This window comes from Streptomyces sp. Inha503, from assembly GCF_047215865.1.
Classification (GTDB): domain Bacteria; phylum Actinomycetota; class Actinomycetes; order Streptomycetales; family Streptomycetaceae; genus Streptomyces; species Streptomyces lycopersici.
In genome coordinates, this window is record NZ_CP178360.1 from 5,371,470 (window position 1) to 5,486,812 (window position 115,343).

At 71.0% G+C, this 115,343-nt stretch carries 77 protein-coding genes and 3 rRNA genes (2 of these 80 cut by a window edge); 33 read left to right on the top strand and 47 right to left on the bottom strand.

The features are described from left to right. On the bottom strand, positions 1-1,263 hold the 5' portion of the coding sequence (locus ACJX2R_RS22105; RefSeq protein WP_262706198.1) for a serine/threonine-protein kinase. The gene continues 468 nt to the left of window position 1, outside the view; only the first 1,263 of its 1,731 coding nucleotides appear in the window; its start codon is at positions 1,261-1,263; the stop codon falls past the left edge of the window. A 657-nt stretch (positions 1,264-1,920) separates the two neighbouring features. On the opposite strand from ACJX2R_RS22105, the gene ACJX2R_RS22110 reads away from it, so the two are divergent. The 4 genes from ACJX2R_RS22110 to ACJX2R_RS22125 all read left to right on the top strand — a co-directional run bounded on the left by ACJX2R_RS22110 (position 1,921) and on the right by ACJX2R_RS22125 (position 10,703). Then, a complete protein-coding gene (locus tag ACJX2R_RS22110; RefSeq protein WP_413101535.1) occupies positions 1,921-6,777 on the top strand; it encodes an FtsK/SpoIIIE domain-containing protein in 4,857 nt (1,618 codons plus the stop codon). Positions 6,778-7,068: 291 nt separating this feature from the next. Next, positions 7,069-8,427 (top strand): ABC transporter substrate-binding protein, encoded by a 1,359-nt coding sequence (locus ACJX2R_RS22115; protein ID WP_413101536.1) that lies wholly within the window; start codon positions 7,069-7,071, stop codon positions 8,425-8,427. Between the two features lie 24 nt (positions 8,428-8,451). Then, positions 8,452-9,825, top strand: a complete 1,374-nt coding sequence (locus ACJX2R_RS22120) for a carbohydrate ABC transporter permease (RefSeq protein ID WP_413101537.1) — start codon at positions 8,452-8,454, stop codon at positions 9,823-9,825. Next, positions 9,822-10,703, top strand: coding sequence for a carbohydrate ABC transporter permease (locus ACJX2R_RS22125; protein ID WP_413101538.1), 882 nt, complete (start codon positions 9,822-9,824; stop codon positions 10,701-10,703). The genes ACJX2R_RS22120 and ACJX2R_RS22125 overlap by 4 nt, the downstream gene beginning before the upstream one ends. A 65-nt stretch (positions 10,704-10,768) precedes the next feature. Here ACJX2R_RS22125 and ACJX2R_RS22130 read toward each other — a convergent pair whose 3' ends face one another. After that, on the bottom strand, positions 10,769-11,224 hold the full coding sequence (locus ACJX2R_RS22130; RefSeq protein ID WP_413101539.1) for an ATP-binding protein: 456 nt from the start codon (positions 11,222-11,224) through the stop codon (positions 10,769-10,771). A gap of 168 nt (positions 11,225-11,392) precedes the next feature. Between ACJX2R_RS22130 and ACJX2R_RS22135 the strand changes: the two genes are divergently transcribed. The 4 genes from ACJX2R_RS22135 to ACJX2R_RS22150 all read left to right on the top strand — a co-directional run bounded on the left by ACJX2R_RS22135 (position 11,393) and on the right by ACJX2R_RS22150 (position 14,185). After that, complete coding sequence (locus ACJX2R_RS22135) at positions 11,393-12,307, top strand: helix-turn-helix domain-containing protein (protein WP_413105926.1); 915 nt, start codon at positions 11,393-11,395, stop codon at positions 12,305-12,307. Then, positions 12,270-12,392: a DUF397 domain-containing protein gene (locus ACJX2R_RS22140; protein ID WP_413101540.1), complete on the top strand. Its 123-nt coding sequence runs from the start codon at positions 12,270-12,272 to the stop codon at positions 12,390-12,392. Before ACJX2R_RS22135 ends, ACJX2R_RS22140 begins: the two co-directional genes overlap by 38 nt. 118 nt (positions 12,393-12,510) lie before the next feature. Then, positions 12,511-13,053: a DUF4232 domain-containing protein gene (locus tag ACJX2R_RS22145; protein WP_262705849.1), complete on the top strand. Its 543-nt coding sequence runs from the start codon at positions 12,511-12,513 to the stop codon at positions 13,051-13,053. 265 nt (positions 13,054-13,318) lie between these two features. Beyond that, complete coding sequence (locus ACJX2R_RS22150) at positions 13,319-14,185, top strand: hypothetical protein (RefSeq protein WP_413101541.1); 867 nt, start codon at positions 13,319-13,321, stop codon at positions 14,183-14,185. Positions 14,186-14,731: 546 nt separating this feature from the next. Here ACJX2R_RS22150 and ACJX2R_RS22155 read toward each other — a convergent pair. From ACJX2R_RS22155 to ACJX2R_RS22170, 4 genes are all read right to left on the bottom strand, one after another. Further along, on the bottom strand, positions 14,732-16,300 hold the full coding sequence (locus tag ACJX2R_RS22155) for an MFS transporter (RefSeq protein ID WP_413101542.1): 1,569 nt from the start codon (positions 16,298-16,300) through the stop codon (positions 14,732-14,734). Then, positions 16,297-16,848 (bottom strand): TetR/AcrR family transcriptional regulator, encoded by a 552-nt coding sequence (locus ACJX2R_RS22160; RefSeq protein ID WP_262705846.1) that lies wholly within the window; start codon positions 16,846-16,848, stop codon positions 16,297-16,299. Before ACJX2R_RS22160 ends, ACJX2R_RS22155 begins: the two co-directional genes overlap by 4 nt. Before the next feature lie 94 nt (positions 16,849-16,942). Beyond that, entirely contained in the window at positions 16,943-17,260 is a 318-nt protein-coding gene (locus tag ACJX2R_RS22165; RefSeq protein WP_413101543.1) for a winged helix-turn-helix domain-containing protein, read from the bottom strand. Further along, positions 17,247-17,771: a hypothetical protein gene (locus ACJX2R_RS22170; RefSeq protein WP_413101544.1), complete on the bottom strand. Its 525-nt coding sequence runs from the start codon at positions 17,769-17,771 to the stop codon at positions 17,247-17,249. The genes ACJX2R_RS22165 and ACJX2R_RS22170 overlap by 14 nt, the downstream gene beginning before the upstream one ends. Positions 17,772-18,012: 241 nt before the next feature. On the opposite strand from ACJX2R_RS22170, the gene ACJX2R_RS22175 reads away from it, so the two are divergent. The 3 genes from ACJX2R_RS22175 (at position 18,013) to ACJX2R_RS22185 (ending at position 23,425) form a co-directional block, all read left to right on the top strand. Then, entirely contained in the window at positions 18,013-20,388 is a 2,376-nt protein-coding gene (locus ACJX2R_RS22175) for a CDP-glycerol glycerophosphotransferase family protein (RefSeq protein ID WP_413105927.1), read from the top strand. 125 nt (positions 20,389-20,513) lie between these two features. After that, positions 20,514-22,358, top strand: coding sequence for a stealth family protein (locus tag ACJX2R_RS22180; protein ID WP_413101545.1), 1,845 nt, complete (start codon positions 20,514-20,516; stop codon positions 22,356-22,358). Further along, a complete protein-coding gene (locus tag ACJX2R_RS22185; RefSeq protein ID WP_413101546.1) occupies positions 22,331-23,425 on the top strand; it encodes an FkbM family methyltransferase in 1,095 nt (364 codons plus the stop codon). Before ACJX2R_RS22180 ends, ACJX2R_RS22185 begins: the two co-directional genes overlap by 28 nt. A 145-nt stretch (positions 23,426-23,570) precedes the next feature. Here the strand turns inward: ACJX2R_RS22185 and ACJX2R_RS22190 are convergent, their stop codons facing one another. Both ACJX2R_RS22190 and ACJX2R_RS22195 read right to left on the bottom strand, forming a co-directional pair. Beyond that, on the bottom strand, positions 23,571-23,924 hold the full coding sequence (locus ACJX2R_RS22190; RefSeq protein ID WP_262705841.1) for a VOC family protein: 354 nt from the start codon (positions 23,922-23,924) through the stop codon (positions 23,571-23,573). A gap of 16 nt (positions 23,925-23,940) precedes the next feature. Continuing rightward, positions 23,941-25,638: a hypothetical protein gene (locus ACJX2R_RS22195; RefSeq protein WP_413105928.1), complete on the bottom strand. Its 1,698-nt coding sequence runs from the start codon at positions 25,636-25,638 to the stop codon at positions 23,941-23,943. Between the two features lie 156 nt (positions 25,639-25,794). Between ACJX2R_RS22195 and ACJX2R_RS22200 the strand changes: the two genes are divergently transcribed. Both ACJX2R_RS22200 and ACJX2R_RS22205 read left to right on the top strand, forming a co-directional pair. After that, positions 25,795-27,990 (top strand): hypothetical protein, encoded by a 2,196-nt coding sequence (locus ACJX2R_RS22200; protein WP_413101547.1) that lies wholly within the window; start codon positions 25,795-25,797, stop codon positions 27,988-27,990. A gap of 178 nt (positions 27,991-28,168) precedes the next feature. After that, the gene (locus tag ACJX2R_RS22205) at positions 28,169-30,190 is read left to right on the top strand and encodes a glycosyltransferase (RefSeq protein WP_413101548.1); all 2,022 of its coding nucleotides are present in this window, start codon (positions 28,169-28,171) and stop codon (positions 30,188-30,190) included. A gap of 217 nt (positions 30,191-30,407) precedes the next feature. On the opposite strand, the gene ACJX2R_RS22210 is transcribed toward ACJX2R_RS22205, so the two are convergent. From ACJX2R_RS22210 to ACJX2R_RS22220, 3 genes are all read right to left on the bottom strand, one after another. After that, positions 30,408-32,417, bottom strand: coding sequence for a glycosyltransferase family 2 protein (locus ACJX2R_RS22210; RefSeq protein WP_413101549.1), 2,010 nt, complete (start codon positions 32,415-32,417; stop codon positions 30,408-30,410). 76 nt (positions 32,418-32,493) lie between these two features. Next, positions 32,494-34,743, bottom strand: a complete 2,250-nt coding sequence (locus tag ACJX2R_RS22215) for a CDP-glycerol glycerophosphotransferase family protein (protein WP_413101550.1) — start codon at positions 34,741-34,743, stop codon at positions 32,494-32,496. A gap of 196 nt (positions 34,744-34,939) precedes the next feature. Beyond that, positions 34,940-39,916, bottom strand: a complete 4,977-nt coding sequence (locus tag ACJX2R_RS22220) for an NAD-glutamate dehydrogenase (protein WP_413101551.1) — start codon at positions 39,914-39,916, stop codon at positions 34,940-34,942. A gap of 454 nt (positions 39,917-40,370) precedes the next feature. Here ACJX2R_RS22220 and ACJX2R_RS22225 point away from each other — a divergent pair, with 454 nt between their 5' ends. Continuing rightward, the gene (locus ACJX2R_RS22225; RefSeq protein WP_413101552.1) at positions 40,371-40,937 is read left to right on the top strand and encodes a DJ-1/PfpI family protein; all 567 of its coding nucleotides are present in this window, start codon (positions 40,371-40,373) and stop codon (positions 40,935-40,937) included. A gap of 126 nt (positions 40,938-41,063) precedes the next feature. On the opposite strand, the gene ACJX2R_RS22230 is transcribed toward ACJX2R_RS22225, so the two are convergent. Next, positions 41,064-41,732 carry an HAD family hydrolase gene (locus ACJX2R_RS22230; protein WP_413101553.1) on the bottom strand — a complete coding sequence of 223 codons (669 nt, stop codon included), beginning with the start codon at positions 41,730-41,732 and terminating at the stop codon, positions 41,064-41,066. A gap of 36 nt (positions 41,733-41,768) precedes the next feature. Further along, a complete protein-coding gene (locus tag ACJX2R_RS22235; protein ID WP_262705852.1) occupies positions 41,769-42,275 on the bottom strand; it encodes a DUF6912 family protein in 507 nt (168 codons plus the stop codon). A 904-nt stretch (positions 42,276-43,179) separates the two neighbouring features. Between ACJX2R_RS22235 and ACJX2R_RS22240 the strand changes: the two genes are divergently transcribed. Then, positions 43,180-43,473, top strand: coding sequence for an Rv3235 family protein (locus tag ACJX2R_RS22240; RefSeq protein ID WP_413101554.1), 294 nt, complete (start codon positions 43,180-43,182; stop codon positions 43,471-43,473). A gap of 564 nt (positions 43,474-44,037) precedes the next feature. Here the strand turns inward: ACJX2R_RS22240 and secA are convergent. Further along, positions 44,038-46,884 carry a preprotein translocase subunit SecA gene (gene secA, locus ACJX2R_RS22245; protein WP_413101555.1) on the bottom strand — a complete coding sequence of 949 codons (2,847 nt, stop codon included), beginning with the start codon at positions 46,882-46,884 and terminating at the stop codon, positions 44,038-44,040. A gap of 242 nt (positions 46,885-47,126) precedes the next feature. Here secA and ACJX2R_RS22250 point away from each other — a divergent pair, with 242 nt between their 5' ends. Next, positions 47,127-47,810: a GNAT family N-acetyltransferase gene (locus tag ACJX2R_RS22250; RefSeq protein WP_413101556.1), complete on the top strand. Its 684-nt coding sequence runs from the start codon at positions 47,127-47,129 to the stop codon at positions 47,808-47,810. Between the two features lie 98 nt (positions 47,811-47,908). Further along, on the top strand, positions 47,909-49,105 hold the full coding sequence (locus ACJX2R_RS22255; protein WP_262705830.1) for a winged helix-turn-helix domain-containing protein: 1,197 nt from the start codon (positions 47,909-47,911) through the stop codon (positions 49,103-49,105). A gap of 78 nt (positions 49,106-49,183) precedes the next feature. Here ACJX2R_RS22255 and ACJX2R_RS22260 read toward each other — a convergent pair whose 3' ends face one another. The 7 genes from ACJX2R_RS22260 to mtnA form a co-directional block, all read right to left on the bottom strand. After that, positions 49,184-49,933: a response regulator gene (locus tag ACJX2R_RS22260; RefSeq protein ID WP_014061176.1), complete on the bottom strand. Its 750-nt coding sequence runs from the start codon at positions 49,931-49,933 to the stop codon at positions 49,184-49,186. 222 nt (positions 49,934-50,155) lie between these two features. After that, entirely contained in the window at positions 50,156-50,845 is a 690-nt protein-coding gene (gene hpf / locus ACJX2R_RS22265) for a ribosome hibernation-promoting factor, HPF/YfiA family (protein ID WP_020870848.1), read from the bottom strand. A gap of 315 nt (positions 50,846-51,160) precedes the next feature. Further along, a complete protein-coding gene (locus tag ACJX2R_RS22270) occupies positions 51,161-52,042 on the bottom strand; it encodes a ComF family protein (protein ID WP_413101557.1) in 882 nt (293 codons plus the stop codon). A 168-nt stretch (positions 52,043-52,210) separates the two neighbouring features. After that, entirely contained in the window at positions 52,211-54,088 is a 1,878-nt protein-coding gene (locus ACJX2R_RS22275; RefSeq protein ID WP_413101558.1) for an LpqB family beta-propeller domain-containing protein, read from the bottom strand. Continuing rightward, positions 54,078-56,114, bottom strand: coding sequence for an MtrAB system histidine kinase MtrB (gene mtrB / locus ACJX2R_RS22280; protein WP_317259641.1), 2,037 nt, complete (start codon positions 56,112-56,114; stop codon positions 54,078-54,080). Before mtrB ends, ACJX2R_RS22275 begins: the two co-directional genes overlap by 11 nt. 1 nt (position 56,115) lies before the next feature. Then, positions 56,116-56,793 carry a two-component system response regulator MtrA gene (mtrA, locus tag ACJX2R_RS22285; RefSeq protein WP_014061181.1) on the bottom strand — a complete coding sequence of 226 codons (678 nt, stop codon included), beginning with the start codon at positions 56,791-56,793 and terminating at the stop codon, positions 56,116-56,118. Next, positions 56,790-57,947 carry an S-methyl-5-thioribose-1-phosphate isomerase gene (gene mtnA / locus ACJX2R_RS22290; protein ID WP_413101559.1) on the bottom strand — a complete coding sequence of 386 codons (1,158 nt, stop codon included), beginning with the start codon at positions 57,945-57,947 and terminating at the stop codon, positions 56,790-56,792. Before mtnA ends, mtrA begins: the two co-directional genes overlap by 4 nt. Positions 57,948-58,096: 149 nt before the next feature. Here mtnA and ACJX2R_RS22295 point away from each other — a divergent pair, with 149 nt between their 5' ends. Further along, the gene (locus ACJX2R_RS22295; RefSeq protein ID WP_413101560.1) at positions 58,097-59,362 is read left to right on the top strand and encodes a hypothetical protein; all 1,266 of its coding nucleotides are present in this window, start codon (positions 58,097-58,099) and stop codon (positions 59,360-59,362) included. Between the two features lie 309 nt (positions 59,363-59,671). Here ACJX2R_RS22295 and rrf read toward each other — a convergent pair. The 5 genes from rrf to ahcY all read right to left on the bottom strand — a co-directional run bounded on the left by rrf (position 59,672) and on the right by ahcY (position 67,677). Beyond that, positions 59,672-59,788 (bottom strand): 5S ribosomal RNA (rrf, locus tag ACJX2R_RS22300). Positions 59,789-59,884: 96 nt separating this feature from the next. Continuing rightward, a 23S ribosomal RNA gene (locus ACJX2R_RS22305) occupies positions 59,885-63,006 on the bottom strand. Between the two features lie 283 nt (positions 63,007-63,289). Continuing rightward, a 16S ribosomal RNA gene (locus ACJX2R_RS22310) occupies positions 63,290-64,816 on the bottom strand. Together the 16S, 23S and 5S rRNA genes form the textbook arrangement of a ribosomal RNA operon. A gap of 649 nt (positions 64,817-65,465) precedes the next feature. Then, positions 65,466-66,083 carry a hypothetical protein gene (locus ACJX2R_RS22315; protein WP_413101561.1) on the bottom strand — a complete coding sequence of 206 codons (618 nt, stop codon included), beginning with the start codon at positions 66,081-66,083 and terminating at the stop codon, positions 65,466-65,468. Between the two features lie 136 nt (positions 66,084-66,219). Beyond that, the gene (gene ahcY, locus ACJX2R_RS22320) at positions 66,220-67,677 is read right to left on the bottom strand and encodes an adenosylhomocysteinase (protein ID WP_413101562.1); all 1,458 of its coding nucleotides are present in this window, start codon (positions 67,675-67,677) and stop codon (positions 66,220-66,222) included. Between the two features lie 482 nt (positions 67,678-68,159). Here ahcY and ACJX2R_RS22325 point away from each other — a divergent pair, with 482 nt between their 5' ends. After that, positions 68,160-70,301: a fructose-specific PTS transporter subunit EIIC gene (locus ACJX2R_RS22325; RefSeq protein WP_413101563.1), complete on the top strand. Its 2,142-nt coding sequence runs from the start codon at positions 68,160-68,162 to the stop codon at positions 70,299-70,301. A 129-nt stretch (positions 70,302-70,430) separates the two neighbouring features. On the opposite strand, the gene ACJX2R_RS22330 is transcribed toward ACJX2R_RS22325, so the two are convergent. The 7 genes from ACJX2R_RS22330 to ACJX2R_RS22360 all read right to left on the bottom strand — a co-directional run bounded on the left by ACJX2R_RS22330 (position 70,431) and on the right by ACJX2R_RS22360 (position 79,231). Further along, positions 70,431-71,354 carry a cation diffusion facilitator family transporter gene (locus ACJX2R_RS22330; protein ID WP_413101564.1) on the bottom strand — a complete coding sequence of 308 codons (924 nt, stop codon included), beginning with the start codon at positions 71,352-71,354 and terminating at the stop codon, positions 70,431-70,433. 106 nt (positions 71,355-71,460) lie between these two features. Continuing rightward, on the bottom strand, positions 71,461-72,657 hold the full coding sequence (gene manA / locus ACJX2R_RS22335) for a mannose-6-phosphate isomerase, class I (RefSeq protein WP_413101565.1): 1,197 nt from the start codon (positions 72,655-72,657) through the stop codon (positions 71,461-71,463). A 154-nt stretch (positions 72,658-72,811) separates the two neighbouring features. Next, positions 72,812-74,134 carry an SIS domain-containing protein gene (locus ACJX2R_RS22340; RefSeq protein ID WP_413101566.1) on the bottom strand — a complete coding sequence of 441 codons (1,323 nt, stop codon included), beginning with the start codon at positions 74,132-74,134 and terminating at the stop codon, positions 72,812-72,814. Positions 74,135-74,235: 101 nt separating this feature from the next. Next, complete coding sequence (locus ACJX2R_RS22345; protein ID WP_059149235.1) at positions 74,236-74,418, bottom strand: Trm112 family protein; 183 nt, start codon at positions 74,416-74,418, stop codon at positions 74,236-74,238. Positions 74,419-75,396: 978 nt separating this feature from the next. Continuing rightward, positions 75,397-76,755 carry a phosphomannomutase/phosphoglucomutase gene (locus tag ACJX2R_RS22350; protein WP_413101567.1) on the bottom strand — a complete coding sequence of 453 codons (1,359 nt, stop codon included), beginning with the start codon at positions 76,753-76,755 and terminating at the stop codon, positions 75,397-75,399. 219 nt (positions 76,756-76,974) lie between these two features. Further along, positions 76,975-78,591: an L-lactate permease gene (locus ACJX2R_RS22355; protein ID WP_413101568.1), complete on the bottom strand. Its 1,617-nt coding sequence runs from the start codon at positions 78,589-78,591 to the stop codon at positions 76,975-76,977. 190 nt (positions 78,592-78,781) lie between these two features. Beyond that, positions 78,782-79,231, bottom strand: coding sequence for a DUF3499 domain-containing protein (locus ACJX2R_RS22360; protein ID WP_020870815.1), 450 nt, complete (start codon positions 79,229-79,231; stop codon positions 78,782-78,784). A 340-nt stretch (positions 79,232-79,571) separates the two neighbouring features. Between ACJX2R_RS22360 and ACJX2R_RS22365 the strand changes: the two genes are divergently transcribed. Further along, on the top strand, positions 79,572-79,991 hold the full coding sequence (locus ACJX2R_RS22365) for a metallopeptidase family protein (RefSeq protein WP_317259643.1): 420 nt from the start codon (positions 79,572-79,574) through the stop codon (positions 79,989-79,991). A 334-nt stretch (positions 79,992-80,325) separates the two neighbouring features. Here ACJX2R_RS22365 and ACJX2R_RS22370 read toward each other — a convergent pair whose 3' ends face one another. The 3 genes from ACJX2R_RS22370 to ACJX2R_RS22380 form a co-directional block, all read right to left on the bottom strand. Beyond that, a complete protein-coding gene (locus tag ACJX2R_RS22370) occupies positions 80,326-81,909 on the bottom strand; it encodes a DUF5719 family protein (RefSeq protein ID WP_413101569.1) in 1,584 nt (527 codons plus the stop codon). Next, on the bottom strand, positions 81,906-85,988 hold the full coding sequence (locus tag ACJX2R_RS22375) for a glycosyltransferase family 2 protein (RefSeq protein WP_413101570.1): 4,083 nt from the start codon (positions 85,986-85,988) through the stop codon (positions 81,906-81,908). Before ACJX2R_RS22375 ends, ACJX2R_RS22370 begins: the two co-directional genes overlap by 4 nt. A gap of 325 nt (positions 85,989-86,313) precedes the next feature. Next, entirely contained in the window at positions 86,314-86,577 is a 264-nt protein-coding gene (locus ACJX2R_RS22380) for a WhiB family transcriptional regulator (RefSeq protein WP_004952403.1), read from the bottom strand. A 711-nt stretch (positions 86,578-87,288) separates the two neighbouring features. Here ACJX2R_RS22380 and ACJX2R_RS22385 point away from each other — a divergent pair. The 4 genes from ACJX2R_RS22385 to ACJX2R_RS22400 all read left to right on the top strand — a co-directional run bounded on the left by ACJX2R_RS22385 (position 87,289) and on the right by ACJX2R_RS22400 (position 91,466). Continuing rightward, positions 87,289-87,810, top strand: coding sequence for a cysteine dioxygenase (locus ACJX2R_RS22385; protein ID WP_262705876.1), 522 nt, complete (start codon positions 87,289-87,291; stop codon positions 87,808-87,810). Between the two features lie 49 nt (positions 87,811-87,859). After that, positions 87,860-88,822, top strand: coding sequence for a 2-phospho-L-lactate transferase (gene cofD / locus ACJX2R_RS22390; RefSeq protein ID WP_413101571.1), 963 nt, complete (start codon positions 87,860-87,862; stop codon positions 88,820-88,822). Beyond that, positions 88,819-90,219 (top strand): coenzyme F420-0:L-glutamate ligase, encoded by a 1,401-nt coding sequence (locus ACJX2R_RS22395; protein WP_413101572.1) that lies wholly within the window; start codon positions 88,819-88,821, stop codon positions 90,217-90,219. Before cofD ends, ACJX2R_RS22395 begins: the two co-directional genes overlap by 4 nt. A 329-nt stretch (positions 90,220-90,548) precedes the next feature. After that, a complete protein-coding gene (locus tag ACJX2R_RS22400; RefSeq protein ID WP_413101573.1) occupies positions 90,549-91,466 on the top strand; it encodes a DNA-3-methyladenine glycosylase family protein in 918 nt (305 codons plus the stop codon). A gap of 355 nt (positions 91,467-91,821) precedes the next feature. On the opposite strand, the gene ACJX2R_RS22405 is transcribed toward ACJX2R_RS22400, so the two are convergent. Continuing rightward, on the bottom strand, positions 91,822-92,928 hold the full coding sequence (locus ACJX2R_RS22405; protein ID WP_413101574.1) for a sugar phosphate nucleotidyltransferase: 1,107 nt from the start codon (positions 92,926-92,928) through the stop codon (positions 91,822-91,824). A 72-nt stretch (positions 92,929-93,000) separates the two neighbouring features. Continuing rightward, positions 93,001-94,563, bottom strand: a complete 1,563-nt coding sequence (locus tag ACJX2R_RS22410) for an N-acetylmuramoyl-L-alanine amidase (RefSeq protein ID WP_413101575.1) — start codon at positions 94,561-94,563, stop codon at positions 93,001-93,003. A gap of 128 nt (positions 94,564-94,691) precedes the next feature. On the opposite strand from ACJX2R_RS22410, the gene ACJX2R_RS22415 reads away from it, so the two are divergent. The 4 genes from ACJX2R_RS22415 to ACJX2R_RS22430 all read left to right on the top strand — a co-directional run bounded on the left by ACJX2R_RS22415 (position 94,692) and on the right by ACJX2R_RS22430 (position 100,429). Further along, entirely contained in the window at positions 94,692-95,444 is a 753-nt protein-coding gene (locus ACJX2R_RS22415) for a TIGR03089 family protein (protein WP_413101576.1), read from the top strand. Between the two features lie 255 nt (positions 95,445-95,699). Continuing rightward, on the top strand, positions 95,700-96,818 hold the full coding sequence (locus tag ACJX2R_RS22420) for an LCP family protein (RefSeq protein ID WP_413101577.1): 1,119 nt from the start codon (positions 95,700-95,702) through the stop codon (positions 96,816-96,818). Positions 96,819-97,045: 227 nt separating this feature from the next. Then, complete coding sequence (locus ACJX2R_RS22425) at positions 97,046-98,737, top strand: LCP family protein (protein ID WP_413101578.1); 1,692 nt, start codon at positions 97,046-97,048, stop codon at positions 98,735-98,737. A gap of 231 nt (positions 98,738-98,968) precedes the next feature. After that, the gene (locus ACJX2R_RS22430; RefSeq protein WP_413101579.1) at positions 98,969-100,429 is read left to right on the top strand and encodes an LCP family protein; all 1,461 of its coding nucleotides are present in this window, start codon (positions 98,969-98,971) and stop codon (positions 100,427-100,429) included. A 100-nt stretch (positions 100,430-100,529) separates the two neighbouring features. On the opposite strand, the gene ACJX2R_RS22435 is transcribed toward ACJX2R_RS22430, so the two are convergent. Further along, positions 100,530-101,546 (bottom strand): glycosyltransferase family 2 protein, encoded by a 1,017-nt coding sequence (locus tag ACJX2R_RS22435; protein WP_413101580.1) that lies wholly within the window; start codon positions 101,544-101,546, stop codon positions 100,530-100,532. Between the two features lie 219 nt (positions 101,547-101,765). Between ACJX2R_RS22435 and ACJX2R_RS22440 the strand changes: the two genes are divergently transcribed. Further along, entirely contained in the window at positions 101,766-103,223 is a 1,458-nt protein-coding gene (locus tag ACJX2R_RS22440; RefSeq protein WP_413101581.1) for an LCP family protein, read from the top strand. 66 nt (positions 103,224-103,289) lie between these two features. Here ACJX2R_RS22440 and ACJX2R_RS22445 read toward each other — a convergent pair whose 3' ends face one another. Beyond that, the gene (locus tag ACJX2R_RS22445; protein ID WP_413101582.1) at positions 103,290-103,862 is read right to left on the bottom strand and encodes an acyl-CoA thioesterase; all 573 of its coding nucleotides are present in this window, start codon (positions 103,860-103,862) and stop codon (positions 103,290-103,292) included. Positions 103,863-103,969: 107 nt separating this feature from the next. Between ACJX2R_RS22445 and ACJX2R_RS22450 the strand changes: the two genes are divergently transcribed. After that, positions 103,970-105,289: an LCP family protein gene (locus tag ACJX2R_RS22450; RefSeq protein ID WP_413101583.1), complete on the top strand. Its 1,320-nt coding sequence runs from the start codon at positions 103,970-103,972 to the stop codon at positions 105,287-105,289. 75 nt (positions 105,290-105,364) lie between these two features. Here ACJX2R_RS22450 and ACJX2R_RS22455 read toward each other — a convergent pair whose 3' ends face one another. Beyond that, positions 105,365-106,540 (bottom strand): acyl-CoA dehydrogenase, encoded by a 1,176-nt coding sequence (locus ACJX2R_RS22455; RefSeq protein ID WP_413101584.1) that lies wholly within the window; start codon positions 106,538-106,540, stop codon positions 105,365-105,367. Between the two features lie 165 nt (positions 106,541-106,705). Here ACJX2R_RS22455 and ACJX2R_RS22460 point away from each other — a divergent pair, with 165 nt between their 5' ends. Together ACJX2R_RS22460 and ACJX2R_RS22465 are read left to right on the top strand one after the other, a co-directional pair. Further along, positions 106,706-108,046, top strand: coding sequence for a UDP-glucose dehydrogenase family protein (locus tag ACJX2R_RS22460; protein WP_413101585.1), 1,341 nt, complete (start codon positions 106,706-106,708; stop codon positions 108,044-108,046). 67 nt (positions 108,047-108,113) lie between these two features. Next, positions 108,114-108,482, top strand: coding sequence for a VOC family protein (locus ACJX2R_RS22465; RefSeq protein ID WP_413101586.1), 369 nt, complete (start codon positions 108,114-108,116; stop codon positions 108,480-108,482). A gap of 61 nt (positions 108,483-108,543) precedes the next feature. Here the strand turns inward: ACJX2R_RS22465 and ACJX2R_RS22470 are convergent, their stop codons facing one another. From ACJX2R_RS22470 to ACJX2R_RS22485, 4 genes are all read right to left on the bottom strand, one after another. Beyond that, a complete protein-coding gene (locus ACJX2R_RS22470) occupies positions 108,544-109,971 on the bottom strand; it encodes an alkaline phosphatase family protein (protein WP_413101587.1) in 1,428 nt (475 codons plus the stop codon). A 174-nt stretch (positions 109,972-110,145) separates the two neighbouring features. Further along, positions 110,146-111,366, bottom strand: a complete 1,221-nt coding sequence (locus ACJX2R_RS22475) for a dipeptidase (RefSeq protein WP_413101588.1) — start codon at positions 111,364-111,366, stop codon at positions 110,146-110,148. A 221-nt stretch (positions 111,367-111,587) separates the two neighbouring features. Continuing rightward, positions 111,588-112,112, bottom strand: coding sequence for a 5-(carboxyamino)imidazole ribonucleotide mutase (gene purE, locus ACJX2R_RS22480; RefSeq protein WP_413101589.1), 525 nt, complete (start codon positions 112,110-112,112; stop codon positions 111,588-111,590). After that, the gene (locus tag ACJX2R_RS22485) at positions 112,109-113,248 is read right to left on the bottom strand and encodes a 5-(carboxyamino)imidazole ribonucleotide synthase (protein WP_413101590.1); all 1,140 of its coding nucleotides are present in this window, start codon (positions 113,246-113,248) and stop codon (positions 112,109-112,111) included. The genes purE and ACJX2R_RS22485 overlap by 4 nt, the downstream gene beginning before the upstream one ends. A gap of 162 nt (positions 113,249-113,410) precedes the next feature. Here ACJX2R_RS22485 and ACJX2R_RS22490 point away from each other — a divergent pair, with 162 nt between their 5' ends. Continuing rightward, on the top strand, positions 113,411-113,938 hold the full coding sequence (locus tag ACJX2R_RS22490; protein WP_262698960.1) for a GtrA family protein: 528 nt from the start codon (positions 113,411-113,413) through the stop codon (positions 113,936-113,938). Positions 113,939-114,007: 69 nt separating this feature from the next. On the opposite strand, the gene ACJX2R_RS22495 is transcribed toward ACJX2R_RS22490, so the two are convergent. Then, positions 114,008-115,255: an ATP-binding protein gene (locus ACJX2R_RS22495; protein WP_413101591.1), complete on the bottom strand. Its 1,248-nt coding sequence runs from the start codon at positions 115,253-115,255 to the stop codon at positions 114,008-114,010. A gap of 22 nt (positions 115,256-115,277) precedes the next feature. Further along, on the bottom strand, positions 115,278-115,343 hold the 3' end of the coding sequence (locus ACJX2R_RS22500; RefSeq protein ID WP_020870789.1) for a response regulator transcription factor. It continues 615 nt past the right edge of the window; only the last 66 of its 681 coding nucleotides appear in the window; the start codon falls outside the window, past its right edge; the stop codon is at positions 115,278-115,280.

The window sequence follows — 115,343 nt, forward strand, 5'->3', positions numbered from 1 at the left end:
GCGCAGCGGGTCCTCGCTCGGGTCGAGGTACTGGACCTGGGTCTGCTCATTGCGGTCGCGGGCCGCGCGCAGCTGGTTCTGCCAGGGGTGCGGATCGTCCTGGCCGGGCCCACCGGGCGGTACGGGCGGCATGGCCCGCGTCGGATCGGCGCCCCCGGCCGGTCCGGAGCCGCTCGGCAGCACCTGGGTGGGGTCGGCGTTGGCCCCGGCGTTCGCGCCTGTGGTGGGCATCACATTGGTGGGCGCGGCGGGGTCGTACGAGGGGGTGCCGCCCGGGGCGTTCGTGGGGAGCGCCTGGGTCGGGTCGGCCGAGCCCGCGGGCGCGGTGTCCGGGACCGGGGCGGGCGCCGGATCCGGGGCGAGCAGCGCGGCCACGCCGAGCGCCGCCTCGGCCTGCGCGGCCGAGGCGTGCACGCCGACACCGGCGGCGACCACGCGCAGCGCCCGGGCCAGGCTCTCGGCGCTCGGGCGCTCCTCGGGCCGCTTGCGCAGACAGCGCTCTATGACGGTCCACAGCGGCTCGGGCACGGTCGAGGGGCGGCGCGGCTCCTCGCTGAGGTGGCGGTGCAGCACCTCGAGGGCGGTGTTGCCGGCGAACGGCGGACGGCCGGTGACCAGCTCGTAGAGCATGATGCCCGCGCCGTAGATGTCCACCGCGGAGGTCTGCGGACGGCCCTCGGCTGACTCCGGCGCCACATAGGCGGGGGTGCCGACGAACTCCTGGGTGCGGGTGAGGCCGGGCGAGTCGGCGAGGCGCGCGATGCCGAAGTCGGTCAGCATCGGGTGCATCTCCTGGCCCTCGCCGGTGCCCGCGAGCAGCACGTTGGCGGGCTTCAGGTCCCGGTGCACCACGCCGTCGGCGTGGCTGGCGGCGAGCGCGTCGGCGATCTGGGCGGTGAGGAGAGAGGCGGCCACGGGGGTGAACGGGCCGTTGCTGCGCAGGTAGTTGTGCAGGTCCGGGCCGTCGATCAGATCCATGACCAGGGCCAGCAGATCACCCTCGACCACCAGGTCGCGGGTGCGGACGATATTGGGGTGGGTGAGCCTGAGCAGCACCGAGCGCTCGCGGAGAAAGCGCATGACGATATCCGCGTCGTTCGCGAGCTCCTCCTTGAGGACCTTGATCGCGACGGTCTCGCCGGGCTGGCCGGCCACGGCCGCCTCGGCCCCCGCCGTCTCCCGCTGGCTGGCTCGCCAGACGGTGCCCGTGGCTCCGCGCCCGAGCGGCTCCTCGAGCAGGTATTTGCTGCCTACCGGCCGCACGTCATGCGCTCCCTGATCGTGGTCTTACATCGGTGGACTGCGATGGTCTGCTGGGTGATCTGCTGTGTGGGTCTGCTCTGGTACTCGTCTTGTTGTGCTCGTCCGCCCCACTGTAATGGCGACGCACGGTGCGCCCTATCCGATCACCACACGAGGGTCCGGCGCGGGGTCCGGCTTGGGGCCCGGAACGGGGTCCGTATCAGGGTCCGTAACGGGGTTCGTATCGGGGTCCGGCGCGAGGGAAGACGTGTGATCCGGACGGATGGTTGCCAACGGTTGCCAACAGTGGTCCGGGGCGCTCGTTGACCGCTCAATCGACGCTCAAACGGGCGCGATCGGGCGCGATCGGGCGCGGAGGGGCGCGGCCGGGCGGCTTCCGTCGCCTCACGGGCGACCCAAGGGCGGCCGTTCCGGTCGCAATCAGCCAGTTTCGGCCGACTAGCCGACCAATCAAGATCATGTAGCGCCGGGCGGCGGGCGAAGTGTCGGTGGCAGGTGCGAGGATGCAGGCAGCACGGAAGCGCCGAGCGGCGGGAGGCTCACGCTCCGTGACCCGTACGACCCCGTACGGACCTGTACGTGCCGAAGGGCCTGGGGGCGGTGGTGGGGGTCGGCACCCCTGCCCGGCCCCCCGGACAGAAGGGACCGTTGACGGCGATGCAGATTCGGCTGACCGTCCTCGGGCCGCGCAGCGCCCACCCGGGCCGTTCCGGCCACCATCCTGCGCCCGCGTCCGGGCCGCACGCCCCCGTGGGCGCGGTGGACGTCCTGGTCACCGCGCCCGTCGGCACCGCCCTGGCCGCGGTGGCCAGTGGGCTGGCCGACGCGGTCGCCGCGGCCGGGTACGAGGCGGGGGGCGCCGGCGGCGGGAGCGGCGGCGCGGTGGTGCTGTACGCGGGGGGCGAGCGGCTGGACCCGCAGCGCTGTGCGCTCGGCGAGCCGCCGCTGGTGGACGGCGCGGTGCTCTCCCTGCACGGCCCCGCCGACCCCGACTCCGACCACTACCCCGGCTACCCCGGCCTGCCCGAGACCGCCGTCGCCGACGCCACGGTCCACCTGGACGTGGTCGCGGGGCCCGACGCGGGCGGCGTCCATCTGCTGCACGGCGGCCAGGTCCGCATCGGCCGCTCCGCCGACGCGGACGTCCCCCTGGACGACCCCGACGTCTCCCGGCTGCACTGCGCGGTCACGGTGGCCGAGGACGGCCGGGTGACCATCGCCGACCTGGGCTCGACCAACGGCACCGCCGCCGACGGCGTCCCCGTGGGCCCCCAGCCGGTGCCCCTGGAGCCCGGAGCGCTGCTGCGGATCGGCGAGTCCGCCCTGCGGCTGCGCGTCCCCTCCACGGCACCGGCGATGCCCTCGGCCCCCACCCGCCTCCCGGTCCAGGCGGACGGCGAGGGCCACCTCCGCGTCACCCCAGCCGGTGACCACCCCACCCACACCAAGGCCCCCTGGACCGGCGCCCCTCAGCCCACCGCCCCCACCCACACCACCCAGGCCCCCTGGACCCCTCCCACCCGCCACCCCGGCACGGGCTGGACGAGGGTGGGTCAACCCGGTGACGAGTCTCACGCACCCCACGACCGGGCCGCCGCCCACGGCGATGCCGACGGCTGGGGACCCGAAGCGGATGCGGCCCCCGGACCGCGCGGCAGCAGAGGCAGTACGGACACCGGGGCGCGCGGCGAGGCAGGCACCGGGGCACCGGGCGGGGCGAGCCCCTACGGCCACCGGAACGACGACGGCTGGGGGCCCGGAGCGGGTGCGGCCGCCGGGTCGCGCGGCGACGCGGGCGCCCGAAGCCCCGGCGGGCCGAACTCCTACGGCCACCGGAACGACGACGAGTGGGGACCCGATGCGGGGGCGGCCGCCAGGTCGCGCGGCGACGCGGCCGGACGTGGCCGGGGCCCGCAGGGCCCCTCGGCCCCTGGCGACCAGCCGTACGAGGACCCGACCACCGCCCGCACCCGACGCAGTGAACGCGCCGCCGGGACCGGAGCCGCAGGGCACGTCCCATCAGGGCAGCCCGCGGGAGCCGACCAGGGCCGACCGGGCGCGGGCGGCGGCGCGCATCCGGGCCACGGCCCACGGCCGAGCAGCAGCCGCCACTCGGACGCCGCCCAGGACCACCGGCCCACACCCCGTGGAACCGCCGGCGACCCGGCGGCCCCGGGCGGCGCCCCTTACGACGGCGCGGCCGCAGGCCGCAGTCGGCCGGACGAGGCCGAGGGCGGTTATGGCGACGTCCCGCACGGCGGTCGGCCGTACGGCCGAGGACGCGGCGACACGGACGGACGCGGGCAGGATCCGCAGCGGGCCCGGTCCGCCGGCGACCAGCCCGCCGACGCGGGGCCCGGCGGCGCCCCTTACGACGGCGCGGCCGCAGGCCGCAGCCGGTATCGCGATGGCGACGCCGACTCCGGGCGACAGCCCGGTCCGGGCACGGGGTACGGCGACGCCCCGCGCGGCGGTCGGCCGTACGGCCGAGGACGCGGCCAGGAGGGCACGCAAGGGCCCTCCGCCGACGCGGGCTACGGCGGGTCGCCGTACGGCGACCCGTCCGCCGCTCCCGAACAGCGCGCCCCCTACCCCGGCGGTCAGCCGGGTGCCGGGCCGCGCAGTGGGCTCGGCTCGGCCGACCCCGGCCGCGCGGGCCGTGGCGGGGCCCCCGCCGACTTCGACCCACGCGGCGGGCGGTCGCGGGGCGCCGGTGCGCGGTCCGGCGGCGCCCCCGGACGGCGGGGCGCCACGGAGCAGACGCATGGTGCGGGGTATGCGCTGGACGCGCCCGGGGCGCAGGCTCGGCGGCGGGGGATAGGGGCCTGGGTGCGGCAGTTGGCCGGGGGGAAGGCGGCCGAGCGGGGTGGGGTGCGGGAGGACCAGGGCGCGGCGGCGCGGGCGGCCGCGGAGGCGGAGGCGTTGCAGCGGCGGTGGCCGGATCCGGCCACCATGCTGATGACGGCGCTGGGGCCGGGCTCGCGCCTCTGGGAGCGCACCCCTGGGCATCCGGACGCGCTCACCGTACGGCTCGGCTCGGCCGACCAGCTGACGGCCGCCGGCGGGCTGCTGCCCGCCGCGCCCGTGACCGTCGATCTGCGGCAGTGCGGTTCGCTGGGGCTCGCGGGCCCGCGGACGCGGGTGGCGGGGCTCGCCCGGTCCGTCGTGGCTCAGCTGGCGGCACTGCACTCACCGGCCGCGCTGGAGATCGTGCTGATCAGCGGGGAGGAGCGGCTCGCGGAGTGGTCGTGGCTCGGCTGGCTGCCGCAGGTCCAGCCGTTGCGCGGGCAGGACTGCCGGCTGCTGCTCGCGTACGACGTGGAGCAGGCCGCGGCCCGTACGGAGGAGCTGACCCGGCGGCTGGAGGACGGGCCGCTGGGCCCGGGGTGGGCAAGCGCCTCCCCGGCCGCCGCGCGGTCTGTGGCCGCACGCCACTTCGGGCCGTACACCGTGGTGGTCGTGGACGGCGCCCCCGGTCCGGGCGCGCTGCACGACACCCTCGCCCGGCTGGCGGTGAGCGGTTCCGCGGCCGGAATCCATCTGCTCTGTCTGGCCGAGGCGCCCGCCGCGTCGCCCACCTCCCCGCTGCCCATGAGCTATGAGGCCGCGCGTTCCGCGTCCGCCGCCTTCGCGGCGTGCGGGGTGGCGGCCGTGCTGAGCGGTGATGTGGCCACGGGGCTCCAGATCGTCCACGGGGACGGGGACGGGACCGCGCCCGGCACGAGTGGGGTCCACGGGATCACGGGCGCGACCGGCGCGACCGGCGCCACCACGACCGTCACCGTGGACGCGGTGTCGGCGGCGTGGGCCGAGCGGTTCGCGCGGGCGCTCGCGCCCCTGCGCCCGGCCGCCTCCGTACACGAGGGCGCGTTCGACGGCTCCGACGGCCCGCCGACCGTCCCACTGCCGGACTCGGCGCGGCTGCTGGACGAGTTGGGGCTCGCGCGGGCCACGCCCGCGTCCCTGCTGGCCCGTTGGGCGGCCGCGGCGGACGAGGTCCCGGCGGGCGGCCGGGCGCTGGCCGTCCTCGGCGCCGGTCCGCGCGGCCCGCTCGCGGTCGATCTGGCCGCCGAGGAGGGGCCGCACGCACTGATCGACGGTGCGGCGGGCACCGGAAAGACGGAGCTGCTGCGCTCGTTCGCCGCCTCGCTCGCGGCCGCCGAACGTCCGGACCGGCTCGAGCTGATCCTGGTCGACGGCGCCGGATCAGGGTCCGGGTCCGGGTCCGGAGCGGGCGACGGGCTGGGGGTGTGCACGGATCTGCCGCATGTCTCGACGCATCTGTCGGCCACCGACCCGGTAAGGATGCGGGAGTTCGCGCAGGCCCTCAGCTCGGAGCTCAAGCGCCGCGCCGAACTGCTGGGCCAGCAGGACTTCACCGATTGGCACGCCCGGCCCCACCACCCCGGCGAGGGTGAGGGCGCCACGGCCCCGAGCGGCACCATGGGCACCAACACGGGCGCCAACACGGGCGCGTCCGGCACTGGCGCGCAGGGTGCGGCCGGTGGGCCTGGTACACGCCGTGCAGGCACAGCGCCCGGTCCGGCCCGCGCAGCCGGTACCCCTGGTACAGCCGGTACGCCCGGCGCAGTCGGCGCACCCGGTGCCGATTCGCCCGGTGCGGCCCGTTCAGGCGGCGCACCCGGCACCCCCGGTACACCCGGCGCGTCCGGCGACGCACCCGGTACCAGTTCACCCGGTGCCGCCCGTGCCGCCCGCACGGCCGGTGCGCCCCGCGTCGTCGCGCCTCGTCCGCCCGGCGATGTCGACCCTCCCCCGAGCGACACCCTCCGCACGCTCAATCTGCGCGCCCAGCGCACCGCGAGCGCGGCGCCCGCCCGTCCTCACTCGCTCCTCCCCCGTCTCGTCGTGATCGTCGACGACTTCGACGCGCTGGTGGCCCCGGCCCTCGGCAGCCCCGGCCGTCCGGCGTCCGGTTCGGTCGTCCGGGCGCTGGAGGCGATCGCCCGTGACGGCGCCCGCCTCGGGGTGCATCTGGTCGTGGCGTCGGGCCGTCCGGACCGTACGGCGGACACGGCGGCCGTCGAGCGGGCCGCGCTGCGGATCGCCCTGGACGCGCGCCCGCTCAGCCCCGCGCCCTCAGCGCCCCCCGCACACCCAACCGGCCCCGCACACGCCGCCCACCCCACACACCCCGGCGAGCCCGAAAGGCCCGATACATCCCTCGCCGCATCGACACGCTCGGTCACATCCACCCCCGCCGCCGCAGCCGCCCCGGGCGGCGATCCGGCGCCGGGCCGTGGGCGGCTGTTCCGCCCGGACGACGCCGTCGGAACGCCGTTCCAGGCGGGCCGGGTGACCGGACGGATACCGCGCACCGCGACCCAGCGGCCCACCGTCGTACCGCTGGAGTGGCGGCGGATGGGCGATCCGCCCGCCCGCCGGCCGCTGCGCGAACTCGGGAACGGCCCAACCGACCTGGCACTTCTCGCCAGTGCGCTCCAGCGTGCCGCGCAGTCGGCGGACGCCCCGACCGCACCGGCACTGATCTGACCAGCCCCGCTCGCCGACGCCCACACCCCGCCCGATACCTGTCCGATTCCCGCCCGTTTCGCGCCCGTTCCCGACCGTTCCCATCACCCCAGGCCGAGTCTTCGATGCGTTCCGGCCATCCGCCCGTCTGTCCCACCTGCCCCGTTTCACGGCCGACCCTTCATCACGGCCCGGTCACGATCCGTGAGTGAACGCCGGACACAGTATTGCCACGTTCGGTGACCGGGCGTAGGACTACTCAGCACGGGACACGGCCGCGCGGGGGCGGCCGGCATCGGAGGGAACACGGGGATGCACGTATCGCTTCCTACGAAGCGTTCGACACGAGCCGCGGTGGCCCTGCTGGCGGCGGGAGCACTCATGCTCACCGCCGCGGGCTGCGGCGGCGACGACGGAGACACGGTCAGCGGCGGCCCACCGCCCAACACCGTGAAACTGCCGAACTTGAAGGGGCAGAAACTCCAGGTCACGGCGGTCTGGACGGGCACCGAGCAGGAGAACTTCACCAAGGTGCTCAAGGAGTTCGAGAAGCGCACCGGCGCCAAGGTCTCCTTCGTACCGAGCGGTGACGACATGGCGGGCTTCGTCGGCTCGAAGATCGCGGGCGGCGCGCCGCCGGATGTCGCGATGGTCGGACAGGTCGGCGTCATGCGCGAATTCGCCCAGAAGGGCTGGGCCAAACCGCTCGACGCCGCCGCCAAGGCCGAGTTGACCAAGAACTTCGCCAAGGGCTGGCAGGATCTGGGGTCGTACCAGGGCAAGCCCTACGGGGTGTATTTCAAGGCCAGCAACAAATCACTGCTCTGGTACAACACCTCCGCGTTCGACTACGCGGGCGCCAAGGTGCCCAAGACCTGGCGGGAATTCCTGGAGCAGGCCCAGCTCATCTCCGACTCCGGCACCGACGCGGTCGCGATCGGCGGCCAGGACGGCTGGACGCTCACCGACTGGTTCGAGAACGTCTATCTCTCCCAGGCGGGCCCGGAGAAGTACGACCAGCTCGCCCAGCACCAGATCAAGTGGACCGATCCTTCGGTGAAGAAGGCACTTGAGACGCTCGCCGAACTCTGGGGCACCAAGGGCCTGGTCGCGGGCGGCCGGGGCGGCGCGCTCCAGACCGCGTTCCCGGACTCCGTCACCAAGGCGTTCGGCAACAAGGCGGAGCCGGACGCGGGCATGGTCTTCGAGGCCGACTTCGTCGCCGCCAACGTCGCCGACGCGGGCGCGGAGCTGGACCAGGACGCGAAGGTGTTCCCGTTCCCGGCGGTGGGCGCGGACGCGCCGGTGGTGACCGGCGGCGACGTCGGCGTGGCCCTGAAGAACAGCAAGGCGGCGCAGGCGCTGCTCACCTTCCTCGCCTCACCGGACGCCGGGACCATCTGGGCCCAGTCCGGCGGTTTCATCTCGGCGAACAAGAACGTCAAGTTCAGCGCCTATCCCAATGCCTCCATGCGCAAGATCGCACAGGCGCTGATCGCGGCGGGCAATGACTTCCGGTTCGACATGTCCGACCAGGCTCCCGCCTCCTTCGGCGGCAAGCCGGCGCAGGGCGAGTGGAAAGCGCTCCAGGACTTTCTCAAGAACCCGAGGAATGTCGAAGGCATCCAGCGCCAGCTGGAGCGGGATGCCGCCAAGGCGTACAAGAACTGACGACTCGACCGGGAGAACCACATCATGTCGACCGCGACAGCGGACGGCGCGGCCACACCTGGCCGGGCATCGTCCTCCCCACCGGCCAAACGGCCGAGCGCGAACAAGCCGAAGAGCATCATGGGCACCCGGCCCTGGCTGGCGGCGGTGTTCCTGCTGCCCGCCCTGGTGCTGCTCGGGGCGCTCGTCGTCTATCCGATCGCCTACTCCGTCTACCGGAGCTTCTTCGACGCCTCGGGCAATGGCTTCGTCGGCCTGGACAACTACCAGGAGATGTTCTCCGATGACGCCACCAAGACGGCCATCAAGAACAACGTCATCTGGCTGATCCTGGCCCCGACCGTCTCCACCGCACTGGGCCTGATCTTCGCCGTGCTCACCGAGCGGATCCGCTGGGCCACCGCCTTCAAGCTGGTCGTCTTCATGCCGATGGCGATCTCGATGCTGGCGGCGGGCATCATCTTCCGGCTGGTCTACGAGCAGGACCCGGACAAGGGCGTGGCCAACGCCATGTGGGTGAGCGTGCATGACTCCTTCAGCGAGTCGCCGCCGTTCCCCGGCGCCCATCCGCGTCCCACCGCGGGGCTGACCGAGGCGCCGAACGGCTCGTTCACCACCAAGGACACCGTGCGCGCGGGCAGCCCCGCGTCGCTGCCGCTGGTCGCGGCCAAGCGCGGGGACATCAGCGGGGCGCAGGACGCCAAGGCCGCCAAGGCCGAGCCCGGGAAGATCACCGGCACCGTCTGGTTCGACTTCACCCGGGGCGGCGGTGGCGAGCAGGGCACCATCGACAAGGGCGAGAAGGCGATGGCCGACCTCAAGATCGAGGCGGTCAAGGACGGCAAGGTCGTCGCCCGGACGAAGTCGGCGGCGGACGGTACGTACACCCTCCCCGCCAAGGCCGAGGGCGCCCAACTGCGGCTGCCCTCCTGGAACTTCTCCGAGCCGTACAACGGCGTGGACTGGCTCGGCCCGTCCCTCGTCACCCCGGCCATCATCGGCGCGTACGTCTGGATCTGGGCCGGTTTCGCCATGGTGCTGATCGCGGCGGGTCTCGCGGGGGTGCCGCGCGAGCTGATGGAGGCCGCGCGGATGGACGGCGCCAATGAGTGGCAGGTGTTCCGGCGGATCACGGTACCGATGCTGGCGCCGGTGCTCTCGGTCGTCGTCGTCACGCTGATGATCAACGTGATGAAGATCTTCGACCTCGTCTACATCATCGCGCCCGGCCCCTCCCAGGACGACGCCAACGTCCTCGCCCTCCAGCTCTTCCAGTCGTCCTTCGGCACCGACGTCAACCAGGGCCTCGGCAGCGCGATCGCCGTGCTGCTGCTGTTGCTCGTGCTGCCCGTCATGTTCATCAACATCCGCCGGATCCGAAGGGAGAGCCGCCGATGACCAGCGCGGACACGGTCGTACAGGCGAAGCAGTCCCCGGTCGCGCGGATCGCCGCCCGCGCCGGCGGCGGGGCCCTGCGGGTCGTCCTGATCCTGATCGGCCTGCTGTGGCTGATGCCCACCGCCGGACTGCTGCTGTCCTCCCTGCGGGACCCGTCGGAGGTGGACCTCTCCGGCTGGTGGAAGGTCTTCACCGACCCCGGACAGCTCACCTTCAGCGGCTACGACAAGCTGCTGGGCAACCAGCAGATCACCGACTCCCTCTGGACCACGCTCGCGATCACCGTCCCGGCGACCCTGCTGGTCGTCGTGATCGGCGCCCTGGCCGGTTACGCCTTCGCCTGGATGGACTTCCCCGGCCGCGATGTGTGGTTCCTCATCGTGGTCGGCCTGCTGGTGGTCCCGGTCCAGGTGGCGCTGATCCCGGTGGCCAAGCTCTTCGGCGAGATCGGCATCTTCCAGACCACCACCGGTGTGGTCCTCTTCCACACCGCCTTCGGCCTCCCCTTCGCGATCTTCCTTCTCCGCAACTTCTTCGCGGAGATCCCCCGCGAGCTCCTGGAGGCCGCCCGCCTGGACGGCGCGGGCGAGCTGCGGCTCTTCCTGCGCGTCGTCATGCCCCTCGGTGGCCCGGCCATCGCCTCGCTGGGCATCTTCCAGTTCCTCTGGGTCTGGAACGACATGCTGGTCGCCCTGATCTTCGCCGACAGCGGCAACCCCCCGATCACGGTCGCCCTCCAGCAGCAGGTCCGCCAGTTCGGCAACAACATCGACATCCTCGGCCCCGGCGCCTTCGTCTCGATGCTGATCCCGCTGGCGGTCTTCTTCGCCTTCCAGCGCCAGTTCGTGGCGGGCGTGATGGCGGGCGCGGTGAAGTAAACGCACCCCGCGACGACAGGCGGCCCGGCACCCCATTCAGGGGCGCCAGGCCGCCCCTTTTCACCTCACGGCGCACCGCACTCCGCCCACACCGTCTTACCAACGGGGATACGCCGGGTCGTCCCCCAGCGAGTGGCCAGCAGATCCACCAGAAGCAGCCCACGCCCCGACTCGTCATCGGCCGTCAGCGCCGACGGAATGGCGGGGAGGCGGTCCTCGCGAGCGTCCGAGACCTCGATGCGGATCGTCCGTGTCGAGGGCGCGCAGGCCAGACGGAGCCGGAAGTCCCGCCCGGGTACGCGGCCATGCCGTACGGCGTTCGATGCCAGCTCCGCCACCAGCAGGGCCACCGTGCAGCACGCGTCCGACGCGGCCGGATAGCCCCACTCCTCCATCCGCCGCACCGCGAGCCGCCGCGCGAGGCGCGCTCCGCGCGGTGTAGCGGGGAACTGCTGGGTGAGCTCCCGGAGTTCGGGCTCGGGGTCCGGCGCCGTGGTCGTTTTCAGCACGGTGTTGTCCATTTCCGTTCGATCGATTGTCCGTACGATTCGCACCGTGTGCGCATCGTGACGTTCCGTGCCCAAGGATCGCGGCGCGGGTCTACGCTCGAAAGGCCATGACGCCTTACCTTTCAGGTCGTAAGGAACGGAAGTGATGTTTTGGCCAAAGAAGTTGATCCCCGCGCATCGATGGCGGCGCTGTTCGGATCCCGGGTCCGCAGACTGCGTACGGCCGCCGGTCTGACCCAAGCCGAGCTGGGCGAGCGCACGCATGTGGTCAGCACCCGAATCACCCAGATCGAGCGCGCGTCCGGGGCGAAACCGACATTCGAGCTGGCCCGGACGCTCGACTCCGTCCTCGAGGCGGACAACCTGCTGGTGGACATGTGGCCGTACGTCTACCGGGAGGCGTTCCCGGACTGGTCGCGGGCGTTCATGGCGTACTCGGAGCGGGCCACCTCTGTTCATGAGTACGCGGCCCACGTTGTCCCGGGTCTGTTGCAGACCCCGGACTACGCTCGGGCCGTCTTGAGCGTGGGCGTATCGCTCACCAGTGAGCAACAGCTGGAAGACCGTTTGACGGCCAGGCTCAGGCGCCAGGAACGGCTCTCCTCACCCGACCGCCCCGAGCTGTGGGTCGTCCTCGACGAGGCGGTGCTGATGCGCCCGGTCGGTGGCCGGGCGATCATGCGAGCCCAGTTGGCCCGACTGCTGGAGGCGGCCACGCAACCCCACATCACCGTGCAGGTACTGCCGTTCGACCAGAGGGAGCACGATGTGATGGGCGGCTCCCTGACCATCCTGACGGCATCTGACGGTTCGGAAGTGGCCTACACGGAAGGTGCCCACTACGGCCAACTCATCGAGGAACCGGACGACGTCAAGCGCTTCTCCCTGTCCTACGATCGGCTGCGGGCAGCGTCCCTGCCCCCACTCATGTCGCTCGGCATGATCCGATCCGTGATGGAGGGCAACCACCGTGGAGCGAGCGTCCCGTCCCGATCTGAACGGCGCCGCGTGGCGCAGGAGCAGCTACAGCAATCAGGAGGGTGGCAACTGCGTGGAGGTGGCCGACGGCATACCCGGCGTCGTCCCCGTCCGTGACAGCAAGCGGCCCGACGGCCCCGCGCTGGCCTTCCCGGCAGGTTCCTGGGCCACCTTCATCGATGAGCTGAAGTTGGGATCATGACTGGCGGAAATAGGCTCTCGGGCGCACGGAACCTCCCCAGGACGTCGCACATCTTCTGGTGCGTAGGCGCGCACTGACTTCGCGGCGCCGATTCGTATTCGAGGGGACCCAAAACTTCATGAAGAGCAAGCTGACCGCCGTGGCCCTTGCGGCCCTCGTCGTCGCCGGCACCGCCGCCACGGCCATCCCGGCCTCGGCCGCCACCGCCAAGGCCGCGCCGACCCGCTGCCACACCGCCGACCTGAAGGCCGGTTTCGCCATGGGGGATGACGCGAAGCCGGAGATGGATCAGACCGATAAGGAAACCCAGGCGTACATCTGGTTCACGAATAAGAGCACGCGCACCTGCACCCTGTCCGGCTTCGCCGGTGTCGACATGGTGGGCGCTCAGGAGACCGACGGCACCTGGTCGCTGGCGCGCTCCTCCAAGACGCCCACAAAGTTGCCCCTGGAGCCGGGAGATACGACGGGCTTCACCATCAACCTGCTCCCGGTGGCCAAGTCCACGCCGCAGGAGGAGAAGTTCGTTCCGGCGAAGTTCCTGGTCACCCCGCCGAACGAGACGGAGCACTTCACCCTGAAGTGGCCGTTCGGCGGCCAGATCCTCAAGCAGGACGGCGCCACCCACCCCGGCACCTACCTCAACCCGGTCGGGCTGTAACCAAGCCGGACAGTTCTGTCCGCGTTCTCCGCCGGACCCTCGTACGCGGGGGTCCGGCGGGCCGCGAACTCCCCCAGAGAACTGAGGTAAAGAACTCCCGCCCACCCACCCTTCCCGCTGCTCACCCGTACGAGTGACCAGCTTGCGGGCGAAGCACGCCGGTCGTTACGTTCACCGCAACACAACCGCAAACAGACGACGGCCCCCGGCCGGGACTGGCATCCCGAACGAGGGCCTGACCGATCAGGAAGAAATGAGCTTCCCGATGGCTGGCCCGCAGTCTAACGCGCCCACGCGCGCCGACGCCGGAGCTCCGACCTCCGGCGTGATCCACGTCCGTACCCGCCTCACCGCCGACTTCACCGTGATCGCCAACGCCCTCGCGCAACGGCGCGGAAGCGCGGTCACGATCGGCGTCGCGGCGTACATCTCCTCACTCCCCGACGGCACCCCCGTCAGCATCGCCGCACTGTGCGAGCACTTCACCGAGGGCGAGATCCTGATCTCCCGGGCGTTACGGGAGTTGGAGTCCGCCGGATACCTGGAGCGGCGACGGGAACGCGGACCCGGGGGCACCATCCGCACCCGGACCTACTTCTACGACGTACCAAGCGAGGGCGCACCAACCCCACCACGCCCCCGAAGGCCCCGCCCGAGCGCGGCGAAGGATGCGCCCGCCGCCCATACGGCACCGCAGACGCCCGAGCCGGAAGCCGCTGCCGACACCGACCCCACCACGCCTCCACTCGCCGAGGCCGACGAGCGTGCCGTAGCCATCCTGACCTCGCTACGCATCGCAGACTCCCGGCTCATCCTGTCCCGCCGGGACGTCGCCGAACTCGCACCCGCCGTCGGTCAATGGCTAGCCGCAGGGGTCAGGCCCGCGCAGATCACCCGTGCGCTCACCACACGCCTCCCCGACCGCCTCCTGACCCGCCCGGCCCGCATCCTCGCCTTCCGCCTCAGCGAGCCTCCGCTGCCCGTACCCACCCCGGTCGCCCCGCCCAGCACACCGCCCGTCCTCCCCTGGCGCACCTGCGACGGCTGCGACCGCGCCTTCCGCTCCGCGAACGACAGCCGCTGCCGCGACTGCCGCGCCGCCTCCGGCGAGGACCTGCGGACGGCCTGCTGAGCAGAGGATTTCGGGCACAGAGAGCGTAATGGGCACCCCAGGAGGACATCATGGCCCTGCGTAGGCTCGGTAAGGACCCGGAAAGCCCCAGCGGCGGCTCCCCCAGGACGCGGACCGATCAACTCTCTGGCCTGTCGAGGGCTTCTTCTTGTACGACGACGAAACAGTGAACGTCGAACTCGTCTCGGCCCCCAGCTCATCGCGGCCGGGCACGCGGCCCAGGGTGCCGAGTCCTGGGCCGAACGCTGTCAGGCATGGGGAGAAGCGGACCCCGCCGGGATCGACGCGTTCGCCGCCGCCACTTTGCGTATGTACCGGTCGCGGGCCCGCCGGTTCCCTGATGCCTCCTGGCTTGAAGGCATGGCCGGGGCCGCTCGGGCCTGGGCGGTTCACCGAGGGGCGGGCGCGTAGGAGCTGGGCAGCTCCTACAGGAGAAGGCGACGGCGGTCCGGTGCCGACCTTCACGACGGCCTCCTGGACCGCGTTCATACGCGATCTGAAGACAGACCACCGTCGGTCCCTGAGTCGGCCAGGAACCGGTCGGTGTCACCGTCCATGGGCCCGCCCATCAACGCACCATTCGTCGCGACTCGCGAGTTGCCCGGCCGCACTCTCGTCGACCCCGTCCTGGAGGCTCTGCCCGCGCAGCAGGAACCACGCCCCGACCGCCGTCGCGAGCAGCACCACCGCACCCACACCGCAGGCGATCCGCAGACCGTCCACAAATGCCTCCTGCGCCGAGGCGAGGAGCCCTGAGGCGAGGCCGGACGGCAGTTGGGTGGCCGAATCCACCGCGCCGCCCAGTGACTCGTGGGCGGCGGCCTCCACACCCGCCGGTACGCCCGAAGGCGTGGCGAAGCCGCGGTAGACAGCGGTGACAACGGAGCCGAGGAGGGCGATACCAAGCGCCGCGCCGAGCTCATAAGCCGTCTCGGAAACGGCGGACGCGGCGCCCGCCTGCTCCTTGGGGACGCTGGAGAGGATCACATCCGCGGTGACCGTGAACGAGAAGCCCGCGCCGACACCGACCACCAGCAACACCGGGCCGAGCACCGGGAAGCCGGTGTGCGCGGTGAGGAAGACCAGCACGGCGAGTGCCACGCCGATGGCCGCGAGCCCTCCGGCCACGATCGCGCGGACGGAGTAGCGGCGGGCCGCCGCGCCCGCGACGAGCCCCGCCGCCACGGCGCCGATGGCTGCGGGCAGTTCGGCGAGTCCCGCCTGGAGCGGTGTCCGCCCCTGGACCAGTTGCAGGAACTGCGACAGGAAGAAGACCAGACCGGACAGGCCCAGGATGGTGAGCAGGTCGGCCAGGACCGCGCCCGAGAAGCCGCGGTGCCGGAACAGCCGCATGTCCAGCAGTGGTGTGGGGAGGGCGAGTTGGCGCCGGACGAACGCCAGCAGCGACAGGGCACCGGCAATACCGGCCGCGATCGCCATCGCACCGGTGTGGTGCGAGGCCAGTTCCTTGACGCAGTAGACGATGCCGATCATGCCGACGAGGGAGAAGCCGACGCTGGGCAGATCCCAGGGGCCGGGATCGGGGTTCTTCGACTCCGGCAGCAGCCTGACACCGACGAGGACGAGGACAGCCATCACGGGCAGGTTGATGAGGAACACCGATCCCCACCAGAAGTGCTCCAGCAGGAATCCGCCGACAACCGGTCCGACCGCCGCGCCCGCCGATGCCGCTGCGCCCCAGATGCCGATGGCGACACTGCGCTCCTTCGGATCGAGGAAGAGGTTGCGGATGAGGGCGAGGGTCGACGGCATCAGTGTCGCGCCCGCGACTCCGAGCAGCGCACGGGTCGCGATCATCATCTCGGGCGAGGTGGCATACGCGGCCAGCAGCGACAGCGCGCCGAAGGCGGTGGCCCCGACCAGGAGCAGTTTCTTGCGGCCGATGCGGTCGCCGAGACTGCCCATGGACACCAGCAGACCGGCGATGACGAACGAGTAGACATCGCCTATCCACAGCAGCTGATTGCCGGTCGGCTCCAGGTCCTCGCTGAGGTATGGCGTGGCAAGACCGAGGACGGTCGCATCAACGGCCACAAGCAACACGGCGAGGATGAGCACCGCCAGGGCAAGCCAGCGGCTCGGAATCCCCTTCACTTCTCCACAGTCCGAATCATCCCTCCGAGCAGCAGCTCGGAGACCATGTGACCCGCGTCCTTGGACGCGATCCTGCCTTCCTGGGCGCTCCAGGCCGAGGCGGCGATGAGAGCGTACAGCGCCTCGGTCAGCCAGGCCGGCGTCAGATCGAGCCGGATCAGCCCCAGCTCCTGGCCGCGCCGGAACAGCGCACCCACCTGTTCGTCGATGCGCTCCCAGCCCTCATTCATGGCGGTGGACTCGAACAGCTGGTTCTCGCCGTAGAGGAAGGCCAGGAAGCCCGACACCGGAAGCGCCTCGGAGACCAGGCGCCGGACCGCGTCCACGGGGTCCCCCTCGTCGATCCGTGCGGCCGCGAGCCGTTCCTCGACAAGCTGCACGCCGAGTACGCCGAGCGCCTGGACGAGGGCGTCCCGTCCGGCGAAGTGCCGGTGCAGGGTGGCGCGGCTGATACCGGCGGACTTGGCGATCTCGTCCATGGAAGCCGTGGCCTTGCGGGCGAGCAGATCGGCGGCGGCATGCAGGACGTGTTCGCGATCAACAGGCATGAGACAAGAGTAACCCATGAGAGACATGAATGTCTCATACGATACGCCAATGCATCACCACAGAGAGTGAGAACGCGCTTGACGTTCTACTTGGTCAGGCGTCGCGCCGCTCCGCGGCGCGCTGGGATTCCTCGACGACGCGGCGCAGCGCCGCCACGTGTCTTTCGAGGGCGGCCCGTCCGGGCGGGGTGAGTGCGAGCCAGGTTCGGGGGCGTTTGCCCACGTAACCCTTCTTCACCTCGACATAGCCCCGGGTCTCGAGCGTGCTGACCTGCTTGGAGAGCGCGGAGGGCGACATGCCTACCGACTCGCGCACCCATCCGAATTCGGCCCATTCCACGCCCACCAGCAGCGACACGATCGACAGCCGCGTCGGGTCGAGCAGGGCGGTGTCGAAGTCAGCGGGATCCATAGGTGGCACCGCCCAGGCCGTCCTTGCCGTCGCCTCGGAACGCCAGGGAGTTCAGGGCTCGCTGGAGGTTGCGGCCGAAGAGGATGAGGGTGGCACCGATCACCGCGCCCACCACCGTCCCTGTGTACGGGAACGGCCCGTGCGGCAGAAAGCGTGTGGCGAGGAAGCAGATCACCGCCACGGCGACCATCACCAGTTGGGCCAGCCGTATGAAGCGCGGGGAGATTTCCTCCCTGCGCACGCGGGTGGGCCGGCCCAGGAGGGCGCCGCCCCGGGGGGTCCGCAGCATCACCATGTACACCAAGGAGAGTACGGCGAGCGCCATGGAGATCCAGGAGCGCACATCGTCGCCGACGAAGTCGGGTGCCGCCATTTGGGCGAAGATCGCGACGCCGAACACGACGCTGACCCAGCGGGATTCCTGCTCCGAGGCGCGGGCTTGGTCGCGGCGCCGCTCGACGTCGCGCAGAGCGCGGGCGGCCTCGGCGGACGGGGTCATGCGCTCGGACATGGGGTACCTCCAGGTGGTGCTTGTCTATGCTCCAGCAGAACTAGTTTCCTGATAGGAAACTAGTTTCTCTCAGAGGGGTAGTCAACCAGCAGGACAGTCATGTCCTGGACCTCATGAGGGCTGGCATTGGGCCGAACGAGGGCTTTCGCGGGGTGCCTCGCCATGGCGTCGTCCTATTCGGTGGGCGTTCAGATGATGGTGTGAGGAACCATCCGTGCCGCTTCGACCGATGGGATGCGCCGTGCCCCGGTTCAGCGTCATCGTGCCCGCATACGAGGTCCAGCCGTATCTGAGTGACTGTCTGCGGTCCGTGCTGGAGCAGGACTTCACGGACCTGGAGGTGATCGCGGTCGATGACCACTCGCCGGACGCCTGTGGCGCGATCATCGACGAGGCCGCCGATCGGGACCCGCGGGTGCGGGCCGTGCATCTGGTGGAGAACGCGGGGCTCGGGCGGGCGCGGAACGCCGGGATTCGGCGGGCCACCGGGGACTATCTGCTCTTTCTCGACGGGGATGACACCCTCGCCCCCGGCTCGCTGCGCGCCATCGCCGACCGGCTGGCGCGGACCGGCGAGCCGCAGGTGCTGGTCTTCGACTACGCGCGGGTGGACTGGACGGGTGACGTCGTACGGAACGTCCGGGCCGAGTTGCTCCGGGAGGGGGATCCCGGGTGCGTCCGGCAGGCGTTCCGGCTCGATCAGCGGCCCGAGCTGTTGCGGCTGCTGATGGTCGCCTGGAACAAGGCGTATCGGCGGGACTTCGTCCGGGAGGGGGACTTCGCGTTTCCGGTCGGATTTTACGAGGACACGCCCTGGACCTTTTCCGTGCTGCTCAGCGCGGGGTCCATCGCCGTCCTGGACCGGGTGTGCGTCCACTACCGGCAGCGGCGGCGCGGCGGGATCCTGCGCACCACCAGCCGGCGCCACCTCGATGTGTTCGACCAGTACGACCGGGTGTTCCGGTTCCTCGACGCCCGGCCCGAACTGGCCCACTGGCGCCCGGCGCTGTTCCGGCGGATGGTCGACCACCTCGGCGTGATCGCCGCCGCGCCGGACCGGCTGCCGGTGCGGGCCCGGGCCGAGTTCTTCCGCCGGGCGGGCGCGCACCACCGGCGCTACCGGCCGTACGGCGTGGCCGCACCCCCCGGGCGCGCCCGGTGGCGGTGTCTGCTGCTCCGGCTGGGCGCCGGCCATGTGTATCAGCTGCTGCGGGGTGGCGATCGGGCGTGGCGGAGTGCCGTCGCCGTGGCCCCGGTCGCGTACGCCCGGCTGCGCGCGGCCGCGTTGTGGGTGCATTACCGGGTGCAGCTGTGCCGCCCCGTCGATCCCCGGCTCGCCGTCTTCGCCGCGTACTGGCACAAGGGCTACGCCTGCCATCCGGCGGCCATCGAGGCGAAGGCGCGCGAGCTGGTGCCGGGGGTGCGCACCGCCTGGATCACCACCCCCGAGTACGCCCACACCCTGCCGCCCGGGGTGCGCCGGCTGCACCCCGGCTCGGCCGCGTACTGGACGGCGCTGGCCCGCGCCCGTTTCCTGGTCAACAACGTCAACTTCACACCGGGGATGCGCAAGCGGCCCGGACAGATCCATCTCCAGACCCACCACGGCACCCCGCTCAAGCACATGGGCCTGGATCTGCGGGACCGCCCGGCCGCCGCCCGTGGCATGGACTTCGGCAAGCTGCTGGAGCGGGTGGACCGCTGGGACTACAGCCTCTCCGCCAACCGCCACACCACCCTGGTCTGGGAGCGGGTCTACCCCTCCGGCTACACCACGCTCCCCTACGGCTCACCGCGCGACGACGTCTTCCAGCACGCCACCGAGGACGACGTGGCCCGGCTGCGCGCCCGGCTCGGCATCCCCGCGGGCAGTGTCGCCGTGCTGTACGCCCCGACCCACCGCGACTACCAGCGCCGCCCCGTGCCACGGCTGGCCCCGGAGCGGGTGGCCCGCGCGCTGGGGCCCGGGTTCACGCTGCTGGTCAGGCCGCACTACTTCCACGCTCCGGACGGTTCGGCGAACTCGGTGAGTTCCCGCGGCCGGGTGCTCGATGTCTCGGCCCACGGCCGGGTGGAGGAGCTGTGCCTGGCGGCGGACGCACTGCTGACGGACTACTCGTCCATCATGTTCGACTACGCCAACCTCGACCGCCCCATCGTCATCCACGCCGACGACTGGGACGCCTATCGCGCCGCCCGCGGCGTCTACTTCGACATCACCGCCGCCCCGCCCGGCCCGGTCTCCCGCACCGAGGACGAGCTGATCGCCCTCTTCGCCACGGGCGCCTGGTGCGGTCCGCGCTCGGCCGCGCTGCGCGCCGCGTTCCGGGCCCGCTTCTGTCCGTACGACGACGGGCGGGCGGCCGAACGCGTGGTGCGCCGGGTGTTCCTCGGCGAGCCCCCCGAACTGCTGCCGCCCGTCGTCCCGCTCGCCGAGCGCCGTCCCGCCCCCGCCGCCGTGCGTACGGCTCCGGCCGACTATGACCGGCCCGTCGAGGCAGAGGCCCGGACGGCGCGACGGGCCGGGGCCGTGCGCACCCCACCCGTCGTCTCACCCGCACCCGCACCAGCACCCGCACCAGCCGCCTCACTCCCCCATCGGAGCCGCCCCCACTAACGCCCACCGGCCCTCGCGTCCCCTCCCGTCCACCAGCCCCCACCAGCCCTCGCGCCCCGTCCCGTCCGCCCCACCCCACCCCGCCTCGACGCGCCCAGCCCCGACGCCCCGACCCAGGACGCACGATGCCCCTCACCGCACCGCCCGCCGCCCCCCGCCCCTGGCTCGCCGACCCGCCGCCACTGGTGCGCGGATACCGGCGTACGGTCCCGCTGCCGCTGCGCCGCGCGGTCGTCGCCATGACCGGCCCCGGGCTGCGCCGGGCGGCCATGCGGGGCCTCGGCGGGCTGTCGGCCGCCTCCGGCACGCTGCGGCTGCGCCGGGCGCGGCGGCGGATGCGCCGGGCCGGGCTGCTGGCCGGGTCCGGCCGGACGGTGATCGCCGACCGACGGGGCGGCGCCCTCGTGGCGACCCTGGCCCCCTCCCCCACCCCGCTGTTCGCGCGCGCCGAGAATCTGCGGCTGGTGTGCGAGGCCCTGGACCGGGCCCGGATCGACCACTTCGTGGTCCGCTGCTACAGCAACGTCGGCTCGGCCGTGGGCGTACGGGCCGATCAGCGGGGGGAGGTGGTCAAGGCGCTGGCCGCGCTGTGCGCCGAGGAGGCGGGTTATGTCTCACTGCCCCCGCGGCGCGGCCACCCGGCGACCCCGCCCCGGTTCGGCGGTACGCGAGCGGCCTGGCGGCGGCTGGCCGCCGCCCCCGTGGTCCGCTTCACCCGCTTCCACACCGGGCCGGGCGGACGGCTGGTCCTCGGCCCGGCGCACGGCTGCGACATCGAGTTCTGGGAGCCGGGCGGGCAGGGCGAGGAGCGGGTGCTGATCGCGCCGCGCTTCAACCGCACCACCGCGTCCGTACCGCTCGTGGGCGAACCGGTGCGCGCCCCCGACCAGCTGTTCACCCGGCTCGCCCCGCCCATCGGCTGGCAGCCGGGGCCGCTGGTGCGCACCCGCCCGGAGTTCCTGACCCGGCTGCCGGACGAGGTCCGCTTCCCCATCGACGTCGTCTACACCTGGGTGGACGGCTCGGATCCGCAGTGGCAGCGGCGGCGGGCGGCCCTCGCGGGCACCGGCTACCACGCCCAGGCCGCCAACGCCGCCCGCTACGCCAACCGCGACGAGCTGCGCTATTCGCTGCGTTCGCTGTACCTGTACGCACCCTGGGTGCGCCATATCTATCTGGTGACCGACCGTCAGGTGCCCGACTGGCTGGCCGTCTCGCACCCGGGGATCACCGTCGTGGACCACCACGACATCTTCGACGACCCCGATGTGCTGCCCACCTTCAACTCCCACGCCATCGAGACCCGGCTGCACCACATCGACGGACTCGCCGAGCACTTCCTCTACTTCAACGACGATGTCTTCCTCGGCTCGCCGGTCACCCCGCAGGACTTCTTCCTGGCCAACGGCGTCTCCAAGTTCTTCCCCTCCCGCGCGCTGATCCCGCTGACCCCCGTGGGCCCGGGCGACGTGCCCGTATCGGCGGCGGGGAAGAACAACCGGGCGCTGCTGGAGGAGCGGTTCGGCCCGGCCATCACCCAGAAGATGAAGCACACCCCGCACGCCCTGCGCACCAGCGTGCTCGCCGAGATCGAGAAGGAGTTCCCGGACGCGGTCCGCGCGACCATGGCCCACCGGGTGCGCTCGACGTCGGACATCTCCGTACCGTCCTCGCTCCACCACTACTACGCGTTCCTGACCGGGCGCGCGGTCCCCGCCCATCTGCGCTACGACTACTTCGACCTGGCCCAGCCCACCATCCGCACCCGGCTGGCCAGACTGCTGCGGGCCCGCCACTGCCAGGCGTTCTGCCTCAACGACACGGTCTCCTCCGAGCACGACCTCGAGGACCAGCTGGCGTTGGTCCGCCCCTTCCTCGACGCCTACTTCCCCCTCCCCAGCCCGCTGGAGCGGGCCGTCACCCGACAGGAGACGCGGCAGCCATGCCCCTCGCCATCACCCTTCCCCTGAACCCGGACGTCCTCGAGGCGGGCGGGCCGTATCCGCGGGCGCTCAATGTGCTCAGCCGCAAACAGACCGCCGTACAGCGGCAGTTGCGGCGCTCCGGGCTCGCGGGCTACGAGCCGACCACCCAGGCCACCCTGCTGGCCCTGGCCCAGCAGGCGCCCGAGGGCAGCGCGGTGTACGACATCGGCGCGCACATCGGGCTGTACTCGGCGCTGATCAGCGCGGTGTACGGGGACAGCGGGCGCGGGCCGCGGGCCATCGCGTTCGAGCCGACCCCGGAGACGGCCGCGCTGTGCCGCCGGATCCGGGAGTGCAACCGGCTCGGGTTCGAGGTGCAGCAGACCGCATTGGCGGATGAACCGGGCACCGCCGAGCTGTACTTCTCCCTCAAGTCGGAGTCCTCCAACTCGCTGAACCCGGCCCACCGCCGGCACACCGAGTCGGTCACGGTGCCGGTCACGACGGTCGACGCGTTCACCGGGGAGCGCGGTCTCGCCCCGCATCTGATCAAGATCGACGTGGAGACGCTGGAGGCGGCGGTGTTGCGCGGGTCGTACGACACGATCCGGCGCCACCGGCCGTGGATCGTATGCGAACTGCTCCCCGGCGCGGACCACAACGCGCTGCGCACCGCCCTGGCGCCGCTGACCGCCATGGACTACGGCCTCCACCCGATCACCCCGGAGGCGCCCTGGCACCGCTACGACGAGACCACGTACCGGTCGGCGGTGAGCGGCCAGTGCCGCGACTGGCTGCTGGCGCCGCGGCCGCTGACGCCCGCCTTTCACCGGATGGTGCGGCGGTGGTTGATCGCGATTCTGGCGTGCGACGAGACGACGAACATCATCACGACGGACAAGGCGTCGTTCCCCTACGGGTGGAACGCGCCGTACCGCTCGGCGCGGGGTGCGGTGCGGGTGCCCCGTACGGGGCCGCGCGGGGCGGCGCGCGTGCCGCTCACGGGGCTGCTGCGGTTGGCGGGCGCCGCGGCTTTGGCGCGGCGCGCCGTCGTTCCGGCTCGGCGGGCGCCGGGGGCGCAGGCTACGGGGAGCGGGTCGTTGCGGGGGTGAGGTGCGGGGGTGGGTGGCGATGAGCGGCGGGGGTGGGTGCGCGAGAGATGGCTTTCCCCACCCCGCCCTTCCCGAAAGAGGGGGCTCCGCCCCCTCACCCCCGCCGGGGCTCCGCCCCGGGCCCCGCTCCTCAAACGCGTGAGCCTTACTGACGCCGCTGGCCCAGGACGCAGAACTCGTTGCCTTCCGGGTCCGCCAATACGACCCACGACTGATCACCCTGGCCGATGTCAACTCGCCGTGCGCCGTGCGCCACCAGACGAGCCACCTCGGCGTCCTGGTCATCGGGCCTGAAGTCGAGATGCAGTCGGCTCTTGGCCTTCTTGCTCTCGTTCAGCCGGACGAAGTCCAACCCTGGTACGCGATCCGGCTCCGGGCGGATCTCGAACTCGTCATCGGAGGAGTGGACCACAACCCAGCCAAGAGCCTCGGCCCACCACTGCCCCAGGGCCACCGGATCTTCCGAGTGAACGATTACCTGTTCCCATTCCAAGGTCATCCGCAGAGCTTAGCGTTCAGTGCGCGGGCCCCGCCCGCACATAGCGCTCCAGGCGGATGCCGGGCAGGCACAGCGAGTACGCCAGCCGGAAGTGCCCCGTCAGCACGGCCGCCTTCGGGCCGCGTGTCTCGGGTTCATCGGCCGCGATCAGCCATGCCGAGCGTGCCCCGTCCAGCCGTCGCAGCAGCTCGGCGGGGCCGACGTCGACCCCGTAGAGCGTGCCGGAGGCCGGGCCGGGGGTGGCCAGCGCGATGTCGCGCAGCCCGGCGAGGGGGCGCGGATAGGCGATGGCGATCCGCCGTTCCTTGGGCGGGTCGTACAACACGGGCTCACCCGGCCGGGTAAGCCGCCCCACCGCGGCGGACAGCCCCGCCAAGTCGTCCTGACGGCTCAACGGCTCCCGTTCCCGCTGGTGCAGCGGGAGCTGCCAGACGAACGCGCAGCCGACCGCGAGGACCCCGGCCGCGGCGACCACGGCGGGCGCGGCGCGGTGGCGGCCGGACACTGCCTCGGCCAGCCGGTCCGCCCCCGCCACCAGCCGGTCCGCCCCCGCCGCGGCCAGCAGCGGGATGCCCGCCAGGGCGAAGAGGAGATAGCGCTCGTGGAAGCAGGGACGGTGGAGGGCCAGGGCGAAGAGGAGGACGGGCGGGACGCAGATCAGGGGCAGGGCGACCGCGGTCAACGTCCGTCGGCGCGGGCGGACCACGGCGATCGCGACCAGCAGGAGGTTGCCGGCGAGGACGAGCGCGCTGGGGCCCGCGTACTCCTCGACCACCGCCCACAGCCGGCCCGGCGTCGGATGGCGTATCCAGGCGATCTGCGCGCTCTGCCGCCGGGCCACCAGCGCCAGCGGCACCACGGCCCCCACCGCCCCGGCCGCCGCGCTCCCCCAGCCCCACCACACGCGGCGCGGGGCGCGCGAGACGAGCAGGGTCGACGCGTGCGCGGCGAGCATGAGCACCGCGAACACGTGCAGCAGCGCGGTCGCGGCCACCACTCCCCCGTACGCCGCCCAGCGCCACCCTGCCGCCGTACGGCCCCTCGTCCCGGGCCCGCCCGGACCCGGGCCCGGCGCCGGGCGGGGCACGTCGCCGCGTACCGGTACGGCCGAACGGACCCGTGTGGCCGACGCCGCCTCGCCCACCGGCCCGGCCGGGCGGGACGCCGTCCCGGGACCGGACACGGGCCCGGGCGCCGCACCCGGCGCGGGACCGGGCGCGAGGGCCGTCCCCTCGCCGGGCGCGAGGACCGGACCCCGCGCGGGCCGGTCCGCCTGGCCGCCCGCCCGGCCCCCTCCGCTCGTCCCCGGCGCCAGCCCCGCCGCGCCCACCAGCAGATACGTCGCCCCCGCCGCGCTCGCCGCGACCAGGGCGTAGGAGCGGCCCTCCTGGGCGTAGTGGGTGACCACGGGCGTGGTCGCGTAGAGCAGACCGGCCCATAGCCCCACCCGGGGGCGGGCGAGGCGACAGCCCAGGGCGGCGACGAGGGCGGTGGCGGCGGTAGCGGCGAGCACCGAGGGCAGACGCATGGTCACCTCGGCGGGCCGCAGGGCCAGGACCGGGTGCATCAGCAGGTAGTAGAGCCCGTGGACGGCGTCCACCGTGCCGAGCGCGTCGCGGATCTGGGGGAGGGTCCGCCGGGCCATCTGGTACGTCGCGGACTCATCGCGCCACATCGTGCCCCGGTCCAGGCCCCACAGCCCCAGCCCGAGCATGACGGCCGCCGGGAACACGATCGCCGCGTGCTTGGAGATCCCGCGCTTCCCCAACGCTCAGCCTCACTCTCACTCACGACAACAAAAGGCATAAATACGACTATTCGCCTACAGTGTGCAATCAGGACGACTCATCCGCCGCGAAGGGCACGCGTCATGAACCGCCTCGGTATCGAAAGCCCCCGCGGTCTCGTGGCCTTCGCCGCGCTGACCGGGTGTCTGGTGACCATGGCGGTGGCGGCGCTCACCGGGGCCGGAGGGGTCTTCGCGGCCGCCGGGCTGGCCGGGTGCGGCTGTGAGCTGCTGCTGCACCGCACCGCGCCGGGGCTGATGACCCGTCTGGGGCGGCTCCACATGGGTGCCACGTCACGCTTCGAGTTCCGCTGTGTGCTACTGCTCCTGCTGCTCGGCCGACTCCATGTCACCGGCCCCATCGGACTGGCCGCGGCCATGACGCTGGTGCTGTGTCTGCTCGCCGGGCAGGCCCTGCACGCCGCGCTCACCACCCTCATCCGGCGGCGCCGCGCCCTCGCGGTCGCGGCCCGCAACATCGATCTGCGCCGACTGGACATCAGCGACCGGCCGCCCCGCAGACTCACCGAATGGCCCGGTCAGCGGATCCTGGTCTACGAGCTGTCCGCCCTGCTCGGGCTCACCGCGTCGCTGACGACCGGCGACGCCCGCTGGGTGGTGGCGGCGCTCACCCTCGCCGCCGGTTCCTCCCTGATCACGGTGGTGGCGCTCGTTCCGTACCTGGTCCGGGCCACCCGACGGCTGCCCGGCGCCGCCGAGGTGCTGGCCGAGGTGGACGCCTGGCTGATCCGGCACCACCCCCGTACGGTGCTGTACTTCTCCGGCCCGCGCGACCGCGCCGACCAGGTCACCCGGTGGCTGGGGCCGGTGGCCGCGCTGCACACCCCGTCCCTGGTCATCCTGCGCGAACGGGAGCTGCTGGAGGCCCTGGAGCCGACGCCGCTGCCGGTGCTGTGCGTGCCGAGCGCCGCCCATCTGTCGCAGCTGGACCTGAGCGGGGTGCGGGTCGCGCTCTACCCCGCCAACACCGGCCGGAACATCCACCTCCTGCGGATCCCCACCATGCAGCACGTCTTCCTGGCCCCGGGCGACGGCGACGAGACCGCCGCCGTCGATCCGTACAGCAAGGTCTACGACCAGGTGTGGGTCGCGGGCGAGGCGGGGCGCCGCCGCTATGTGCGGGCCGCGGTCGGGGTCGAGGAGGCCGACATCGTGGAGATCGGCCGCCCCCAGCTCGACGGCCTGCGCGTCGCGGGAGCCGGTCACGCCCCCGCGCCGACGCCCACGGCCACGCCCCTGCCCACCGTGCTCTACGCGCCCACCCGTGACCTGGCGGCGGGTGAGCCGATCGTACGAGCCCTGCTGGAGAGCGAACGCCCGGTCCGGTTGCTCTACCGGCCGCATCCGCCCACCGGCCACCGCTCCCCCGAGGACCACGCCGCCCACCGCCGTATCGTCGCCCTGATCCAGACCGCCAACGAGCGGCGCGCCGCGGCGGCCCTCGCGGTGAACGCCCTGGGCAAGGGCACCTTCGCCGCCGACGCCCTCAGCGCGGACGCCCTCGCCGCCGAGGCCCTCGGCGGGGACGCCGTGCCCCCGGACGCCTTCGGCGAAGAGCCCGACGACGCCCGGGCCCCGGATACCGACGACCCGCACACCGACACCCCGCACACCGAAGCCCTCCGCGCCGAAGCCGCCCGCCACCGCGCCGAGTTGACCAAGCGCATGGCCGCGCTCGACGCCCGTCTGCGCCGGGCGGACGCCGACGAGGCCATGCTCACCAGAGACCGCGCCGCACCCGATCCGGCCCTGCTCACCGAGGCCGAGGGGCTGCGCCGGGAGTGGCACCAGGCCCACTGGGCGGCCTCACCACCCTGGCTCCACCAGGTGATCGAGGGGGACGCCCCCACCCTCCACTCCTGCTTCGACCAGGCGGATCTGCTGATCGGTGACCCCTCCGACGTGGTCGGCGACTTCCTCGCCACCCTCAAGCCGTACGCCCTCACCGTCCCGGCCGGGCTCGACGAGGAGGAGTTCCGGCGGCAGAACGTCATGGCCAGGGCGGCCTATCCGCTCGGACCCGGGGCATCAGCAATGCAGAACCTCCTGCGCCCGCTCTTCGACCCCTCCCTCGACGAGCTGCGCACCGCCCGCCGCGAGGTGAAGGAGTTCCTCCTCGGCCCCGCCACACCACCGTCCATCCAGCGCTTCACCGACGCCGTCGACGCGCTCGCCGAGAAGGGAGAGGCGGTCGTCCGGCTGCGCGACCTCCACACGGCCTCGCCGCCCGGCGCCGGACGCTGGTCCATCACCCGGTAACCCGACACCCCACATCTACGTCACCCGGTAGCAGCACTTCCCACACCCGGACCTCACCCCAGGCCCCCACCATGAGCTTCCACCCCAGGCCCCGTCCCCCGGCCCTCTCCCCGGCCCCGTCCCAGGAGCCCCCCACTCCCACGCCTCCTGAGCCCCCCGCACACCTTCCGGAGCCAGCATGCCGCGCAATCGCCGCCCCGGCCCGCCTCCCCGTGTCAGCGTGATCGTCCCCGCCCGTGACGCCATGCCCGGGATCACCCGGGCCGTCACCTCCGCCATGGAGCAGACCCTCGGGCTCAGCCGCCTCGACATCATCGCCGTCGACGGCGGATCGGCCGACGGCACCGCGGAGGAGCTGGACCGGCTCGCCGCCGACTGCCCCTCGCTCCAAGTGGTCCGCGACCCACGGCCCTGCCGCGGCGGGGCCGGCGGCCCCCGTAACACCGGACTGGCCCGCGCCACCGGCGACTTCGTCTTCTTCCTGGACGCCGACGCCCGGCTCGCGCCCGACGCGTTGCGCCGTATGGTCGCCATGGCCGACCAGAACGGCACCGACGTGGTCCTGGGCAAGATGGTCTCCCCGGACGGGCGCGGCGTCCCCAAGGCGGTCTTCCGCCACAACCAGTTGCGCACGGACGTCCACAGCTCCCACGCCTACGCCAGCCTGGAGCCGTGCAAGCTGTTCCGCCGCTCCCTGATCGAGCGGCTGCGGCTGCGCTTCCCCGCCCACCTCCGCCACGGCGAGGGCAAGCCCTTCACCGCTGCCGCCTATCTCAACGCCTCCGGGATCTCCGTCGTCGCCGACTACGACTGCTACCACCTGGGCCCGAACCCGGGCCGCGCCGCACCCGGTCTCGCCGAGCGCGTCGAGGCCATGCGGCCGCTGTTCGAGACGGCCGCCCGGCACACCCGGACCGGCGCCCGCCGCGACGCGGTGATGCGCCACCACATCCGGCGCGAGCTGTGCCCTGCCCTGCGCGCGCTGCCGCGCGAGGACGAGACCGAGGTCCGCGAGCGGTTCCTGCCCGAGCTGCGCCGCTGGGCACTGGCCCACTGCTCCGACGCGCTCTTCCCCACCCTCACCGCGCCCGAGCGGCTGATGGTCCATCTGCTGCGCACCGGCCGCTTCGAGGATCTGCTGTCCGTCGTGCGCAACGCCAAGCGGGACGCCCGGTGCGGCCATCTGGTCGAGAAGGGCAGCGTCTACTGGCTGCACCCCTTCTTCCGCGACCCCGACGCCGAAGTCCCCGACGCCTGCTTCGACGTGACCGACCGGCTGCCGGTGCGGCACCATCTCGCGGGCGCCGGCTGGCACGGCCGCAGCACCCTGCGGGTGCGCGGCCGGGCGGCCATCGACGGGCTGGCGGCCGACCCCGAGGAGGACCGCGCCGAGCTGGTGCTGCGCCGCCGCGAGGCGCGGGACGAGGTGCGGATCCCGGTGGACGCCACGTCGGAGGACGACCCGGCGCGGTTCGAGGCGGACGTGGACATCGCCACCGCCGACGGCGGCACACCGCTGCGCCCCGGGGTCTGGGACGTCTTCCTCGACGTCCGCGCCCAGGGCATCAGCCGCACCGTGCGGTTCGGCAGCCGCCATGACGACCTGCTCGACATCGGCACCGCGCGCCGGGTGGTGGCCGCCGGGCCCGGGCTGCGCGCCCGGGTCACGCCGTACTTCACCAGCCCGTACCGCAATCTCTCCCTCGACATCGGCCCGGCCCCGCGCGGGGCGCCCTGCGAGGTGACGGAGGCCGTGTGGCACCCGTCGGACAAGGGCACCCTCGTCGTCGCCGGACGGCTGCTGCCGCCCGGCACCCCGGCGCGCGGGCGGGTGCTGCGGCTGCGCGCCGAGCACACCGACGGACGGGTCCACGACCATCCGGTGCGGTTCGCCGCGGGGCATCCGGCGGGCGCCTTCACCGCCCGGCTGCCGGTGCGGGACCTGGGGCGCGGCCGGTGGACGGTGACGCTGGCCGTCGTCGACCCGGGCGACTCCCAGGGCCAGGGCCGGGGGCGCACCGCACCCGCCGCGCCCGTGCCGCCGCCCGCCCGGCTGCCCGGCGCCCGCTGGGTGCGGCGCGGCCGGCCGTACTACGCCAAGCCGCTCATGGGGCGCGGCGAGGTGACCCTGGAGCTGCGGGTGGCCCCGGTCCGGCTGCTCGCCGCCGTACGCAACCGGCTGGGGCTGAACGGATCTTGACGCCTGCGGCGGGCTGTTCCCCTACCCGCCCCTTCCCGACACCTGACGATATGCGGCTCCGCCGCGTGCGGGGCTCTGCCCCAGACCCCGCTCCTCAAGCGCCGGAGGGGCTGAAATCAGCCCCTCCGGCGCTTGAGGACACGCCCGAAGGGCGTCCTGGGGTCCAGGGGCGAAGCCCCTGGTAGCGGGAAGGGGCGGGTAGGGGAATCTGCCACGCTCACCGCCCAAGCCGCCGCCGCACCGCCCTCACGAGCTTGATCGGAGCCACCTCCAGGCCCAGGGCCCGCGCCGGGCCCAGGGCCATCGGCTTGGCGTAGTACGGACGGCAGCCGAAGCGGAGCCAGCGGGTGGCGGCCAGCCGGTCGAAGTACGGCACGATCGCGGTGCGGCGCGGCGCCTCCTCCCCGGGTCCTTCCATGATCAGCGTCAGCGTCCAGCAGCCCGCGCCCAGGCGGCCGATCGGCAGCCGGGCGGTGAAGACGGTCGCGGAGCCGCCCTGCTCGGTGCGGACCGGCACCTCGTGCACCGCGCCCGTCCCCGTCTCGGCGCGCAGCCGCAGCACCCCGCCGTCCCGCTCCGCCTCCTCGGTCAGCCGTCCGCCGACCAGCAGGGTGCCGCGGGTGCGCCAGATGGTCCTGAGCACCTGGCAGGGCGGGTCGAGGGGATGGGCCACCTCGCCGACGTCGAGCGAGAGATTGCCGTACGGGGTGAAGTACGGCACCACCGTCACCGGTCCCTGGGAGGTGGGGACGCGGCGCCGGCTGGGGTGGGTGACCTCACCGCCCTCGCGGCGGTTGCCGAACCGCACCGTACGGCTGACGCCCTGGGCGCGGACGTCCAGATAGATGTTCCACAGCCCCCGCTCCAGCGGGGCACCGCCGTCCGCGGTGGCCGGGTCGATCTCGGCGGTGAAGCCCGCCATCTCGTACCGCCGCCCCTCGCCCGGCAGCGGATGGGCGGACAGGCACGGTGTGGTGGGCAGCCGGACCTCGGGGCGGTCGGCCCGGTACTTGCGCAGCACGATCTCGGTGGCCGGGTCGAGGGAGTCCACGTCCTCGACATACGCGTGCCCGGCCAGCCGCAGCACCCCGCCGTGCCAGCTCGCCGCCTCCAGGTGGTGCCGGACCGGCAGCCGGTCGGTCACGTCGAAGCAGATGTCGGGGACGGCGGCTGCGTGGTCGCGGAAGAAGGGGTGCAGCCAGTAGACCCGGCCCTTGTCGACGAGATGGCCGCGCCGCTCGTCCGCCCCGGCGCTCCGGGCCACGGTCAGCACATCGTCGAAGCGGTCGGCGCGCAGCAGATGGATCAGCAGCCGGTCGGGGGCATCGAGCCTTGCGAAGAGGGCGTCGCTCACCCAGGTGCTCGCCCAGTGCCGGAACTCGGGGAAGAACCGCTCCCGCGCGTCCCGTTCGCTCTCGCGGGGCAGCAGGGCGCGCAGCGGACCGCATAGCTCCCACTCCACATGGCGGCGCATGATCTGGTCCCGGCGCGGGCCCGGCTCCAGATAGCGGGCCACGGTCTCGAAGCACAGCCGGGTGCCGTCCATGCGGTGGGCGAGGTCGGATGCGGTGAGGGTGAGGTTGGTGCGGTTCTCGCGGTAGCGGACGTAGTAGCAGTCGTAGTCGGCGACCACGGAGATACCAGAGGCGTTGAGGTAGGCGGCCGCGGTGAACGGCTTGTCCTCGCAGTTGCGGTAGGGCGGGAAGCGCAGGTGCAGCCGCTCGATGAGGGAGCGGCGGAACAGCTTCCACGGGCCCAGGGTCAGATAGGCGTGGGAGGAGAAGATGTCCGTACGGGGCTGATTGCGCTGGAAGACGGCCCTGGGCACGGCCCGTCCGCCGACCGAGGCGATCTTGCCGAGGACGATGTCGGTGCCGTGGGCGTCGGCCATGGCGACCATGCGGCGCAGCGCGTCCGGGCCCAGGTAGTCGTCGGAGTCGAGGAAGAAGACGAAGTCGCCCCGGGCGTGGTCAAGGCCGGTGTTGCGGGGGACGCCCGCGCAGCCGGAGTTCTCCTGGTGGACGACGTGGAGCGCGGGGCAGGTGCGGGCGAGCCGCTCCAGCTCCTCGCCGGTGCCGTCGGTCGAACCGTCGTCCACCGCGATGATCTCGACCCGGTCCTGCCCCAGGGTCTGGTCCATCGCGGAGGTGACGGCCCGGGTCAGCTCCGGCAGAGCGTTGTAGGCGGGGATGATCACACTGACACGAGGTCGGGACAGAGCGGGCATGACGGCCTCCTGACTCCGGGCTCTCGACGGGCTCTCGACGGGTCGGGGTCGGGGTGACACGGCGGATCCGGATCGGTCACTCGGCAGTGAGGAGGCCGCCGCGCGGCGCGGCCGGTGCGCTGTCCGCCAGGGGCCGCGTCCGTGGCGTGGGGGCGAGCGGGAGCGCGATGTCCTGGCCCAGCATCAGGGCCCGTACCACCCGCTCGGCCGCGTGGCCGTCGTCGAACCGGCAGAAGCGGGCCCGGAAGGCGGTCCGCAGCGCGGTCGCGTCCGCGTCGCACCAGCGGCCCTCGCGGAAGACCTCGACCAGTTCCCGCTCGTCGCGGGCGACGGCCCCCGGGGTCTCGCCGGGGGCTCCCGACAGCAGGTCGAAGTAGACGCCGCGGGAGGAGCGGTAGATGTCCCAGTCGTCGGCGTAGATCACGACGGGCCGGTCCAGCAGGGCGTAGTCGAACATCATCGACGAGTAGTCGGTGATCAGCGCGTCGGCCGCCAGGCACAGCTCCTCCACCGACCGGTGGCGCGAGACGTCGATCACCAGCCCGGCCTCCTGGAGCCGGGCCAGCTCGTCATCCGGCCGGTAGGAGTAGTGGGCCCGCACCAACAGCGTGGTCTCCGGGCCGAGTTCGCGGCTGAGCCGCTCCAGGTCCAGCCGGGGCGTGAACCCCTTCTGGTAGTCGCGGAGGGTGGGCGCGTAGAGGAGGGCGGTGTTCCCGGCCGGGATTCCCAACTCCTCACGGATCCGCCGGATGTCCTCCTCGGTCGCGGTGAAGAAGACGTCATTGCGCGGATATCCGTACTCCAGCAGCCGGTACCCGGCGGGGTACACCCGCTCCCAGATCTGGCTGGAGTGCGGATTGGAGGAGAGGGCGAAGTCCCAGCGGTCGATGCGCTTGAGCAGATTGCCGAAGCTCATCCCGCCCGCGGCGGCGGGATAGCGCTGCTGGTCCAGGCCCATGCATTTGAGCGGGGTGCCGTGAAAGGTCTGCAAATGCACCGTGCCCGGCCGCTTCACCACCTCATTGGGGAAGTTGACGTTGTTGATGAGGTATTTGGCGCGGGCCACCGTGCGGTAGAAGTCGCGGGTGCCGGTGACGACGTAGTCGACGCCTTCCGGAAGGGTCTCGATCTCCGACTTCTTGACCGCCCACACCCCGTGGATCTCCGGCGCCAGCTCCCGCGCCTTCTGGTAGATCGCCCCCGGGTTGCAGAGCACTCCACGGCCCCAGTACGCGGAGTAGACGGCGAGCTGGGGGTCGACGGGCCGCTGCCGGTGCAGCCGGTACAGGCCCTGCTTGGCGCGCGCCGCCAGCGGCGGCCGGACGGTCCGGCGCAGCTTGCGGGCCCCGGCGGCCGCCCGTACGGCCAGTTCGTGCTCGCGGTAGCGGAGGAACGAGCCGGACGCCAGCGCCTCGAAGCGCCAGCGACCCTCGACCGGCGGGGTGAACCCCGCCGGGAGATGGGCGCGGTACCACTCGGCGGCCCGGGCGAAGAAGCGCGGCCGGTCCGCCGTGGCCACCCGGGACGTCCGGTCCAGACAGAACAGGAAATGCGATACGGCCCGCTCGAAGAGCAGCGGGCGCAGCGGGTCCAGATGCGGCCGGTCGTCGAGGAAGTCGAAGAGCCGGGCGTACTGCTGGAAGATGATGAAGTGCTTCTCGCCGGGGCTTGACGTACTGGCCCCGACCCGCCGCTGCCGGTATTCCAGGCCCACCAGATCCACACAGGCTATTCGGCGCGCGGTGAGCATCGTCTTGTACGAGAGCAGGGCGTCCTCGTAAATGCCCTCGCTGAACGCGAAGCCGTGGCGGACGTAGAACTCCCGGTGGTAGACGCGATTGGACGACATCGCGAACAGCCGCAGGAATTCAGGGCGTTCGGCGGCGGAGAAGACATCGGTGCCCGCCGAGGCCAGCAGTTCCCCGAAGAGGCTGGGCGCCCGGCGCTCCGACCAGTAGGTGCGTACGTGGTTGAAGTAGAGGATCTCCGGGTCGTGGGTGAGGGCGAGCCGGTCGGCGAGGCCCTGGAGGGTCCCCGGGGCGAGGGTGTCATCGCCGTCCAGGAAGAGCAGATAGTCCCCGCTCGCCCGCTCCACCCCGGCGTTACGGGCCCGGCCGGGACCGGAGTTGACCCGCTGGTGCACGGGCACGACCCGGCTGTCACGCGCTGCGTACGCGTCGATGATCGCGCCGCAGTGGTCCGGTGAGCGGTCGTCCACGGCGACCACCTCGAGGTCGGGATACGACTGCGTCAGCACGGAGTCCAGGCAGGCGCTCAGATAGCCCTGGACGCGATAGGCGGCGATGACGATGGTGAAGCGGGGCATAAGGCTCCTCGGGACGCGGTGGCGGTTCGAGGCGCGAAGCACTCACTGACCACCCACGCTAGGTGGGTTCGTCCCGGTATGCCCGCTCGGTCGTTGGAGGGGCGCCCAAGCGGGTGACAAACGCCCCCGGCGGACATGAGGTCCACCGGGGGCGCCGTAGGGGTGTGCCGACCGCGTCAGCCGTGTGCGGAGGCCGTCAGCTGTGGGTGCGCAGCAGCGTCCGCATCGTCCGCATCGCGACCGACAGATTGGCCAGGTCGAAGGTCTCCGACGACTGGATCTCATCGAGCGTGGTGCGGGCCCGCTGAAGGATCGCGGCGTTCTTCTCCTCCCACGCCTTGAAGCGCTGCTCGGGCGTGGAACCGCCGTTGCCCACCGACAGCACATCGGCGGTCAGGGCGGCCTGGGCCGCGTACAGATCCTCGCGGATGGAGACCCGGGCCATGGACTGCCAGCGGTCCGCGCGCGGCAGCTCGATGATCCGGTCCATCAGCTGGCTGATCCGCAGCCGGTCGGACAGGTCGTAGTAGACCTCGGCGACCGCCAGCGGGTCCTTTCCGGTGCGGTCCGCGATGGCCACGATGTCCAGCGTCGGGAAGGCCGAGGAGAAGCCCGCCACCCGGGTCGCCAGGTCCTCCGGGACGTGCGCGGCGGTCAGGTCGTCGTAGATCCGCTGGTACCACTCGATGTCGGAGCCGCGCAGCAGCTTGGGCAGCTGCGCCCGGACCGCGCCGACCCGCTCGCCGAAGAAGTCGATCGTCTCGGCCAGCGCGAGCGGCTGCGGCCGGTTGTTCAGCAGCCAGCGGGTGCCGCGCTCGACCAGCCGGCGCGAGTGCAGCCGCATCCGGGTCTGGATGTCGGCGTCGACGACCGTGTCCAGCGCCTCGGCCTCGTCCCACACCTGGTTCAGCTCGAAGATCGCGCGGGCCGCGGTCTGGGCGCGCACGACCTCCTCGGTGGAGGCCCCGGTCTCCTCCCGCATCCGGTGCAGGAAGGTCGACCCGGCGGTGTTGACGGTGTCGTTGACCAGCACCGTGGTGATGATCTCGCGCCGCAGGGCGTGGCCGTCGATGTACTCGGGGAACCGCTGCCGCAGCGCCTGCGGGAAGTACGCGTGCAGCAGCCGCTGGAGGTACGGGTCGTCGGGCAGCCCGGTGGTGATCAGCTCATCGGCCACCGTGATCTTGACGTAGGCCAGCAGCACGGCCAGCTCGGGCTGGGTCAGACCGCGCCCGGCGGAGAGCCGCTCGCGGATCTGGCGGTCGGTGGGCAGGAACTCCAGCGCCCGGTCCAGCCGCCCCTCGCGGCCCAGGCGGCGCATCAGCCGCTGGTGGGCGTGGAGCAGGCTGGAGGACTGGACGATGGAGTTGGCCAGCGCCACGTTCTGCGCGTAGTTGTTGCGCAGCACCAGCGCGCCGACCTCGTCGGTCATCTCGGCGAGCAGCTTGTTGCGCTGCTTGAGGGTGAGGTCGCCCTCGGTGACCAGGGCGTTGAGCAGGATCTTGATGTTCACCTCGTGGTCGGAGGTGTCCACACCGGCGCTGTTGTCGATCGCGTCGGTGTTGATCCGGCCGCCGTTGGAGGCGAACTCGATCCGGCCGAGCTGGGTCAGGCCCAGGTTGCCGCCCTCGCCGACGACCTTGACCCGCAGATCCTGGCCGTCCACCCGGATCGCGTCATTGGCCTTGTCGCCCACATCGCCGTGCGACTCGGTGGACGCCTTGACGTAGGTGCCGATGCCGCCGTTCCACAGCAGGTCCACCGGGGCCTTGAGGATCGTCTTCATCAGATCGGCCGGGGTCATCTTGGCGACCCGCTTCTCGATCCCGAGCGCGGCCCGCACCTGCGGGGTGATCGGGATGGCCTTGGCCGTACGGGGGTGGATCCCGCCGCCCGCCGACAGCAGCTCGGCGTTGTAGTCCTCCCACGAGGAGCGCGGCAGCTCGAACAGGCGGCGGCGCTCGGCGTAGGAGGTGGCCGCGTCCGGGTTGGGGTCCAGGAAGATGTGCCGGTGGTCGAAGGCGGCGATCAGCCGGATGTTCTCGCTCAGCAGCATCCCGTTGCCGAACACGTCACCGGACATGTCACCGACGCCCACGACCGTGAAGTCCTGGGTCTGGGTGTCATGGCCCAGCTCACGGAAGTGGCGCTTGACCGACTCCCAGGCGCCGCGGGCGGTGATGCCCATGCCCTTGTGGTCGTACCCGGCGGAGCCGCCGGAGGCGAACGCGTCCCCGAGCCAGAAGCCGTACGCCTGCGCCACGTCGTTGGCGATGTCGGAGAAGGTCGCGGTGCCCTTGTCGGCGGCGACGACGAGATAGGTGTCGTCCCCGTCGTGGCGGACCACGTCCTTCGGCGGCTCGACCTGCCCGGCGACCAGGTTGTCGGTGATGTCGAGCAGACCGGAGATGAAGGTCTTGTAGCAGGCGATGCCCTCGGCCATCCAGGCGTCGCGGTCCACGGACGGGTCCGGCAGCCGCTTGCCGACGAAGCCGCCCTTGGCACCCACCGGGACGATGACCGTGTTCTTCACCATCTGCGCCTTGACCAGGCCGAGGATCTCGGTGCGGAAGTCCTCGCGCCGGTCGGACCAGCGCAGACCGCCGCGCGCGACCTTGCCGAACCGCAGGTGCACACCCTCGATCCGCGGCGAGTAGACCCAGATCTCGTACGCCGGGCGGGGCGCGGGCAGATCCGGCACGGCCTGCGGATCCAGCTTGATCGACAGGTAGTCGTGCGGCTTGCCGTCCCCGTTCATCTGGAAGTGATTGGTCCGGAGGGTGGCCTTGATCAGGGTGAGGAAGGAGCGCAGGATGCGGTCCTCGTCCAGCGAGGCCACCTGGTCCAGCGCCGCGTCCAGCTCCTCCAGCAGGGCGTCGGTGAGCTCCAGGCCCGCCCGCTGCCGCTCCGGCGACATCCGGGCCTCGAAGAGCGAGACCAGCAGCCGGGTGGTGTGCACATTGTTACGGAGGGTGTCCTCCATGTACGACTGGCTGAAGGTGGAACCGGCCTGCCGCAGGTACTTCGCGTAGGCCCGCAGCACCATCGCCTGCCGCCAGTCAAGACCCGCGCCCAGCACCAGCTGGTTGAAGTCGTCGCTCTCGGCCTGGCCGGTCCACACCGCGGCGAACGCGTTCTGGAAGCGCTCACGGGCGTCGTCGGCCAGGGCCTCGCCCTCGCGCAGCGGCAGCCGCAGCCCGAAGTCGTAGATCCAGGCGGTGGTCTTGTCCGAGCAGCGCAGCTCGTACGGTCGCTCGTCCACCACCTCGACGCCGAGGGTGTTGAGCACCGGGAGCACCGCGGACAGCGAGATCTGGGACCCGGCCCGGTAGATCTTGAAGCGGCGCTCGGCATGGGCCGCGCCCACCGGTTCGTAGAGGCTGAGCGCGAAGTCCTTCTCCCCGCCCTTCAGCCGCTCCAGGTGCTGGAGGTCGGCGACGGCGCCGCGCGGGGTGTGGTCCGCCTTGTAGCCCTCGGGGAAGGCGTTCTGGTAGCGGCGGAGCAGTTCTGCCGCGCGCTCCTCGCCGACCTCGGAGACCAGCGCGTCGGTGAAGCCGTCGGCCCAGGAGCGGGCGGCCTCGATCAGCCGGCTCTCGATCCGCTCCACATCGGAGTCGGTGAGGTCGGGCAGCTCGGTGCCCGGCTGGACGCGGACCACGAAGTGCAGCCGCGAGAGCACCGATTCGGTGTGCAGGGCGGTGAAGTCGACCGGCGGGCGGCCGCTCAGCTCCTCCAGCAGGATGTCGGTCAGCCGCAGCCGCACATCGGTGGTGAAACGATCACGCGGAAGGTAGACCAGCGCGGAGTAGTAGCGCCCGTACTCGTCCTGGCGCAGGAACATCCGCAGCCGGCGGCGCTCCTGGAGGTAGAGCACGCTGGTGGCGATCGAGCGGAGCTGGTCGACCGGGGTCTGGAACAGCTCGTCGCGCGGGTAGGTCTCCAGGATCTGAAGCAGGTCACGGCCGTCGTGGCTGTTGGCCGCGAAGCCCGCGCCCGCCAGCACCTCGTCGACCTTGCGGCGGATCACCGGCACCCGGCGCACCGACTCGGTGTACGCGGCGGAGGAGAACAGCCCCAGGAAGCGGCGCTCGCCGATCACATTGCCCTCGGCGTCGAACTTCTTCACGCCGATGTAGTCGAGGTACGAGGGGCGGTGGACGGTGGCGCGGCTGTTCGCCTTGGTCAGCACCAGCAGCTTGCGCTCGCGCGCCTTGGCGCGGGCGTCGGCCGGCAGCCGGTTGAAGGCCTGGGACACCGGGGTGCCGGGGCCCGCGTGGGCGCTCTCCTCGGTGTCCTTGTGCTGCGGGTCGGAACGCAGGATGCCGAGGCCGGTGCCGGGCACCGCGGTCAGCGCGTCCTCCTCGCCACCGGCCTCGGTGGGGATCTGCGTCAGCTCGTACTCGCGGAAGCCGATGAAGGTGAAGTGGTCGTCCGCGAGCCAGCGCAGCAGCTCACGGGCCTCCTCCACCTCCTCCTCGCGGACCTCGGCGGCCTTCGGCTCGTCCGGCAGGCCCTCGGCGATGCGCAGCGCGGAGTCGCGCATCTTCTCCCAGTCCTCGACGGCCTCGCGGACATCGGACAGGACGCGCAGCAGATCGGCGGTGATCTGCTTCAGATCGCCGCGGTCGGTCTCGCGATCGGTCTCGACATGGATCCAGGACTCCACGACCGCGTCGTGCGGGAGCTTCTTCCGCTTCTTCCGGGACGGGCCGTCCGGGGAGACGTCGAGCAGCTCGATCAGCTTGCCGGTGATGTCACGGCGCACGATCACCTGCGGGTGGATCACGACATGGATGCCGCGCCCCTGGCGGGTGAGCTCATTGGTGACCGAGTCGACCAGGAACGGCATGTCGTCGGTGACCACCTCGACCACGGAGTGGCTGCACGTCCAGCCGTGCTCCTCGACGGTCGGGGTGTGCACCCGGACGTTCGCCGTGCCCTGCGGACGCACCTCGGCGAGCCGGTAGTGGGAGAGCGCCGCCCCGAAGACATCGACCGGGTCACGGTCGGCGAGGTCCTCCGGAGGCGTGTGCAGGTAGTAGTGCTGGAGGTATGCGGTCAGGGTCTCCGGTCCTGGGCCCTGCACCGGTTGCCCCCCGGCAGGGCTGTTCTCAGCGACCCGGGCGGCCCGTTCGAGCAACTCGGCCTTGGCTTCGTCCAGCTTGGTCTGCATGTCCTCTGGCTCCTGTCGCGCGCCGTTGCGTGACATCGATGGCGGTGGCATGACGCCGCGACGCGAAAAATCCGGTCGTGAACGACGGTATGCCGGATCGGGAAATGGCCGGGGTGTACTCGGCCGTAAGTGACCAAGACCCCACGCGCCACGGGTCAGCGGCGGCTCGGGCCCGGACCTGGTGGGGCGCCGGGCGCGGAGCGAGGGCCTCGTTGCCCTCACGGACTATCGCGCTGATCACGCAGTAAGGCTATCGCTCCTCCCCAGGGGGTCGTCATGAGCCGTTCGTGTACAAAACCGGGCCCTGAAGTTTGACGAAATGGACAGCGACCGGGAGGCGCGCACGGGCCGATGATGCGCCGCTCACGCACCCTTGGCAAAGCGTGGACGCGGATGCACCGTGATCTGGACGGTGGTAAGCACGGTGGTAGGCGTGGACCTGGAGGTGCGTGGCATGGCTGCGAAGATCCTGCTGGTGACCGGCGACGCGGCCGAATCGCTGGAGGTGCTCTACCCGTACCAGCGGCTGCGCGAGGAGGGGTACGAGGTCCATATCGCGGCCCCGAGCCGCAAGACGCTGCGCCTGGTGGTCCATGACTTCGAGGAGGGCTTCGACACCTACACCGAGAAGCCGGGCTATACGATCCCCGCCGACCTGGCCTTCTCCGAGGTGGACCCCGGCCGGTACACCGCCCTGGTGATCCCGGGCGGCCGGGCCCCGGAGTATCTGCGGAACGACCCCGAACTGCGCAAGATCTGCAAGGCGTTCTTCGACGCGGACAAGCCGGTGGCGCAGATCTGCCACGGCCCGCTGCTGACGGCGGCCGTGGGCGGCCTGACCGGGCGGCGGGTCACCGCGTACCCGGCGCTGGAGCCGGACATGCAGGCGGCGGGGGCGGACTACCAGGACGCGGAGGTCGTGGTCGACGGCACGCTGATCTCGTCGCGGGCGTGGCCGGACCATCCGGCGTGGATGCGGGAGTTCCTGGCGGCGCTGCGGTCGAAGGCGCCGGTGGTGTGAGGGCGGCGGTGGGTTGAGGGCGGTGCGACCGAGGGGACCCTTGTCTCACCCGGCTCACTCAGCTCACCAGGCTCGCTGGCCTCACTCAGCTCACCGGGCTCGCTCGTCTCACTCAGCTCGCTCGTCTCACTCGTCGGCCATGCGCTCCGCCTCCCGTACGGCCTCCTCGAGCGTGTCCACGACCGGCACCCCCGCCGCCTCCAGGCTGGCCCGGCTGTGCGAACCGCCCGTGTAGAGCACGGCCCGCGCCCCCACGTGCCGCGCCGCCACCGCGTCGTCCAGGGCGTCCCCGATCACCACCATCCGCTGCGGCGGCATCCCTTCGAGCGCGGCGATATGGCGCATCATCTGCTCGGCCTTGCCGGTGTTGCTCTGCCCGGTGCGGCCGTCCACCCGGACGAAATGGCGCTCGATGCCATGCGTCCGCACCAGGGGGAGCAGATACTCATGCGGGGCCAGTGAACACAGCGACTGGGTGAGACCCGCCTCCTGCCACTCGGTGAGCAGCTGCCGGGCACCGATCGCCAGCCCGGCGGACTCGGCCAGCGCCCAGTAGTGCCGGTGGAACACCGCGTCCATGACCGCCCACTCCTCGTCGGAGGGCAGCCGCCCCATCAGCCGCTCGTAGAAGCGGGGCACCGGAACGCAGTACAGGTCGCGATAGCGCTCAAGGGTGATCGGCGGCAGCCCGATCTCCTGGAACGAGGCGTTCGTCGCCGAGATCACGGCGTCGATGTCGTGGAGCAGCGTGCCGTTCCAGTCCCAGACGAGGTGCGTCACGTGGTTCTTCCCCATCCCACGACCGTACCCGGAGGGTCGGACAGCGGGGCATCACCCGATCAGATTGGGGATCTCCTGGGTGGCGTACCAGAGCAGTTCGTGGTCCTCGGCGCCGTCCACGGTGAACTGCGCGTCGTCGTCACCGAGGTCCGCCGCGCCGAGCGCGTCGGCGGCCGCGGCGATGTCCCGCTCGGCGTCGTCGGCGTCCAGGTGCACGGCAGCGGCCTTCGCGAGCGGTATGGCGGCCTTGATCCGCACCTCGCCCAGCGCGGACTGGTCCAGCCCCCGGTCCGGATCGGCGACCGCCTGCCCGTCGGGCACGTCCACGGCCACCACGACCCGGCGGCGGGGCGCCCGGGGGTCGACGGCGAGCAGCCGCAGTGACGCCTGCGCGGCCCGGCTCAGCGCCGCGTACTCCAGCTCCTCGATGTCGTCGGACACATACCACTCGCGGAGCGCCGGGGTGACCGCGTAGGCGGTCAGCGGCGTCGGCCCCAGTTGGCCCTCCTTGTACGCCTCGGCGAGACCGGAGAGGGTCAGGGGGACGTAGACGCGCATGGCTGCCGCTTTCATCAGAGACCGATAGGCCCCCAGCATACGATTCGCCCGTCCCCGCGCCCGAGCCTTCCGCGAAGGGCCGGTGGTCCCCTTTCGGGGGACAGGTGCCGACGGGGCCGTACGAAGACGGGATCGCGCCGCGCTCGAGCCGATGACCGGGACCGACGATCCGCCGCATGCCCCGAATAGGTGAACCGCGACGCCGGCCGCGGCCACGGGTCAGGCGCATTGCGGACCCCGAAAACCCGCCGGTAGAAGACTCCCCGACGAAAGCTACCGCCCGGTATTCGACCGGGCCGCGGAGAACGGGGCGAGAGGGATGGGCGAGGGCGTCCGCACGACGGATCGGACCACGGCGACGGGTGCCGGGACCGGGGAGGCCGCACGGCGACGCGGCCGAAGCGGCCCCCCGGGCCGCAAGGACCCCCGCCGCCCCCGCACCCCCACAACGACGACACCACACGACACCACACCCCCTACCCCAACCACGCCGACCGCGCCGACCACGCCGACGGCACCACACAGCGCCACACCGCCTGCCCCAACCGCGCCACCCACAACGGCGGCCACGCCGCCCACCACCGCACCACCCCAGACAACCCGCACGACGACTGCCCGGCACAGCGGGACAGCACGCACGACAGCCGCACCACCCGCGACGACGGCACCACACAGCACCACACCCCCTGCCCCAACCGCGCCACCCACAACGGCCGCGACGGCCACCTGGGGCATCGCCACACCGCCCACCCCGGCCGCTCCGAGGGTCGCCACACCGCCCACCCCGGCCGCGCACCGCGCGCCCGCGGCGTCACGCGCCGCGGCCGTATCGCGGTCCGCGGCGGCCGCCGCGGCGTGGCGGGAGCGGGATCGGCTGCCGCGCTACTGGTTCGCCAACCGGCTGGTGCTCACCCTCAGCGGCCAGCGCCCCATCCACACCCTCCTCGGGCACGCCCTCCCGGCCGCCTACGACCAGCTGATCGAACTCGCCCCGCGCGCGCCGCTGCGCCCCGCCGGAGAGCGGGCCACAGCGCCCCTGGTGCGGCGCTGTGGCGAGTACCAGCCCCGGCACGGGGTGATCGAGGCGTTCGCCCGGATCGCCTCCGGAGACCGGCTCACAGCGCTCGCGTTCCGGCTCGAGCTCGGCGCCGACGCCCGCTGGCGCTGCGCCGCCATCGACCTCGGGCCGCTCGCGTAGGTGGTGTCCGACGGATCTCGACGCCTGCGGCGGGTTGCTCCCCGGCCGGGGCTGCGACGCCCAAGGGCACCTGTGGGGTGTGGTGCCCGGCGGGCCTTTCCCCTCCCCGCCCCTTCCCGCTACCAGGGGCTCCGCCCCTTCCCACGGCATCAATATGCGGCCCCGCCGCACGGCGGGTCTCCGCCCCTGTCACGCGGCCGAAGCCGCATACCGCTGCTGCGGCAAGGGACGGGGAGCCAACCCAGCCCGGGGAGCCAACCCAGCCCCTCCGGCGTTTGAGGAGCGGGGTCCAGGGGCGGAGCCCTGGCAGGGGCCCGGGGCTGGGCCCCGGTTACGGGAAGGGGCGGGGAGGGGAAAGCATCGATACCGCGGCTCCGCCGCACGGCCCGCCGGACCCCGACAAGGCCCAGGACGCCGGGGGCCGACACCGTAAGCCGACCCGATCCACCAAACCCGCCGGACGGGCGGGGGCACAACGCGACGGGCCGGGGTGCCACGCTCTCGCGCGGCGCCCCGGCCCGTACACCCCAGCCCGGCAGCCCAGTAGCCCGGCAGCCCGGTTACCTACTTCTTACGGCGGCGCCCCTTCTGCGCCTTGCGCCGCTCCGCCCGCGTAAGCCCATCAGCCTCCGACCGAGGCGGCGGCGGAGCCTCCCCGTTGGGGAAGTCGCCCTCGACGACGCCGCCCTCTCCGTCCACCGTCGGAGCGGAGAAGTGCAGCCGGTCCGGCCGCTGCGGGGCCTCCAGGCCCTTGGCGCGGATCTCGGGGCGGGCGGCCGAGGATCCCGCGGACGGCGCGCCCGCCGGCACCGCGTCCTGTACGTCCTTCTCGAGGGCGACCTGCTCCTCCGCCGCCTCGACCGGAACCTCCTCGACCTGCTGCTCGACCTGGACCTCCAGGTTGAACAGATAGCCGACGGACTCCTCCTTGATGCCCTCCATCATGGCCTGGAACATGTCGAAGCCCTCGCGCTGGTACTCGACCAGCGGGTCCTTCTGGGCCATCGCGCGCAGCCCGATGCCCTCCTGGAGGTAGTCCATCTCATAGAGGTGCTCGCGCCACTTGCGGTCCAGGACGGAGAGCACGACCCGGCGCTCCAGCTCACGCATGATCTCGGAGCCCAGCTGCTCCTCGCGCGCCTCGTACTGCTGGTGGATGTCGTCCTTGATGGACTCCTCGATGAACTCGGCGGTGATCCCGGCGCGGTCGCCGGCCTCCTCCTCCAGTTCCTCGACGGTCACGCTGACCGGGTAGAGCTGCTTGAAGGCGCTCCACAGCCGGTCCAGGTCCCACTCCTCGGCGAAGCCCTCGACCGTCTCCGCCCGCACATAGGCCTCGATGGTGTCGTTCATGAAGTGGCCGACCTGGTCCTGAAGGTTCTCGCCCTCCAGGACGCGGCGGCGCTCGCCGTAGATGACCTCGCGCTGGCGGTTGAGGACCTCGTCGTACTTCAGGACGTTCTTACGGGTCTCGAAGTTCTGCTGCTCGACCTGCGACTGGGCGGAGGCGATGGCCCGCGTGACCATCTTGTTCTCGATCGGGACGTCGTCCGGGACGTTCGCCATCGCCATGACGCGCTCGACCATCTGCGCCTTGAACAGCCGCATCAGATCGTCACCGAGGGAGAGGTAGAAGCGGGACTCGCCCGGGTCGCCCTGACGGCCGGAGCGGCCGCGCAGCTGGTTGTCGATCCGGCGCGACTCATGGCGCTCGGTGCCCAGCACATACAGCCCGCCGAGCTCCTTGACCTCCTCGAACTCGGCCTTGACCGCGGCCTCCGCCTTCTCCAGGGCGGCGGGCAGCGCGGCGGCCCACTCCTCGGAGTGCTCCACCGGGTCCAGACCGCGCTGGCGCAGCTCGGCCTCGGCGAGGTCGTCGGGGTTGCCGCCGAGCTTGATGTCGGTACCGCGGCCCGCCATGTTGGTCGCGACGGTCACGGCGCCCTTACGGCCGGCCTGGGCGACGATCGTCGCCTCCCGGTCGTGCTGCTTGGCGTTGAGCACCTCATGCGGCACCCCGCGCTTGGCGAGCTGCTGGGAGAGGTACTCGGACTTCTCCACGGAGGTCGTGCCGACCAGGACCGGCTGGCCCTTGGTGTGCTTCTCGACGATGTCCTCGACCACCGCGTCGAACTTCGCGACCTCGGTGCGGTAGATCAGGTCGGACTGGTCGAGCCGGGCGAGGGGCCGGTGGGTCGGGATCGGGACCACGCCGAGCTTGTAGATCTGGTGGAACTCGGCGGCCTCGGTCATCGCCGTACCGGTCATGCCGGAGAGCTTGTCGTAGAGGCGGAAGAAGTTCTGGAGGGTGATCGTGGCGAGCGTCTGGTTCTCGTCCTTGATCTCCACCCCTTCCTTCGCCTCGATGGCCTGGTGCATGCCCTCGTTGTAGCGGCGGCCCGCGAGGATACGGCCGGTGTGCTCATCGACGATCATGACTTCGCCGTCCAGGACGACGTAGTCCTTGTCGTTCTTGAAGAGCTCCTTGGCCTTGATCGCGTTGTTGAGGTAGCCGACCAGCGGGGTGTTGACCGACTCGTAGAGGTTGTCGATCCCCAGCCAGTCCTCGACCTTGGTGACCCCGGACTCATGGATGCCGACGGTGCGCTTCTTCTCGTCGACCTCGTAGTCCCCGGTCTCCTCCTGGCCCTTCTGCGGCTCGGCGGCCTGGCCGCGGGTGAGCCGGGTGACCAGCTTGGCGAAGTCGCCGTACCACTTGGTGGCCTGGTCGGCCGGGCCGGAGATGATCAGCGGCGTACGGGCCTCGTCCACCAGGATCGAGTCGACCTCGTCGACGATCGCGTAGTTGTGGCCGCGCTGGACCAGCTCGTCCTTCGACCACGCCATGTTGTCGCGCAGATAGTCGAAGCCGAACTCGTTGTTGGTGCCGTAGGTGATGTCGCACGCGTACTGCTCGCGGCGCTGCGCCGGGGTCATGTTGGCGAGGATGCAGCCGACCTCCAGGCCGAGGAACCGGTGCACCCGGCCCATCCACTCGGAGTCGCGCTCCGCCAGGTAGTCGTTGACCGTGATGAGGTGGACGCCCTTGCCCGACAGCGCGTTCAGATACGCCGGGAGGGTGCCGACCAGGGTCTTGCCCTCACCGGTCTTCATCTCGGCGACATACCCGAGATGCAGCGCCGCGCCGCCCATCAGCTGGACGTCGTAGTGACGCTGTCCGAGCACCCGCTTGGCCGCCTCGCGCACCGTGGCGAACGCTTCGGGCATCAGGTCGTCGAGGGACTCACCGTCGTCGTACCGCTGCTTGTACTCGTCGGTGAGGGCGCGCAGCTCGGCGTCGGAGAGGGACAGGAAGTCCTCTTCGATGGAATTGACCTGGTCCGCGATGCGGTGCAGCTTGCGCAGGATCTTTCCTTCGCCTGCACGCATGAGCTTGTTGAGGACGGACACGTAGGCTGGCTCCTTGCCGGTCGGGCCTGGCACGGTCGGGGTGCGCTGGCGCGGCATTGTCAAGGGGCGCAGGCCCCGCCGCAACGGCCATCGTAAGACAGACCCCGGCACGCCGGGAGGTCCGTCACCACGAGGACCGGATGTCACCTCACCGTGTCAACGCCCGAGAGGCCCCCCAGGTGCCCTCCAATTCGCCGAAACCGCTCGCGGTGAGTGACGACGGCGGCGCAGACTCGGGTCGCATGGAGCCTGTCACCCTCACCACCGAGCGCCTGATCCTGCGCCCCTTCCGCCCCTCCGACACGGACGCGGTCTTCGCCGCTTGTCAGGACCCGGACATCCAGCGATGGACCAGCGTGCCATCCCCTTACGAACGCGCGCACGCGGAGGACTTCACCGGCCGGATCTGCCCCGAGAACTGGCGTGACGACGTGACCTACGACTTCGCGGTGGTCACCAAGAGTGACGGAGCCCTCGTGGGCGCCATGGGCCTGGTGCGGCTGGCCCATCTGCGCTCCCCCGAGCACCAGGCCGAGCTCGGCTACTGGACGGCGCGCGAGCGGCGGCGGCACGGCTATACGGGCGAGGCGGCGCGGGCCGTGATCGAGTGGGCGTTCACCCGGCTCGGGGTGGAGCGCCTGGAGTGGTGCAGCGAGGCCGGGAACGAGGGCTCGCGGGCGGTCGCCCTCGGGGTGGGCTTCCGGATGGAGGGGACGGACCGCGCCCGGATCGTCCACCAGGGGACCCGGCGGGACGCCTGGCGGGGCGCGCTGCTGCCCTCCGACTGGGGGCTGCCGTCGACGACGCCGTATCTGCCCGCCAAGGCGTCCGTGGCGGCCAACGCGCCCCAGGAGGAGCAGGAGGCGTCCGACCAGGCGACCGGCCAGGCATCCGGCCGGGCGTCCACGGCGCCGTCGGTCGCCTGAGGGCGGCGTCGGCGGTCCGAGGGGCCCGGGCGCGGGGCATCCGGCGGGCGCGGGCGTCGGCGGCGGCGTTGTCAGTGGGTGCCACTACGGTGGCGCGCATGACGAACGCCGCCACCGGATCCGCCGTGGACCGCACGCCCGAGGTCACCCTCTCCGCCGACGAGGCGCGCCGGATCGCGCTGCGCGCCCAGGGGCTGCTCGGCGCCCCCGACCGGCGTGGCGGGGTGCGGGGCGTGCTGCGCCACCTGGGCGCGGTGCAGCTGGACACGATCTCGGTGCTGGCCCGCTCCCATGAGCTGATTCCGTACGCACGGCTGGGCGCGGTCGGCCGTAAGACGGTCGAGTCGGCGTACTGGACGGGCACCCACGCCTTCGAGTACTGGTCGCATGCCGCCTGCGTACTGCCCATCGAGGAGTGGCCGCACTTCGCCTTCCGGCGCCGCGCCTACCGCGTCCGTCCGCACTGGCACCACGAGCTGCCGGACGGGGTGTACGAGACGGTGGTGAAGCAGCTGCGCGCGGAGGGCCCGCTGACCGCGACGGAGCTGGGCGGGGCCAAGAACGGCGGGCCGTGGTGGGACTGGTCGGCCGCGAAGATCGCGGTCGAGCGGGCGCTGATGTTCGGCGAGGTGGTGTGCGTCGAGCGGCGCGGCTGGAAGCGGGTGTACGACCTGGCGGAGCGCGCCGTGCCGGACGCGCTGCTCCATGACGACCTGGACGATCGGGAGTGTCTGCGCCGGCTGGTCCGGCTGGCCGGGCAGTCCCTGGGCGTGGGCACGCGGGCGGACATCGCCGACTACCACCGGCTCAAGGGCGAGCAGGTGGCGGCGGTGATCGCGGACTCGGGGCTGGTGCCGGTGGCGGTCGAGGGCTGGGACAAACCGGCCTGGGCGGACCCCGAGGCGCTGGCCACCCCGCCGCGCGGTCGGCACCGCACCACTCTGCTGTCGCCCTTCGACTCGCTGATATGGGACCGGGCGCGCACCGAGCGGATCTTCGGCTTCAGCCATCGGCTGGAGGCGTATGTGCCCAGGCCCAAGCGGGTGTACGGCTACTTCGCCATGCCGCTGCTGTCGGGCGGGCGGCTGCTGGGCCGGGTCGATCCGGCCCGGGAGGGGACGACCCTGGTGGCGCGGCAGGTGTCCCTGGAGTCGCCGAAGGCCGTGGCCCCCATGGCGCAGGCGCTGCGGGAGGCGGCCGAATGGGTGGGCTGTGACGCCGTACGAGTCGAGCGCGTGGACCGCCCGGAGCTGGCCGCACCGCTCACGGCGGCGGTCTCGGCGGCGGTCGCCTGAACCGACCTCGGCTCACCCGGGGCTTCGGCCCCGGGGACCTGGCCCCGGGATCCTAGCCCCTGGTGGCGAGGCGAAACCTCACCTGATCTCGAGGATCTTCTCCCGCATCGCGTACACCACGGCCTCCATCCTGGAGTGCAGCTGCAACTTCTCCAGAATGTTGCGCACGTGGTTCTTCACGGTGTTCTCGCTGATGAACAGCTCCTTGGCGATATCCCGGTTGTTCATTCCGGTCGCCACCAGCTTGAGCACCTCGAGCTCCCGGTCGGTGAGCCGGGGCGCGGGCACCAGCCGCCGCTCGTCGGTGCGCTGGATCATCGACTTGAACTCGGTCAGCAGCTTGGCCGCCATCGACGGGCTGATCTGCGACTGGCCGTCCGCCACCGCCCGGATGGCGGTCGAGACCTCGTCGGTCGAGATCTCCTTCAGCAGATAGCCCGTGGCCCCTGCCTTGATCGCGTCGTAGAGATCGGCTTCCTCATCGCTGATCGTCAGCATGATGATCTTGGCGCTGGGTGCCACCTCCTTGATGGCGGTGCACGCCTCGATCCCCCCGCGCTTGGGCATCCGCACATCCATCAGGACGATGTCCGGCAGCAGATCCGCCGCCTTGTCCACGGCCTCGGCCCCGTCCCCCGCCTCGCCGACGACCTGGATGTCCTCCTCCTGGGCCAGGACGATCTCCAATCCACGCCGGAAGAGCGCGTGGTCGTCCACGACGAGGACCCGAATCGGCTCCTTGCGCGGTTCGCCGCGCGGCTCGCCCCCGTCCGGACCGACGCCATGGTCTTCACCGGCGTCGGACACGGGCCCGAAGCTGTCCGCCATCGTTCCTCCCCCTGAAGGCCATGGCCCTTGCGGTCCGCACCCTGGGTGCACTTGGTCTGGCGTCAACCGGTGCTTTCGGTACACCGGTTGGCCGCCCGGCCATGATTTCATGCCCGGACGGTGGAATGGTCCCGCCGTGGTCGCACGGAGGTGCCCCGGGGGGCGCGCAGACGCTCCGGGGCACCACTTACATGTCAGGCTGGATTCGGCTGAATTTCTCGGTCAGCCACCGAGTGCGCCGCCGGCGCCGCCGGCTGCCTCTCCGACGAACGCTTCCGGCTGAAGATGAATCACCCCGTAGTCATAGCCATGCCGCCGATAGACGACGCTGGGCCGGTTGGTGTCGGAGTCGACGAACAGATAGAAGTCGTGCCCGACCAGCTCCATCTCGTAGAGAGCCTGGTCGAGCGACATGGGAGCCGCGGCGTGCGTCTTCTCCCGGACCACCAGAGGGCCCTCGCCCTGGACTTCCAGGGGGCCCATCCGGGTGGTGGGGACGGTCTCCGTCGTGCGCTGGGGGGCGATATCCCCATGCCCGTTGATACGCGCCGCGTTGGGCACCGTGATGGCCACGTCGCTGGCCGGAATTCGACCGTTGCCACGGCGCGTATGGCGCTTGTCGTGCTGCTTGCGCATCCGTGCCTCCAGCTTGCTGGCCGCCAGGTCCAGCGCTGCGTACGGATCGGCCGCGGCGGCCTCCGCCCGGATCACCGGGCCGCGCGAGCGAAGCGTGATCTCCACTCGGTCGGCGCGGTCGGACTGCCGCGGGTTGTGCTCCTTGGACACCTCGACGTCGAGGCTGATCACCTTGCCGTCGAGCTTCTGGATCTTATCCAGCTTCAGCTTCTCGGCCACGTGCTTCCGGAACCGCTCGGGCACCTCAGTTTTACGGCCCTTGACGACGATGTCCACGCAGAACTCCGTTCCCGGGTAGCTCCAGTCAGTATCGGAGCGTCATCCCTTGTGCACTTGGCTCCGGCGTCTTCCGGAGCCACCGGCTTGGCGCTTTCAGCTCCTCCTTCCCACGGGGAGGATCTCAATCCCGTTTGTTCCAAGCCTCACCAGAATGCAGGCAAAACACGCCAAGCGGATAAGTGAGTCATAGCACCCGCCATTCCTCACAACCGAACATAGCTCGACCGGTCGGAAGTCGGCACCCCCTACCGGCCCGTACCTCCGATCAGGCGCTTTGCCACGCTTATCACCTGCAACGATGCGGCTTCGTAATCAGTTCCGGATGGTGGCCGTCAGGGGAGCCGCGACCACGGCGGCGCCGATGACCAGCCCTCCGGCCGCCCTCACCGCCCGTGCCGCCTCCGCGAGCGAGGCTCCTGTGGTCATCAGATCGTCCACCACCACTACCGGGCCCGCCACCAGCAGCCGTCCGCCGCCGGGGACCGCCCCCAGCGCTCCGGTCACATTCGCCCGCCGCTGCCGCGCGTCCAGCCCCGACTGGTCGATCGCCCGGCGCCGCTGGCACAGCACGGCCGGGACCCTCGCCGGGCGCCCGTCGGCGCGCAGCGTGCTCGCCGCGGCGAGCGCGATCCGCCGGGCCGGGTCATGCCCCCGGGCGCCCACCGAGCGCCGGGCCGACGGCACCGGCACCAGCAGCAGCGGCGCTCCGTGAGGCCTCACCCCCGGTCCGGCACCGGGTCTCGTACCCGGCCCGGCCTCCTGTCTCATGCTCGCTCCGGCACCGGGTCCCGTACCCGGTCCGGCCCCTGGTCTCATGCCGGATCCAGTGCCCGGTCCCGCCCCGCGCACCGCGCCCGATCCCACGGCCGCCCGCCCCCGGGGCCCCGCACCGGGCCCGCCGCCAGGGCAGGCCGCCCGCACGGCTCTCGCCAGCGCCTCGCCCAGCGGCCGCGCCAGCCGGAGCGCTCCCCGCTCCTTGTGCGCGAGCAGCACAGCCCGCGCCTCGTCCACGTAATCCACCGCCGCATGGACCACCGGCAGCCCCGGCGGCGCCGGGCTCGGCTCCACCCGGCGCGCCCCGGACCCGCGCAGCGCTCCACGACAACGGCCACACAGCGTGCCTCCCGGCCGACCGCATCCGGCGCAGTCGGCCGGCAGCACCAGATCAGAGATCTCCTGCCACCATCCCCGCATGAACACCACTGTCCCGGTGGTCAGGCCACCGCGCCACCCCTTGTGGACAACCGCGCACATGTGGACAACCGGCCACCCCCGATCGATGTCCTGGCCTAAGAGCCGGGGCGGACCGACCGCGGCAGACCTGGACCTGGCCGAGCAGGCCCAAGGTCCTTCCGACGGACCCTAGCCGGGGTAGACCGGAGCCGAGCCGTCCTGGTCCACGGTCTTCCAGTCGGTGTTCGGCAGCAGCCGCACGATGCCGTTCTCCCTGGTCTCGGCGATCAGCGGCCGGGTCTGGTCCTCCGAGGCCCCGATCGACTGCACCCCGTTCGGCCCCGGCACCTCCGGGACGTTCGACGGAGAGCCGTCCGTCTCCACGTATTGCAGCTGCTGCACCCCGTCCGACTCCCGGCCCGCGACCACCAGCCGGCTGTCACCCGCCCAGGAGAAGGTGTCCACGTCCTCCAGCTTCGGCGCGACCGCCCGCAGCGCCCCCACCGACAGCTTCGGGGCGTCCGCGGTGCCCCGCCGCTCGATCCGGCCGAGCCGCAGCGTGGTGTGGCCGGACCGCTTGACCAGCATCGCGATCCTGGAGCCGTCCGCGGACACCCGCAGCGCCGTGATCCGGCCACCGTCCAGGTTCGGCAGCCGCACCTCGTCCGCCGGCCCGGTGCCGCCCCGAAGCCGCAGCAGCCTCGGCTGCCGTGGGTCCCGGTCGGCCACCCACAGACCGCCCAGCCCGTCCCAGCTCGGCGCCGTCAGACCGTGCTCCACGCTGCCGCCGCGGCTGCGCACCCGCACCTTGCCGCGCTCGGCGTCCGACGCGAGCTCGGTCACATACAGCGCCGAACCGTCGGCGGTGACCCCCGCCGCGTCCCGCTCGTCGCGGGAGACCGCCACCGAGCCCAGATCCGCGTCATCGGCGCCGAAGGGTCCCGGCACCGGCTGTGGCCGGTGCTCGTCGTCGGACAGCCGGACCATCCGGTGTTCGGAGTCCACGAAATACTGGTGCCGCGGATGGCCCTCGACCCCGTCCGGGGCGTAGGCCCGCGCCGCGTCACTGGAGAGGGCACATAGCTCCGAGCCGTTCTGCCGCTCCAGCCGCACCCCGCTGACCTCGGACGATCCCTCGCCCAGGTCCTGGACCGTGAACAGCGTCTGGGCCGCCATCCGGGCGCAGCGCGCCGCGCTGATCTGTGCGGCCCGCTCGTTCAGCCGGATCTTCAGCGCGTTCGAGTCGTCCAGCGACAGCCGCTCGTCCCGGCGTCCGAGCGCCGCCCCACGCGGGAAGGAGCTGCTGACCACCGGCTCCAGCCACCCCGTGGGACCGTTCAGCAGCGCCTTGACGGTCGCGGTCACCGGATCGATACGGCGGCGCACATAGACCGGATCGGCCACCAGCACGTTGTCCCCGGCCTTCGAATCCTCGGCGTCCGGTCCGAGATCGGCGAAGTAGTACTTGTTGACCGAGCGGTAGATGCGCTGGAAGTCGGACTCGCCGAGGATCAGCCCGCGCGGCGGCCCGTCGATCCGCCACTCCGAACCGCTCAGCGTGAGATGGATGCGCTCCTCGTACGGCTGCTCATCGGGCTTGTAGGCGTGGGTCTCGTCCACGACGGCGATCCGCTTGCCCGACAGCACCACCGTCTTACCGTTGCCATCCCGGTCGCCCGGGTCCGTCTCCACCCGCACGTCAGGCGCCTGGTCCAGCACAGTGGTGGCCGCGAACGGCTGCCACCGCTTGACGGCGCTCTTGGTCAGGTACTCCTTCGCCGTGCCGAAGTTCTCCTCGTCGCTCGTCGTGGCCTCCAGGAAGCCGGAGACCAGCTCCGCGGGCTGCTCGCCCTTGCCCGGGCTCACCCCGTACACCCGCACCTGCGAGTCGACGTCGGACCGCGGTGAGGAGTCCACCCGCCGCACATCGCCGCTGTCGGGCATCGAGGCGCAGCCGGACAGCAGCAGGGCGCCACAGGCCAGCAGCACGGGCGCGCTCAGGCCCCGGCCGTCCGGGCGGCGCCCACGGCGGCGGAAACGGCGACGGTCGGCACGGTCAGCGCCCACTGGGGCGGCCCTCCCCTTCGTTCGATGGCGTCGGCCGGGCGGACGGCTCCTGGCCGCCCCGCGGCCCGTCGGACGGCGTCTCCGGGGTGCCACGCACCACCCGGGCCCCATTGCCCGGCAGGGCCGTCGGATCGGCGGACGGCGCCACGGCGTCGGCGGGCAGCGCGGACCGCGGCTGCGCGGGCACCGACGCCAGCCGCTCCGCCGCGGGCTGCGGGGTCACGGCATCACTCGGACGGCGGTTGCGCCGGGAGTCCTCGGGCTCCAGGGGGATCGGCGAGCCGCGCAGCACATCGCCCGCGGTACGCGGCAGCGTCAGCCGGAACTGCGAACCGCCGCCGGGCTCGCCCCACGCCTGGAGCCAGCCGCCGTGCAGCCGCGCGTCCTCCACCGCGATCGACAGCCCCAGACCAGTGCCGCCGGTGGTACGCGCACGCGCCGGATCGGCCCGCCAGAAGCGGTTGAACACCCGCGTCGCCTCGCCGGGCTTGAGCCCGACCCCGTAGTCCCGCACCGCGACGGCCACCGCGCCGCCCGCCGTCGCGAGCCGTACGACCACATCACGGCCCTCACCGTGCTCTACGGCGTTGACCACCAGATTGCGCAGCACCCGCTCGACGCGGCGGGGGTCCGCCTCGGCGATCACCGGCGACTCGGCGCCCCGCACCAGGATCCGGGTGCCCTTGGCCTCGGCGAGTGGTTCGGCCCCGTCCACAACCCGGTGCACCACATCGCGCAGATCGATCGGCTCGGCCTCCAGCGCGGCCGCGCCCGCGTCGAAGCGGCTGATCTCCAGCAGATCGCTGAGCAGCGACTCGAAGCGGTCGACCTGGCCCCACAGCAGCTCGGCCGAGCGCGCGGTGATCGGATCGAAGTCCTCACGCCCCTCGTAGATGACGTCCGCCGCCATCCTTACGGTCGTCAGCGGGGTGCGCAGCTCATGGGAGACATCGGAGACGAAGCGGCGCTGCATCCGGGAGAGCTCCTCCAGCTGCTGGATCTTGAGCTGGAGGTTCTGCGCCATCTTGTTGAACGACTCGCCCAGGCGGGCGATGTCGTCCTCCCCGGTGACCTTCATCCGCTCCTGGAGCAGCCCGGCCGCCAGCCGCTCGGAGATCCCCGCCGCCATCCTTACGGGCGTCACGACCTGTCGGACCACCACCCAGGCGATGGCCCCGAGCAGCACCACCACGAACACCCCGGCCGTGGCCAGGGTGCCCTTGACCAGGCTCAGGGACTTCTCCTCCTGGGTGAACGGGAAGAGGTAGTACAGCTGGTAGGCGTCGCCGTTGTTGTCGTCCAGACGCTTGCCGATGATCAGCGCGGGCTCGGAGTCCCCGGAGCCCGCGTGCACGATCTTCCCGTAGCGCTCATACGGCGCGGTGCGGCCCTCGTCCACGCGACGGCGCAGATCGGCGGGCACACTGTCCGGCTGGACATCGCCGGAGGCCCGCGGCCCCCGGCTGGCCACATAGGGCGTCTCGCCGGAGTCGGAGCTGAGCGCCACCACCGAATAGGCGCCCTTGCCGCCGCTGGCGAGCTGCTCCACCAGCGCGTTCAGCCAGGCACCGGAGTCCTGGGCACCGGCCCCGGCCCCGTCCTGGCCACGATTGTCACTCTTACGGTCGGCCATCTGCTCGGCCACCTCGAAGCCGCCGACGGCCTGACCCTGCGCCGCATGGCGCTTGGCGTCCAGCAGACCGTTGCGCACCTGCCCGATGACCACCAGGCCCAGCAGCAGCACCACACCGAGCGACATCAGCAGCGTGGTGGCCACCACACGCAGCTGGATGTTCCGCCGCCACAGCCGGGCAGCGGGCAGCAGCGGACGGCGCACCCACCGACCGAACAGCCGGATCACCGGGTGGGCCGGCCCTCCGGACGCCCCGTCGGGCAGCAACTGCCCGCCGCTCCACAACCTGCGCAGCAGCGGTATCTCACCCGCCGGGTCGGGCCGCCCGATCCGGGCACCCTCCGGAGCCCCGCCGCCCGGTCCACCGGGCTGCGGCGCCGTACCACCGGTCATCTCAGCTGGGCCCGGCCTTGTAGCCGACACCGCGCACGGTCACCACGATCTCCGGCCGCTCCGGGTCCTTCTCGACCTTCGACCGCAGTCGCTGCACATGCACATTCACCAGCCGGGTGTCGGCGGCATGCCGATAGCCCCACACCTGCTCGAGCAGCACCTCACGGGTGAACACCTGCCACGGCTTACGGGCCAGCGCCACCAGAAGATCGAACTCCAGCGGCGTCAGCGCTATCGACTGGCCGTCCCGCTTCACCGAGTGCCCCGCCACGTCGATCACCAGATCACCGATGGCCAACTGCTCCGGCGCCGGTTCCTCGGAACGCCTCAGCCGCGCCCGGATCCGGGCCACCAGTTCCTTCGGCTTGAACGGCTTGACGATGTAGTCATCCGCCCCGGACTCGAGCCCGACCACCACATCAACCGTGTCGCTCTTGGCCGTGAGCATGACGATCGGCACCCCGGACTCGGCCCGGATCAGCCGACAGACCTCGATGCCGTCCCGTCCGGGCAGCATCAGATCGAGCAGCACAAGATCGGGCTTGGTCTCGCGGAAGGCGGCAAGAGCCTTGTCGCCGTCCGACACGAACGACGGTTCAAAGCCTTCGCCGCGCAGCACGATGCCGAGCATCTCTGCCAGTGCGGTGTCGTCGTCGACGACAAGGACGCGTCCCTTCATATCGACATCATCCCATTACCCGATCGTGACCTGGCCCACAGCTCGGCGATACCGTCCGCGGTGACCGGGGAAACCACGCCGTCCTCGGTGACGATCGCCGTCACCAACTCCGGTGGTGTGACGTCGAAGGCCGGATTGTGGGCCTGTGTGCCCAGCGGAGCGACCGGCACTCCGGTGCCCGCCTCCTGCCCGGCGATGGGGACATACGGAATTGTGATGTCTGTCACTTCATATCCAGGACGCTGTTCGACTTCGATCGCGGCCCCGTCGGGAGTGGCCGGGTCCACCGTGGTGGTCGGGGCCACCACCACGAACGGCACATGGTGGTAGCGGGCCAGCACCGCGAGCGGATAGCTGCCCACCTTGTTGGCCACCGAGCCGTCCGCGGCGATCCGGTCCGCACCGATCAGCACCGCGTCCACCTCACCGGCCGCGAAGAGCGAGCCCGCCGCGTTGTCGGCGAGCAGCGTGTACGCCATACCGGCGCGCGCCGCCTCGTACGCGGTCAACCGCGCCCCCTGGAGCAGGGGCCGGGTCTCGTCCACCCAGAGCCGCCGCAGCTGCCCCGCCCGGTGCACCGCCTTGACCACGGCGAGGGCGGTCCCCTCGCCTCCGGAGACCAGGGCGCCGGTGTTGCAGTGAGTGAGGATCCGATGACCTCCGGCAGGCAGCAGCTCTTCGAGGAGCACCTGACCACGGGCCGCCATGCGCTCGCTGGCCTCGGCATCCTCCCGGTGCAGAACACGGGCCTCGGCGAGGGCCGCCGCTGCGGCCTGAGCGTCGTCCGCGTCATCCCGGAGCGCGGCGTGATACGCGGCGACGGCACGGCGGACGCCATAGGCGAGGTTGACGGCCGTGGGACGGGCGTGGGCGAGGGACTCGGCGGCCTCGTCCACATCGAAGCCGCGGGCCGCGGCGAGCGCGATCCCGTATGCCCCCGCGAGGCCGAGCAGCGGGGCGCCGCGCACGGCGAGGGAGCGGATGGCCTCCACCAGCGCCGGCACATCGGTGCACACCAGATCGACCTCTTCGGCGGGCAGCCGGGTCTGGTCGAGAAGTACCAGTACGGGCCCCTCCGGGGGCTCCTCCCAGCGCAGCGCCAAGGCGATGGGAGGTATGGAGCCTTCCGGGGACACCGGATGCTGATCAGCCATCCGCCCAGTTTGCCTTGTGCGCCACCGACTATTGAAGTGTCGGACCGCCCCCAGTGGCCGGTACGGGGTGGAACGCACCGTGGCACGATGGCTGACACCCACCCGCCGCGGACGCCGCGGCCGGTCAACGAACAACCTACGGAGCGACGATGAATGACTCTCCGGGCTGGGCCCCGCCCGGATCGTCCCCTTCCGACGAACCGGACCACGGCGCTCAGCAGCAGAGCGAGCCCGCCGACCAGCCCGCCCCGGAGCAGCGAGCATGGGGCGAACAGTGGGCCCGCCGCCAGCCCCCGCCCGGCCGCTGGGCCGCATCGGGAGACCGCACGCCACCACCGGTGCCGCCCGCTCCCGGGCCGGGTGGCGGATGGGGCACCGGCCGACGTCAGCCTCCCGCTCCCCGCCCCGGTGTCATTCCGCTGCGACCGCTGGGCGTCAGCGAGATCCTGGACGGCGCGGTGGCCATCATGCGCGCCCACTGGCGCACGGTCCTCGGAATCTCGCTGATCGTCTCGATCGTCACCCAGGGCATGACCACGGCCGCCACAGGACTGTGGTTCAACGACGGCCGAGGGAACGAGAGCAATGTCCTCGACGATCCGGACGCCACCGTGGGCCAGGCGCTGCGCGCCGCCGGCGACACCCTCGGCGACAGCGGAGTCACCCTCCTGCTCGGCGTCCTCGGAACGATCGTCACCACCGCACTGCTGACCGTGGTCGCCGCACGGGCGGTGCTGGGCCGAAACGTGTCCACCAGGGAGGCATGGGCCGGTGCCCGGCCGCACCTCCTTCAGCTGTGCGGGCTGCTCCTGCTGATCCCGACCATCGCCGCGGCCGTCATCGCCGCCGGTATGACGCCAGGTCTGCTGCTGACCGTCGCGGGCGTGCCGAGCGAGGGTGCCGCGCTGGCCTCTCTGGGCGGGCTCGCCGCGGCATGCGTCGCCGCCTGGCTCTGGGTCCGCTTCAGCCTCGCCGCTCCGGCGCTGATGCTGGAGAAGCAGGGGATCATCAAGGCCCTGCGACGCTCCTTCAAGCTGGTGCGCGGCTCGTGGGGGCGCGTCTTCGGCATCCAACTGCTGGCCGTCGTCCTGGTCTTCATCGTCGGCGCCATCGTCGAGATCCCCACCAGCCTGGTCGCCATGGTGATCGGCGGGGACAACGCCATGGACTGGCTGTCCGGCGAATCCGTCTCCGTCGGCTGGACCTTCCTGATCGTGGTCGGCGTCGGCGGAGTGATCAGCTCGACCATCACCTTCCCGATCAGCGCGGGCGTGACGGCCCTCCTCTACATGGACCAGCGCATCCGGCGCGAGGCCCTCGACCTCGAGCTCGCCCGCGCCGCGGGGATGCCGGGAGACTCGGGAGAAGGCCATGGCGAAGACCAGCCGACCGTCGGCTCCACGTCCTGGAACTGACGGCACCACAACAGGCGGGGATGAACGGGGCGTCACCCTTCGCCCCCTCACCGCACAACCCGTCATACTCACAGGCCATCACCTCCCCCTCCGCCCGCTCGGCGCATATGTCCGCTGCACCCTGGGCCTCTTGACTGACCATCAGAGGACCGCCTGACCGACCCTCAGTGACTACTCTGCGTGACATTGGCCACGCAGCGCCAGAGCGCTGATGCCTTTTCACTCGATCCGGTGGAACATCCGATGGAGTGGGAACGCAAAAAAGCCTCGGTCCCGAGCACATAATGCTCGGGACCGAGGCTAAAAATTGTTCGGCGGCGTCCTACTCTCCCACAGGGTCCCCCCTGCAGTACCATCGGCGCTGAAAGGCTTAGCTTCCGGGTTCGGAATGTAACCGGGCGTTTCCCTAACGCAATGACCACCGAAACACTATGAAGATTCAAACCGGACCCACCCACACACGGGTGGATGGGGGTCGGACGGTTCGTTGCTTCAGAACCAACACAGTGGACGCGAGCACCTGAGGACAAGCCCTCGGCCTATTAGTACCAGTCAACTCCACCGGTCACCCGGCTTCCATATCTGGCCTATCAACCCAGTCGTCTACTGGGAGCCTTAACCCATCAAGTGGGTGGGAGCCCTCATCTCGAAGCAGGCTTCCCGCTTAGATGCTTTCAGCGGTTATCCCTCCCGAACGTAGCCAACCAGCCATGCCCTTGGCAGAACAACTGGCACACCAGAGGTTCGTCCGTCCCGGTCCTCTCGTACTAGGGACAGCCCTTCTCAAGACTCCTACGCGCACAGCGGATAGGGACCGAACTGTCTCACGACGTTCTAAACCCAGCTCGCGTACCGCTTTAATGGGCGAACAGCCCAACCCTTGGGACCGACTCCAGCCCCAGGATGCGACGAGCCGACATCGAGGTGCCAAACCATCCCGTCGATATGGACTCTTGGGGAAGATCAGCCTGTTATCCCCGGGGTACCTTTTATCCGTTGAGCGACGGCGCTTCCACAAGCCACCGCCGGATCACTAGTCCCGACTTTCGTCCCTGCTCGACCCGTCGGTCTCACAGTCAAGCTCCCTTGTGCACTTACACTCAACACCTGATTGCCAACCAGGCTGAGGGAACCTTTGGGCGCCTCCGTTACCCTTTAGGAGGCAACCGCCCCAGTTAAACTACCCACCAGACACTGTCCCTGATCCGGATCACGGACCCAGGTTAGACATCCAGCACGACCAGAGTGGTATTTCAACAACGACTCCCCCTGAACTGGCGTCCAGAGATCACAGTCTCCCACCTATCCTACACAAGCCGAACCGAACACCAATATCAAGCTGTAGTAAAGGTCCCGGGGTCTTTCCGTCCTGCTGCGCGAAACGAGCATCTTTACTCGTAATGCAATTTCACCGGGCCTATGGTTGAGACAGTCGAGAAGTCGTTACGCCATTCGTGCAGGTCGGAACTTACCCGACAAGGAATTTCGCTACCTTAGGATGGTTATAGTTACCACCGCCGTTTACTGGCGCTTAAGTTCTCAGCCTCGCCCCATCGAAACAGAGCTAACCGGTCCCCTTAACGTTCCAGCACCGGGCAGGCGTCAGTCCGTATACATCGCCTTACGGCTTCGCACGGACCTGTGTTTTTAGTAAACAGTCGCTTCTCGCTGGTCTCTGCGGCCACCACCAGCTCAAGGAGCAAGTCCCATCACCAGCAATGGCCCCCCTTCTCCCGAAGTTACGGGGGCATTTTGCCGAGTTCCTTAACCATAGTTCACCCGAACGCCTCGGTATTCTCTACCTGACCACCTGAGTCGGTTTAGGGTACGGGCCGCCATGAAACTCGCTAGAGGCTTTTCTCGACAGCATAGGATCATCCACTTCACCACAATCGGCTCGGCATCAGGTCTCAGACACATACTGGACGGATTTACCTACCCAGCGTCCTACACCCTTACCCCGGGACAACCACCGCCCGGGCTGGACTACCTTCCTGCGTCACCCCATCACTTACCTACTACCACCTTGGACCGTCGGCTCCACCACTCCCCTCAACTCCGAAGAGATCAGGGCGGCTTCACGGACTTAGCATCAGAGGATTCGATACTGGGCGTTTCAAAGCGGGTACCGGAATATCAACCGGTTGTCCATCGACTACGCCTGTCGGCCTCGCCTTAGGTCCCGACTTACCCTGGGCAGATCAGCTTGACCCAGGAACCCTTAGTCAATCGGCGCACACGTTTCCCACGTGTGTATCGCTACTCATGCCTGCATTCTCACTCGTGAACCATCCACAACTCGCTTACACGGCTGCTTCACCCGGCACACGACGCTCCCCTACCCATCACAGCCCCCGTTAGGGGCATATGCTGCAATGACACGACTTCGGCGGTACGCTTGAGCCCCGCTACATTGTCGGCGCGGAATCACTTGACCAGTGAGCTATTACGCACTCTTTCAAGGATGGCTGCTTCTAAGCCAACCTCCTGGTTGTCTCTGCGACTCCACATCCTTTCCCACTTAGCGTACGCTTAGGGGCCTTAGTCGATGCTCTGGGCTGTTTCCCTCTCGACCATGGAGCTTATCCCCCACAGTCTCACTGCCGCGCTCTCACTTACCGGCATTCGGAGTTTGGCTAAGGTCAGTAACCCGGTAGGGCCCATCGCCTATCCAGTGCTCTACCTCCGGCAAGAAACACACGACGCTGCACCTAAATGCATTTCGGGGAGAACCAGCTATCACGGAGTTTGATTGGCCTTTCACCCCTAACCACAGGTCATCCCCCAGGTTTTCAACCCTGGTGGGTTCGGTCCTCCACGAAGTCTTACCTCCGCTTCAACCTGCCCATGGCTAGATCACTCCGCTTCGGGTCTTGAGCGCGCTACTCAACCGCCCTATTCGGACTCGCTTTCGCTACGGCTTCCCCACACGGGTTAACCTCGCAACACACCGCAAACTCGCAGGCTCATTCTTCAAAAGGCACGCAGTCACGACCGTGCTCCGAAGAACACGGCGACGCTCCCACGGCTTGTAGGCACACGGTTTCAGGTACTATTTCACTCCGCTCCCGCGGTACTTTTCACCATTCCCTCACGGTACTATCCGCTATCGGTCACCAGGGAATATTTAGGCTTAGCGGGTGGTCCCGCCAGATTCACACGGGATTTCTCGGGCCCCGTGCTACTTGGGAAATGAGCAAGCAAGCCATCACGATTTCGGCTACGGGGGTCTTACCCTCTACGCCGGACCTTTCGCATGTCCTTCGCCTATCGCAATGGTTTCTGACTCACCCAGCCGCCGGCAGACGACTGAAGCTCACTCCCACAACCCCGCATGCGCAACCCCTGCCGGGTATCACACACATACGGTTTAGCCTCATCCAGTTTCGCTCGCCACTACTCCCGGAATCACGGTTGTTTTCTCTTCCTGCGGGTACTGAGATGTTTCACTTCCCCGCGTTCCCTCCACATACCCTATGTGTTCAGGTATGGGTGACAGCCCATGACGACTGCCGGGTTTCCCCATTCGGACACCCCCGGATCACAGCTCGGTTGACAGCTCCCCGGGGCCTATCGCGGCCTCCCACGTCCTTCATCGGTTCCTGGTGCCAAGGCATCCACCGTGCGCCCTTAAAAACTTGGCCACAGATGCTCGCGTCCACTGTGCAGTTCTCAAACAACGACCCGTACCCCGTCACCCACACCCTTACAGCGTGGTACACCGGGACCGGCCGAAGAGACGAGCGTTCCTGCCCGTACCTTCAGACACCCAACAGCGTGCCCGACATCATCCCGCCCGCTTGCTCTGTGTTCCACGCCGAAGCAGTACTAACAGAGAAAGCATCCGAAACAATGCCGAGTAGTCAACGTTCCACCCATGAGCAACCGTGCAGGACACTTGCCTACAGTCGGCTATGCGCTCCTTAGAAAGGAGGTGATCCAGCCGCACCTTCCGGTACGGCTACCTTGTTACGACTTCGTCCCAATCGCCAGTCCCACCTTCGACGGCTCCCTCCACAAGGGTTGGGCCACCGGCTTCGGGTGTTACCGACTTTCGTGACGTGACGGGCGGTGTGTACAAGGCCCGGGAACGTATTCACCGCAGCAATGCTGATCTGCGATTACTAGCGACTCCGACTTCATGGGGTCGAGTTGCAGACCCCAATCCGAACTGAGACCGGCTTTTTGAGATTCGCTCCACCTCACGGCTTCGCAGCTCATTGTACCGGCCATTGTAGCACGTGTGCAGCCCAAGACATAAGGGGCATGATGACTTGACGTCGTCCCCACCTTCCTCCGAGTTGACCCCGGCAGTCTCCTGTGAGTCCCCATCACCCCGAAAGGCATGCTGGCAACACAGAACAAGGGTTGCGCTCGTTGCGGGACTTAACCCAACATCTCACGACACGAGCTGACGACAGCCATGCACCACCTGTACACCGACCACAAGGGGGACCCTGTCTCCAGAGTTTTCCGGTGTATGTCAAGCCTTGGTAAGGTTCTTCGCGTTGCGTCGAATTAAGCCACATGCTCCGCCGCTTGTGCGGGCCCCCGTCAATTCCTTTGAGTTTTAGCCTTGCGGCCGTACTCCCCAGGCGGGGAACTTAATGCGTTAGCTGCGGCACGGACAACGTGGAATGTCGCCCACACCTAGTTCCCAACGTTTACGGCGTGGACTACCAGGGTATCTAATCCTGTTCGCTCCCCACGCTTTCGCTCCTCAGCGTCAGTATCGGCCCAGAGATCCGCCTTCGCCACCGGTGTTCCTCCTGATATCTGCGCATTTCACCGCTACACCAGGAATTCCGATCTCCCCTACCGAACTCTAGCCTGCCCGTATCGAATGCAGACCCGGGGTTAAGCCCCGGGCTTTCACATCCGACGCGACAAGCCGCCTACGAGCTCTTTACGCCCAATAATTCCGGACAACGCTTGCGCCCTACGTATTACCGCGGCTGCTGGCACGTAGTTAGCCGGCGCTTCTTCTGCAGGTACCGTCACTTGCGCTTCTTCCCTGCTGAAAGAGGTTTACAACCCGAAGGCCGTCATCCCTCACGCGGCGTCGCTGCATCAGGCTTGCGCCCATTGTGCAATATTCCCCACTGCTGCCTCCCGTAGGAGTCTGGGCCGTGTCTCAGTCCCAGTGTGGCCGGTCGCCCTCTCAGGCCGGCTACCCGTCGTCGCCTTGGTAGGCCATCACCCCACCAACAAGCTGATAGGCCGCGGGCTCATCCTGCACCGCCGGAGCTTTCCACCACCAGACCATGCGGTCGGCAGTCATATCCGGTATTAGACCCCGTTTCCAGGGCTTGTCCCAGAGTGCAAGGCAGATTGCCCACGTGTTACTCACCCGTTCGCCACTAATCCCCGGCCGAAACCGGTTCATCGTTCGACTTGCATGTGTTAAGCACGCCGCCAGCGTTCGTCCTGAGCCAGGATCAAACTCTCCGTGAATGCTTCCGGACTATCCCGGCAACACATCACGAGAGCGGAACCACCGGAGGAATAGTCCGATGGTTCACAGCGTCCTCGCTGTGTTTTTCTTCAAAGGAACCTCGTCCACGAGTGGACGGGGTATCAACATATCTGGCGTTGACTTTTGGCACGCTGTTGAGTTCTCAAGGAACGGACGCTTCCTTCGAAACCATTTCACCGGCTTCTCCGGGCGCTTCCCTTCGGTGTTTCCAACCTTACCAGACCCGATTTCCGGTCGTTTCCGATCCGAATTCCGTTTCCGGTGGCCGCTGGAGGGCCCTGCCTTTCGGCGTGTTTTCGACTTTAGCAGACGATCATCCGCCGAACCTAATCGGCTTCGCGTGATGCCTACGGGTGTCAAAGGGTGCTCCGTTTGGATTTCCATCCGTCTGCGGAGCGGTTCAGATGCGCTTTGGGGGGTGGGCAGACCCTGCTCACCACAACCGTTTAAACCTACCTCCCCGGACCACCTTGGTCAAGGACTCCGGGCAAGATTCTTTGTACGGTCCGGCCGGAGCGCTTGTGCGCTCCGTTCACCGCGACCTTTAAACGTACGCACCTGAGCCTCCCGGGTCAATAGGTCCCCGGAAGTTTCTCAACGCCGCAGGTCAGAGGAGCCGGGTGGCCGTCAGGCCGCGAAGGACGACGGTGGGCTCTCCAGGTGCTCCAGCTCGATGCCGGGGGCGGCGAGCACCACGTCGCCGGCGATGTGGACCGTCCGGACCTCTCCGGTGTCCACCTCGCTGACCTGGTACTCGTCCACAACGAGTGGGCCGGTGTCGGTGGCGTGACCGGTTCTGTCGAGGAGTGCCCAGGACTGATCCAGGGTGAGGGGCGCGAGGACCGGATCGGTGAAGGCCACGAGGCGTACGCGGACGGCTCCGGCGCCGGGTTCCAGGCGCAGCAGTCGGGAGACGGCGACCAGGAAGGCCGGGGAGGCGCCGGTGAAGGAGTGGGCGCGGACATTGCCCTCGGTCGCGTGCTCACCGGTGGGGTCCGTGCGGACCCAGGTGACCCCGTCCAGGGCGGCGCCCCTGACCTGCCAGCTGGACGCGTGCAGCTCCACCCTGAGCGGGCGGCCGAGCTCGTCGAGAGTGAGGTCCACGGATCCGGCGTGATCGCCGGAGGGTGAGATCCGCTGCGCGACATAGCGCCATCCGCTGGGGCCGGGAGCGCATTGGAAGTGCTCCTCGCCCAGGGGGGCGTGATCGTGCGGGTCGTGGAGGGAGTAGCGGCCGCGGGGCATGGTGAGGTCCTTGACGAGCGTCGGGCCCGCCCGGCCGGATGGCGCGGACGGGCCCTGGGGCCCCCGCCGGGGCGGGGGCCGGGTCAGCGGCCGCCGACGGGGTGGTCGGCGGCGCCGGTGCGATCAGCGGATGCGATCAGTAGCGGTAGTGGTCGGGCTTGTACGGGCCCTCCACCGGGACGCCGATGTAGGAGGCCTGCTCGGGCCGGAGCGTGGTCAGCTTGGCCCCGAGCGCGTCCAGGTGGAGGCGGGCGACCTTCTCGTCCAGGTGCTTGGGGAGCACATAGACGTCGGTCGGGTACGACTCCGGCTTGGTGTAGAGCTCGATCTGGGCGATGGTCTGGTTCGCGAAGGAGTTGGACATCACGAACGACGGGTGACCGGTCGCGTTGCCGAGGTTCAGCAGGCGGCCCTCGGAGAGCACGATGATCTTCTTGCCGTCGGGGAAGGTCCAGGTGTGGACCTGCGGCTTGACCTCGTCCTTCACGATGCCCGGGAGGGCGGCGAGGCCGGCCATGTCGATCTCGTTGTCGAAGTGGCCGATGTTCCCGACGATCGCCTGGTGCTTCATCTTGGCCATGTCCGAGGCCAGGATGATGTCCTTGTTGCCGGTCGTGGTGATGAAGATGTCGGCGGTCTCCACCACGTCCTCCAGGGTGGCGACCTGGTAGCCGTCCATCGCGGCCTGGAGCGCGCAGATCGGGTCGATCTCGGTGATGATCACTCGGGCGCCCTGGCCGCGCAGCGATTCCGCGCAGCCCTTACCGACGTCACCGTAGCCGCAGACGACCGCGACCTTGCCGCCGATCAGCACGTCGGTGGCGCGGTTGATGCCGTCGACCAGGGAGTGGCGGCAGCCGTACTTGTTGTCGAACTTGGACTTGGTGACCGCGTCGTTCACGTTGATCGCCGGGAAGAGCAGCGTGCCGTCCCGCTGCATCTCGTAGAGGCGGTGAACGCCGGTGGTCGTCTCCTCGGTGACCCCGCGGATCTCGGAGGCCAGCTGCGTCCACTTCTGCGGGCTCGCCGCGATGGTGCGGTTCAGCAGCTCGAGGATGACGCGGTGCTCGTCGTTCTCGGCGGTGGCGACGTCAGGGGCGGCGCCGGCCTTCTCGTACTCGACGCCCTTGTGGACGAGGAGGGTGGCGTCGCCACCGTCGTCCAGGATCATGTTGGGCCCACCGGTGGGGGTGCCGGGCCAGGTCAGCGCCTGCTCCGTGCACCACCAGTACTCCTCCAGGGTCTCGCCCTTCCAGGCGAAGACCGGGATGCCCCGCGGGTTCTCCGGGGTGCCCTCGGGGCCGACGGCGACCGCGGCCGCCGCGTGGTCCTGGGTGGAGAAGATGTTGCAGGAGGCCCACCGGACCTGGGCGCCGAGGGCGACCAGGGTCTCGATCAGCACGGCGGTCTGCACCGTCATGTGCAGGGAGCCGGTGATACGGGCGCCGGCCAGCGGCTGCTGCTCGGCGTACTCCTTACGGATCGCCATCAGGCCGGGCATCTCATGCTCGGCGAGGGTGATCTCCTTACGGCCGAAGGCAGCCAGGGAGAGGTCCGCGACCTTGAAGTCCTGACCGGAGACGGCTGTCGTCATGAGTGCTGCTCCTCCTCGATCGTGTGCGAGCGAGAGTGGTTCGGCTGGGCATGCGAGGCGTCGGGCGGGGCCCCCGCGACAGCGGGCACACCTGTCCCCTTCTACCTCACAGTGCGCAGTCCGTCGGAGGCCCTCTCTCCCTCGGCCGACCCGGGGTGCGGGCCGCCCGACCGCCATCAGCAGCGACGTCTGGCTCGGTCAAGAATCTACACCGATCGGCGGAGCGAACCCCAGCCCCCATCGGCCATCTTCGGCCGTACGGCTATGACCAGGGGCGACGGGTGCGCTGCTTGCGGACCGGGGGAGGCGTTGCTTCGCGGGTCGATGGTCGCGTCGTTCGGGAGCCGACGGCCGCGTCGTGTCCGGAGTCGGGGGTTCAGCCCATCGCTTTGATCCCGGCCGGATGTATTGCACGATGCCGCGAGCGCGGGGACGCTGGCAGCTTCTTCCCGCGCCCGCCCAACGCGTTTAAGGAGAACCACGTGACCAGTCCAGCCGATCCCCCCAACGGTGCGGGGGCCAGCGGACCGGGGCTCAAATTGCTCGCGGTGACCGCGTGTCCCACGGGTATCGCCCATACCTATATGGCCGCTGAGAAGCTGGCCCAGGCGGCGGAGTCGCTCGGCCACAGCATGAAGGTGGAGACCCAAGGCTCGATCGGGGCCGAGAACGTACTGTCTGACAACGATGTCAGCCAGGCTGACGGCATCATCATCGCCGCCGACAAGGACGTCGACCGCAGTCGTTTCGTCGGTAAGCGAGTGCTTGTCGTCGGGGTCGCCGACGGCATTCACCGGCCGCAGCGGCTGATCGAGCAGGTGCTGGACGCGCCGGTGTACGAGGGCGACGGCTCCGGTGCCGGGCGCGGCGCCTCGGGGGCGGCGGCTTCCGGCGGTGGTGGCGGTGGCGGCAGTAAGGGGCGCAGCGTCACCTATAAGGCGCTCATGAACGGTGTCTCGTACATGATCCCGTTCGTGGTGGTCGGCGGTCTGCTGATCGCGGTCTCGCTGGCCCTGGGCGGTGATACGACGTCCAAGGGCATCGTCATCCCCGACGACTCCTTCTGGAAGACGGTCAACGACATCGGGAGCATCGGCTTCGAGCTGATGATCCCGGCCCTGTCCGGCTATATCGCCTACGCCATCGCGGACCGGCCCGCGTTGGTGCCCGGCATGGTGGGCGGCTGGATCGCGGCGCACGGCGAGCTGTACGACAGTGAGGCGGGCGCCGGCTTCATCGGGGCGATCGTCACCGGCTTCCTGGCCGGTTATCTGGTGCTGTGGATCAAGCGGGTCAAGGTTCCGAAGTTCGTCCAGCCGATCATGCCGATCATTGTGATCCCGATCGTGGCGACCTCGGCGCTCGGCCTCTTCTTCATCTATGTCCTCGGCGAGCCGATCTCCTGGGTCTTCGAACAGCTCACTGACTGGCTCGGCGGGCTGACCGGCACGAGTGCGGCGGTGCTCGGCATCATCCTCGGGCTGATGATCGCGTTCGACATGGGTGGTCCGGTCAATAAGACGGCGTTCCTCTTCGGGGCCGGGCTGGTGTCCAAGAACCCCGAGGTCATGGGGGCGTGTGCGGCGGCCATTCCGGTGCCGCCGCTGGGCCAGGGGCTGGCCACGCTGCTGCGCCGCCGGATGTTCGACGACCAGGAGCGGGAGACCGGGCTCGCGGCGCTCTTCATGGGCTTCTTCGGCATCACGGAGGGCGCGATTCCGTTCGCGGCGGCGCGTCCCGCGCGGGTCATTCCGGCGAACATGGTGGGTGGCGCGGTCGCCGGGGCGATAGCCGGGGTGGCGTCGGTTGAGGACAACGTGCCGCACGGGGGGCCGATTGTGGCGGTGCTCGGTGCGGTTGGTGGGGTGCCGATGTTCTTTGTCGCGGTGGTGGTGGGCACGGCGGTGACGGCATTGGTGACGATCGGGTTGATGTCGGTGGGTGGGGGCGCTGTTGATCAGGGCGGTGCCGCGGTTGGCGTGGGTGCCGCGGGCGCCACCGCGGGCGGTTCCTCCGGAGCGTCGTCGGTCGCGGCTGAGCCCGTCCTTGCCGGGGTGGGCGGCGGGGACCGTACCGGGGAGGCGAGCGGTGCCGGGGGTGCCCGTAAGGCCGTCGCTTCCCAAGGGGTGGCCGCCAAGACCGGCGAGGCCGAGGCCGTTCCTGCGGGTCAGGTGCTGTCCGGGTATCTCACCGAGCAGACCGTGAAGGAGCGGTTGGCGGCCGACGGTAAGGACGCCGCGATCCGTGAGATGGCCGAACTGCTGGCCACGACCGGCAAGGTCGCGGATGCGGAGGAGTTGGTGCGGGCCGCGTTTGCACGGGAGGACCAGGGCACGACCGGGCTCGGCGAGGAGATCGCGATTCCGCATGCCAAGACGGACGCGGTGACCGCTCCGGTCGTCGGCTTCGCGCGTTCCCCCGAGGGGATCGAGTGGGGTGCGCCGGATGGGACCAAGGCTCGGCTGGTGTTCATGATCGCGGTGCCGGAGGCGGATGCGGGGGATGAGCATCTGCGGATTCTGGCGTTGCTGTCGCGGAAGTTGATGGCTGAGGAGTTTCGGGAGCGGTTGTTGGGGGCGGGGGATGTGGAGGGGATTTTGGGGGTGCTTGGGGAGATTGGGTAGGGCCGGGGGTGGGGGTGGGCCTCTCCCCCACCCCGCCCCTTCCCGAAACCGGGGGCAAAGCCCCCGAGCCCCCTCCGGGGCTCCGCCCCGGACCCCGGCTCAGGCCCCCACAAACCGGCCGGGTCTCGCTCAGGCGGACGTCGAGGTTCGGAGGATGTCGGGTTCCAGGTAGATGACTCGGGCGATCGGGACCGCTTCCCGGATACGGGCCTCCGCGGCGTCGATCGCGCGGGCGACCTCCGCGGCCGTGTCGTCGTGCTGGACCGCGACCTTGGCGGCGACCAGCAGCTCCTCGGGGCCGAGGTGGAGGGTGCGCATATGGATCACGCTGGTGACGGTCTCGCCGTCCACGACGGCTTCGCGGATCTTGGCGACCTCCGTGGCGTCGGCCGCCTCGCCCAGCAGCAGCGACTTGGTCTCGGCCGCGAGCACCAGGGCGATCAGCACCAGCAGGATGCCGATGCAGAGGGTGCCGATGCCGTCCCAGACGCCGTCGCCGGTCAGCAGGGTGAGGCCGACGCCGCCGAGGGCGAGGACCAGGCCGACGAGGGCGCCGAAGTCCTCCAGGAGGACGACGGGGAGCTCGGGGGCCTTGGCGCGGCGGACGAACTGGGACCAGCTCTGCTTGCCCCGGATCTCGTTGGACTCCTTTATGGCCGTACGGAAGGAGAAGCCCTCGGCGATGATCGCGAAGACGAGCACCCCGACCGGCCAGTACCAGTGCTCCAGCTCATGGGGGTGCTGGATCTTCTCGTAGCCCTCGTACAGCGCGAAGACACCACCGATGGTGAACAGCACGATGGAGACGAGGAAGCCGTAGATATAGCGCTCACGGCCGTAGCCGAAGGGGTGCTCCGGGGTGGCCTCGCGCTTGGCCTTCTTCCCGCCGAGGAGCAGCAGCCCCTGGTTGCCCGAGTCGGCGATCGAGTGCACGCCTTCGGCGAGCATCGACGACGAGCCGCTGAAGGCGAACGCCACGAACTTGGCTGCGGCGATGGCCAGGTTCGCGCCCAGCGCGGCAACAATCGCCTTGGTTCCGCCTGATGCACTCATATGTGCCGAATTTCCCTTCCGCTTACATGGCAGCTCATGGCGGCTTTGCCAGTGCTTTACCGCCTCACGGCGGGCCATTGTTCCAGCCCCTCGAGCGGGCCGTACCTCAGGCGGTCACTGTGGCCCTGAACACAGTGCCATCGCCGCTCAGGGCGGCCTCCTCGCCGGCCGGTACGAAGGCCGACTCCCCGCGCTTCAGCGGGAGTTCGCCGTCCGTGCCGCGCAGGGAGACCTCACCCGAGGTGCAGAGCAGGATCTGCGGGCCGGCCGCCGGCAGCGGGCGGGGGGCGGCGCCGTCTGCGAGGACGTGGCGGGAGAGCCGGAACTCGTCGATCGGGGTGGTGTAGAGCTCCTCGCCGGAGGGGTCCGCCTCGGGGCGCAGCACGGCGGGGGCGGCGCTCTCGAAGCGGACGACGCGCAGCAGCTCGGGGACGTCCACATGCTTGGGCGTCAGCCCGCAGCGCAGCACGTTGTCGGAGTTGGCCATGATCTCGACGCCAAGGCCGTCGAGATAGGCGTGCGGCACGCCGGCGCCGAGGTAGAGGGCCTCGCCGGGCTGGAGGGTCACGAAGTTGAGCAGCATCGCGGCGATCGCGCCGGGGTCGCCCGGGTAGTGCCGGGCGATGGAGGCGTACGCCGCGTACGCCGGGGCGTACGGTCCGTCCTGCGCGCCGAGCCGCTCGGCGGCGGCGGTGGCCTGCCTTACGGTCTCCGCCATCGCCTCCGGGTCGGCCGTAAGGACGGCGGTCAGCACCTCGCGCAGGGCGTGCGACTCCGGGTGGGCGTGCAGGATGTCGACGTACGGCTTGAGCGAGTCGACCTCGAGGGCGGCCAGCAACTCGGCCGCCTCGTTCGGGGCGCGGAAGCCGCACAGCCCGTTGAACGGCGTGAGCGCGCATATCAGCTCGGGCTTGTGGTTGGCGTCCTTGTAGTTGCGGTGCGGGGCGTCGGCCGGGACGCCGCGCTCCTCCTCGTCCGCGAAGCCCTCCTTGGCCTGCGCGAGGTCCGGGTGGACCTGGAGCGACAGCGGCGAGGCGGCGGCCAGCACCTTCAGCAGGAACGGCAGCCGGGGCCCGAATCGCCTTACGGCGTCCGCGCCGAGCTCGCCCTCGGGGTCCGCGGCGATCACCTCGGAGAGCGCGGCGGAGCCCGCACCCCGGTCGACCCGGGACGGCGCCCCGGGGTGCGCCCCCATCCACATCTCGGCCTGCGGCTCCCCGGTCGGCCGGACGCCCAGCAGCTCCGGGATGGCGGTGGTGGAGCCCCAGGCGTAGGGGCGCACGGTGTTGACGAGGCGGTCCATGTGGTGCGGTTCCTGACTGTGCAGTGAGGGACGTGGGGCAGGTGGTGCGTGCCTTACGGCCTTGAGTGCGGCCTTACGGTCGTAACAGCCTTACTGTCGTAACAGCCTTACTGTCGTAACAGCCTTACGGTCGTACTCAAGGTCCATGACGGCCTCAAGTTCTATCCGGCGAAGCGAGCGCGAGGTAAACGGCGGCGAAATCCGTGATGGCAAGAAGTTCCGCGGCGCTCTCCAGTGGGGTGCCCTCGGCCGGTTCCAGCTCGCTGAAGGCGGTCTCGTGCGCCAGCGCGAGCTCCCGGGCGGTCGGCACGGCCGAGATGGGGCCCACCGGCTCGTCGTGGAGCAGCACGATCCGGGCGCGGAGCGCCTCCGGCTCCTCCACCCGGTCGCGGAAGAAGTCGTCCGGGTCGGCGCCGCCCGCGAACGCCCCGGTCAGCAGCGCGCCATGCGCCGCGAGCGCCCCGGGGAGCTCGGCGACGAGCGCGGGGCGCCCGGCGAGCGCCGCGAGCAGCCCCGAGAAGCGCCGTCCGGTCGCGGCGGCCACCGGGCCCTCGGTCCACAGCAACGGAAGCGCCCCGGCGAGCTCGGCCGCGAGCGTCTTGGCGGGGTTGGTGTAGGTGGCGATGGCCGGGCCGCAGCGCTCGGCGACCTGGTCGAGCCGGTCGGCCACCTGCTGCAACGCGGTGGGCGGCGCGGACACCAGGCCGATCCGGTCGACCAGCAGGAGCAGCGGGGTGAGCAGGGCCCACAGCGTGCCGGGCAGCGCGGGGCCGGTCATCTCGTCGGGGGCGGTGCCGGGCGGCTCGACGGGCTGCGGGGCGGAAGGCGTCCCGTACGGGGCGGGGGCGTCGCCCAGGGCGCCCTCGGCGAGGGCGGTGTCCTCGGTGCCGGGCGTACCGGGCGCGTGCGGGCCCCCGCGGTACGGGTCGGTGCCGTACCCGCCGGTGGCATACCCGCCGGTGGCATACGGGGCCGAGCCGTTCGGAGCCGTGGCCAGCGGCACCATCAGGCCGCGGGCCTGGGCGACCGCGTCGGCCAGCGGGGACTGGCCGGGGGCGACGGAGACGATGGCGCAGCCGCGGCGGTAAGCCTGCTCGACCAGACGCGGAAGGCCCGGTTCCGTGCCGTCAGGGGTCGCGACGACCAGCAGGTCAAGCGGGCCCGCCCAGCCGGGCAGCGTCCAGCGCAGCGCGCCCGGCGCGGGGGCCACGCCGGTGGGCGCGATCAGGCTGACCGGGCAGTTGCCCCCGCTGAGCGCGCCGAGGAGGTCGGCGGTGCAGCTTCCGGCCGCCCCCGGGCCCGCGACCATGACGGCGCGCGGGCGCCCGTCCGGCTTGAGGTCGCCTATCCCGGCCTCGGCGGCGTGCCGGGCGGCGGTACGGACGCGGGCGCCGGCCTCGGCGGCTCCGCGCAGCAGCCCGCGGGTATCCGCGCGGGCGAGGGCCTCGGGGGCGTCGAGGAGGGATTCGTCGAGCATCGTGCTTCGGCCTCCGATCGCCGTGGCGGGCGGTACGCGTGGGATCGCGCGGGGCTTACGCGTGGGACCGCGCGGGGCTGGGGCCCCGGCGGGCCGCCGGGTCAGGCCGGGCGGCGCGCCTCGTCGACGAGCAGCACGGGGATGCCGTCCCGCACGGGGTACGCGAGACCGCACCCCTCGCCCGTGCACACCAGCTCGGGGGTCTCCGGGGACTGCTCCTCGCGCAGCGGGGCGTGGCACGCCGGGCAGGCGAGGATCTCCAGAAGACCGGCTTCGAGCGGCATGGGGTCGTCCCTTCGGGTATGGGTCCAGCCGGACATCGGTCCGGCGAGGTCAGCGTACCGCCGGGCGGGGCCGGGGCGCGGCCGGTGTACGCCGGGGCCCGGGGACGGGCGGCCGGTGATGTACGCGGGAGCCCAGGGACGGGCGGCCGGTGTACGCGGGAGCCCAGGGGACGCCCCCGGGGCTCCGGTAGTGGTGTGGGTCCCGCGCGCGGGCCTCCGTAAGGGCGCGGAGGCTGCTGTAAAGGCGCCGACGGCCCGGGGGCCGCGCGGACGGTCGCAGGGAGCCGTGGGCCTCCGCAAGGGCGCGCGGGGCTGCGCGGCCCGCGCGCTGACGGCCGTAGCGTCCGCAGGGGCGCCGCGGACCTTCTGCGGGCCCCGTAGGACGCGGACCGGCCGCAGAGGCCGCGCACATCCCGGTCGCCCACCCGGGGTCCGGGGGGGGACCCGGGCTCCGGGCAGGCGCCCGGGGTCCGGGGCCGACGAACCAACCGTCGGCCGCGATCAGCCCACCGGCCAGGACACCAAGGCCCGGGGAACCCAGGGCTTCGCCCTGCCGCCAAACCCCAAGGACCGACGAGCCGACCATAGGCCGCGATCAGCCCACCAGTCAGGACGGGGCTGGGGAGGACCCACACTCCGCGCCGCCGCCAAACCCCGCGGCCGACGAACCAACCGTCGGCCGCGATCAGCCCACCGGTCAGCCGCCAAGACCCGGGGAGCCCCGGGCTCCGCCCCCGCCGCCGAACCCCGAGGGGCCGACAGGCCAACGATCGACCGCGAGCACCCCACCGACCAGGACACCAGGACCCGGGGAGCCCAGGGCTCCGCCCCGCCGCCGAACCCCGAGGACCGACGAGCCGACCATAGGCCGCGATCAGCCCACCGGTCGGGCGCCGGGGGCTGGGGTGGAGTCCCGGTTGTGGGGAGGGGCGGGGAGGGGAACAGCTCGTCGTGGGCGTCACGACCCGTCGGATACCCCTAGGCGCGGACGATGGAGAGGACCTCGTCGCGGACCTCGGCTGCCGTCTCCTCGTCCCGGGCCTCGACGTTCAGGCGGAGGAGCGGCTCGGTGTTGGAGGGGCGGAGGTTGAACCACCAGTCGGGGGTGGTGACCGTAAGGCCGTCGAGTTCGTCGAGTTCGGCGCCCTCGCGGCGCTCGTACGCCGCCTTGACGGCCTCCATGCGCCCGGCCTGGTCGTCGACGGTGCTGTTGATCTCGCCGGAGGCCGCGTACCGGTCGTACTGGGCGACCAGGTCCGACAGCGGGCCCTTCTGGCCGCCGAGTGCGGCCAGGACGTGCAGGGCGGCCAGCATGCCGGTGTCGGCGTTCCAGAAGTCACGGAAGTAGTAGTGCGCGGAGTGCTCGCCGCCGAAGATCGCGCCGGAGCGGGCCATCTCGGCCTTGATGAAGGAGTGGCCCACGCGCGTGCGGACGGGGGTGCCGCCGTTCTCCTTGACGACCTCCGGGACCGACCAGGAGGTGATGCAGTTGTGGATGACCGTCCCGCCCGGGTGCTTGGCCAGCTCGCGGGAGGCGACCAGGGCGGTGATGGCGGAGGGGGACACCGGCTCGCCGCGCCCGTCCACGACGAAGCAGCGGTCGGCATCGCCGTCGAAGGCGAGCCCGATGTCGGCGCCGGTCTCCCGGACCCGGGCCTGAAGGTCGACGATGTTCTTGGGGTCGAGGGGGTTGGCCTCGTGGTTGGGGAAGGTGCCGTCCAGCTCGAAGTAGAGGGCGTCGAGCTCGAGCGGGAGGCCCTCGAAGACGGTCGGGACGGTGTGGCCGCCCATGCCGTTGCCCGCGTCCACGACGACCTTCAGCGGCCGGATGGCGGTCAGGTCCACCAGCGAGCGCAGATGGGCGGCGTAGTCGTCGAGGACGTCCCGCTGGGTGAGGGTGCCGGCCTCGGCGGCGGGCTCGGGCGCGCCGCCCTCCGCCCAACCCTCCACCAGGGCGCGGATCTCGGCGAGGCCGCTGTCCTGGCCGATGGGGGCGGCGCCCGCGCGGCACATCTTGATGCCGTTGTACCGCGCGGGGTTGTGGCTGGCGGTGAACATCGCGCCGGGCAGGTTGAGATATCCGCTCGCGAAGTAGAGCTGATCGGTCGAGCACAGTCCGATCTCGGTCACATCCACCCCGAGCGAGGCGGCGCCGCGCGCGAAGGCCCGCGCCAGACCGGGCGAGGAGGGGCGCATGTCATGGCCGACGACGATCGCGTCCGCGTCGGTCACCCGGGCGAAGGCGGCGCCGAAGAGCTCGGCGAGCGACTCGTCCCACTGGTCCGGGACCACACCGCGCACGTCGTACGCCTTCACGATCTGCGACAAGTCGGGCACAGCCAACCCCTTCTGGAGGTCCTGGTGGAGATGTCTCTACGGACGTCTCCGCGTACGTCCCTGCGGAGTACGTCCCTGCGGACCTCAAAACCTACCCGCAGGACCTGGGCCGGAACTGTGAGCCCCGTCGCGCGGCGTGCTCTCAGCCATCCCGGCCAGGGTCAGAGGTCGCGGGTCGCCGGGGCACGGGTCGCGGGTCGCCGGGTCACGGGTCACGGGTCACGGCAGCATCCAGCCCAGCAGGAACGACGACTGCGCGACGACGATCAGACACATCACCAGCAGCAGCGCGAGGCTCCACGGCAGCACCTTACGGAGCAGATCGCCCTCGCGCCCCTTCAGCCCGACCGCCGCACACGCGATGGTGAGGTTCTGCGGGGAGATCATCTTGCCGAGCACCCCGCCCGAGCTGTTGGCGGCGGCCAGCAGATCCGGGGAGAGCCCGGATTCGCGGGCGGCGGTCACCTGAAGGGCGCCGAAGAGGGCGTTCGCGGAAGTGTCCGAGCCGGAGACGGCGACACCGAACCAGCCGAGCACCGGGGAGAGGAAGGCCAGCCCGGCCCCGGCGGCCGCGACGAAGTGACCGATGGTGGCGGCCTGCCCGGAGAGATTCATGACATAGGCGAGCGCGAGCACCGAAGTGACCGTAAGGATCGCATGACGCAGTTCGCGCACGGTGGCCGCCCACTCCCGCAGGGCGTCGCCCGCGGTCACCTTCAGCACGGCGGCGGTGGCCACCCCGGCCACCAGCACCAAGGTGCCGCCAGTGGCGATCAGCGGCATCGAGAAGACATTGGCGCCCACCGCCTTTCCATCGGGGTCGGCGACGTCCAGGAAGGGCCAGTCGAAGGTGCGGGTGGCCTTGGCCAGGAGATCCTTGACCGGGCCGATCTGGGCGATGGAGAAGATCGCGACGATGAGCACGTACGGGGCGTAGGCGCGCACCACCTCCCGGCGCGGGTCCTCACGGTCCAGGTCGTCGCTGCGTACGCCGGTGAGCACGGCGGCACGCACCGGCTCCTCGGCCGGACGCCGGGCGGCGGGCACGGCCATCAGCACGGCCGCGCCGACCAGCGCCGCCGCGATGTCGGCGAGCTGGACGGAGAGGTAGTTGGAGACGGTGAACTGGGCGATGGCGAAGGCGACCCCACAGGCGAGCGCGGGCACCCAGGTCTCGCGCAGCCCGCGCCGCCCGTCGACCAGCGCGACCAGCAGCAGCGGGACGACGAGGGCGAGCAGCGGGGTCTGCCGGCCCACGACGGAGGCCACGGAGTCCAGCGGCAGCCCGGTGACCTGAGCGAGCGTCACCACCGGAGTGGCCATGGCGCCGAAAGCGACCGGCGCGGTGTTGGCGACGAGCGCGACGACGGCGGCGCGCACCGGTTCGAAGCCGAGCGCCACGAGCATGACCGAGCAGATCGCCACGGGTGCGCCGAACCCGGCGAGCGCCTCCAGGAGCGCACCGAAGCAGAAGGCGATGACCAGGGCCTGGACGCGGGGGTCGTCCGAGAGCCGGCCGAAGGAGCGGCGCAGCACGTCGAAATGGTCGGTGCGGACGGTCATCCGGTACACCCACAGGGCGTTGACGACGATCCACAGGATGGGGAAGAGGCCGAAGAGCGCCCCTTGGGCGGCGCTGGAGACGGTCTGGCCGACGGGCATCCCGTACGGGAGGCAGGCGACGAGGGCGGCGACGACGAGCCCTATGGGGCCCGCGTAGTGGGCACGCATCCGCACCCCGCCGAGCAGGACGAGGACGGTGACGAGGGGAAGGGCGGCGACGAGGGCGGACAGGGAGAGCGAATCGGCGACGGGGTCCAACTGCTGCACGAACACACGGGCCTCCCGGCATGGGCCATCCCTGGAAGGTCACATCCGTGATGCGGAAACGGAGGACCCTGGGGTGCAGGCATGGTCGTGTCCGCGCCAAGTCACAGTCAATGCTCCGTCAGCAAGTGATCCCGGGAACGCCAGGGAATGCCGCGGAACGCGGAAGGTTGCGGGAGATCGGCGGAGCGAAGGCCGGTCAGGGTTCGGGCGACCGCAGGACCCGCAGATGGCCGCGGCGCGCGACCTCACGCGGATCGCCCTCCCGGCCGCCATGACCACCCCCGGAGCCCCCGGAACCGGCCGCCGCCCCCGCCGCGCGCTCATGCGGGCGGGCGGCCTCGCGGACCGCGTTGGCCAGTGCCTCCAGATCGTCACCGCTGGGCCGGGGCGGACCGCTGTCGACGGCCAGCCGGACGACCTCCCAGCCGCGCGGGGCGGTCAGCCGCTCGGAGTGCTCCGAGCACAGGTCGTAGCAGTGGGGCTCGGCGTAAGTGGCGAGCGGCCCGAGAACGGCGGTCGAATCCGCATAGACGTACGTCAGCGTCGCGACGGCGGGGCGGCCGCAGGCGGTGCGCGAACAGCGACGTACAGGGCTCACGACGTTGGACGGTACCGCACTCTTGAGCGGGCCGCGACGACTCTCCACCAGCTCACTCCGCCGTGTCGTCCTGGTTCGCACCGTGCACCCGAAACGTGAACTTACTGGCTGACCAGCGTGGACCTCCGACGCGGCCAGAACCGCCGACAACGAATCCGGTCAGCACTCGAACCGAGAGAGATCATCCTGGGCCAGGGAAGCGACTCAAGAGACGTCCGTTTTTGGACCCAAGCATGGCTGGAATGTTCATTTGGCGACATCCGGCACGGCTGTCCGGTAAGCGCATGAGGGCGGGTCGGCGACGGCTACCCTCGGAGTGATGACCAGGCCCGTACACCCCCACCAGTCCGAGCCGCGTCCTCGTCGTCGCGATCGCCACGGACGAGGTATGCGCGGCCCCATCGCGCCTCCCCAGGTGCCGCTCTCGGTCAGCCGCGCGGAGTCCTTCGTCGATCTTGTGCAGGACTCGGCGGAGCGGCTGGAGAGACGCTGGCCACAGCTGTCCGGGGTCGACTTCACGGTGCTCGAGGTGCCCACGGCGGGGCTGGGCGGCCCGGGGTCGGGCGGTGGCCCGGCCGGGCACGGCGGTGCGGACGGCTGGGACGGCGAGTCCGTGCCGCTCGGGCGCTTCATCGCGGCCCGCGGGGACGCGCCGGACCGGATCGTGATCTACCGCCGCCCGGTCGAGATCCGGGCGAAGAACCGGGATGAGCGGGCGCTGCTGGTGCACGAGGTCGTGGTCGAGCAGGTGGCGGAGCTGCTGGGGCTGGCGCCGGAGTCCGTGGATCCGCGGTACGGGCAGGACTAGGCCGCGGCGCGGTACGGCGGGAGTGGCGGGCAGGCCGTACGGCAGGGTCAGGAGGCGTACGGCGGGTCGTGACGCCTGCGGCGGGCTGTTCCCCTCCCCGCCCCTTCCCACAACTGGGGCTCCGCCCCAGACCCCGGGGGGTTCAGGGTGGGGCTTCGCCCCAGACCTCCATAGGGGCCAGGTGGAGCGTGGGGCTTCGCCCCGGACCCCAGGGTCCGGGGACGGAGCCCCTGGCCCAGGTCCCGGAGCCCAGGGGGCGGAGCCCCAGACCCCGGCGCCCGGGGGGCGGAGCCCCTGCCGCGCGGCGGAGCCGCGGGGAGGCTCCGGCCCCGCTCTAGTCGTCGTTGAGCAGGGACAGGTCCTGGCCCGCCTCGGGTACCGCGACCGTGCCCCGGTCGTCCGGCAGTGACTGGATCGTGAACATCGGCACCCCGCCCTCCGACAGTGCCAGCATCCGCGAGGCGTGTACCGGGCCGCCGGAGAGGCGCTCGACCGTCACCGCGTACGGGCCCTTGCCCGACGTCGGGTGCGGTGGCTCCAGGGCCTTGGTGGTGCCGCCCTTGACCTCGTAGGTCTTGCTGACCGGGCTGCCGCCCCCGGCGCCCGCCGAGGCGGTGACGCGCACCTTGGCGGACGCGCGCGGCGCCACCAGGGAGAGCGTGGAGCCCTTGGTGCGGTTGTCGGCCGCGGTGGCGCTGCGCTCGATCGCGGCGGTCGCGGGGATGAACGCCGTCTCCTGGTCGCTCCCCTTGCCGCGGGTCACCTGGAGCGCGGCCACGACCGGTGTGGCCTCGCCGCCCTCGGGGGTGAGCAGCAGCGAGCCGGGCTCGCCCTTGGTCACGTCGCCGAGGTCGATCGCGGCTGTCATCCCGCTCTTGACGTGCAGCGACTCATGTCCGGCCGGGGTAATCGCGTTGTTCGGTCCGGCCAGCCGCACCTTGAGGTCCGCGTCGTCGGACCCGGGCGCGAAGACGACCAGGCGGGCCGAGGTGACGTCCTTGGGGATGCCGGGGATCGCGACGCTCGTCGAGGGCACGGCGGAGGCGGGGAGCCAGTCGCCGCCCGCCTTCTGGTCCACGGCCTGCACGGCCGCCCCGATCCGGCCGGTGCGGGCCGTCACATGGAGCGAGGCGGCGGCCGCCCGCTGATCGGTGAGGGTCGAGAGCAGGACCGGGACCGTGGAGCGGGGCGGGACGGTGATCGCTTCGTCGGTGGAGGGTTTCAGCCGGCCGCTGGGTCCGTAGAGCTTCAGGTCCACCTCGGCCGCGGCGTCGTCCGGGTTCGTGAGATGGACGAAGTCCTGGCGGTTCCGGTCGGTGCTGACGCCGGGGAGCCAGAAGTCCGTGTCGGGCGCGGTGCACGCGGTGCCCAGGAGACCGCGCCCGCTGCCCGCGTCGATGGTGGTGGTCTGCTGGACGGTCCAGCCGGGCGCGAAGCGGCCGTCGGCGGTGCCGATGAGCGCGGGCGCGCCGGCGCTGCTCTCCTCGGTGGTGACGGGCTTGCCGGGCTCCTTCAGGGGCAGCACGGGCTTGTCGCCGCCGGAGGCCGCCTGGCCGCCCTTCCCGCCGTCCTTGCCACTGTCCTTGCCGTCCTTACCGTCCTTGCCGTCGTCCTTACCGCCGTCGTCGCCGGGATCCGTCGTCTCGTCAGCGGGGTTCTGGGCGGGTAGCAGTTCGGCCGCACCGTCCTTGGCATCCACGCCGTCCCGCTTGGGCGTGTACGCGGTGTAGGTGGTGTCGCTCACGTCCGAGGAGGAGGGCGTCGGGCACAGCAGGGTCGAGCGCTGCACGGGCAGCCGGGTGGCGGCCTTCGTGGAGGCGTCCGCATCGTCGGAGGAGCCCCCAGTGAGGGCCGCGACGCCGGTGACGGCGGCCAGCGCCGTGGCGGCGCCGATCAGGGACAGGGTGGTGCGGTTCATCGCTGCTGATCGCTCCCGTCGCGGCGGTCCTCGGGGTCGGCGCCGCCGTACGTCGTGTCGCCCTGCGGGGGGTAGCCGCCGTCGGCATAGGGCTGCTGCTGGTCGTAGCCGTAAGGGTCGGCGTACTGGCCGCCCGCGTAAGGGTCCGCCGGGTACTGGCCCTCCTGGTAGCCGGCCGGATAGCCGGTGTCCTGATAGCCGCCCTGGTAGTCACCGGCCGGGTACTGGCCGGTGGAGTACTGGCCCGCGTAGCCCTCGCCCTGGTACTGCTCGCCCTGGTACTGCTCCCCCGCGTACTGCTCGCCCTGGTACTGACCGGCCGGGTACTGGCCGTATCCGGCGTCGGCGTACGTCTGCGCGTCCCACTGCTGCCCGTACTGCTGCTGGTGCGGCACCGCCACGTACGGGTCACCGGCGGCCGTCTGGTCGCCGTAAGGGTCGTTCGCCGTCGCGTTGTCGCCGTAAGGGTCGCCCATGGCCGCCGGCTCGGCGGTCGGCCGCAGCGGCGACTCACCCGGCATCGGCGGCTCCCCTGGCATGGGGGGCGTGCCCGGCATGGAGGGCGTGCCCGGCATTGGCGGCTGGCCCGGCATTGGCGGCTCAGCCGGCTGCGAGGGGGCCTCGCCCGGCTGTCCGGGCATGGCGTCCGCGGCGGCCGGGTCCGTCTCCGGCCGCCCCTTGGCGCCCCCGTCCTGCGCGGCCTGCGCCGCCTGCGCCTCCGCGGCGGCCCGCAGCCGCCGCGCCCGGCGGCCGTCGCCCGCCAGGTCCTCTGCGGTGACGGCGGCGGCCGCGCCCTCCGCGTCCGGCATGTCGTCGTCGACGTTCCGGCGGCGGCCCGGCAGCGCGAGCACCAGCAGCACGACCGCGAGCAGCCCCTGCGCCCACACCCATGCGGTGTGCGTGATGGGCGTGTCGTAGGTGAGGTCCAACCGGCCGCCGTTGGCCGGGAGTTCGAAGCCCTGCGCCCAACCGTCGACCGTCGTCGGCTTCAGCGGCTTGCCGTCGAGCGTGGCCTGCCAGTCGGGCGCGGACCGGTCGGCGATCCGCAGCACCCGCCCGGCCGTGCCGTCCGGCACCGTGGTGTGCGCCTCGACGGGGCCGGAGGCCACGTGCACCGGTTTGGCCGCCGTCCCGCCCGCCGGGCGGCCCGAGGACTCGGCCGGGACGATGGAGATCCGCGAGACCCGCTGGTCGACCCGCCACAGCACGCCGCCGTGCTCCCGGCTGAGCTGGGTGAGGCCCGGGGTCGCGTTCAGCACCCGCTCCATCTCGGGCGGTGTGCCCTTCTGGACGTACACATAGCGCACCGCGTAGCCGCCGAGCTGACGGGTCTGGTCGGCGCCGGAGCCCGCGATCAGATTGGCCACCACACCGTCGAGCCCGGTGTCGGAGCCGCCCGCCGCCGCGAGTTCGCCGTCGCCGAGCCGGGCGCCGGAGCCGCGCACCAGGGCGTAATCGGCGTGGGCGGCGCTGCTGTCGCCGCCGAGCACCAGGGTGCGGGCCTGGTCCTCGGTGGCGCTCTCGGCCGCCACGAACGCCGGGACCTGCGAGGGGTCGCGCCGTCCCACCGGGCCGTCCGCGCCGCCCGTCATCCAGGTGACGGCGGCGTACAGCGGCGCGGCGACCGCGGCGACCGCGATCAGCAGTGCCACCGGCTGGCGCCAGCCGAAGCTCTGCGCCGCCACCCGCTCCCGCGCGTCCTCGGCGCCGACCACGGCGGCGGTCAGCAGCGCCAGGCCGTAGACGAGGGTCGCGGGCCCGGCCCAGCCGGAGCCGTTCGTGAGCGCCGCGAAGAGGAAGCCGATGAGCGCCACGGCCCACGCGGTGCGCACCACGGTCTGCCGCTCCCCGCGCATCAGGGCGGCGAGCGCGGCCAGGACGAAGCCGAGCAGCAGCAGCGTGCCGCCGCCGTTGGGGCCGCCGGGGCTGAGCGCGAGCAGGTCCAGGGCGGACGCGGACCCGGCGCCGCGGTCCAGCCCGGCCTCCTCGAGGAAGCGGGCCGGGTCGGTGACGAGATCCAGCGACCAGGGGGCGAGCACGACGAGCGGGGTGACGACGAGGCTCAGGAACCGCAGCCCGTACCCCATGAGCTGCTCGGTGCCGCTCTGCCGGTGGCGCAGTACGAGCACGCCGGCGCCCAGGAGGAGCGCCATCGGCCAGACGACCGGGGTGAAGGCCATGGTGAACGTCAGCAGCAGCGCGTACGCCCACGTCGCCCGCCAGCTCGGCAGCCGCGACCCGTTGCCGGTGAAGCCGGTCGCGGCGGCCGCCGCCCGGGCCATCAGCGGCAGCAGTACGGCGAGCACGGCGGTGCCCAGCCGCCCGCCCGCGAGCGCCCCGGTCGCGGCCGGGAGGAAGGCGTACGCGACGCTTCCCCAGGCGCGCAGCAGCCGGGACTCGACCAGCGGCCGGGAGGCGAAGTACGCGATGAACCCGGCCAGCGGCACCGAACAGACCAGCAACAGGGTCAGCGTGAAGCCCGTGGAGCCCAGGAAGACCGTGGCCAGCGAGGCGAGGGCGGCCAGATACGGCGGCGCCGACTGCGTGCCGCCGGTGCCGACCGGATGCCAGCCGTCCACATAGCTCGACCACAGCTCGGAGACATGGGCGGGCGCGGGCAGCAGGGCCCCGCCCGCGAGCGCGCCGGCGCCGAGCAGATCCCGGCAGGCGACCAGCGAGACCACCAGCAGCACGAGGAAGAGCATCGGGCCGGGCTTCCGCGCGATCCGCTTGAGCCGCGCGAACTGCTCGATCTCCAGGAAGTCGGCGTCGTCGCCGCCGGGCCCGGACTCGACCGCGCCATGCCGACCGCCGGAGGACAGCTCGGGCTCGGAACGGCCGCCAATATTGCTGGCGACTTGCTCGACCGTCGCCCTTACGGTCGCGCCGGGCGGCGGGAAGAGCGGCCGCAGCTCGCTCGGCTCCGTCGCGGGGCGGCCTCTGCGCTTACGTGCGGCGAGGATCCGCCCCGGCCGCAGCAGCACGCCGAAGAGACCGGCGACCTCGTCCAGGGCCTGCCCCGGCACCTTGCCCACGAGATAGGCCAGGGTGCGCAGCAGCGTGCCGAACAGGAGCCGCAGCATCACATAGGGCAGCAGCGCGCCCCGGGTGTTGACCAGCAGGGTGTAGACGGCGCCCGCCTTGTCCACGCGATGCGGGTTCGCGACAGAGCGCCCCACGCAGTCGATGGGCCGCCGCTCGCGCGCGGACGCCTCCGCGTGCCGCAGTACGGCGTCCGGGGCCACCAGCACCTGGTGCCCGGCCGCCTGGGCGCGCCAGCACAGGTCGACGTCGTCGCGCATCAGGGGCAGCCGGGAGTCGAAACCGCCCAGCTGCTCCCACACATCGCGGCGCACCAGCATGCCCGCGCTGGACACCGAAAGCACCGGGCGCACCTGGTCGTGCTGGCCCTGGTCCTGCTCGCGCCGCTCCAGACCGGTCCAGCGGCGGCCGCTGCGGGCGATGCTGACGCCGACTTCGAGCAGCTGCCGGCGGTCGTACCAGCCGCGCAGCTTGGGTCCGACGATCGCGGGCTCGCGGTTGGCGGTGTACTCGGCGTCGACCACCCGCAGCAGCTCGGCCAGGGCGTCGGGCTCGGGGGCGCAGTCGTCGTGCAGCAGCCACAGCCACTGAACGGGCTCGCCGTGCGGCAGCTCCGGCATGTCGTACGCGTCGTCGCGCCAGGTGCGGTTGACGGGGTCCCAGCCGCTGGGGCGCTTGAGGTAGGTGAGCTCCTCGGGACCCAGCACCGGGGCCGTACGGACCGCCTCGGCGACGGCCGTGCCGAAGCCGCTGCGGCGCGCCATGTGCAGCACCCGCTCCTCGCCGAGGGTCTCGGTGAGCAGCCGGGCGGAGTCGTCGGCGCTGCCGGTGTCGGCCGCGATGACGCTCTGGACCGGGCGCTCCTGGCCGAGCAGACCGGACAGCGCGTCGGGCAGCCAGCGGGCGCCGTCGTGGGCGACCAGTACGGCGGTGACGACATGACGCGGGTGGGCCGGTGTCTGAACCGGTTCTTGAGCGGGCGCAAACGCGGCGGTGGCGGCCGGATATTGGGCCGCCGGGTGGCTGTGCACGGACATCGAGGTACGGGCCCCGGTTCGCTGGACTGCGGTGGACGCGCCCGCCCCATGGGGGCGTTGGAGCGTCTCGGACGGGGCCCCACACTAACGGCTGTGTACGCGACCGGTCCGCCTCCCGTCGCCATGGGCTCGGGGGCGGACCGGTCGCGGTGGCTCACTCCGCCGTGAACTGTGCGGATATGTCAGCGCGGGTCATGCGGTTCTGGCAGGTCCGACGGGTCCGGCGGCCCTGACGACGGGTCCGGCGACCCCGGCGGCGGGCCCGGCGGATCCGGCGATGGACCCAGCGGATCTGACGGATCTGGCGGATCCCAGACGCCGTGGGTCAGACGGCGGCCTTCTTCAGGCGGCGGCGCTCGCGTTCGGACAGACCGCCCCAGATGCCGAAGCGCTCGTCGTTGGCGAGGGCGTACTCGAGGCACTCGGAACGGACCTCGCAGGCGAGGCAGACCTTCTTCGCCTCACGGGTGGATCCGCCCTTTTCCGGGAAGAACGACTCGGGATCGGTCTGGGCGCACAGTGCGCGCTCCTGCCAACCGAGCTCCTCGTCCGCCTCTTCGACCAGCAGTTGCTGGAACAACTCGGTCATGTGCGCCCCTCGTCTGTCTTTGCGTCCCCGTGCCTGATGCCGTTGGTGAAGCGGCAGAACGACACGAGTGAAATTACAAGTGTGCCGATCCGGGCCAGTCAAGCCGAGATCTGCTATTGGGCCTCTTATTCACTCTGCGGAACCAAGGCTGCGCGGAAAGTGTTCAAATCGGCCTAAACGCGACACCTTCCCCATCCGTCGCCCGAGGTCCCTCCTCTCACTCACTGAGGAAGACGCCATCGGCGCCGGTCCCGTTGCATCGCGCGGGGGATGGTGCGGAGTGGGCGGGATGGACGGGACGGGCGGAGCGGTACGGGAGTGATGCGCGTTGATGCGCCGTGTCACCGATACAACGCGCGCACAAACCCTTCTGCCTCCACAGCGACCGGATGAGGTGAACCTTGACCTGAAACGTGAGATGAAGTTGACAGCGGCGCGGCGATCCGGGTCTCCTTGGTCGCATGTCAGTGACCCAAGCGCCCCTGCCGACCCGTGACCACGGGTTCCGCTGCGCTGTGCGGGCTCGCTGTCGCTGTTCGAGCTGTTGATGCCTCCTGAGCTCCAGCTTTCTCCGCGTTCCGCACGTGGCGTCTCGTACTGAGACCGCACACCGCGCCCGGATCGCACGCCGCGCCCTCACCGCGCCCCTCCGCCCCATCGCGTCCTTACGGCGCTCATTCCGCGCCCTTCCCGCCCGAGGAACCCCACCGCATGAACAGCGACGTCCAGATCGCCGGTGACCCGCTCGACATCCCGCATCTGCTGCCGCCCGTACCCGCGCACCCCTCCACCGTCTCCGCCTTCGCGGGCCTGGCCCGCACCATCGCGGCCGACCGCGACGGCTGGGCGCCCCTCGTCCAGTACGACGCCACCAGCCGCTGGTACCACCGGCTGCGCACCGGCCCCGGCTATGAGGTGTGGCTGCTCAGCTGGGTGCCCGGACAGGGCAGCGGGGCCCATGACCACGGCCGCTCCTCCGGGGTGCTGACCGTGCTCCAGGGCGAGCTCACCGAGCGGGTGGGGACGCGCGGCGCCCGGCATACGCTGCGCGCCGGCGCACAGCGCGTCTTCGCGCCCGGTTATGTGCACGACGTGGTCAACGACGCCCTCGAACCGGCTGTCAGTCTGCACATCTACTTCCCCGGGCTGACCGAGATGCCGCTGCACCCCACCCAGAGCGCCGAGTTGCCCGCCGGGGCCGGGGCGGACGCGCTGGGCGCCCTCGGCGGCTGAGCCGCCCCGAACGCCCCCGATGTCCGGGGCTGCTGCAACACTGTGCTTCATGCGCATTGTGGTTCTGGCAGGCGGTATCGGCGGCGCCCGTTTCCTTCGCGGTCTGATGTCGGCGGCTCCGGACGCCGACATCACCGTCATCGGGAACACCGGCGACGACATCCACCTCTTCGGCCTCAAGGTCTGCCCCGACCTCGACACCGTGATGTACACCCTCGGCGGTGGCATCCACGAGGAGCAGGGCTGGGGACGGGCCGACGAGACCTTCACCGTCAAGGAGGAGCTGGCGGCGTACGGGGTGGGGCCCGAGTGGTTCGGTCTCGGCGACCGCGACTTCGCCACGCACATAGTCCGTACGCAGATGATGGGCGCGGGCTATCCGCTGAGCGCCGTCACCGAGGCGCTGTGCGCCCGGTGGCAGCCGGGGGTGCGGCTGCTGCCCATGACGGACGACCGCGTCGAGACCCATGTCCTGATCGACGACCCTGATGGTGAAGGCCGTAAGGCCATCCACTTCCAGGAGTACTGGGTGCGGCTGCGTGCCTCGGTGCCCGCCCATGCCGTCGTGCCCGTCGGCGCCGACCAGGCGAAACCGGCGCCCGGCGTTCTGGAGGCCATCGCCGACGCCGATGTCGTCCTCTTCCCGCCGTCCAACCCGGTGGTCAGCGTCGGCACGATCCTCGCCGTGCCCGGTGTGCGCGAGGCCATCGCCGACGCCGGGGTCCCGGTCGTGGGCCTGTCCCCCATCGTGGGCGACGCGCCCGTGCGCGGCATGGCCGACAAGGTGCTCGCCGCCGTCGGCGTGGAGTCCACCGCCGCCGCGGTCGCCAAGCACTACGGCTCCGGGCTGCTGGACGGCTGGCTCGTCGACACCGTCGACGCGGGCGCGGTCGAGGAGGTCGAGGCCGCCGGGATCCGCTGCCGGGCGATCCCGCTGATGATGGCGGACCTGAAGGCCACGGCGGCGATGGCGGCCGAGGCGCTGGCGCTGGCGGAAGAGGTGCGGGCATGACGGAACTCGCGTCGTACCAGGTGTGGGCCCTGCCCGGGATGCCCGAGGTGCGGCCCGGTGACGACCTCGCCAAGCTGATCGCCGACGCCGCGACCTCGGGCGGTCTGCCGGGGCTCGCGCACGGCGATGTGCTGCTGATCACCTCCAAGATCGTCAGCAAGGCGGAGGGGCGCGTCGTCGAGGCGGCCGACCGCGAGGCGGCCATAGACGCCGAGACGGTACGGGTCGTGGCGCGGCGCGGCCGTACGCGGATCGTCGAGACCCGCCACGGTCTGGTCATGGCCGCCGCCGGGGTCGATGCCTCCAACACCCCTTCCGGGACCGTCCTGTTGCTCCCCGAGGACCCCGACGCCTCGGCGCGGGCGATCCGGGCCGGGCTGCGGGAGGTGCTCGGCGTGGAGGTCGGCGTCATCGTCACCGACACCTTCGGGCGGCCGTGGCGGACCGGGGTCACCGATGTCGCCATCGGCGCGGCCGGGGTGCGGGTCCTGGACGACCTGCGCGGCGGAGTCGACGCGTACGGGAACGCGCTGAGCGCGACCATCGTCGCCACCGCTGACGAGCTGGCCGCCGCGGGTGACCTGGTCAAGGGCAAGGCCGAGGGGCTGCCGGTGGCCGTATTGCGGGGGCTTCCGCAGGTGGTGGAGTTCGAGGGGCGGCCGGACGGGGCCGAGGGGGCTGATCGGCAGGGGGCTGATCGGGAGGTCGATCGCGGGGTTGATCGAGGGGTTGATGAGGACGGGGGCGCGCGGGCGTTGGTGCGCAGCGCCGCGGACGACATGTTCCGGCTGGGCACCTCCGAGGCCGTACGGGAGGCGGTGACGCTGCGCCGTACGGTGCGGGAGTTCACCGATGAGCCGGTGGACGGCGCGGCGGTGCGGCGCGCGGTCGCCGCGGCCGTCACCGCGCCGGCGCCGCACCATACGACGCCGTGGCGGTTCGTCCTGCTGGAGTCGGAGGAGTCGCGGACGCGGCTGCTGGACGCGATGCGGGACGCCTGGATCGCCGATCTGCGCGGGGACGGCTTCTCGGAGGAGAGCATCGCCAAGCGGGTGCGGCGCGGGGATCTGCTGCGCAAGGCTCCGTACCTGGTGGTCCCGTGCCTGGTCGCCGACGGCGCCCATACGTATCCCGACGCTCGGCGTAACACGGCGGAGCGCGAGATGTTCGTGGTCGCGGCCGGGGCCGGGGTGCAGAACCTGCTGGTCGCCCTGGCGGGTGAGGGGCTGGGCTCGGCGTGGGTGTCGTCCACGATGTTCTGCCGCCCGGTGGTGCGCGAGGTCCTGGGCCTGCCGGACGGCTGGGACCCGATGGGCACGGTCGCGGTCGGCCAGGCGGCGGTGCCGCCGGCGGCGCGGCCGGAGCGGGGGGTTGAGGGGTTCTTGGTGGTGCGGTAGGTGGTGGGCGGTGGGTGGTAGGTGCGTGCGGTTGGGGCTTTGGGGTTGGGGTGTCTGAGGTTGGGTGCTCTGGGGTCGGGTGCTCTGGGGTCGGGGTTGTGCGGGCCGGTTGCGCGGTGGGGTCGCGTGCGCGGGGGGCTGGGGGCGCGCGTTGTGCGGAGTGGGAGCGCGGGTGCGGGGGTGGTTGCTGGGGTGCGCTTGGGGTTGGCTGAGGTGGCTCGGGGTGGCTGGGGTGGCCGGGGTGGCTGGGTGGCGTAGGGCGGGGTGCGCGGTCGGTGGTGTGGTGGGTGCCGGACCGGTGGGGCGGCGGTGGGTCGTAGGGTGGCCGCGTGTGTGTGAGACGTGTCTGGAGTCCTCCGGGCCCCTGTGACCTCGCGCGTAACCTCGGTGTGTTGCAGCGAGGACCCGGGGATCCCGCGTTTCAGGTCGGCGCGGACGGTGCCTTCTGGCGGGCGAGCCGGACTCCGGCCGGGCCCGGGACCCTACGGATCGCGCGCAAGGGCGCGGAGATCGAGGGAAGGGCTTGGGGGCCGGGGGCGGAGTGGCTGCTGGACGGGCTGCCCGCCCTGCTCGGGGCGGACGACGACCCGTCGGTGTTCGTGCCCCGCCATCGGCTCGTCCACGAGACGCATCGGCGTCACCCCGGCCTCCGGCTCATCCGGACCGGGCTGGTCCTGGAATCCCTGATCCCCTCGATCCTCGAGCAGAAGGTCACCGGTGTGGAGGCGTACCGGGCCTGGCGGCTGCTGCTCCAGCGCCATGGCGAGCCCGCGCCCGGCCCGGCGGAGGCGACGCGGATGCGGATGCGGGTCATGCCCGATCCACGGGGCTGGGCGCTGATCCCGTCGTGGGAGTGGCATCGGGCGGGTGTGGACGTCAAGCGCTCCTCGACGATTCTGCGGGCGGTGCGGGTTGCTCGGCGGCTGGAGGAGGCCGCGTCCATGGACCTTGCCGCTGCCTCGGCCCGGCTGCGGTTGATTCCGGGTATTGGGCCTTGGACGGCGGCGGAGACGTTGCAGCGCAGTAATGGGATGCCGGATGCGGTCACGGTTGGCGATCTGCATTTGCCGGGGATCGTCGGGTATGCGCTGGCGGGGGTGCGGGGGGCGGATGATGAGGCGATGCTTGAGCTTTTGGCGCCTTATGCGGGGCAGCGGTATCGGGCGGCGCGGCTGATTTTGCTGTCCGGGCGGACGCCGCCTCGGCGGGCGCCTCGCTTGGCGGTGCGGGACTTTCGGGGGATGTAGGGCCTTGGGCTCTTGGGCGCGGGTGCCGTTGCCGGGTGCGGTGCCGTTGCCGGGTGCGGTGCCGTTGCCGGGTGCGGTGCCGTTGCCGGGTGCGGGTTGTGGGCGCCTTCGGCGGTGAGCCCCCACCCCGCCCCTTCCCGAAACGAAGGGGCTCCGCCCCCTCGGCCCCCGCCGGGGCTCCGCCCCGGACCCCGCTCCTCAAACGCCGGAGGGGCTGGAATGCCGGAGGGGCTGGAATGCCGGAGGGGGCTGGAAGGCGGGGCTCTGGCCCGGGCCCCGCTTCTCAAGCTGCGTTCTCGCCGTGGGTGGCTGGGGTGGGGCCGGGGCCGTTGGGTTTGGCTGGGCCGTCAGGGCGTTACTGGTCGGATGAGAAGCGGACCGCGCCAGCCGGGATGTCGGCTCCGCACCACACCCGGACGCCGTCTCGTAGTTCGTTGTCGGGCCCGACGAGGGCGCCGTCGCCGACCACCGCTCCCTGGAGGACCGTGCGGGCGCCGATTCGGGCGCCGGCGCCGACGAGGGAGTCGTGGACCTGGGCGCCCTCCTCCACGATGGCGCCCTCCAGCACCGTGCTGCCGTCGATGCGCGCGCCCGCGCCCACCCGGGCCTGGCGGCCGATGACCGTGCCGCCGGTCAGTTTGGCGTCGACCGCGACCGAGGCGCTGTCCAGGACGAGGCGGTCGCCGCAGCGGCCCGGCACGGCCGGGGAAGGGGCCCGGCCCAGCACCAGGTCCGCGGAGCCGCGGACGAACGCCTGGGGGGTGCCCAGGTCGAGCCAGTAGGTGGAGTCCACCATGCCCTGGAGGTGGGCGCCCTCCGCGAGCAGACCGGGGAAGGTCTCGCGTTCCACGGAGACGGGGCGGTCGGCGGGGATCGTGTCGATGACCGAGCGGTTGAAGACGTACGCGCCCGCGTTGATCTGGTCGGTGACGATCTCCTCGGGGGTCTGCGGCTTCTCCAGGAAGGCGGTGACCCTGCCCCGTTCGTCCGTGGGCACCAGCCCGTACGCGCGCGGGTCCGGGACCCGGGTGAGGTGCAGGGAGACATCGGCGCCCGTCGTGCGGTGGTTGTCGACGAGGGCGCGGATGTCGAGGCCGGTGAGGATGTCGCCGTTGAAGATCAGCACCGGGTCGTCGGGGCCCGAGCGCAGCCGGGAGGCAACGTTGCGGATGGCGCCGCCGGTGCCGAGCGGTTCCTCCTCCGTCACGTACTCCAGGTGCAGGCCGAGCGCGGAGCCGTCACCGAAGTACGGCTCGAAGACCTCCGCCAGATAGGACGTGGCGAGCACGATGTGCTCGACCCCGGCGGCGCGGGCGCGGGCCAGTTGGTGGGTCAGAAACGGAACGCCGGCCGCCGGGACCATCGGCTTGGGGGTGTGCACCGTCATCGGGCGCAACCGGGTTCCCTTGCCGCCGACCAGGAGGATCGCCTCTGGCGATGGCGTTGCTGGCGCATTGGTCACGTAACGTCTCTGCTTCCTGCTGGGGCTCGCCGGTCGGCGGCCAGTGTATGCAGAACCCCGGACCGCGCCTGATCAGCGCCCCTGGAGGCGGGCGGCCGTCTTACGCACCGAACCGAGCTTGTCGTAGAGACGCTTGCCGGGGCACTCGGTCGCAAAGCCGTCGCGGTGACCTGCGATCACATGCAGCTTTACGTTGGCGCCCTTTTTGTACTTGTTGCCGCCACCCGACACCAGATGCGTCGTACCGCGCGGATTCCGCTTGAAGAGACCCAGTTTCCACGCGGTGAGCTTGGCGACGGCCTTCACGGCCTTGGCCGAGGGCTTCTTGGAGGTGAAGGTGCCGAGCACAGCGACGCCCATGCTGTTGGTGTTGAAGCCCAGCGTGTGCGCCCCGCGTACGGCTTTGGTCACACCGCCGGAGCGGCCTTCGTAGATTTTTCCGCACTTGTCGATGGTGAAGTTGTAGCCGTAGTCACGCCATCCCAGGCTCTTCACGTGGTAGCGGTAGATACTTCGCAAAACGGAGGGCACCTGTGAGCAGCTGTAGTTGTTGCCCGTCACGGTGTGGTGGATGAAGGCGACCTTCACGGTCTTGCTGTAGACATGGCCCGTTTCGCGGATCTTCTCGTCGGCACCCCAGCCCGCGCGCGTGACGATGCCGGGCCGCGGCGCACGGTAGCGGGCGGCGCCCGCATTGGCCGCCTCGGTGCCGGCGTCTGCGTCTGCGTCTGCGTCTGCGTCTGCGTCGAGCGCGCTGGGCGGCGGGGTAGTGGTTACGGATACGGAGGGTCTGGGAGTCGGCTTCGCGGACGACGTGGGGGGCAAGGACGGTCGTCCCGGCGAACCCACCACCGTCGGCCGCGCACCCGGCCGCGCACCCGGCCGCGCAACGGGCCTCGCGCCCGCCGACGCCCCACCCCCCGCCGTCGGCGCCGGATGCCCCGGAAGCGCGCGGGGCGCGGCCCGGTCCGGCTCCGGCGGCGCCGTGGGCTCACCCGGGTCGATCAGCTCCAGCCGCAGCCCGGACGGCAGGCCCGCCGCCCCCGCATCCGCCGTCGCCGACCCCGCGTCCCCCGCCCCCGCGTCCGCCGTCGCCGACCCCGCACCCGCTCCCGCCCTCGCGTCCGCCGTCACCGCCCGTCCCGGGCGAACCCGCGCCTGGACGGCGTCCGAGGCGCCGACCCACAGCGGCGCGGTGCCGCCGTGGGCCCGTGCGCCGCGGAGTTCGGGCGAGTCCGGGTCGGGGGCCTCGTCCCCGTACGGCAGCAGCTCGCGCCAAGGCGACCACGCGCCGCCGACCGCGCGGGTACGCACCTGCGCCCGGCCGCGGAGCTCCGTGGCGGGCCGGTCCCAGACGACGCCGACGAGCGAGAACGGCCGCACGCGCGACGCCGTGACGCCCCGCTCGACCGCCACGTCACCACGCCCGGCGGCCATACCCCGGTCCGCCCCGCCGCCCACGAGCGAGTCCAGCGACCCCAGCGGGCGCAGTGGCAGCGACCGCGTGGAGCCGGTGGCGACAGTGGAGCCGGTCCGCTCGGCCCGCGCGTGGGCGGGGTCGGGGTGCAGGGCGAGGGGAAGGGCGAGGGCGGCGGTGCACGCGACGCCGATCGAGGATGCCAGGTATGCACGCATGATTGAAATCGTCTACATAAGGGGACATACCTGTCCATTCGGAAGAGCGCACACGTCGCGGACGGTCCGGTGACCCGGACCCCACCGACCCCATCCGCGCCGCAATTTCGGCGCGTAGGCTTGCGCGGGTGAACGCCACCGATCGCACCCCCGCCGACCTGCTGGGATCCGCGCTCGACGCGGATCCCTCCCGCCCGCTCGTGACCTTCTACGACGACGCCACGGGCGAACGCGTCGAACTCTCCGTGGCCACCTTCGCCAATTGGGTGGCGAAGACCGCCAATCTCCTCCAGGACGATCTCGCCGCGGCGCCCGGCGACAGATGCGCGCTACTGCTCCCCGCCCACTGGCAGACCGCCGTGTGGCTGGTGGCCTGTTCCTCGGTCGGGGTCCTCGTGGACATCGGGGGCGACCCGGCCTCCGCCGACCTCGTCGTCAGCGGCCCGGACAGCCTCAAGGAGGCACGGGAGTGCTCCGGGGAGCGGGTGGCGCTGTCGCTCCAGCCGCTGGGCGGCCGCTTCCCCCAGCTGCCGGAGGGGTTCGCGGACTACGCCGTGGAGGTGCCCAGCCAGGGCGACCGCTTCGCCCCGTACTCCCCCGTGGACCCGTATACACCCGCGCTGGCCGTCGGCGGCGTGGAGCTGACGAGCGCCGAGGTGGTGGAGCGGGCGGCCGCCGACGCCGCCGGGCGGGGGCTCGGGCCCGGTTCGCGGATCCTGTCGGGGCTGTCGTACGACACCTGGGAGGGGCTGTCGTACGGGCTGTACGCGCCGCTGGCCAGTGGCGGTTCGGTGGTGCTCTGCCGCCATCTGGACCGGCTGGACGAGAAGGGGCTGGCCGAACGCAAGGAAAGCGAGCGCGTCACCGCCACCACGCCCTGAGGCCACGCCCACACCCAACACTCACGCCCAACACCCAACACCCACGCCCCCGCCTGCCCCAAAAACCCGGCCGCCCCCCCTGACCCGTCCGGCGGACCGAGAGCCGAGTCCACGGGCCGCGCCGACCACCCCGCGCGATGATCTACGGATACGTACAACCATGTACGGGCTTCGCATGTCTGTTCCGTTAATCGGTATCCCGGCATGCGATGCCGCTCCGCCCCCCGGGCGGAAGACGGGTGGGAGGACGCGGACGTGACGACCGACAGCTCTGAGCCTGCGCCGAGACGCAGGCGCCGCTGGCCGCGCGTCCTCGCGCTGGGCGTGGCCTTGCTGGTGCTGTCGGCAGCCGGGGTGGGGTGGTGGTTCTACGAGCGCCTCAACGGCAATATCCGCACCGATACCCGGACCGCGAACGAGCTGAAGAAGTACGAGGCCGAGCGGCCGGTGTCGGTGGTGCGGGACGCGCAGAACATCCTGCTGATCGGCTCCGACAACCGGGGCGGCAAGGGCAACGGCAAGTACGGCAAGGACACCGGCACCCAGCGCTCGGACACCACGATCCTGCTGCATCTCCAGGCCGGCGGGAAGAGCGCCACCGCCGTCTCCATCCCGCGCGACCTGATGGTGGACATCCCGGCCTGTGAGGGGCCGGACGGAAAGCGCACCCAGGCCCGGTTCGCCCAGTTCAACTGGGCGTTCGAATCCGGTGGCGCGGCCTGTTCGATCCGTACCGTCGAGAAGCTGACCGGGATCCGCGTCGACCACCACATGATCGTGGACTTCAGCGGCTTCAAGCGGCTGGTGAACGCGGTCGGCGGGGTGGAGATGTGCCTCAAGGAGCCCGTGGACGACGCCGAAGCGCATCTGAAGCTGCCCGCGGGCCGTCAGGTCCTCCACGGCGAACAGGCCCTGGGCTATGTGCGCGCCCGGTACAGCATCGGCGACGGCAGCGACACGGAGCGCATCGGGCGGCAACAGGAGTTCATGAGCTCGCTTGTGAAGAAAGTGCAGAGCAATGGTGTGCTGCTCAATCCCGCGAAGCTGTATCCGGTGCTCAACGCCGCGACCTCCTCGCTGACCACGGATCCGGGCCTGGATTCGCTCAAAGATCTGTACGCTCTGGTGCGCGGGGTGCGGGACATCCCCCGGGACAAGATCCGCTTCCTCACGATTCCGCGGCAGCCCTACACGTACAACAAAAACCGCGATGAGCTCGTCCAACCCGATGCCGACCGGCTGTTCCGGCAGTTGCGGCTGGATCGGCCGGTGCCGGTGTCCCACGCGGTCACGGCCTCGACGGGCGGCGGACCGAAGGCCGCCGACCTCACCGGGTACCAGGGGACGACCGCCGCGCGCGGCATCTGCGAGTAAAAGGACCATAAGGGCGGCCCATGATTCGTGAAGGATCGGATAAGGATTGGGCAGATTGCCCAGTTGTAGGGAAGTGGAATTTGTCACCGGCGTCGCTTGACGCTGATCCGGACGGATAGTGTGAGCGATCCGGTGCGCTCTACGAGGTGGCCGCGCACTGCATGAAGACAGATGGAGCGCCTTGAGGGGGAGGCGCCGCGTGGCACCGACGGAGGACACAGGCGACCGTGGACGCGCAAGGCCCTGGCGGGGCGGGTGACTTCGACCCAGCCGATCAGTGGGTGTTCGACCCGAATACGGGCAACTACGAGCTGCGGCTGAATCCCGCCGAGACATCGGCGGACGACACCACGGAGCTGCGACGGGTCTCCAGATCATCGAGCGATGACGGCACCACCGGCTCCGAGCCCAGAGGGCGCCGCCGCGCGGCCAAACGGGAGGCGGAGAAGGAGCAGCCGACGGGCCCGGTCAGCCGTCGCAAGCCGAAGCCGAAGAAGTCGAAGACGAAGAAGGCGCTCTACTGGGGCAGCGGCACCCTGGCCTTCCTGCTGGTGGGCGGCTCGGCCGCGGCGTACTTCGTCTATCAGCACCTGAACAACAACATCAGCAAGGTGGACGTCGGCGAGAACAACGCCGCGGTCTCCGACGGCCCGATGAACATCCTGCTGATCGGCACCGACCGCCGGGACGGCAAGGGGAACGAGGGCTACGGCGACGCGGGGAGCGTCGGCCACGCCGACACTACCCTGCTGTTCCACGTCTCCGAGGACCGGTCGAACGCGACGGTGCTGAGCTTCCCGCGCGACATGATCACCGACATCCCGGACTGCACCGTGAAGGAAGACGGCCGGAGGAAGAAGATCCCGGGCGAGGACGAGGTGCGGTTCAACACCAGCCTGGGGCAGGAGGGCCGCGACCCCGGCTGCACCTGGCAGACGGTGGAGAAGATCACCGGGCTGGAGGTCGACCACTTCATGATGGCCGACTTCAACGCGGTCAAGAGCATGTCCACGGCGGTCGGCGGGGTGGACATCTGCCTCGGCAAGGACATCAACGACCCCAAGTCGCACCTGAACCTGAAGAAGGGGCGCCACACGGTCAAGGGCGAGCAGGCCCTGGCGTTCGTCCGGACCCGGCACGCCGTCGGCTTCGGCGGCGATCTGGACCGGATCAAGCTCCAGCAGCAGTTCCTGAGCTCGCTGATGCGCAAGATGAAGTCCAGCGGGACGCTCTCCAGCCCGGGCAAGATGTGGGACCTGGCCCAGACCGCCACCAAGGCGCTCACCGTGGACACCGGGATCGGCACCGTCTCCAAGCTGGCCGAGCTGGGGAAGAACCTGAGCAAGGTCGATCTCAAGAACGTCACCTTCGCGACGGTTCCGGTCGTCGACAACACCGACGGTGCGACCGTGCTGCTCGACAAGACCAAGGCCGAGCCGCTGTTCTCCATGGTCCGGCAGGACGTCTCGCTGACCGAGGTCAAGAAGAAGGAGAAGGCGGCCAAGAACGAGCAGGCGGCGCGGCTCAAGGGGCCTAAGGCCGATCCCGCCGACGTCCGGGTCAAGGTGCTCAACGGCAGCGGACAGTTCGGCGCCGCCCAGGAGACCGTCGACTGGATGCAGAACACCGAGGGGATGTCCCGCACCAGCAACGGCGGAAACGCTCCGTCAGAACTGAAGAAGACAACGCTGGAGTACGCTCCCAACCAGGCCGACCAGGCGCGTCGGCTGGCCGACAGCATGGGGCTGCCCGCCTCCGCCATGAAGGAAGGCACCAAGGACGCCGAGCCGATGGCGGAGATGACCCTGACGCTGGGCGCGGACTTCAAGGGCGCCGGCACACCGATCTCCGCCCCGTCGAAGGCGCCGAAGGACATTCAGAGGGTCGAGGCCGACGACAAGGACGTCTGCGCCAAGTGACCGTCGCCGGCCAGCGGATCCACCCTCGTCCATCGGGCCGGACGACCGAGAGACTGCGGGGAGGGCCCGATGCGGCAGAGCAGTGTGCGGGGGGAGAGAGGGCGGCGGGCCACCGTTCCCGAACCACGTGAGCACGGCGAGGACGACAGCCCGCCGAAAGGGGAGGGCCCCGCGTCACACGGCGCGGGGCGCCGGCGGGGCGGTCAGGGGCGGCCGAAGCGGAGCCGCGGGGTGCGGATCCTGCGCTGGACCGCCCTGACGCTGGCCGTGCTGGTGCTCGGCGCGGCCGGCGCCGGATACTTCTACTACGAACATCTGAACGGCAATCTGAAGAAGGAGGATCTGGACCTCGGCGACAGCAAGATCGGCAAGCCCGAGCCCAACGCCGAAGGACAGACCCCCCTCAACATCCTGCTCATCGGCTCCGACAGCCGGAACACCGCCGAGAACGTCAAGCTGGGCGGTGCCAAGCAGGACGCGGACCGCAAGCCGCTGGGCGATGTGCAGATGCTGGTGCACGTCTCGGCCGACCGCAGCAACATGTCGGTGGTCAGCATCCCGCGCGACACCCGGGTGACCATCCCCCGGTGCACCGATCCGCATGACGGCACGGTGTATCCGAAGACCGAGGGGGCCATCAACCAGTCGCTCCAGCACGGCGGCCCGGGCTGCACGGTCGCCACCTGGAAGGAGCTCACCGGCGTCTACATCGATCACTTCATGATGATCGACTTCTCCGGGGTGGTCTCCATGGCGGACGCCATCGGCGGTGTCCCGGTGTGCGTGGACAACAACGTCTACTCCCATGACAGCAAGGGCCATGGCTCCGGTCTGAAGCTGACCAAGGGCACCCACAACGTCAAGGGCGTCCAGGCCCTCCAGTGGCTGCGCACCCGCTACGGCTTCGAGGACAACAGCGACATCGGCCGGGCCAAGGCCCAGCACATGTATATGACGTCGATGATCCGCCAGCTGAAGTCGGGCACCAAGCTCAGCGACCCGGGCAAGCTGATGGACCTCGCGGAGGCCGCCACCGACGCGCTGACCGTCGACCACGGCCTCGGCACCGTCAAGAAGCTGTACGACCTGGGCAATGACCTCAAGCGGGTGCCGACCAAGCGCACCACCATGATCACCATGCCCTGGGAGTACGGCGGCGGCGGGGGGTACGTACTGCCCAAGCCGGGCGACGCCGAGCAGACCTTCTCGCTGCTGCGCAACGACATAAGCCTGGACGGCAAGGACAAGAAGAAGCCCGACGCGACCCCGGAGCCCACCGCGCCCAAGGAGCAGATCCCGGTGGTGGTGCAGAACGGCACCGCGAGCACCGTCCTGGGACCGGTCTCCGGCCGGGCCGCGGTCATCACCTCCGAGCTGGCGCGGCTGGGCTACGCCAAGGCCACCGCGAACACGGTGCTCATCTCGCAGGCCGACACCACCGTCCTCTACCCGGACGAACCCCGGCAGGGCGACGCCCTGGCCGTGGCCAAGGCGCTGAAGCTGCCGAAGTCCGCGGTGAAGTCGTCGAAGTCGGTGCAGGAGATCACCCTGGTGGTCGGCAACGACTGGCGCGAGGGCACCGCCTATCCGAAGGCGGCGGCGGACGACGGCGACAAGACGCCCAAGAGCGCGGACGCGCTCAACGGCGAGGAGAAGGGCTGTATGAAGGTCAACCCGGGCTACACCTTCTGAGGCCCCCGAAGGCGCCCTCGTCACGGCATGCGGAGGGGCCGGACCCGATGCGGGTCCGGCCCCTTCGGTGTACGTGGCGCAGGCGGCGTACGGGCGCGGGCTACTGGGCCATGACCGCCGGGCGGCGGCTGGCGATGACCTTCTTGGCGAGCGCCCGCGGGCTGGTCAGAAAGCCCCAGCCCCACGACATGTGCATGGTCGCGAGCGCCACCGGGATCCGCAGCCGGGCCGTCACCGGAAGCCCCTTGCCCGCCGGGAGCGAGCCCGCGACGATCGCGGCCAGATAGCCGCCGGGGACCACGAAGCCCCACGGGGTGACGGCCGCGCCCACCACGATGCCCGCCGCGATGGCGACGACGGCGGTCGGCGGCGCGAGATAGCGCAGATTGATCGAGCCCTGGTGGAAGCGGGCCACGACATGGCGCCAGCGGCCGTAGTCCTTGTACTGCTTGGCCAGGGCGCGCACGCTCGGCCGCGGCCGGTAGGAGACCTTCAGCTCTGGCGAGAACCAGATCAGCCCGCCGGCCTCGCGGATCCGGAAGTTCAGCTCCCAGTCCTGGGCGCGGATGAACTCCTCGTTGTACCCGCCCTGCTGCTCGAGCGCCTCGCGCCGGAAGACGCCCAGATAGACGGTCTCGGCGGGGGCCGCCTCACCGCCGGTGTGGAAGGCCGCGTTGCCCACCCCGATCTTGGAGGTCATGGCGGCGGCGACGGCCTTCTCCCAGTCGTTCTCGCCCTCGGCGTGCATGAGCCCGCCGACGTTCTGCGCGCCGGTCTCCTCCAGGAGCCGTACGGCGGTCGCGATGTAGTCCGGCGAGAGCATGCCGTGGCCGTCGACCCGGACCACCACCGGATGGCGGGACGCCTTGATCGCCGCGTTCAGGGCGGCGGGGGTGCGGCCCGTGGGATTGGGGACCGTGTGCACCCGGGGGTCCTCCGCCACCAGTTCGGCGGCGATCTCGTCGGTGCGGTCCGCGGACGGGCCGAGCGCGATCACCACCTCCATCTCACCGTCGTACTCCTGCTCCAGGATGTGCCGTACGGCATTGCGCAGATGGCGTTCCTCATTGAGCACCGGCATGATCACGGAGACGGCCGGGAGCTGATGCGGGGGCATGGCACCTCGGGGTTCGGGGGCCGGGCCCAGGAGACTGCGGGCGGGGCCCCATAGGACTGCGGTTTCCGGGCCACGTTACCGCGAATGGGGGACGCCGGAACGCGCCGCCCGGGTGGCAGCCCCCCGTACGGGCGGCGTGGGGCCGCCAAGGCGATCGTCGTATGGGCCTACGGTGAGGCGGTTCCGCCCGGCCCGCCGAAGTCACGGAGGTCCCCTCAAGTGAGTGCACCGGCCCGATCGCCGCGCCCGTCGCGCCCCCGCTCCCGCCGCCCCCGCTGGGGGCTGCGGCTGGCCACGGGCGGCGCCTGTCTGGTGCTGGCGGTCAGCGGCATCGGGCATCTGCTGGTCAGGGAGCTCGATTCCGGGATCCACCGGGTGGACGCCTTCGGCGGCCTGGACAACCGGCCGAAGAACACCGGCGGAGGCGTCAACTTCCTCGTGGTCGGCACGGACGGACGGGAGAAGATCACGCCTCGGGAGAAGGCGCTGTACCGGCTGGGCGGAGCCCCCTGCCGCTGCACGGACACGATCATGCTGATGCATCTGTCGGGCGACCACCGCCGGGTCAGCGCGGTCAGCCTGCCCCGCGACTCGTACGCCAGGATCCCCGCGTACACCGACGCCACCGGCAAACGCCATCCGAGCCATCCGCGGAAGCTCAACGCCGCGTACGCCGAGGGCGGGCCGAGCCTGACCGTGCGCACCGTGGAGCATCTGACCGGCGTCCATGTCGACCACTACCTCGAAGTGGACTTCACCAGCTTCATGAAGACGGTCGATGTGCTCGGCGGGGTGAAGATCTGCACCGCGCGACCGCTCAAGGACGACCACACCGGCCTTGACCTGCCCGCCGGCACCCATGTGCTGAACGGCGGCCAGGCGCTCCAGTACGTCCGCTCCCGGCATGTGGACGGCACGTCCGACCTGGGCCGGATCCAGCGGCAGCAGCGCTTCCTGGCGGCCGTGGTCCACCAGACCACCGCCGGGGGCATCCTGCTCAATCCGGTGCGGTTCAACCGGGTGGCCGGGGCGCTGCTGGGCTCGGTCCGCGCCGATCACGGCTTCAGCGCGGAGGACATGGTCGCCCTGGGGCGGGCCATGGGCGGGGTCACCCCCGAGTCCTCGGAGTTCGCCTCGGTCCCGGTGGTGCTGCCCGGTGTGCCGGTGAAGGGGGCCGGCTCCACCCTCCGCTGGAACCGGGCCAAGGCCGAGCGGCTGTTCACCACCCTCCGCGAGGACCGGCCGCTCGTCGCCCACCACCCGAAGCGTGTCCGGGCCACCCCGGTCGACGTGGACCCGGCCCGGATCCGGGTGCATGTGCTCAACGGCACCAATACGACGGGGCTCGCCCGCCGCGCGGACCGCGCGCTGCACGCCACCGGCTTCGCCACCACCGGCTCCCCCGCCGACGCCGCGACCCCCGACGTCCGGCACACGGTGATCGCGTACGACCCCGTCTGGGACCGCTCGGTGCGCTCGCTGACGGCCGCGCTGCCCGGGGCCCGGCTGAAGCCGGTGGTCGGGCAGGGCGCGGTGATGCAGATCACGATCGGCGCGGACTACAAGGGCGTACGGCCGGTGCGGCTCGAGGCGCCGAAGACCGACCCCGCCGGGTTCGGGGCCGTCACCGGCGACGAGGTCGTCTGCCCCGAGGGCGGCGCCACCCGCTCCCTCTGACTCCGAGGGTCACGGCCGGTCGGCGCCGACCCCGGAGTCACGCCCGGTCGGTCCGGCCCCCGGGGGTCACGCCCGGTCGGCGCCCTCGGGGGCGTCGGCGGCGCGCCCGGCGGTGCGCTGGGCGCGGAGTTCCTTGATCGCACGGCGGCGGGCCAGCCGGTGGGTCCGGCGGATCTCGGCCTCCTGGTAGCGCCGCTTGTCCCGCTCGCTCTCCGGGATGACCGGGGGCACGGGCCGGGGCTTGCCGTCGGCGTCGACGGCGGCGAAGACCAGATAGGCGCTGCCGACCTGAGTGGCGGGCGTGGACTCGTTCCACCGCTCGGCGAGCACCCGCACCCCGATCTCCATGGAGGACCGTCCGGTCCAGTTGACCTGGGCCTTCACATGGACGAGGTCGCCGACTCTGACCGGTTCGAGGAAGGCCATCTCGTCCATCGACGCGGTGACCGCGGGCCCCTCCGAGTGACGGCCGGCGACCGCTCCGGCGGCGTCGTCCACCAGCTTCATGATCACGCCGCCGTGGACGGTGCCGAGGAGATTGGTGTCACTGCCGGTCATGATGTGTGACAGCGTGGTACGAGAGGCGGAGGTGGGCTTTCCCGGAAGCTCCGGTTCCGCACCCTGGGCCTGTTTGGTCATGTCGTCCACCTTATGCGGACCAGATTCTTATCAGGTCTGCAACAGCCATGCCGCGATCCGGCACCCGCCCTGTAATGCGACCCGCCCGACCAGGCACACTGCCTTGCATGAGCGAATGGCCCCAGGGATGGTCCGGCGACGGTAGCGGCCGGTACGGACGTGGTAGCGGCAGCGCCGAGCCGGAAGGGGCTCGCGCCATGCCACAGGTGAGGCGCGGCGCGCCCGGTGCGGGCGGTCCACCGCCGTACGACGAGCCACCGCTGCCGCCCGACCTCTCGCCCCGCGGCACCGTTCCGCGGCAGCAGGCGTCCCAGGGCTATGACGACTACGACGACGGTTACAACACCGGTCAGGTCTACGGCCGCGGCAACGGCGGACCGGGCGGCGGCGACCACGGCCCCGGTGGCCCCGGTGGCCCCGGCCCGCGCCCGGTGAGGCCAAAGAACTGGAAGCGCCGGATAACCATCGGCCTGGTCACCCTGATCGTCCTGCTGCTCGCCGTCGGCATCGGCACCTACATCTGGGCCGACTCCAAGCTCCGCAACGAGGTGGACCTGAGCAAGGTCGAGGACCGGCCGGGCGGCGGCAAGGGCACCAACTACCTGATCGTCGGTTCGGACAGCCGTGAGGGCATGTCCGACGAGGACAAGAAGAAGCTGCACACCGGCTCGGCCGAGGGCCGCCGCACCGACTCCATGATCCTTCTCCATGTCGGTGAGAACGGCAACACCATGATCAGCCTCCCGCGTGACTCCTGGGTCACCATCCCGGCCTTCACCGGCTCGGAGAGCGGTAATCGGATCCCGCAGAGCCAGAACAAGCTGAACGCGTCGTACTCCTCCGAGGGCCCCTGGCTGCTCGTCCGCACGATCGAGCACAACACCGGCCTGAAGATCGACCACTATGCGGAGATCGGCTTCGACGGCTTCGCCAATATCGTGGACGGCGTCGGCGGCGTCGATATAGACGTCCCGCAGGACATGAAGGACAAGAAGTCCGGCAATGACCTGAAGAAGGGCAAGCAGACGCTGAACGGCCAGCAGGCGCTCGCCTTCGTCCGGCAGCGCTACGGCCTCGCGGGCGGCGACCTGGACCGCACCAAGAACCAGCAGAAGTTCCTGTCCGCGCTGGCCAACAAGGCGGCCTCGCCGAGCACGATCATGAACCCGTTCAAGCTCTACCCGACGATGGGCGCCGGCCTGGACAACCTGGTCGTCGACAAGGACATGAGCCTGTGGGACGTGAAGGACATGTTCTTCGCGATGAAGAGCGTCTCCGGCGGCGACGGCAAGCAGATGAACATGCCGATCTCCAACCCCGGCCTGGCCACCTCCAAGGGCAGCGCGGTGCAGTGGGACATGACCAAGGTCAAGCAGCTGATGAGCGAGCTGAAGAACGACGACAAGGTCACCGTCTCCAGCAACTGATCCGGACCACCGCGGAAGACCGCTGCCGGGCCCATCGGGCCCGGCAGCGGTCTTCTGTCTTCGGTCTGTCGAAGACTACGGAAGGTTCCTTGCCATCACGATGCGCTGAACCTGGTTGGTGCCCTCGTAGATCTGCGTGATCTTGGCGTCACGCATCATCCGCTCGAGCGGGTAGTCACGGGTGTAGCCGTAGCCGCCGAGCAGCTGGACGGCGTCCGTGGTGATCTCCATCGCGGCGTCGGAGGCGTAGCACTTGGCCGCGGCGCCGAAGAACGTCAGGTCCTCCTTGCCGCCGCCGAGGGCCACCCGCTCGGACCGGGCAGCCGCCGCGTAGGTGAGCTGCCGGGCGGCCTCCAGCTTCATCGCCATGTCGGCGAGCATGAACTGGACGCCCTGGAAGTCGCCGATCGGCTTACCGAACTGCTTGCGCTCCTGGACGTACCCCTTGGCGTAGTCGAGCGCGCCCTGGGCGATGCCGAGGGCCTGGGCGGCGATGGTGATCCGGGTGTGGTCGAGGGTCTTCATGGCGGTGGCGAAGCCGGTGCCCTCGGCGCCGATCATCCGGTCGGCGGGGATGCGGACGTTGTCGAGGTAGACCTCGCGGGTCGGGGAGCCCTTGATGCCGAGCTTCTTCTCCGGGGCGCCGAAGGAGACGCCCGGGTCGGACTTCTCGACGACGAAGGCCGAGATGCCCTTGGAGCGCTTCTCGGGGTCGGTGACGGCCATCACCGTGTAGTACTCGGAGACCCCGGCGTTGGTGATCCAGCGCTTGACGCCGTTGAGCACGTAGAAGTCGCCGTCGCGGACCGCCTTGGTCTTCATCCCGGCGGCGTCCGAGCCCGCGTCGGGCTCGGAGAGACAGTACGAGAACATCGCGTCGCCCTTGGCGAGCGGGGCCAGGTACTTCTTCTTCAGCTCCTCGGAGCCGGAGAGGATGACCGGCAGCGAGCCCAGCTTGTTGACCGCGGGGATCAGGGAGGAGGAGGCGCAGACCCGGGAGACCTCCTCGATGACGATCACGGTGGCCAGCGCGTCCGCGCCCGAACCGCCGTAGGACTCGGGGACGTGCACCGCGTGGAGATCGTTCGCGACCAGGGCGTCCAGCGCCTCCTGGGGGAAGCGGGCCTCCTCGTCGACCTCGGCGGCATAAGGGGCTATCTTCGCCTCGGCGAGAGAGCGGACGGCGTCCCGGAGCATGTCGTGCTCTTCGGACGGCCGGTACAGGTCGAAGTCGTTCACCGAGGACGCCAAGCCTCTCACTCCCCATAAAGAGCTAACTACCGTTAAGTAACCGAATTCTAGGGGCGACGCCTCGGTAGGTATACGTGAGCTACCTGACAGAGTCGGCTGAGCCCGTCCCCCGGTCCCGACTATGCTCAGGCACCGCATCTGCGATCGACCGTTCTGGAGCACTGCATGGCCCTCAAGATCACCGTGATCGGCACCGGCTACCTCGGCGCCACCCACGCAGCGGCCATGGCGGAACTGGGCTTCGAGGTGCTGGGCCTCGACGTCGTGCCCGAGAAGATCGCGATGCTCACCCAGGGCCGGGTGCCGATGTACGAACCCGGGCTCGAGGAGCTGCTGCGGCGCCACACCGTGGGGATCGAGGGGTCCAGCGGGCGGCTGCGCTTCACCACCTCCTACGAGGAGGCCGGGGAGTTCGGCGACATCCACTTCATCTGTGTGAACACCCCGCAGAAGCACGGCGAGTACGCCTGTGACATGAGCTATGTGAACTCCGCGGTGGAGTCGCTGGCCCCGCATCTGCGCCGCCCCGCGCTGGTCGTGGGCAAGTCCACGGTGCCGGTCGGCAGCGCCGATCTGCTCGCGGCCCGGCTGGCCGAGCTGGCCCCGGTGGGGGCGGACGCGGAGCTCGCCTGGAACCCGGAGTTCCTGCGCGAGGGGTTCGCCGTCCAGGACACCCTGCACCCGGACCGGATCGTGGTCGGCGTCGCGGGCGACCGGGCCGAGAAGCTGCTGCGCGAGGTCTACCAGACGCCCATCGGCGAGGGCTCGCCCTTCGTGGTGACCGACTTCCCGACCGCCGAGCTGGTGAAGGTCGCGGCCAACTCCTTCCTGGCGACCAAGATCTCCTTCATCAACGCGATGGCCGAGGTCTGCGAGGCCGCGGGCGGCGATGTGGTCAAGCTCGCCGAGGCCATCGGCTACGACGAACGCATCGGAAGGAAGTTCCTGCGGGCCGGGATCGGCTTCGGCGGCGGCTGTCTGCCGAAGGACATCCGGGCCTTCATGGCGCGCGCCGGTGAGCTCGGCGCCGACCAGGCGCTGACCTTCCTCCGCGAGGTCGACTCGATCAACATGCGGCGCCGCGGCCATATGGTCGAGCTGGCCCGCGAGGCCGTCGGCGGCGCCTTCCTGGGCAAGCGGATCGCGGTGCTGGGCGCGACCTTCAAACCGGACTCCGACGACGTCCGCGACTCCCCCGCGCTCAACGTGGCCGGGCAGATACAGCTCCAGGGCGCCCAGGTGACGGTCTTCGACCCCAAGGGCATGGACAATGCCCGAGCCCTGTTCCCGACCCTCGCCTACGCCCCGACCGCGGCCGCGGCGGCGGAGGGCGCCCATGCGGTGCTGCACCTCACCGAGTGGCGCGAGTTCCGCGAGCTGGACCCGGCGAGCCTCGGCGCGGTCGTCGCCGAGCGCCGCATCCTCGACGGGCGCAACGCGCTGGACCCCGACGTCTGGCGGGACGCCGGGTGGACCTACCGGGCGCTCGGGCGCCCGATGGCGTAAGACCAACGAGGCTTCCCGTTTGACGGGGCCCGTTCGGTCAACCCGGGACGGGACCCGAGGAGGAGCCATGGCCACCGCCAAGCTGGAACTTGTCGCGATCGACTGCCCCGACCCCACCGCGCTCGCCCGCTTCTACCAGCAGGTGCTGGGCGGTGAGATCAAGAACGAGGGGAAGCCCTGGGTCGATCTCCACCTGCCCGACGGGGCGCGGCTGGCCTTCCAGGAGGCGCCCGGCTTCGTCGCGCCGAGCTGGCCGTCGGCGAAGGAGTCGCAGCAGCTGCACCTCGATCTGCGGGTAACCGACATGGCAGCGGCGCAGGAGCGGGTGCTGGCGCTGGGTGCCCGGGCGCTGGACCTCGACGACCAAGGCGGGAAGCGGGACTTCCGCGTCTTCGCCGACCCGGCGGGGCACCCCTTCTGCCTGATCCACCCCTGAGCCACCCCTGAAAGCCGTCCGTCCCCGCGGGAGGGCCTCCCGCGGGGACGGAGAGGGGTGTTCAACGGCGGGGGCGGCGGCCCTCCTCCTGCTTCGGCGGGGTCTGGTCGGCGCCCGGGAGGGTCGGCTTGGGCAGGTTCTCGACGTCCTTCTTGGCCTGCTCCAGCTGCTCGGCCGTGTCATCCGGCAGCCTCGGCGGCTTCGGCGCGGCGTGCGAGAAGCCGAAGGCCGAGGTGAGGTCGCCGAAGGCGCGGCGGCGCCACCGGCTGATGTTGGGCTCCTCGACGCCGGTCAGCCGCTCCAGGAAGCGGAGCACCGAGGTGTGGTCGAACGCCTCGCCCGCGGCCCAGCCGCCCACCGTCCACGGCGAGACGATCAGACAGGGCACCCGGAAGCCGCCGCCGATGGGCAGACCGCCCACGAACTCGTCCACGGTCCCGGGCTTGGGGGTGGGCGGCGGGACGTGGTCGAACAGCCCGTCGTTCTCGTCGTAGTTGAGGATGAAGACGGTCTTGCGCCACACCTCGGGGTTGGACGCGATCGCCTCGATCTTGGAGGCGACGTAGTCGGCACCGGCGGCGGGCAGATAGTCCGGGTGCTCGGACTGGGTGCTGGTGGGGATGATCCAGGAGACGGTCGGCAGCCGGTCGTTGCGGGCGTCCTCCTCGAAGGTCCCGGCGGGGCTGACGGTCATGCCGCGGTCGTACAGCGGATCGCCGGGCGCCGCGTCCTGGAACTGCTGGAACTGCTCCAGGAGGTTGCAGCCGTAGTCGTCCTCCTCCTGGTACACCTTCCAGCTGATCCCGGCGTTCTGGAGCCGCTCGGCGTACGTCGTCCAGCGGTACGGCTCGGGCGCCTTGTTCTCCAGGACCGGGCCGCCCCTGACGCCGGCCGGGTCGATGGTGCCCGTCATCCAGTACAGCCGGTTGGGCCAGGTGGGGCCGAAGACCGAGCAGAAGTAGTTGTCGCAGATGGTGAACGCCTCGGCGAGCGCGAACTGGAACGGGATGTCCGCACGGGTGTGGTAGCCCATGACGTACGGGCCGTTCTTGCCGTCGGCCTTACGGTGCGCGGGCAGCCACTTGTCCATGGCGCCGTTGTTCCACGCCTCGTGCTGCACCGACCAGGCGTGGCTGGTGGAGGGGATCGCCTGGGCGCTGGTGGAGTGGGTGTCCAGGTGGAACGGGAGCAGATAGCCGTCCGGGTTCTCCTCGTCCGGCTGGTAGAAGACGGACTTGCCGGTGGAGAGGGTCAGGGCGTCCGGGTCGGCGAAGCCGCGGACCCCCTTGAGGGTGCCGAAGTAGTGGTCGAACGAGCGGTTCTCCTGCATCAGCAGGACGACGTGCTCGACGTCGTGGAGGGAGCCGCCCTTGGCCGGGCCGGCGGCTATCGCCTGCTGCACGCTCGGCGGCAGCAGCGACGCGGCCGCGCCCGCACCGAACGTGCCGGCGGCGGCACCGAGGAGTCTACGGCGGGTGAAGTCGGGCATAACGCCTCTTTCTCGTTCAGCGCGTGAGAGATCGTCAGACCGCTTCGACTGTCTCGCCCGCAAGGCAACGAGGAAGAGGAGCATTACGTGAACGATGCATCAAGGCATCGCAAAGGCACCAAGGGCCGCTAAAGGGGCTGTTGGTGTGTGTCAGGTGGTGTGGGTGTCGTTCGGTTACCCGGCGGCGTCCGGCTCGGTATCCGGCTCGGCGGCGTCCAGTTGGTCGATCGTCGCGATGGACGGGCCGCGCGTGGCTTGCGCCGCGCGTGCCGCGTCCTCCGCGCCGCGCAGCGTACGGACCGCGTTCTGCCAGGTCAGCTTGGACAGATCGGCCGGTGACCAGTGGCGGTCGAGGAGCTCGGCCACCAGGTTCGGATAGCCCGCGACATCGCCCAGGCCCTCCGGGGTGAAGGCGGTGCCGTCGAAGTCGCCGCCGATGCCGATGTGGTCGATGCCCGCCACCTCGCGCATGTGGTCGAGGTGGTCGGCGACGGTCGACACGGTGGCCATGGGGCGCGGGTTGGCCTCCTCGAAGGCGCGCTGCACCTTCATCGCGGCGGGCGTCATCTCCAGCGGATGCAGCCCGTGGGCGCGCATGTTCTCGTCCGCCTCCCGGGTCCAGGCGACCGCCTCGGGCAGTACGAACTTGGGCACGAAGGTGGCCATCGCCACGCCCCCGTTGGCGGGCAGCGACTCCAGAACGTCGTCGGGGATGTTGCGCGGATGGTCGCAGACGGCGCGTGCGGAGGAGTGCGAGAAGACCACGGGCGCCTCGGTCACCCGGAGCGCGTCCCGCATGGTGTCGGCCGAGACATGGGAGAGGTCGACGAGCATGCCCAGGCGGTTCATCTCGCGCACCACCTCCTCGCCGAAGCGGGTGAGGCCGTGCGCCTTCGGCTCGTCGGTCGCCGAGTCGGCCCAGGGGACGTTGTCGTTGTGGGTGAGCGTCATATAGCGCACGCCGAGGTCGTAGAGGGTGCGCAGGGTGGCCAGGGAGCAGTTGATGCTGTGGCCGCCCTCGGCGCCCATGAGGGAGGCGATCCGGCCCTCGGTCCGGGCCGCCTCCATGTCGTCGGCGGTGAAGGCCGGGCGCAGGTCGGCCGCGTACCGGTCGGTGAACCGGCGGACGACGTCGATCTGTTCGAGGGTGGCGCTGACCGCCGTGTCGCCCTGGAAGTCGGAGCGCACGAACACCGACCAGAACTGGGCGCCTACGCCGCCTGCCCGGAGGCGGGGCAGGTCCGTGTGGGTGTAGGCGGTGAGGTCGGTGGCCATGTCGCGCTGGTCGAGGTCGTAGCGGACCTGCTCGCGCAGGGCCCAGGGGAAGTCGTTGTGGCCGTCCACGATGGGGTGGGTGGCCAGCAGGTCGTGGGCTTGCGCGAGGTGATCGGTCATCCTCGTAGTCTCGCGTGGGGTGCGGCGGAAGTCACGTGTTGGGGGCGCGTGTGGGGTGGGGGTGCATGTGGGGTGGGGGCCCTGCGGCGGGCTATGCCCCCACCCCGCCCCTTCCCGCTGCATCCGATATGCGGCTCCGCCGCGTGGCGGGGGCTCCACCCCGGACCCCGCTCCTCAATCGCCGGAGGGGCTGGAGTCACCCCGGAGGGGCTTTAAAGAACTCAGTGGCCGAAGCCGAACGAACCCGCGCCGTCCACCTTCGCGCGCAGGCGCTTGCCCTTCTCCGTGGCCTGGGCGTTGAGTTCGTCCTGGAACTCGCGCATCCGGGACTGGAGTCCGGCGTCGTGCGCGGCCAGGATCCGGGCGGCGAGCAGCCCCGCGTTGCGGGCGCCGCCCACGGAGACCGTGGCCACCGGGACCCCCGCGGGCATCTGGACGATCGACAGCAGGGAGTCCATGCCGTCGAGGTACTTCAGCGGGACGGGCACCCCGATGACCGGCAGCGGGGTGACGGACGCGAGCATGCCCGGGAGGTGGGCGGCGCCGCCCGCGCCGGCGATGATCGCCTTGAGGCCGCGGTCCGCCGCGTTCTCGCCGTAGGCGACCATCTCGCGGGGCATGCGGTGTGCCGAGACGACATCCACCTCGTACGGGACCTCGAACTCGGCGAGGGCCTTGGCCGCTTCCTCCATGACGGGCCAGTCGGAGTCGGAGCCCATGACGATGCCGATCACAGGAGCGCTCATTCGGTGATGGTCCCTCGGAGGTAGTCGGCGGCGTGGCGGCCGCGCTCGCGGACGTCGGCCAGGTCGTCACCGTAGGTGTTGACGTGGCCGACCTTGCGCCCCGGCTTCACGTCCTTGCCGTACATATGGATCTTGAGCGCCGGGTCGCGCGCCATGCAGTGCAGATACGCCGCGTACATATCGGGGTAGTCGCCGCCGAGCACATTGGTCATCACCGTCCACCGCGCGCGCGGGCGCGGGTCGCCCAGCGGGAGGTCGAGCACGGCGCGTACGTGGTTGGCGAACTGGGAGGTGACGGCGCCGTCCTGGGTCCAGTGGCCGGAGTTGTGGGGGCGCATGGCCAGCTCGTTGACCAGCAGCCGGCCGTCGCGGGTCTCGAAGAGCTCGACCGCGAGATGGCCGACCACCCCGAGCTCGGCGGCGATCTTCAGCGCCATCTCCTGCGCCTGGCCCGACAGCTCCTCGGAGAGGTCGGGGGCGGGGGCTATCACGGTGTCGCAGACCCCGTTCACCTGGATCGACTCCACGACGGGGTAGGAGACGGCCTGGCCGTGCGGGGACCGTACGACATTGGCGGCGAGCTCGCGGGTGAAGTCGACCATCTCCTCGGCGAGGACGGGCACGCCCGCGCGGAACGGCTCGGCCGCGTCCGCCGGGCCGCGGACGACCCAGACGCCCTTGCCGTCATAGCCGCCGCGCACGGTCTTGAGGACGACCGGGTATCCGTCGCCCTCCTCCGCGAATCGCGCCACGTCCTCGGGGTCGGCCACGACGCGGTGGCGGGGGCACGGCACACCGACCGTACGCAGCCGCTCGCGCATCACACCCTTGTCCTGGGCGTGCAGCAGCGCCTCGACTCCGGGGCGGATGACCACGCCGTCCGCTTCCAGGGCGCGCAGATGCTCGGCCGGGACATGCTCGTGGTCGAAGGTGACCACATCACAGCCCTGTGCGAAAGCACGAAGGGTGTCCAGGTCGCGGTAGTCGCCGATGACGACATCGCTGACCACCTGGGCCGCCGAGTCCTGGGGGGTGTCACTGAGCAGCTTGAACCTGATACCGAGGGGGATGCCCGCCTCATGGGTCATACGGGCGAGCTGGCCGCCGCCGACCATGCCGACTACCGGGAATGTCACCCTCCCAGGGTAACTTCCCCCTTCGACCGGCCCTGACCTGCGTTGGAGGAACCTCCACATATTCCGCCGGGCCCAGCCTCGCGGCCTGAAGGGCGCGGGGCGCGGCCGCTGGTTAGCATGGGGGGATTGATGACGCCGACGGGACGGGGCTGAACGATCACCATGAGTGAACGGAGCACACTCGGTGGGCTGCGTGCCCGGATGGGGCAACTGGCCCGCGAGATCGCGAAGTTCGGGGTGGTCGGCGGTGCCGGCGTCTTCGTCAATCTCGCGGTGTTCAACCTGGTGCGCGGGGTCACCGAACTCCCCGTGGTGCGGGCCAGCATCGTGGCCACGGTGGTCGCCACCTGCTTCAACTACCTGGGATACCGGTACTTCACCTACCGGGACCGCGACAAGCAGGGCCGCACCAAGGAGCTCAGCCTCTTTCTGCTGTTCAGCGCCATCGGCCTGATCATCGAGAACGGTGTGCTCTACACCGCCACATATGGCTTCGGGTGGGACAGCTCACTCCAGAGCAATGTGTTCAAGTTCCTCGGTATCGGCCTGGGCACCCTCTTCCGCTTCTGGTCCTACCGGACCTGGGTGTTCCGGACGCTGCCCGCGCGGGAGGCCGTCGAGCGCGCGGAGGCCTTCCTGTCCGAGGCGCCGCCCGCCCAGGCCACCCGGAAGCAGCCGGTCCGCAAGTAAGCGCTCGGCGGCTCCACCGCGTGGCAGGGGGCTCCGCCCCAGGCCCCGGGGTCTGGGGCGGAGCTCCAGTTAGGGCGGGGGGTCCTCGGCCTCCCGGCTGAGGAAGAGCGCGAACACCGGCGGATGCTGCTGGAGCAGCTCCAGCCGTCCGCCGTCCGCCTCCGCCAGGTCCCGCGCCACGGCGAGCCCAAGACCCGTGGAGTTGCGTCCGCTGACCGTCCGCTCGAAGACCCGCGCCCCCAGGTCCGGCGACACCCCGGGCCCCTCGTCGGAGACCTCCACCACGGCCTGGTTGCCGGTGACGCGCGTACGCAGCGCGACCGTACCGTCACCGTGCATCAGCGAGTTCTCGATCAGCGTGGCCAGCACCTGCGCGACCGCGCCCGGGGTGCCCACCGCGCGCAGCCCCTTCTTGCCCGAGCGCACGATGGCGCGGCCCTCGCTGCGCGAGGCCGGGCGCCACTCCTCGATCTGCTGCTTGACGACCTCGTCCAGGTCGAAGGCGACCGCGGAGCCGCTGCGCGGATCGCGCGAATTGGTCAGCAGCCGCTGGACGACATCGGTGAGCCGCTCCACCTGGCCCAGTGCGATCGTCGCCTCCTCCTTGACCGTCTCCGGGTCGTCGGTGAGCGTGATCTCCTCCAGCCGCATCGACAGCGCGGTCAGCGGCGTACGGAGCTGATGGGAGGCGTCGGCGGCCAGCCGCCGCTCGGCGGTGAGCATCCGGGCGATGCGCTCGGCGCTCGCGTCCAGGACATCGGCGACCCGGTCCAGCTCCGGCACCCCATAGCGCCGGTGGCGCGGCCTGGGGTCCCCGGAGCCCAGCCGCTCGGCGGTCTCCGCGAGATCGGTGAGCGGGGCGGAGAGCCGGTGCGCCTGGCGTACGGCGAGGGCCACCGCGGCGAGCACGGCGAGCAGCGCCACGGCGAGGATGATCAGCATGGTGCGGCCGATCTCGCGGCTCACCGTGGAGCGGGACGCCTCGACCCGGACCACCTCGCCCTGCTCCCCCGGCTCCTTGGCGGAGATGACGCTGCCCGTGGGGCGCTTGCCGATCTCCACCGTGCGGTGGTCGGGCATCCTGATCACGGCGTAGCGGCCGGGCTCGATCTGCTCGCGCAGCACTCTGGGGGTGACCCCCTCGCCGCCCAGCAGTCTGCTGTCGACGATGCTGACCAGGCGCACGGCGTCGGAGCTCACGCTCTCCTGGGCGCTGTTCTCGATGGTCCGCGTCTCGACGATGACCAGCGACAGGCCGAAGACCGCGATGACGACGAGCACCACGGCCAGGGTGGAGTTGATCAAGCGACGGCGCATTGCCCTACCGTGTCAGCTCTGGTCAGCTTTTCTCGAATCTGAAGCCGACGCCGCGGACGGTGGCGATATAGCGGGGGTTGGCCGCATC

Excerpts from the sequence above, each read along its gene's own strand:
- ACJX2R_RS22185 (WP_413101546.1), top strand. The coding sequence starts at position 22,331 with ATGCCCCTCGCCATCACCCTTCCCCTGAACCCGGACGTCCTCGAGGCG.
- ACJX2R_RS22120 (WP_413101537.1), top strand. The coding sequence starts at position 8,452 with ATGTCGACCGCGACAGCGGACGGCGCGGCCACACCTGGCCGGGCATCG.
- mtnA (WP_413101559.1), bottom strand. The coding sequence starts at position 57,947 with ATGGCTGATCAGCATCCGGTGTCCCCGGAAGGCTCCATACCTCCCATC.
- ACJX2R_RS22225 (WP_413101552.1), top strand. The coding sequence starts at position 40,371 with ATGGCTGCGAAGATCCTGCTGGTGACCGGCGACGCGGCCGAATCGCTG.
- mtrA (WP_014061181.1), bottom strand. The coding sequence starts at position 56,793 with ATGAAGGGACGCGTCCTTGTCGTCGACGACGACACCGCACTGGCAGAG.
- ACJX2R_RS22235 (WP_262705852.1), bottom strand. The coding sequence starts at position 42,275 with ATGCGCGTCTACGTCCCCCTGACCCTCTCCGGTCTCGCCGAGGCGTAC.
- ACJX2R_RS22150 (WP_413101541.1), top strand. The coding sequence starts at position 13,319 with ATGGCTGGCCCGCAGTCTAACGCGCCCACGCGCGCCGACGCCGGAGCT.
- ACJX2R_RS22130 (WP_413101539.1), bottom strand. The coding sequence starts at position 11,224 with ATGGACAACACCGTGCTGAAAACGACCACGGCGCCGGACCCCGAGCCC.
- ACJX2R_RS22295 (WP_413101560.1), top strand. The coding sequence starts at position 58,097 with ATGAATGACTCTCCGGGCTGGGCCCCGCCCGGATCGTCCCCTTCCGAC.
- ACJX2R_RS22445 (WP_413101582.1), bottom strand. The coding sequence starts at position 103,862 with ATGACCAAACAGGCCCAGGGTGCGGAACCGGAGCTTCCGGGAAAGCCC.
- ACJX2R_RS22215 (WP_413101550.1), bottom strand. The coding sequence starts at position 34,743 with ATGCCCCGCTTCACCATCGTCATCGCCGCCTATCGCGTCCAGGGCTAT.
- ACJX2R_RS22125 (WP_413101538.1), top strand. The coding sequence starts at position 9,822 with ATGACCAGCGCGGACACGGTCGTACAGGCGAAGCAGTCCCCGGTCGCG.
- ACJX2R_RS22380 (WP_004952403.1), bottom strand. The coding sequence starts at position 86,577 with ATGACCGAGTTGTTCCAGCAACTGCTGGTCGAAGAGGCGGACGAGGAG.
- ACJX2R_RS22460 (WP_413101585.1), top strand. The coding sequence starts at position 106,706 with ATGGCCCTCAAGATCACCGTGATCGGCACCGGCTACCTCGGCGCCACC.
- ACJX2R_RS22195 (WP_413105928.1), bottom strand. The coding sequence starts at position 25,638 with ATGCTCGGGCTGGGGCTGTGGGGCCTGGACCGGGGCACGATGTGGCGC.
- ACJX2R_RS22170 (WP_413101544.1), bottom strand. The coding sequence starts at position 17,771 with ATGTCCGAGCGCATGACCCCGTCCGCCGAGGCCGCCCGCGCTCTGCGC.
- ACJX2R_RS22410 (WP_413101575.1), bottom strand. The coding sequence starts at position 94,563 with ATGCGTGCATACCTGGCATCCTCGATCGGCGTCGCGTGCACCGCCGCC.
- ACJX2R_RS22315 (WP_413101561.1), bottom strand. The coding sequence starts at position 66,083 with ATGCCCCGCGGCCGCTACTCCCTCCACGACCCGCACGATCACGCCCCC.
- cofD (WP_413101571.1), top strand. The coding sequence starts at position 87,860 with ATGCGCATTGTGGTTCTGGCAGGCGGTATCGGCGGCGCCCGTTTCCTT.
- ACJX2R_RS22450 (WP_413101583.1), top strand. The coding sequence starts at position 103,970 with ATGAGCGAATGGCCCCAGGGATGGTCCGGCGACGGTAGCGGCCGGTAC.
- ACJX2R_RS22165 (WP_413101543.1), bottom strand. The coding sequence starts at position 17,260 with ATGGATCCCGCTGACTTCGACACCGCCCTGCTCGACCCGACGCGGCTG.
- ACJX2R_RS22250 (WP_413101556.1), top strand. The coding sequence starts at position 47,127 with ATGGAGCCTGTCACCCTCACCACCGAGCGCCTGATCCTGCGCCCCTTC.
- ACJX2R_RS22145 (WP_262705849.1), top strand. The coding sequence starts at position 12,511 with ATGAAGAGCAAGCTGACCGCCGTGGCCCTTGCGGCCCTCGTCGTCGCC.
- ACJX2R_RS22135 (WP_413105926.1), top strand. The coding sequence starts at position 11,393 with ATGGCGGCGCTGTTCGGATCCCGGGTCCGCAGACTGCGTACGGCCGCC.
- ACJX2R_RS22190 (WP_262705841.1), bottom strand. The coding sequence starts at position 23,924 with ATGACCTTGGAATGGGAACAGGTAATCGTTCACTCGGAAGATCCGGTG.
- ACJX2R_RS22385 (WP_262705876.1), top strand. The coding sequence starts at position 87,289 with ATGAACAGCGACGTCCAGATCGCCGGTGACCCGCTCGACATCCCGCAT.
- ACJX2R_RS22160 (WP_262705846.1), bottom strand. The coding sequence starts at position 16,848 with ATGCCTGTTGATCGCGAACACGTCCTGCATGCCGCCGCCGATCTGCTC.
- ACJX2R_RS22330 (WP_413101564.1), bottom strand. The coding sequence starts at position 71,354 with ATGAGTGCATCAGGCGGAACCAAGGCGATTGTTGCCGCGCTGGGCGCG.
- ACJX2R_RS22200 (WP_413101547.1), top strand. The coding sequence starts at position 25,795 with ATGAACCGCCTCGGTATCGAAAGCCCCCGCGGTCTCGTGGCCTTCGCC.
- ahcY (WP_413101562.1), bottom strand. The coding sequence starts at position 67,677 with ATGACGACAGCCGTCTCCGGTCAGGACTTCAAGGTCGCGGACCTCTCC.
- ACJX2R_RS22220 (WP_413101551.1), bottom strand. The coding sequence starts at position 39,916 with ATGCAGACCAAGCTGGACGAAGCCAAGGCCGAGTTGCTCGAACGGGCC.
- ACJX2R_RS22375 (WP_413101570.1), bottom strand. The coding sequence starts at position 85,988 with ATGTCCGTGCACAGCCACCCGGCGGCCCAATATCCGGCCGCCACCGCC.
- ACJX2R_RS22370 (WP_413101569.1), bottom strand. The coding sequence starts at position 81,909 with ATGAACCGCACCACCCTGTCCCTGATCGGCGCCGCCACGGCGCTGGCC.
- ACJX2R_RS22110 (WP_413101535.1), top strand. The coding sequence starts at position 1,921 with ATGCAGATTCGGCTGACCGTCCTCGGGCCGCGCAGCGCCCACCCGGGC.
- ACJX2R_RS22255 (WP_262705830.1), top strand. The coding sequence starts at position 47,909 with ATGACGAACGCCGCCACCGGATCCGCCGTGGACCGCACGCCCGAGGTC.
- ACJX2R_RS22180 (WP_413101545.1), top strand. The coding sequence starts at position 20,514 with ATGCCCCTCACCGCACCGCCCGCCGCCCCCCGCCCCTGGCTCGCCGAC.
- ACJX2R_RS22340 (WP_413101566.1), bottom strand. The coding sequence starts at position 74,134 with ATGCTCGACGAATCCCTCCTCGACGCCCCCGAGGCCCTCGCCCGCGCG.
- ACJX2R_RS22470 (WP_413101587.1), bottom strand. The coding sequence starts at position 109,971 with ATGCCCGACTTCACCCGCCGTAGACTCCTCGGTGCCGCCGCCGGCACG.
- ACJX2R_RS22230 (WP_413101553.1), bottom strand. The coding sequence starts at position 41,732 with ATGGGGAAGAACCACGTGACGCACCTCGTCTGGGACTGGAACGGCACG.
- ACJX2R_RS22270 (WP_413101557.1), bottom strand. The coding sequence starts at position 52,042 with ATGCGGGGATGGTGGCAGGAGATCTCTGATCTGGTGCTGCCGGCCGAC.
- manA (WP_413101565.1), bottom strand. The coding sequence starts at position 72,657 with ATGGACCGCCTCGTCAACACCGTGCGCCCCTACGCCTGGGGCTCCACC.
- ACJX2R_RS22435 (WP_413101580.1), bottom strand. The coding sequence starts at position 101,546 with ATGCCCCCGCATCAGCTCCCGGCCGTCTCCGTGATCATGCCGGTGCTC.
- ACJX2R_RS22365 (WP_317259643.1), top strand. The coding sequence starts at position 79,572 with ATGCGCGGCCCCATCGCGCCTCCCCAGGTGCCGCTCTCGGTCAGCCGC.
- ACJX2R_RS22115 (WP_413101536.1), top strand. The coding sequence starts at position 7,069 with ATGCACGTATCGCTTCCTACGAAGCGTTCGACACGAGCCGCGGTGGCC.
- ACJX2R_RS22260 (WP_014061176.1), bottom strand. The coding sequence starts at position 49,933 with ATGGCGGACAGCTTCGGGCCCGTGTCCGACGCCGGTGAAGACCATGGC.
- ACJX2R_RS22465 (WP_413101586.1), top strand. The coding sequence starts at position 108,114 with ATGGCCACCGCCAAGCTGGAACTTGTCGCGATCGACTGCCCCGACCCC.
- ACJX2R_RS22395 (WP_413101572.1), top strand. The coding sequence starts at position 88,819 with ATGACGGAACTCGCGTCGTACCAGGTGTGGGCCCTGCCCGGGATGCCC.
- mtrB (WP_317259641.1), bottom strand. The coding sequence starts at position 56,114 with ATGACCGGTGGTACGGCGCCGCAGCCCGGTGGACCGGGCGGCGGGGCT.
- ACJX2R_RS22495 (WP_413101591.1), bottom strand. The coding sequence starts at position 115,255 with ATGCGCCGTCGCTTGATCAACTCCACCCTGGCCGTGGTGCTCGTCGTC.
- ACJX2R_RS22490 (WP_262698960.1), top strand. The coding sequence starts at position 113,411 with ATGAGTGAACGGAGCACACTCGGTGGGCTGCGTGCCCGGATGGGGCAA.
- purE (WP_413101589.1), bottom strand. The coding sequence starts at position 112,112 with ATGAGCGCTCCTGTGATCGGCATCGTCATGGGCTCCGACTCCGACTGG.
- ACJX2R_RS22345 (WP_059149235.1), bottom strand. The coding sequence starts at position 74,418 with ATGCCGCTCGAAGCCGGTCTTCTGGAGATCCTCGCCTGCCCGGCGTGC.
- ACJX2R_RS22210 (WP_413101549.1), bottom strand. The coding sequence starts at position 32,417 with ATGCCCGCTCTGTCCCGACCTCGTGTCAGTGTGATCATCCCCGCCTAC.
- ACJX2R_RS22475 (WP_413101588.1), bottom strand. The coding sequence starts at position 111,366 with ATGACCGATCACCTCGCGCAAGCCCACGACCTGCTGGCCACCCACCCC.
- ACJX2R_RS22205 (WP_413101548.1), top strand. The coding sequence starts at position 28,169 with ATGCCGCGCAATCGCCGCCCCGGCCCGCCTCCCCGTGTCAGCGTGATC.